This window comes from Blastococcus sp. TML/M2B, assembly GCF_016612865.1.
GTDB lineage: Bacteria > Actinomycetota > Actinomycetes > Mycobacteriales > Geodermatophilaceae > Blastococcus.
The window spans coordinates 339,732-453,095 of sequence record NZ_JAENZZ010000001.1 but is presented as its reverse complement, the minus strand read 5'-3'; the positions used below and the strand labels follow the sequence as shown (position 1 = coordinate 453,095).

The 113,364-nt window shown below is 75.4% G+C and carries 106 protein-coding genes, 2 tRNA genes, 11 pseudogenes and 1 riboswitch (1 of these 120 cut by a window edge); of the genes and pseudogenes, 37 read left to right on the top strand and 82 right to left on the bottom strand.

All coding sequences use genetic code 11. From position 1 onward, the window contains the following. From JKP75_RS02140 to JKP75_RS02130, 3 genes are all read right to left on the bottom strand, one after another. A protein-coding gene (locus JKP75_RS02140) for an MFS transporter (RefSeq protein WP_242472740.1) crosses the window boundary here: on the bottom strand, nt 1-504 show its 5' end (the start). 843 nt of this gene lie to the left of the window's left edge; only the first 504 of its 1,347 coding nucleotides appear in the window; the start codon lies at nt 502-504; its stop codon lies off the left edge, out of view. Then, nucleotides 501-935, bottom strand: a complete 435-nt coding sequence (locus JKP75_RS02135) for a MarR family transcriptional regulator (RefSeq protein WP_309229442.1) — start codon at nt 933-935, stop codon at nt 501-503. Before JKP75_RS02135 ends, JKP75_RS02140 begins: the two co-directional genes overlap by 4 nt. Before the next feature lie 92 nt (nt 936-1,027). Continuing rightward, nucleotides 1,028-2,539, bottom strand: coding sequence for an NCS2 family permease (locus JKP75_RS02130; protein ID WP_200489376.1), 1,512 nt, complete (start codon nt 2,537-2,539; stop codon nt 1,028-1,030). Nucleotides 2,540-2,662: 123 nt separating this feature from the next. On the opposite strand from JKP75_RS02130, the gene JKP75_RS02125 reads away from it, so the two are divergent. After that, entirely contained in the window at nt 2,663-2,878 is a 216-nt protein-coding gene (locus JKP75_RS02125) for a DUF2530 domain-containing protein (protein ID WP_200489377.1), read from the top strand. A 28-nt stretch (nt 2,879-2,906) separates the two neighbouring features. Here JKP75_RS02125 and JKP75_RS02120 read toward each other — a convergent pair whose 3' ends face one another. Then, nucleotides 2,907-3,731 (bottom strand): DUF3027 domain-containing protein, encoded by an 825-nt coding sequence (locus JKP75_RS02120; RefSeq protein ID WP_200489378.1) that lies wholly within the window; start codon nt 3,729-3,731, stop codon nt 2,907-2,909. 110 nt (nt 3,732-3,841) lie between these two features. Here JKP75_RS02120 and JKP75_RS02115 point away from each other — a divergent pair, with 110 nt between their 5' ends. Both JKP75_RS02115 and JKP75_RS02110 read left to right on the top strand, forming a co-directional pair. After that, on the top strand, nt 3,842-5,308 hold the full coding sequence (locus JKP75_RS02115; RefSeq protein WP_309229441.1) for an MFS transporter: 1,467 nt from the start codon (nt 3,842-3,844) through the stop codon (nt 5,306-5,308). Continuing rightward, nucleotides 5,299-5,793, top strand: a complete 495-nt coding sequence (locus JKP75_RS02110; protein ID WP_309229440.1) for a DUF2771 domain-containing protein — start codon at nt 5,299-5,301, stop codon at nt 5,791-5,793. The genes JKP75_RS02115 and JKP75_RS02110 overlap by 10 nt, the downstream gene beginning before the upstream one ends. Before the next feature lie 217 nt (nt 5,794-6,010). Here the strand turns inward: JKP75_RS02110 and JKP75_RS20165 are convergent. Next, nucleotides 6,011-6,197 (bottom strand): annotated as a pseudogene (locus JKP75_RS20165) (cold-shock protein); the annotation flags it as partial. 42 nt (nt 6,198-6,239) lie between these two features. Next, on the bottom strand, nt 6,240-6,806 hold the full coding sequence (locus JKP75_RS02100) for a hypothetical protein (protein WP_309229439.1): 567 nt from the start codon (nt 6,804-6,806) through the stop codon (nt 6,240-6,242). Between the two features lie 70 nt (nt 6,807-6,876). Between JKP75_RS02100 and JKP75_RS02095 the strand changes: the two genes are divergently transcribed. Further along, nucleotides 6,877-7,647: an endonuclease/exonuclease/phosphatase family protein gene (locus tag JKP75_RS02095; protein WP_200489379.1), complete on the top strand. Its 771-nt coding sequence runs from the start codon at nt 6,877-6,879 to the stop codon at nt 7,645-7,647. A gap of 11 nt (nt 7,648-7,658) precedes the next feature. After that, on the top strand, nt 7,659-7,979 hold the full coding sequence (locus tag JKP75_RS02090) for a hypothetical protein (protein WP_200489380.1): 321 nt from the start codon (nt 7,659-7,661) through the stop codon (nt 7,977-7,979). 18 nt (nt 7,980-7,997) lie between these two features. On the opposite strand, the gene JKP75_RS02085 is transcribed toward JKP75_RS02090, so the two are convergent. Beyond that, a complete protein-coding gene (locus JKP75_RS02085) occupies nt 7,998-8,219 on the bottom strand; it encodes a hypothetical protein (protein ID WP_200489381.1) in 222 nt (73 codons plus the stop codon). 73 nt (nt 8,220-8,292) lie between these two features. Here JKP75_RS02085 and JKP75_RS02080 point away from each other — a divergent pair, with 73 nt between their 5' ends. The 4 genes from JKP75_RS02080 (at nt 8,293) to JKP75_RS02065 (ending at nt 14,210) form a co-directional block, all read left to right on the top strand. After that, nucleotides 8,293-10,551 carry a helicase C-terminal domain-containing protein gene (locus tag JKP75_RS02080; protein WP_200489382.1) on the top strand — a complete coding sequence of 753 codons (2,259 nt, stop codon included), beginning with the start codon at nt 8,293-8,295 and terminating at the stop codon, nt 10,549-10,551. 93 nt (nt 10,552-10,644) lie between these two features. Beyond that, nucleotides 10,645-11,925 (top strand): cyclopropane-fatty-acyl-phospholipid synthase family protein, encoded by a 1,281-nt coding sequence (locus tag JKP75_RS02075; RefSeq protein WP_200489383.1) that lies wholly within the window; start codon nt 10,645-10,647, stop codon nt 11,923-11,925. A 119-nt stretch (nt 11,926-12,044) separates the two neighbouring features. Continuing rightward, nucleotides 12,045-13,730, top strand: a complete 1,686-nt coding sequence (locus JKP75_RS02070; RefSeq protein WP_200489384.1) for a DNA repair helicase XPB — start codon at nt 12,045-12,047, stop codon at nt 13,728-13,730. Between the two features lie 75 nt (nt 13,731-13,805). Further along, nucleotides 13,806-14,210: a nuclear transport factor 2 family protein gene (locus JKP75_RS02065; protein ID WP_200489385.1), complete on the top strand. Its 405-nt coding sequence runs from the start codon at nt 13,806-13,808 to the stop codon at nt 14,208-14,210. 76 nt (nt 14,211-14,286) lie between these two features. Here JKP75_RS02065 and JKP75_RS20160 read toward each other — a convergent pair whose 3' ends face one another. After that, nucleotides 14,287-16,470: an HNH endonuclease signature motif containing protein gene (locus JKP75_RS20160; RefSeq protein ID WP_242471155.1), complete on the bottom strand. Its 2,184-nt coding sequence runs from the start codon at nt 16,468-16,470 to the stop codon at nt 14,287-14,289. Nucleotides 16,471-16,746: 276 nt separating this feature from the next. On the opposite strand from JKP75_RS20160, the gene JKP75_RS02055 reads away from it, so the two are divergent. Beyond that, the gene (locus JKP75_RS02055) at nt 16,747-18,507 is read left to right on the top strand and encodes a DEAD/DEAH box helicase (RefSeq protein WP_242471156.1); all 1,761 of its coding nucleotides are present in this window, start codon (nt 16,747-16,749) and stop codon (nt 18,505-18,507) included. Nucleotides 18,508-18,689: 182 nt separating this feature from the next. On the opposite strand, the gene JKP75_RS23285 is transcribed toward JKP75_RS02055, so the two are convergent. Continuing rightward, nucleotides 18,690-20,600, bottom strand: a complete 1,911-nt coding sequence (locus JKP75_RS23285; protein WP_309229438.1) for a response regulator transcription factor — start codon at nt 20,598-20,600, stop codon at nt 18,690-18,692. A gap of 559 nt (nt 20,601-21,159) precedes the next feature. Continuing rightward, nucleotides 21,160-21,660: pseudogene (locus tag JKP75_RS23280) on the bottom strand (AAA family ATPase); the annotation flags it as partial. A 483-nt stretch (nt 21,661-22,143) separates the two neighbouring features. On the opposite strand from JKP75_RS23280, the gene JKP75_RS02040 reads away from it, so the two are divergent. Beyond that, nucleotides 22,144-22,389 (top strand): DUF6458 family protein, encoded by a 246-nt coding sequence (locus tag JKP75_RS02040; protein ID WP_200489387.1) that lies wholly within the window; start codon nt 22,144-22,146, stop codon nt 22,387-22,389. 245 nt (nt 22,390-22,634) lie between these two features. Here JKP75_RS02040 and JKP75_RS02035 read toward each other — a convergent pair whose 3' ends face one another. Then, nucleotides 22,635-23,381 carry a phospholipid scramblase-related protein gene (locus JKP75_RS02035; protein ID WP_200489388.1) on the bottom strand — a complete coding sequence of 249 codons (747 nt, stop codon included), beginning with the start codon at nt 23,379-23,381 and terminating at the stop codon, nt 22,635-22,637. A gap of 140 nt (nt 23,382-23,521) precedes the next feature. Between JKP75_RS02035 and JKP75_RS02030 the strand changes: the two genes are divergently transcribed. Then, nucleotides 23,522-24,793 (top strand): ArgE/DapE family deacylase, encoded by a 1,272-nt coding sequence (locus tag JKP75_RS02030; protein ID WP_200492724.1) that lies wholly within the window; start codon nt 23,522-23,524, stop codon nt 24,791-24,793. Beyond that, nucleotides 24,790-25,446 carry a metal-dependent phosphohydrolase gene (locus JKP75_RS02025; protein WP_200492723.1) on the top strand — a complete coding sequence of 219 codons (657 nt, stop codon included), beginning with the start codon at nt 24,790-24,792 and terminating at the stop codon, nt 25,444-25,446. Before JKP75_RS02030 ends, JKP75_RS02025 begins: the two co-directional genes overlap by 4 nt. Here JKP75_RS02025 and JKP75_RS20150 read toward each other — a convergent pair. Continuing rightward, a complete protein-coding gene (locus tag JKP75_RS20150) occupies nt 25,385-25,594 on the bottom strand; it encodes a DUF4031 domain-containing protein (RefSeq protein ID WP_309229437.1) in 210 nt (69 codons plus the stop codon). The genes JKP75_RS02025 and JKP75_RS20150 overlap by 62 nt on opposite strands. Nucleotides 25,595-25,682: 88 nt before the next feature. Between JKP75_RS20150 and JKP75_RS20145 the strand changes: the two genes are divergently transcribed. Continuing rightward, a complete protein-coding gene (locus JKP75_RS20145; protein WP_200489390.1) occupies nt 25,683-26,045 on the top strand; it encodes a VOC family protein in 363 nt (120 codons plus the stop codon). Next, complete coding sequence (locus JKP75_RS23625) at nt 26,042-27,034, top strand: Gfo/Idh/MocA family protein (RefSeq protein WP_200492722.1); 993 nt, start codon at nt 26,042-26,044, stop codon at nt 27,032-27,034. Before JKP75_RS20145 ends, JKP75_RS23625 begins: the two co-directional genes overlap by 4 nt. Here JKP75_RS23625 and JKP75_RS02005 read toward each other — a convergent pair. The 4 genes from JKP75_RS02005 to thrC all read right to left on the bottom strand — a co-directional run bounded on the left by JKP75_RS02005 (nt 27,031) and on the right by thrC (nt 31,625). Continuing rightward, nucleotides 27,031-27,825 carry a DUF72 domain-containing protein gene (locus tag JKP75_RS02005; protein WP_200489391.1) on the bottom strand — a complete coding sequence of 265 codons (795 nt, stop codon included), beginning with the start codon at nt 27,823-27,825 and terminating at the stop codon, nt 27,031-27,033. The two genes, JKP75_RS23625 and JKP75_RS02005, sit on opposite strands and share 4 nt — an antisense overlap. Before the next feature lie 213 nt (nt 27,826-28,038). Next, complete coding sequence (groL, locus tag JKP75_RS02000) at nt 28,039-29,670, bottom strand: chaperonin GroEL (protein WP_200489392.1); 1,632 nt, start codon at nt 29,668-29,670, stop codon at nt 28,039-28,041. Nucleotides 29,671-29,921: 251 nt separating this feature from the next. Beyond that, a complete protein-coding gene (locus JKP75_RS01995) occupies nt 29,922-30,122 on the bottom strand; it encodes a cold-shock protein (protein ID WP_040337424.1) in 201 nt (66 codons plus the stop codon). Between the two features lie 201 nt (nt 30,123-30,323). Then, entirely contained in the window at nt 30,324-31,625 is a 1,302-nt protein-coding gene (thrC, locus tag JKP75_RS01990; RefSeq protein WP_200489393.1) for a threonine synthase, read from the bottom strand. A gap of 12 nt (nt 31,626-31,637) precedes the next feature. After that, a riboswitch (SAM riboswitch) is annotated at nt 31,638-31,768 on the bottom strand. 58 nt (nt 31,769-31,826) lie between these two features. On the opposite strand from thrC, the gene JKP75_RS23620 reads away from it, so the two are divergent. Beyond that, nucleotides 31,827-32,804: an HAD hydrolase family protein gene (locus JKP75_RS23620; protein WP_309229436.1), complete on the top strand. Its 978-nt coding sequence runs from the start codon at nt 31,827-31,829 to the stop codon at nt 32,802-32,804. On the opposite strand, the gene JKP75_RS01980 is transcribed toward JKP75_RS23620, so the two are convergent. The 6 genes from JKP75_RS01980 to rarD form a co-directional block, all read right to left on the bottom strand. Further along, on the bottom strand, nt 32,801-33,700 hold the full coding sequence (locus JKP75_RS01980; protein ID WP_242472737.1) for an ABC transporter permease: 900 nt from the start codon (nt 33,698-33,700) through the stop codon (nt 32,801-32,803). The two genes, JKP75_RS23620 and JKP75_RS01980, sit on opposite strands and share 4 nt — an antisense overlap. After that, nucleotides 33,697-34,089, bottom strand: a complete 393-nt coding sequence (locus JKP75_RS20135; RefSeq protein ID WP_242472736.1) for a hypothetical protein — start codon at nt 34,087-34,089, stop codon at nt 33,697-33,699. Before JKP75_RS20135 ends, JKP75_RS01980 begins: the two co-directional genes overlap by 4 nt. A 19-nt stretch (nt 34,090-34,108) precedes the next feature. After that, nucleotides 34,109-36,502: an alpha/beta fold hydrolase gene (locus tag JKP75_RS01975; protein ID WP_309229435.1), complete on the bottom strand. Its 2,394-nt coding sequence runs from the start codon at nt 36,500-36,502 to the stop codon at nt 34,109-34,111. Nucleotides 36,503-36,579: 77 nt separating this feature from the next. Further along, nucleotides 36,580-37,746, bottom strand: coding sequence for a LytR C-terminal domain-containing protein (locus JKP75_RS23615; RefSeq protein WP_200489396.1), 1,167 nt, complete (start codon nt 37,744-37,746; stop codon nt 36,580-36,582). 203 nt (nt 37,747-37,949) lie between these two features. Then, entirely contained in the window at nt 37,950-38,300 is a 351-nt protein-coding gene (locus tag JKP75_RS01965) for a DUF3263 domain-containing protein (protein ID WP_200489397.1), read from the bottom strand. Nucleotides 38,301-38,422: 122 nt separating this feature from the next. Beyond that, complete coding sequence (rarD, locus tag JKP75_RS01960) at nt 38,423-39,340, bottom strand: EamA family transporter RarD (protein WP_200489398.1); 918 nt, start codon at nt 39,338-39,340, stop codon at nt 38,423-38,425. 40 nt (nt 39,341-39,380) lie between these two features. Here rarD and JKP75_RS01955 point away from each other — a divergent pair, with 40 nt between their 5' ends. Further along, entirely contained in the window at nt 39,381-39,779 is a 399-nt protein-coding gene (locus JKP75_RS01955; protein WP_200489399.1) for a DUF5313 family protein, read from the top strand. 19 nt (nt 39,780-39,798) lie between these two features. Here the strand turns inward: JKP75_RS01955 and JKP75_RS01950 are convergent. From JKP75_RS01950 to JKP75_RS01935, 5 genes and pseudogenes are all read right to left on the bottom strand, one after another. Next, nucleotides 39,799-39,871 (bottom strand) — tRNA-Thr (locus tag JKP75_RS01950). Nucleotides 39,872-39,922: 51 nt separating this feature from the next. Further along, nucleotides 39,923-40,570 (bottom strand): trans-aconitate 2-methyltransferase, encoded by a 648-nt coding sequence (locus tag JKP75_RS20125; RefSeq protein WP_242472735.1) that lies wholly within the window; start codon nt 40,568-40,570, stop codon nt 39,923-39,925. 188 nt (nt 40,571-40,758) lie between these two features. Continuing rightward, nucleotides 40,759-40,851: pseudogene (locus JKP75_RS24280) on the bottom strand (hypothetical protein); the annotation flags it as partial. 210 nt (nt 40,852-41,061) lie between these two features. Then, nucleotides 41,062-41,520, bottom strand: coding sequence for a GNAT family N-acetyltransferase (locus JKP75_RS01940; RefSeq protein WP_200489401.1), 459 nt, complete (start codon nt 41,518-41,520; stop codon nt 41,062-41,064). 54 nt (nt 41,521-41,574) lie between these two features. Then, a complete protein-coding gene (locus tag JKP75_RS01935; protein ID WP_200492721.1) occupies nt 41,575-42,252 on the bottom strand; it encodes a hypothetical protein in 678 nt (225 codons plus the stop codon). A 156-nt stretch (nt 42,253-42,408) separates the two neighbouring features. Here JKP75_RS01935 and JKP75_RS01930 point away from each other — a divergent pair, with 156 nt between their 5' ends. The 3 genes from JKP75_RS01930 to JKP75_RS01920 all read left to right on the top strand — a co-directional run bounded on the left by JKP75_RS01930 (nt 42,409) and on the right by JKP75_RS01920 (nt 46,043). Continuing rightward, nucleotides 42,409-43,185: an ABC transporter permease gene (locus JKP75_RS01930; RefSeq protein WP_200492720.1), complete on the top strand. Its 777-nt coding sequence runs from the start codon at nt 42,409-42,411 to the stop codon at nt 43,183-43,185. A 106-nt stretch (nt 43,186-43,291) separates the two neighbouring features. Next, a complete protein-coding gene (locus JKP75_RS01925; protein WP_309229434.1) occupies nt 43,292-44,716 on the top strand; it encodes a trypsin-like peptidase domain-containing protein in 1,425 nt (474 codons plus the stop codon). Between the two features lie 43 nt (nt 44,717-44,759). After that, nucleotides 44,760-46,043 carry a DUF445 domain-containing protein gene (locus tag JKP75_RS01920; protein ID WP_309229433.1) on the top strand — a complete coding sequence of 428 codons (1,284 nt, stop codon included), beginning with the start codon at nt 44,760-44,762 and terminating at the stop codon, nt 46,041-46,043. Here the strand turns inward: JKP75_RS01920 and JKP75_RS01915 are convergent. The 7 genes and pseudogenes from JKP75_RS01915 to JKP75_RS01890 all read right to left on the bottom strand — a co-directional run bounded on the left by JKP75_RS01915 (nt 46,016) and on the right by JKP75_RS01890 (nt 50,679). After that, on the bottom strand, nt 46,016-46,483 hold the full coding sequence (locus tag JKP75_RS01915; protein ID WP_309229432.1) for a CBS domain-containing protein: 468 nt from the start codon (nt 46,481-46,483) through the stop codon (nt 46,016-46,018). The two genes, JKP75_RS01920 and JKP75_RS01915, sit on opposite strands and share 28 nt — an antisense overlap. A gap of 81 nt (nt 46,484-46,564) precedes the next feature. After that, nucleotides 46,565-47,128, bottom strand: coding sequence for a 23S rRNA (guanosine(2251)-2'-O)-methyltransferase RlmB (rlmB, locus tag JKP75_RS20120; protein WP_309229431.1), 564 nt, complete (start codon nt 47,126-47,128; stop codon nt 46,565-46,567). Between the two features lie 43 nt (nt 47,129-47,171). Next, nucleotides 47,172-47,540: pseudogene (locus tag JKP75_RS20115) on the bottom strand (23S rRNA (guanosine(2251)-2'-O)-methyltransferase RlmB); the annotation flags it as partial. Further along, on the bottom strand, nt 47,540-48,937 hold the full coding sequence (gene cysS, locus JKP75_RS01905) for a cysteine--tRNA ligase (protein ID WP_200492719.1): 1,398 nt from the start codon (nt 48,935-48,937) through the stop codon (nt 47,540-47,542). The gene cysS and the pseudogene JKP75_RS20115, both read right to left, overlap by 1 nt. Nucleotides 48,938-48,947: 10 nt before the next feature. Continuing rightward, entirely contained in the window at nt 48,948-49,472 is a 525-nt protein-coding gene (gene ispF, locus JKP75_RS01900; RefSeq protein ID WP_200492718.1) for a 2-C-methyl-D-erythritol 2,4-cyclodiphosphate synthase, read from the bottom strand. Further along, nucleotides 49,469-50,146, bottom strand: a complete 678-nt coding sequence (gene ispD, locus JKP75_RS01895; RefSeq protein ID WP_200489403.1) for a 2-C-methyl-D-erythritol 4-phosphate cytidylyltransferase — start codon at nt 50,144-50,146, stop codon at nt 49,469-49,471. The genes ispF and ispD overlap by 4 nt, the downstream gene beginning before the upstream one ends. 50 nt (nt 50,147-50,196) lie before the next feature. Beyond that, nucleotides 50,197-50,679: a CarD family transcriptional regulator gene (locus JKP75_RS01890; RefSeq protein ID WP_040337433.1), complete on the bottom strand. Its 483-nt coding sequence runs from the start codon at nt 50,677-50,679 to the stop codon at nt 50,197-50,199. Between the two features lie 123 nt (nt 50,680-50,802). On the opposite strand from JKP75_RS01890, the gene JKP75_RS01885 reads away from it, so the two are divergent. After that, nucleotides 50,803-51,657: a UbiA family prenyltransferase gene (locus JKP75_RS01885; protein ID WP_200489404.1), complete on the top strand. Its 855-nt coding sequence runs from the start codon at nt 50,803-50,805 to the stop codon at nt 51,655-51,657. On the opposite strand, the gene JKP75_RS01880 is transcribed toward JKP75_RS01885, so the two are convergent. Continuing rightward, on the bottom strand, nt 51,658-53,223 hold the full coding sequence (locus JKP75_RS01880) for a cryptochrome/photolyase family protein (protein WP_309229430.1): 1,566 nt from the start codon (nt 53,221-53,223) through the stop codon (nt 51,658-51,660). A gap of 107 nt (nt 53,224-53,330) precedes the next feature. On the opposite strand from JKP75_RS01880, the gene JKP75_RS20110 reads away from it, so the two are divergent. The 5 genes and pseudogenes from JKP75_RS20110 to JKP75_RS23610 all read left to right on the top strand — a co-directional run bounded on the left by JKP75_RS20110 (nt 53,331) and on the right by JKP75_RS23610 (nt 56,507). Further along, a complete protein-coding gene (locus JKP75_RS20110) occupies nt 53,331-53,891 on the top strand; it encodes a copper chaperone PCu(A)C (RefSeq protein WP_200489405.1) in 561 nt (186 codons plus the stop codon). Between the two features lie 60 nt (nt 53,892-53,951). Continuing rightward, a complete protein-coding gene (radA, locus tag JKP75_RS01870) occupies nt 53,952-55,130 on the top strand; it encodes a DNA repair protein RadA (RefSeq protein WP_309229429.1) in 1,179 nt (392 codons plus the stop codon). Beyond that, complete coding sequence (locus JKP75_RS20105; RefSeq protein ID WP_242472734.1) at nt 55,127-55,318, top strand: hypothetical protein; 192 nt, start codon at nt 55,127-55,129, stop codon at nt 55,316-55,318. The genes radA and JKP75_RS20105 overlap by 4 nt, the downstream gene beginning before the upstream one ends. Nucleotides 55,319-55,420: 102 nt before the next feature. Further along, nucleotides 55,421-56,059 (top strand): annotated as a pseudogene (gene disA / locus JKP75_RS20100) (DNA integrity scanning diadenylate cyclase DisA); the annotation flags it as partial. A gap of 106 nt (nt 56,060-56,165) precedes the next feature. Next, nucleotides 56,166-56,507 carry a helix-hairpin-helix domain-containing protein gene (locus tag JKP75_RS23610; protein WP_309229428.1) on the top strand — a complete coding sequence of 114 codons (342 nt, stop codon included), beginning with the start codon at nt 56,166-56,168 and terminating at the stop codon, nt 56,505-56,507. On the opposite strand, the gene JKP75_RS01860 is transcribed toward JKP75_RS23610, so the two are convergent. Both JKP75_RS01860 and JKP75_RS01855 read right to left on the bottom strand, forming a co-directional pair. Further along, entirely contained in the window at nt 56,498-56,905 is a 408-nt protein-coding gene (locus JKP75_RS01860) for a hypothetical protein (protein WP_200492717.1), read from the bottom strand. The two genes, JKP75_RS23610 and JKP75_RS01860, sit on opposite strands and share 10 nt — an antisense overlap. Before the next feature lie 147 nt (nt 56,906-57,052). Then, the gene (locus tag JKP75_RS01855; protein WP_200489409.1) at nt 57,053-57,739 is read right to left on the bottom strand and encodes a MucR family transcriptional regulator; all 687 of its coding nucleotides are present in this window, start codon (nt 57,737-57,739) and stop codon (nt 57,053-57,055) included. Between the two features lie 77 nt (nt 57,740-57,816). On the opposite strand from JKP75_RS01855, the gene JKP75_RS01850 reads away from it, so the two are divergent. Next, on the top strand, nt 57,817-58,719 hold the full coding sequence (locus JKP75_RS01850; RefSeq protein WP_200489410.1) for an A/G-specific adenine glycosylase: 903 nt from the start codon (nt 57,817-57,819) through the stop codon (nt 58,717-58,719). Nucleotides 58,720-58,894: 175 nt separating this feature from the next. Here JKP75_RS01850 and JKP75_RS01845 read toward each other — a convergent pair whose 3' ends face one another. From JKP75_RS01845 to JKP75_RS01815, 7 genes and pseudogenes are all read right to left on the bottom strand, one after another. Next, the gene (locus JKP75_RS01845) at nt 58,895-61,432 is read right to left on the bottom strand and encodes an ATP-dependent Clp protease ATP-binding subunit (RefSeq protein ID WP_200492716.1); all 2,538 of its coding nucleotides are present in this window, start codon (nt 61,430-61,432) and stop codon (nt 58,895-58,897) included. 290 nt (nt 61,433-61,722) lie between these two features. Beyond that, nucleotides 61,723-62,079 (bottom strand): Lsr2 family protein, encoded by a 357-nt coding sequence (locus tag JKP75_RS01840; protein ID WP_200489411.1) that lies wholly within the window; start codon nt 62,077-62,079, stop codon nt 61,723-61,725. Nucleotides 62,080-62,236: 157 nt separating this feature from the next. Then, the gene (lysX, locus tag JKP75_RS01835) at nt 62,237-63,760 is read right to left on the bottom strand and encodes a bifunctional lysylphosphatidylglycerol synthetase/lysine--tRNA ligase LysX (protein ID WP_200489412.1); all 1,524 of its coding nucleotides are present in this window, start codon (nt 63,758-63,760) and stop codon (nt 62,237-62,239) included. A gap of 11 nt (nt 63,761-63,771) precedes the next feature. Continuing rightward, entirely contained in the window at nt 63,772-64,560 is a 789-nt protein-coding gene (locus JKP75_RS01830; protein ID WP_200489413.1) for a type III pantothenate kinase, read from the bottom strand. A 25-nt stretch (nt 64,561-64,585) separates the two neighbouring features. Beyond that, nucleotides 64,586-65,866 carry a pantoate--beta-alanine ligase gene (gene panC, locus JKP75_RS24275; RefSeq protein ID WP_375539225.1) on the bottom strand — a complete coding sequence of 427 codons (1,281 nt, stop codon included), beginning with the start codon at nt 65,864-65,866 and terminating at the stop codon, nt 64,586-64,588. After that, nucleotides 65,863-66,096, bottom strand: a complete 234-nt coding sequence (locus tag JKP75_RS22365; protein WP_255523260.1) for a DUF2520 domain-containing protein — start codon at nt 66,094-66,096, stop codon at nt 65,863-65,865. The genes panC and JKP75_RS22365 overlap by 4 nt, the downstream gene beginning before the upstream one ends. A gap of 79 nt (nt 66,097-66,175) precedes the next feature. Then, a pseudogene (locus tag JKP75_RS01815) lies at nt 66,176-66,808 on the bottom strand (Rossmann-like and DUF2520 domain-containing protein); the annotation flags it as partial. 285 nt (nt 66,809-67,093) lie between these two features. On the opposite strand from JKP75_RS01815, the gene JKP75_RS01810 reads away from it, so the two are divergent. Beyond that, entirely contained in the window at nt 67,094-67,834 is a 741-nt protein-coding gene (locus JKP75_RS01810; RefSeq protein ID WP_207146666.1) for an SDR family oxidoreductase, read from the top strand. Between the two features lie 5 nt (nt 67,835-67,839). Here the strand turns inward: JKP75_RS01810 and JKP75_RS01805 are convergent, their stop codons facing one another. Both JKP75_RS01805 and JKP75_RS24270 read right to left on the bottom strand, forming a co-directional pair. Next, entirely contained in the window at nt 67,840-68,499 is a 660-nt protein-coding gene (locus JKP75_RS01805) for a hypothetical protein (RefSeq protein ID WP_200492715.1), read from the bottom strand. Nucleotides 68,500-68,920: 421 nt separating this feature from the next. Beyond that, a pseudogene (locus tag JKP75_RS24270) lies at nt 68,921-69,268 on the bottom strand (DUF6779 domain-containing protein); the annotation flags it as partial. Nucleotides 69,269-69,357: 89 nt separating this feature from the next. Here JKP75_RS24270 and JKP75_RS01795 point away from each other — a divergent pair. Beyond that, complete coding sequence (locus JKP75_RS01795; RefSeq protein ID WP_200489418.1) at nt 69,358-69,966, top strand: DUF1684 domain-containing protein; 609 nt, start codon at nt 69,358-69,360, stop codon at nt 69,964-69,966. Nucleotides 69,967-70,062: 96 nt separating this feature from the next. Here the strand turns inward: JKP75_RS01795 and JKP75_RS01790 are convergent, their stop codons facing one another. From JKP75_RS01790 to JKP75_RS01780, 3 genes are all read right to left on the bottom strand, one after another. Further along, nucleotides 70,063-71,058 (bottom strand): glycine betaine ABC transporter substrate-binding protein, encoded by a 996-nt coding sequence (locus JKP75_RS01790; RefSeq protein WP_200492713.1) that lies wholly within the window; start codon nt 71,056-71,058, stop codon nt 70,063-70,065. A 121-nt stretch (nt 71,059-71,179) separates the two neighbouring features. Further along, entirely contained in the window at nt 71,180-71,914 is a 735-nt protein-coding gene (locus tag JKP75_RS01785) for an ABC transporter permease (RefSeq protein ID WP_200489419.1), read from the bottom strand. Then, nucleotides 71,911-72,615 (bottom strand): ABC transporter permease, encoded by a 705-nt coding sequence (locus tag JKP75_RS01780; RefSeq protein WP_309229427.1) that lies wholly within the window; start codon nt 72,613-72,615, stop codon nt 71,911-71,913. The genes JKP75_RS01785 and JKP75_RS01780 overlap by 4 nt, the downstream gene beginning before the upstream one ends. Nucleotides 72,616-72,632: 17 nt before the next feature. Between JKP75_RS01780 and JKP75_RS01775 the strand changes: the two genes are divergently transcribed. After that, nucleotides 72,633-73,838, top strand: a complete 1,206-nt coding sequence (locus JKP75_RS01775) for an ABC transporter ATP-binding protein (RefSeq protein ID WP_200492712.1) — start codon at nt 72,633-72,635, stop codon at nt 73,836-73,838. On the opposite strand, the gene JKP75_RS01770 is transcribed toward JKP75_RS01775, so the two are convergent. The 11 genes and pseudogenes from JKP75_RS01770 to JKP75_RS20085 form a co-directional block, all read right to left on the bottom strand. Continuing rightward, entirely contained in the window at nt 73,828-74,334 is a 507-nt protein-coding gene (locus tag JKP75_RS01770) for a DUF3180 domain-containing protein (RefSeq protein WP_200489420.1), read from the bottom strand. The two genes, JKP75_RS01775 and JKP75_RS01770, sit on opposite strands and share 11 nt — an antisense overlap. A gap of 10 nt (nt 74,335-74,344) precedes the next feature. Next, entirely contained in the window at nt 74,345-74,848 is a 504-nt protein-coding gene (gene folK / locus JKP75_RS01765; RefSeq protein WP_200489421.1) for a 2-amino-4-hydroxy-6-hydroxymethyldihydropteridine diphosphokinase, read from the bottom strand. After that, on the bottom strand, nt 74,845-75,219 hold the full coding sequence (gene folB, locus JKP75_RS01760; RefSeq protein WP_200489422.1) for a dihydroneopterin aldolase: 375 nt from the start codon (nt 75,217-75,219) through the stop codon (nt 74,845-74,847). The genes folK and folB overlap by 4 nt, the downstream gene beginning before the upstream one ends. Next, nucleotides 75,212-76,060: a dihydropteroate synthase gene (gene folP, locus JKP75_RS01755; RefSeq protein WP_309229426.1), complete on the bottom strand. Its 849-nt coding sequence runs from the start codon at nt 76,058-76,060 to the stop codon at nt 75,212-75,214. Before folP ends, folB begins: the two co-directional genes overlap by 8 nt. An 11-nt stretch (nt 76,061-76,071) precedes the next feature. Then, on the bottom strand, nt 76,072-76,647 hold the full coding sequence (gene folE / locus JKP75_RS01750; protein ID WP_309229425.1) for a GTP cyclohydrolase I FolE: 576 nt from the start codon (nt 76,645-76,647) through the stop codon (nt 76,072-76,074). Next, nucleotides 76,644-78,630, bottom strand: a pseudogene (gene ftsH, locus JKP75_RS01745) (ATP-dependent zinc metalloprotease FtsH). The gene folE and the pseudogene ftsH overlap by 4 nt, the downstream one beginning before the upstream one ends. 369 nt (nt 78,631-78,999) lie before the next feature. Continuing rightward, nucleotides 79,000-79,587 (bottom strand): hypoxanthine phosphoribosyltransferase, encoded by a 588-nt coding sequence (hpt, locus tag JKP75_RS01740; protein ID WP_200489423.1) that lies wholly within the window; start codon nt 79,585-79,587, stop codon nt 79,000-79,002. Continuing rightward, nucleotides 79,584-80,606: a tRNA lysidine(34) synthetase TilS gene (gene tilS, locus JKP75_RS01735; protein WP_200489424.1), complete on the bottom strand. Its 1,023-nt coding sequence runs from the start codon at nt 80,604-80,606 to the stop codon at nt 79,584-79,586. Before tilS ends, hpt begins: the two co-directional genes overlap by 4 nt. A gap of 2 nt (nt 80,607-80,608) precedes the next feature. Then, entirely contained in the window at nt 80,609-81,577 is a 969-nt protein-coding gene (locus JKP75_RS01730; protein WP_242472921.1) for a zinc-dependent metalloprotease, read from the bottom strand. A gap of 159 nt (nt 81,578-81,736) precedes the next feature. Further along, nucleotides 81,737-82,564: a D-alanyl-D-alanine carboxypeptidase/D-alanyl-D-alanine-endopeptidase gene (gene dacB / locus JKP75_RS20090; RefSeq protein ID WP_309229423.1), complete on the bottom strand. Its 828-nt coding sequence runs from the start codon at nt 82,562-82,564 to the stop codon at nt 81,737-81,739. Nucleotides 82,565-82,685: 121 nt separating this feature from the next. Next, nucleotides 82,686-83,276: pseudogene (locus tag JKP75_RS20085) on the bottom strand (D-alanyl-D-alanine carboxypeptidase); the annotation flags it as partial. Between JKP75_RS20085 and JKP75_RS01720 the strand changes: the two are divergent. Further along, nucleotides 83,214-83,708 (top strand): inorganic diphosphatase, encoded by a 495-nt coding sequence (locus tag JKP75_RS01720; RefSeq protein ID WP_200489427.1) that lies wholly within the window; start codon nt 83,214-83,216, stop codon nt 83,706-83,708. The pseudogene JKP75_RS20085 and the gene JKP75_RS01720 sit on opposite strands and share 63 nt — an antisense overlap. Nucleotides 83,709-83,807: 99 nt before the next feature. Here JKP75_RS01720 and JKP75_RS01715 read toward each other — a convergent pair whose 3' ends face one another. The 9 genes from JKP75_RS01715 to tmk all read right to left on the bottom strand — a co-directional run bounded on the left by JKP75_RS01715 (nt 83,808) and on the right by tmk (nt 94,686). Then, nucleotides 83,808-84,509 (bottom strand): PIG-L deacetylase family protein, encoded by a 702-nt coding sequence (locus JKP75_RS01715; protein WP_200489428.1) that lies wholly within the window; start codon nt 84,507-84,509, stop codon nt 83,808-83,810. Between the two features lie 151 nt (nt 84,510-84,660). Further along, nucleotides 84,661-85,230, bottom strand: a complete 570-nt coding sequence (locus JKP75_RS01710) for a hypothetical protein (RefSeq protein WP_200492711.1) — start codon at nt 85,228-85,230, stop codon at nt 84,661-84,663. A 109-nt stretch (nt 85,231-85,339) separates the two neighbouring features. Further along, nucleotides 85,340-86,053, bottom strand: coding sequence for an HAD family hydrolase (locus JKP75_RS01705; protein ID WP_200492710.1), 714 nt, complete (start codon nt 86,051-86,053; stop codon nt 85,340-85,342). Beyond that, complete coding sequence (wecB, locus tag JKP75_RS01700; RefSeq protein WP_200492709.1) at nt 86,050-87,201, bottom strand: non-hydrolyzing UDP-N-acetylglucosamine 2-epimerase; 1,152 nt, start codon at nt 87,199-87,201, stop codon at nt 86,050-86,052. The genes JKP75_RS01705 and wecB overlap by 4 nt, the downstream gene beginning before the upstream one ends. Further along, nucleotides 87,198-89,459, bottom strand: a complete 2,262-nt coding sequence (locus JKP75_RS01695; protein WP_200492708.1) for an ATP-grasp domain-containing protein — start codon at nt 89,457-89,459, stop codon at nt 87,198-87,200. Before JKP75_RS01695 ends, wecB begins: the two co-directional genes overlap by 4 nt. After that, nucleotides 89,456-90,958, bottom strand: coding sequence for a glycosyltransferase family 2 protein (locus JKP75_RS01690; protein ID WP_200489432.1), 1,503 nt, complete (start codon nt 90,956-90,958; stop codon nt 89,456-89,458). The genes JKP75_RS01695 and JKP75_RS01690 overlap by 4 nt, the downstream gene beginning before the upstream one ends. Before the next feature lie 188 nt (nt 90,959-91,146). Continuing rightward, nucleotides 91,147-91,219: transfer RNA gene (locus JKP75_RS01685), tRNA-Thr, on the bottom strand. Between the two features lie 57 nt (nt 91,220-91,276). Then, nucleotides 91,277-92,452 (bottom strand): DNA polymerase III subunit delta', encoded by a 1,176-nt coding sequence (locus JKP75_RS01680; protein ID WP_200492707.1) that lies wholly within the window; start codon nt 92,450-92,452, stop codon nt 91,277-91,279. Further along, nucleotides 92,449-94,686 carry a dTMP kinase gene (gene tmk, locus JKP75_RS01675; protein WP_200489433.1) on the bottom strand — a complete coding sequence of 746 codons (2,238 nt, stop codon included), beginning with the start codon at nt 94,684-94,686 and terminating at the stop codon, nt 92,449-92,451. Before tmk ends, JKP75_RS01680 begins: the two co-directional genes overlap by 4 nt. A gap of 112 nt (nt 94,687-94,798) precedes the next feature. Here tmk and JKP75_RS01670 point away from each other — a divergent pair, with 112 nt between their 5' ends. Continuing rightward, nucleotides 94,799-95,602 (top strand): trans-aconitate 2-methyltransferase, encoded by an 804-nt coding sequence (locus JKP75_RS01670; protein ID WP_200489434.1) that lies wholly within the window; start codon nt 94,799-94,801, stop codon nt 95,600-95,602. A 28-nt stretch (nt 95,603-95,630) separates the two neighbouring features. Here the strand turns inward: JKP75_RS01670 and JKP75_RS22360 are convergent, their stop codons facing one another. After that, the gene (locus JKP75_RS22360) at nt 95,631-97,586 is read right to left on the bottom strand and encodes a DNA topoisomerase (RefSeq protein WP_255523257.1); all 1,956 of its coding nucleotides are present in this window, start codon (nt 97,584-97,586) and stop codon (nt 95,631-95,633) included. 53 nt (nt 97,587-97,639) lie between these two features. Between JKP75_RS22360 and JKP75_RS22355 the strand changes: the two genes are divergently transcribed. Beyond that, the gene (locus JKP75_RS22355; protein WP_255523234.1) at nt 97,640-97,780 is read left to right on the top strand and encodes a hypothetical protein; all 141 of its coding nucleotides are present in this window, start codon (nt 97,640-97,642) and stop codon (nt 97,778-97,780) included. 20 nt (nt 97,781-97,800) lie between these two features. On the opposite strand, the pseudogene JKP75_RS22350 reads toward JKP75_RS22355, so the two are convergent. From JKP75_RS22350 to JKP75_RS01650, 4 genes and pseudogenes are all read right to left on the bottom strand, one after another. Then, nucleotides 97,801-98,556, bottom strand: a pseudogene (locus tag JKP75_RS22350) (toprim domain-containing protein); the annotation flags it as partial. A 178-nt stretch (nt 98,557-98,734) separates the two neighbouring features. Then, nucleotides 98,735-100,237 (bottom strand): alpha/beta hydrolase, encoded by a 1,503-nt coding sequence (locus tag JKP75_RS23595; RefSeq protein ID WP_200489436.1) that lies wholly within the window; start codon nt 100,235-100,237, stop codon nt 98,735-98,737. Beyond that, nucleotides 100,234-100,530, bottom strand: coding sequence for a type VII secretion target (locus JKP75_RS01655; RefSeq protein WP_200489437.1), 297 nt, complete (start codon nt 100,528-100,530; stop codon nt 100,234-100,236). Before JKP75_RS01655 ends, JKP75_RS23595 begins: the two co-directional genes overlap by 4 nt. Before the next feature lie 170 nt (nt 100,531-100,700). Further along, nucleotides 100,701-102,965, bottom strand: coding sequence for a sodium-translocating pyrophosphatase (locus tag JKP75_RS01650; protein ID WP_200489438.1), 2,265 nt, complete (start codon nt 102,963-102,965; stop codon nt 100,701-100,703). A 295-nt stretch (nt 102,966-103,260) separates the two neighbouring features. On the opposite strand from JKP75_RS01650, the gene JKP75_RS01645 reads away from it, so the two are divergent. Then, nucleotides 103,261-105,705 (top strand): DEAD/DEAH box helicase, encoded by a 2,445-nt coding sequence (locus JKP75_RS01645; RefSeq protein WP_309229422.1) that lies wholly within the window; start codon nt 103,261-103,263, stop codon nt 105,703-105,705. Nucleotides 105,706-105,750: 45 nt separating this feature from the next. Here JKP75_RS01645 and JKP75_RS24265 read toward each other — a convergent pair. The 3 genes and pseudogenes from JKP75_RS24265 to JKP75_RS22345 form a co-directional block, all read right to left on the bottom strand. Next, nucleotides 105,751-106,083: pseudogene (locus JKP75_RS24265) on the bottom strand (Rv3654c family TadE-like protein); the annotation flags it as partial. Then, entirely contained in the window at nt 106,080-106,469 is a 390-nt protein-coding gene (locus JKP75_RS01635) for a TadE family type IV pilus minor pilin (protein WP_309229421.1), read from the bottom strand. The gene JKP75_RS01635 and the pseudogene JKP75_RS24265, both read right to left, overlap by 4 nt. A 1-nt stretch (nt 106,470) precedes the next feature. After that, a complete protein-coding gene (locus tag JKP75_RS22345) occupies nt 106,471-106,731 on the bottom strand; it encodes a DUF4244 domain-containing protein (RefSeq protein ID WP_309229420.1) in 261 nt (86 codons plus the stop codon). A gap of 210 nt (nt 106,732-106,941) precedes the next feature. Between JKP75_RS22345 and JKP75_RS01625 the strand changes: the two genes are divergently transcribed. Next, nucleotides 106,942-107,370, top strand: coding sequence for a cupin domain-containing protein (locus JKP75_RS01625; RefSeq protein ID WP_200489441.1), 429 nt, complete (start codon nt 106,942-106,944; stop codon nt 107,368-107,370). Nucleotides 107,371-107,373: 3 nt separating this feature from the next. On the opposite strand, the gene JKP75_RS01620 is transcribed toward JKP75_RS01625, so the two are convergent. From JKP75_RS01620 to ssd, 4 genes are read right to left on the bottom strand one after another with little or no spacing between them, the layout of a single operon-like run. After that, nucleotides 107,374-108,117 (bottom strand): type II secretion system F family protein, encoded by a 744-nt coding sequence (locus JKP75_RS01620; RefSeq protein WP_309229419.1) that lies wholly within the window; start codon nt 108,115-108,117, stop codon nt 107,374-107,376. A gap of 13 nt (nt 108,118-108,130) precedes the next feature. Beyond that, a complete protein-coding gene (locus JKP75_RS01615; RefSeq protein ID WP_200489442.1) occupies nt 108,131-108,907 on the bottom strand; it encodes a type II secretion system F family protein in 777 nt (258 codons plus the stop codon). Then, nucleotides 108,904-110,043: a TadA family conjugal transfer-associated ATPase gene (locus JKP75_RS01610; RefSeq protein ID WP_200492706.1), complete on the bottom strand. Its 1,140-nt coding sequence runs from the start codon at nt 110,041-110,043 to the stop codon at nt 108,904-108,906. The genes JKP75_RS01615 and JKP75_RS01610 overlap by 4 nt, the downstream gene beginning before the upstream one ends. Beyond that, nucleotides 110,040-111,125 carry a septum site-determining protein Ssd gene (ssd, locus tag JKP75_RS01605; protein WP_309229418.1) on the bottom strand — a complete coding sequence of 362 codons (1,086 nt, stop codon included), beginning with the start codon at nt 111,123-111,125 and terminating at the stop codon, nt 110,040-110,042. Before ssd ends, JKP75_RS01610 begins: the two co-directional genes overlap by 4 nt. Before the next feature lie 127 nt (nt 111,126-111,252). Between ssd and JKP75_RS01600 the strand changes: the two genes are divergently transcribed. Together JKP75_RS01600 and JKP75_RS01595 are read left to right on the top strand one after the other, a co-directional pair. Then, complete coding sequence (locus JKP75_RS01600) at nt 111,253-112,098, top strand: HAD family phosphatase (RefSeq protein WP_200489444.1); 846 nt, start codon at nt 111,253-111,255, stop codon at nt 112,096-112,098. Between the two features lie 57 nt (nt 112,099-112,155). After that, entirely contained in the window at nt 112,156-112,428 is a 273-nt protein-coding gene (locus tag JKP75_RS01595; RefSeq protein WP_200489445.1) for a hypothetical protein, read from the top strand. Nucleotides 112,429-112,442: 14 nt separating this feature from the next. Here JKP75_RS01595 and JKP75_RS01590 read toward each other — a convergent pair whose 3' ends face one another. After that, nucleotides 112,443-113,231 carry an oxidoreductase gene (locus tag JKP75_RS01590; RefSeq protein ID WP_200489446.1) on the bottom strand — a complete coding sequence of 263 codons (789 nt, stop codon included), beginning with the start codon at nt 113,229-113,231 and terminating at the stop codon, nt 112,443-112,445. Nucleotides 113,232-113,364: the final 133 nt, after the last annotated feature.

The window sequence follows — 113,364 nt, the reverse complement described above, 5'->3', positions numbered from 1 at the left end:
CGTCGAGTTGAGGCTGACCGCGTTGGTCAGCAGCTCGGGCCCGACCATCTCCGAGACGAACGCCTGCCGGACGGGGGCGTCGATCGCCGCGGCGGCGCCGAGCCCGCTGGCCAGCACGAAGACGTGCCACAGGGCGACCGCGTCGGTGACCACCAGGACGGCGAGGACCAGGGCGAGCAGCCCCATGACGGCCTGCGAGATCTGGAGCAGCCGGCGCTTGGGGTACCGGTCGGCGAGCAGCCCGCCGTAGGGGCTGAGCAGCACCGTGGGGGCGAACTGGAGGGCGGTGATCAGGCCGAGCGCGACGCCGCTGTCGTCGGTGAGCTGCAGCACCAGCCAGTCCTGGCCGATCCGCTGCATCCAGGTGCCGGTCTGGCTGACCAGGTTGGCCGAGGCGTAGCGGCGGTAGTTGGGCACCCGCAGCGCGCGGAACATGCCGCCGCCGGCGGGCTTCTCGGCCGCCACCGGCCGGTCGGTGCTCTCGTCGGTGTCCGTGGTGCTCATCCGGCGGCCAGCTCGTCCATGATCGCGGCGGCCTCGCGGAGCGCCGCCCGCTTCTCCGGGCTCAGCTCCTGGAGGCGGCCGGACAACCACGCCTCCCGGGCCCGCCCCTCGGCGGCGAGCAGCTCCTGCGCGGGGGCGGCCAGCCCGATGACGACCTGCCGGCCGTCGGTCGGGTGCGGGGTGCGGGTGACCAGCCCCATCGCCTCGAGCGCCCCGACGACCCGCGTCATCGACGGCGGCTGCACCCTCTCGTGGGCGGCGAGCTCCCCGGCGCTCATGGGGCCGTGCCGCTTGAGCGTCGACAGGGCCGAGAGCTGAGTGAGGGTGACGGTGGTGTCCACCCGCTGGCTGCGCAGCCGGCGGGCCAGCCGCATCACCCCCAGCCGCAGGTCGTGCGCGAGCGCCGCGGTGTCGAGGGTGGTCCGGGTCACATAGTTAGCGTACCTCACTAACTGTTCCCCCGCCGGGACGCAGAGGGGCCCGCCACCGGCGAACCGGTGACGGGCCCCTGGGACGTCCGGGATCAGACGATCTGCTGGATCGGCTCGAGCGCGAAGTAGACGACGAACAGCGCCGTGATCACCCACATCAGCGGGTGCACCTCGCGGGTCCGGCCGGTCGCGACGCGGAGCAGCACGAAGGTGATGACGCCGGCGCCGATGCCGTTGGTGATCGAGTAGGTGAACGGCATGAGCGCGATGGTCAGGAAGGCCGGGATGACCAGGGACATGTCGTCCCAGACGAGGTTCCGGATCTGGGTGATCATCAGCGCGCCGACGATGACCAGGGCGGGCGCGGCAGCCTCCGAGGGCACCATCTCGACCAGCGGCGTGAAGAGCATGGCCACCAGGAACAGCACACCGGTGACGACGCTGGCCAGGCCGGTGCGGGCGCCGTCGGCGACACCGGCGGTGCTCTCGATGTAGGTCGTGTTCGACGAGACGCTGCCCGCACCACCGGCGGCCGCGGCGATCGAGTCGACGAGCAGGACCGGCTGCGACTTGGGCAGGTTGCCCTTCTCGTCGAGCATCTCGCCCTCGGCGCCGACGGCGGTCACGGTGCCGACGGTGTCGAAGAAGTCCGCGATCATGATCGAGAAGACGATGAGCAGCGCGGCGATGATGCCGATGCGCTCGAAGCCGCCGAACAGCGAGAAGTTGCCGAGCAGCGAGAGGTCGGGGCTGCTGACGACGTCGTCGGGCAGCTCGGGCACCTGCAGCTGCCAGCCGCGGGCGTTGACCGAGCCGTCGTCCAGGAACGTGGGGCCGACCTCCGCGATCGCCTCGACGATGATCGCGAGCACGGTCGTGGCGACGATGCCGATGAGCAGCGCGCCCTTGACCTTGCGGACGACGAGGACGGCGCTGAGCAGCAGGCCGACGACGAAGACGAGCATCGGCCAGCCGGCGAGCTGGCCGCCGATGCCGAAGCTGATCGGGGTGCCCTGGCCGCCCTCGATGATGCCGGCGTCGGCCAGGCCGATGATCGTGAGGAAGAAGCCGATGCCGACGGCGATCGCCGTCTTCAGCTGCGCGGGGATGGCCTCGAAGACCGCACGGCGGAAGCCGGTGAGCACCAGCACCGTGATGAGCAGGCCCTCGAGGACGACCAGACCCATGATCTCGGGCCAGGACAGCTGGGTCGAGGCGTAGACCGCGACGATGGCGTTGATGCCCAGGCCCGTCGCGAGCGCGAAGGGGTACCTGCCGACGACGCCCATGAGGATCGTCATCGCGCCGGCGATCAGCGCGGTGACCGCGGCGACCGAGGCGAAGGGGAGCTCGTTGCCCGAGACGTCGAACCCGGACAGGATGATCGGGTTGAGCACCACGATGTAGGCCATCGTGAAGAAGGTGGTGAAGCCACCGCGGACCTCGCGGGCGACCGTGGAGCGCCGGGCGGTGATCTCGAAGTAGCGGTCCACGCCGTTCTTCGGCTTCCCGCGCGGGCCCTCGCTGCGGTGCGGTGCGGCGGGCGCGTCCGCGACGACGTCCGCGGGTGTGCCACCCGTGGTCGAGCGGGGCTGGTCGGCCATGGTCTGTACTCCCGGAGCGTGCGGCGGCGTCGAGCGGCGACAGCGTGCCACATGATCGTTTCGGGGCGATGTCGGGCCGCGGGCGGCGTCGTCCGGCGCGTCGCGCCGCCCTAGAGTCGGGGCGTGCCGACGCCGACGAAGCAGGCCCCTCCCCCGCTGCAGGTGGACACCGCGCGCGTGGTCCTCGCCGGGATCGCGCTGTGGGCGGTGGCCCTCGTCGTCGTGCTGCTCCTGGGCGATCGCGTCGACCGGATGTGGACCTGGACCTGCGTCGCCGCCATCGGCCTCGCCGTCCTGGGCCTGGCGATCATGCGCTGGCAGGGGCAGATCAAGCGTTGATGCCGTCGCGAGTGGGCCCCCGAGGCGGCTAGTCCGTCAGGACGTCGTAGGTGCCCGTGTCGTAGCGGGCGGTGTGCACGACCTCGCTGCGGTCGGCGACCACCAGCGTCGCCTGGCTGTGCGCGCCGCAGCCGTAGTCGGCGGTGACGACCCGGCCGTCGGCGGGGGCGTAGGCGTTGCCGCAGGCGCCGACCCGCTGCCGCAGCGATCCGGCCAGCGGCAGCCAGAACCCGCAGGTGACGCAGGGGCCGGGGGCCGAGCGGGCCATCGCCGAGGCGGGGCCGAAGTCGCCGTCGCCCCAGCGGGTGACGGCCTCGGCGCGCCCCTCGGCCGACATCACGCGCTCGCGGCCCAGGCCCAGCTCGGAGGCGACGATGCTGCCCTCGGGGTCGTCGGCGGAGTCGTCGTCCGCGGTGTAGGCCGGCACCAGGCGCGGGTCGTCCTCGGTGGAGGGCAGCACGTCGCCGACCGAGAGGTCGCCGGGGCGCAGCCGCTCGTGCCACGGCACCCAGGCCGGGGCGAGCAGCGCCTGCTCGCCGGGGAGCAGCACGACCTCGTCCACGGTCACGGTGTCCCCGCCGGGCACCGCCGCCAGCGTCACCGCCCAGTGCCAGCCGACGTAGCCGGGCAGGCGGCTGGCGAAGGTGTGCGTCGCGGTCGCGCCGAGGGCCTCGGGGGCCACCTCGTCGGTCGCGGGGCGGGCGATCTCCGGCTCGATGCCGAGGTGCTCACCGACCAGCTGGGGGTCGCCGGCGGTCTCCGCCGCCGCCGCACGGGCCTGCTCGACCGCCGCCGCCTCCGTCAGGACGGCGGGGAGGGAGGACACGGGCCGGGAGGCGGAGGGATCGGGCACGGGCCCATCATCCCTGAGGACGCCGCCCCGTGGTCGGCGGACCCTCCGCACGCCGCCGACGTCGCGAGCCGTCGGGCCGCCCGGCAGCCGGGGTGCGGCACCATGGGGGCGTGCCCGCCTCCCGCCGTCCGGTGCCCCCGCCGCCGGACCGGGCCGACACCACCCCGCTGCACCGCCCGCCGACGACGCCGATGCCCGCGGCCGGGGGCGCCGGCCCGGCGCAGCCCCGCGTCACGGTCACCCGCGTCGCCCTCTCGCGCAGCCGCGAGCTGTCCCGCGCGGCCGCCCGCCGGGTGCAGGCGGCCAGCCGGGCCGACGGCGCGGAGGCCAGCGGGCTGAGCCAGCTGCTGTGGGTGAACGCGCTGCACATGGCCGGGGACGCGCTGATCGCCGTCTCGCTGGCCGGCACCCTGTTCTTCGCCGCCGCGTCCGACGCCCAGCGCGGCAACGTGGCGCTGTACCTGCTGGTCACGATGGCGCCGTTCGCGGTGCTCGCGCCGGTCATCGGCCCCCTGCTGGACAAGCTGCAGCGCGGCCGCCGGTGGGCGCTGGCCGGCAGCCTCGGGGGCCGTGCAGTGCTGGCGCTGTTCATGGCCGCCCACTACGACGACCTGCTGCTCTACCCGGCCGCCCTGGGCGTGCTGGTGCTGTCGAAGGCGCACAACGTGCTGCGCGCCGCCGTCGTCCCCCGGGTGCTGCCGCCGGCGCTGACGCTGACCTCGGCGAACGCGCGGCTGTCGGTGTTCGGCCTGGCCACCTCCGGGGTGGCCGGTGGGATCGGCGCCGCGGTCGCGTGGGCGGTCGGCTTCGAACCGGAGCTGTGGGTCACCTCGGCGGTGTTCGCGGCCGCGGCCGTGCTCGCCGTCCGGCTGCCGCAGCACGTCGACGTCCCGGCGGGCGAGCAGCCCGCGGACGTGTTCAGCACCGCGGAGATCCCGGTCGCCGGGGGCCGCCGCACCCGGGTGAGCCCGCACGTCGTGCTGGCGCTGCGCGCGACCGCGGCGCTGCGCGGGCTGACCGGCTTCCTCACGATCTTCATGGCGTTCCTCGTGCAGGCCGAGTTCGCCGACGGCTGGACCGCGACCCTGGCCCTGGGCGGGGTGGCCGTCGCGGCCGGTGCCGGCAGCTTCCTCGGCACCGCCGCGGGCTCGCGACTGGGCACCGCCACCCCCGACCGCGTGGTGCTGGTCGCGGCGGTCTCCGCGGCGGCGGTCACCGTGCTGGCCGCGGTCTTCTACGGCTTCGGGATGGCCGTGCTGGTCGCCGGGGTCGCCGCGGTCGCGAACGCCATCGGCAAGGTCGCGCTGGACGCGATCATCCAGCGCGAGGTACCCGAGAACCTGCGCGCATCGGCCTTCGCCCGGTCCGAGACGGTGCTGCAGCTGGCCTGGGTGGCCGGCGGCGGGCTGGCGATCGTGCTGCCGACGACCGGCTGGATCGGCTTCTCCGTCGCCGCGGCGATCCTGGTGCTCGCCGTCGGCCTCGTGGTGTGGAGCCTCCTGGGCGGCCGGCGCCGCTCCCCCGCGCCCGCCGCCCCCGACGACCCGACGACCCCGATGGGAACCCCGTGGACCTGAGACGGACGACCGCGCTGCTGCCCGTCGCCGCGCTGCTGCTGGCCGGTTGCGCGAGCGAGGAGGAGGGCCCCGGCCAGGTGCGCGTCGAGGTCGGCGCCGTCGACGTCACCGCCTCGGCGACGCAGGGGTGCGACGACGGCGAGAAGGTGCGCTACCAGACCGAGCCACCCGTGGTCGAGGTGGCGCCGGACAACGACATCACGATCACCGTGCCCGGCTCCGTCGCCGAGCGCGGCTGGGCCGTCCAGGTGTTCGACGTGAAGCTGGACACGGTGCTCATGGAGGCGATCCCGGCGCCCGAGGGCGAGGACCGTTTCACCGTCCTCGAGAGCTCCGCCGATCTCCCGAAGGCGTTCTACCTGCTGGTGGTGGAGGACAAGGGCGGCGCCTGCGGCGAGTGGTCGCGGGCGTGGCCCGTCGGCGTCATCCGCGCCGGGGGCGACCTCGGCGACGCCCCGTCGTCCGAGGCGCCGCCGGAGGGCTGACGGCGGGTCAGGCCTCCAGGTCGCCGGCGACGGCGCGCAGCACCGAGCCGATCTTGCGCGACTCGGCCCGGTCGGGGTGCCGGCCGTGCCGGAGCCCCTCGCCGACGTCGTCGAGCAGCTTGATCAGGTCCTCGATGATCGGGACCAGCTCGTCGGGCTTCTTCCGGCTCTTGGCCGCGACCGTGGCGGCCACCGACGGCAGCGGGTCGAGCATGCGGACCTGCAGCGCCTGGTCACCGCGGCGGCCGGCGACGATGCCGAACTCCACCCGCTGCCCCGGCTTGAGCTCGTCCGTGCCGGCGGGGAGCGCGTCCTTGTGGCACGAAGACGTCCGGCCCGTCCTCGCGAGCGAGGAAGCCGAAACCCTTCTCCGCGTTGAACCACTTCACTTTCCCGGTGGGCACGTTCGATCCCTCAGTTCTCGCTGGAAGATGCTGCCACCCAGGCTAGGGCACCACGTCGAGCCGCCGGAGCAGTTCCAGGAAGACCACCGCGAAGTCGTTGCCGGCGACCTCCCGCGCCACCAGCGGCCAGTCGACCTGCTCGCGCAGCGCCCGGGCGACCGGCAGCATCCGGCCGAAGTCGCAGTAGTGCTCGTCGAGCGCCATCAGCTTGGTGACCACGATGTCGGTGGCGGCCAGGACCGGCATCTGCACCGACAGCACGGGCAGCACGTCGGCGCGGTCGACCAGGTCGGTCTCCACCGGCCGGCCGCAGGTCCGCCACAGCACGTCGACGAAAACGTCGTCGCGCACCACCTTGAGCAACCAGTCCTCGGCCGGGTCGACGACCTGGAGGCCGGCGTCGGCGAGGGCCTTGGCCGCGCGCTCCGCCTGGGCGGCGGGGACGAGGAAGTCGGCGTCGTGGTCGGGTTCGGGGGCGCCGCGCACGTAGGCGGCGTACCCCCCGCAGAGGGCGAAGGGGACGTCGCCCTGCTTGAGCGCGACCGCGGTGCGCTTGAGGAGGTCGCGGACGTTCTCGCGGAGGTCGTCGACGGTCGGCAGGCTCGGCACGGGAGGCTGCTACCCGCTCCCGGCGCGATACGCACCGTGTATCCGCCCCCGCCCCGGGCACTGCAGGCCCGTGCGCATCGCGACCTTCAACATCCTGCACGGCCGGTCCCTCGACGACGGGCGGGTCGACGTCGACCGGCTCGCCGCGGCGGTGAAGACCCTGGACGCCGACGTACTGGGCCTGCAGGAGGTCGACCGCGACCAGCCCCGCTCGTTGGGCGCCGACCTGACCGCCGTCGCCGCGGAGGCGATGGGCGCGGTCGACTCGCAGTTCGTGGCGGCGCTGTCGGGCACGCCGGGCGGCACCTGGATGGCCGCGACCGGTGAGGAGCAGCCGGGCTCGGCCAGCTACGGGATCGCGCTGCTCTCCCGCTACCCGGTCGTCTCCTGGCGGGTGGTGCGGCTGCCCGCGCTGCGGGCCAGCGTGCCGCTGTGGTCACCGCAGAGCCGGCGGCCGTTCCTGGCGCGGGACGAGCCGCGGGTGGCGGTCGCCGCCGTCCTCGACGGCCCGCACGGGCAGTTCACCGTCTGCAACACGCACCTGTCGTTCATCCCCGGCTGGAACGGCTCGCAGCTGCGCCGGCTGGTGAGCTCCCTGGCGGGGACCCGGGAACCGCTGGTGCTCATGGGCGACCTGAACATGGAGCGCCGGAAGGCGGCGCGCACCAGTGGGCTGACCCCGATCGCGTCGGTGCCGACGTTCCCCGCGGGGCGCCCCGCACGGCAGCTGGACCACGTGCTGGTCCGCGGGCCGGTCAGCGCGACCGGGCCGGCCGAGGCGGTCCGGCTGCCGCTGTCCGACCACCGGGCGCTGGTGGTGCCGGCCACGCTGGGTTGGTAGATCATGTCGCCATGGCAGCGACCGGCTCGACGCGCATCTTCACCCTGCTGGCCACCGTCGTCCGGGTGGTGGCGTCGGTGGTCGGTGCCCTGATCGTGGCCCACGCGGTGTTCGTCTTCTTCGAGGCGAACCCCACGAACCCGCTGGTGGAGTTCACCGCGGGCATCCGCGACAGCTTCGGCTGGTTCACCAAGGACCTGTTCCAGCCCTCCGACCCCAAGGTCGGGGAGACGATCAACGACGCGCTGGCCGCGCTGATCTGGGTGGTCGGCGGGAACCTGGTCTCGAAGCTGATCGTCCGGCTGGCGCCCGCCTCGAGCGCGCGGGCCTGAGGCGGGCGGCCGGGGCGCTCAGCGGTTCTCGGGGAGCTGCACGCCGGCGCGGTTGGGCTTGTCCGTCGGGTGCGCGTAGCGGACCAGCTCGACCGGCATCGGGAAGCCGTGGTCCTGGCCGAAGGGCGACAGGCCACCGGCGACGGACGCCGAGAGCTCGGTGAGCGGCGGGCCGCCGTCCTCGGACTCGCCCCAGGTGGGCTCGACCAGGTGGGCGTTCTTCGCGTTGCGCTTGGACATGGCGCCCATCTTCCCCGACGCCCCGGCCGCACCGCACGGCGCCGCTCCCCGCGCGCGTCGTAACGTGGTCCGGATGCCCGCCGCCCCTCCGCCGACGCTTGCCGCCTGGCTGCGCACCCGCGACGACGACCAGCTCGCTGCCCTGCTGGCCGCGCGCCCCGACGTCGCCCGGCCCGCGCCCTCGGACGTCGTCGCTCTCGCCGGCCGGCTGGCCGTGCCGGTGTCGGTCGACCGGGCCCTGGACGAGCTCGACGCCGGGACGCTGCAGGTGCTCGACGTGGTGCTGCTCGCGCCCACCGACGGGGTCTCGCCGGACGAGGTGGTCGCCGCGCTGCCCGACGTCCCCGGGGCGGTGCTGACCGCGGCGCTGACCGCGCTGACCGACCGGGCACTGCTGTGGGGCGACGAGGTGCTGCGCGCTCCGGACCCGGTGCGGCGCGCGGTGCGGCACCCGGCCGGGCTCGGCCGCCGCGCCGTCGACCTGCGGGTGCAGCTGCCCGCCGACCTGCCGGCGGTGCTGGACGGTCTCGACGACGACGAGCGCCAGGTGCTGGAGCGGCTGGCCAGCGACCGCCCGGTCGGCCACCTGCCCGACAGCGCCGGCGGCGCGGACTCCCCCGCCCGGCGGCTGCTGCAGCGCGGCCTGCTGGCGCGGATCGACGCGCTGAACGTGGAGCTGCCCCGCGAGGTCGGCCTGCTGCTGCGCGGCGACCGCCCCTACGGCCCGCCGCGGCTGCGGCCCGAGCCGGCGGTGACCACCCGCGATCCGCAGACGGTGGACCGGCAGGCTGCCGGCGCGGCGATGGAGTCGGTGGGCCGGATCGGCGAGCTGCTCGCGCTGCTCGAGGAGGAGCCGGCCGGGCTGCTGCGCAGCGGCGGGGTGGCCGTGCGGGACCAGAAGCGGCTGGCGCGGGAGCTGCACGTGCCCGAGCCCGAGGCGGCCTGGCTGCTGGAGCTGGCACTGGCCGCGGGGCTGCTCGACGTCGGCGGCCCGCACCGCGACGAGTGGCTGCCCACCCGCGGCTACGACATCTGGCGGGAGCAGGACCTCGCCGACCGCTGGGCGGTGCTGGCGGCGGGCTGGCTGGCCGGCATCCGGCTGCCCGCCCTCGTCGGTCAGCGCGACGTCGCCGGCAAGGCCGCCAACGCGCTCTCCCCCGACCTCGTGCGGCACACCGCGCCGACCATCCGCCGCTCGGCGCTGGCCGCGCTCGCCGAGCACCCGCCCGGCGCGGGGCTGGGCGCCGACGACCTGGTCGCGCTGCTGCGCTGGCGCACGCCGCGGCGGGCCGACCGGCTGGCACCGGTGCCCGGCATGCTCGCCGAGGCGGCGCGGCTCGGCGTGCTGGTCGGCGGGGTGCTCTCCTCCGGGGGGCGCGGCCTACTGGCCGGCGGCGAGGACGGCGCAGCCGCCGGCATGCGCGGACTGCTGCCCGCGCCGGTCGACCACGTGCTCGCCCAGCCGGACCTCTCGCTGATCGCGCCCGGCCCGCTGGTCGCCGAACTGGCCGACACGCTCTCCGTCGTCGCCGACGTGGAGTCCTCCGGCGGCGCGACGGTATTCCGCGTCTCGGAGTCCAGCGTGCGCCGGGCGCTGGACGCCGGCTGGTCGGCGTCGGACCTGCACGACTTCTTCGCGCGGGCCTCGCGCACCCCCGTGCCGCAGGCGCTGGACTACCTGGTCGACGACATCGCGCGGCAGCACGGCCGGCTGCGGGTCGGCGCGATCGAGAGCTACGTGCGCTCCGACGACCACGGGCTGCTCTCCCAGGTGCTCGGCGACCGGCGGACGGCGCCGGCCGAGCTGCGCCGGCTGGCGCCGGGCGTGCTGGTGAGCGGCCTGGGCGCGGACGAGGTCCTCACGGTGCTGCGCGCGGCGGGGTACGCCCCGGCCGGGGAGAACCCGGGCGGCGCCGTCCTGACCCGGCCGCCCGGGCGGCCCCGCGCCGCCGGCCGCCGGACCGGCAGCGAGGGCCCGTCCGCACCGCGGCCGCTGACGCCCGACGAGCTGGCCGCCACGGTGCGGGAGATCCGCGCGGGCGACGCCGCCGTCGCCGCCCGCCGCGGCGAGGCGGTCCGCCAGGTGCCGGGCGTGACGACGGCGTCGACGCTGGAGCTGCTGTCCCGGGCCGTCCGCGAGGGGACGCCGGTGTGGCTGGGCTACGTCGACGCCCAGGGCAGCGGCAGCCAGCGCGTGGTGCAGCCGGTGTCGCTGGTCGGCGGCTTCCTGCAGGGCTTCGACGAGCGCCGCGGGGAGAGCCGGACGTTCGCCGTCCACCGGATCACCTCGGTCGCGCTCGTCGAGGACGACGGCGCCCCCGCTCCCGCCTGACCTGCGCCCGGCGCGTCCCCGCCGCTTCCCCTCCCCCAGCGCGCTGCGGGAGGATCCCGCCACCGCTCAGCGATGCCGCGGTGAGGAGCAGTGATGGCACGACGGACGGTGGCCGACCGGCTGGCGGAGGCCCTGGGCCTCGTGCTCGGGACGCAGCAGCTCCCGCTGCGGCTGCGCGGGTGGGACGGCTCGGTCGCGGGCCCGCCGGGGGCCCCGGTCGTCGCGGTGCGCTCGCGCCGGGCGCTGCGACGGCTGGCGTGGTCGCCGGGGCAGCTCGGCCTGGGCCGGGCCTACGTCGCCGGCGAGATCGAGATCGAGGACGACGTCTTCGAGACCTTCGACGCGCTGCGCTCGGTCGGCCGGCTGGCCGAGAAGGGGTCCGTCCCGACGCCCACCGCGCGCGAGCGGCTGGCCCTGGCCGGCACGGCGCTGCGGCTGGGCGCGGTCGGCCCCGAGCCCGCGCCACCCGCGGAGGAGGTCGACCTGGGCCGCGTCGGCCGGCGGCACTCCCGCGGCCGGGACGCCGCGGCGATCGCGCACCACTACGACGTCGGCAACGAGTTCTACGAGCTCGTCCTCGGGCCGTCGATGGTCTACTCCTGCGCGGTCTGGGCCTCTCCCGACGTCGGCCTGGAGGCGGCCCAGGAGGCGAAGCTCGACCTGGTCTGCCGGAAGCTCGGGCTGAGCGGGGGCGACCGGCTGCTGGACGTCGGGTGCGGCTGGGGCGGCCTGGCGATCCACGCCGCGCAGCGCTGCGGCGCCACCGTCGTCGGCATCACGCTGTCGGAGGAGCAGGCGCAGCTGGCGCGCAAGCGGGTCGCCGAGGCCGGGCTGACCGACCGCATCGAGATCCGGGTGCAGGACTACCGCGCGGTCGACGACGGCCCGTTCGACGCGATCGCCTCGATCGGCATGTCCGAGCACGTGGGCCGCGCCCACATGCCCGCCTACGCCCGGCAGCTGCACGACCTGCTGCGCCCCGGCGGGCGGCTGCTCAACCACGCGATCGCCTGGAACGCCGGGACCGCGACGTGGAACCCCGACACCTTCATCGCGCGCTACGTCTTCCCCGACGGGGAGCTGCTCGGGCTGGGCGAGACGGTCGGGCTGCTCGAGGCCGGCGGCGCCCTGGAGGTGCTCGACGTCGAGGCGCTGCGGCAGCACTACGCGCTGACGCTGCGGGCCTGGGTGCGCCGGCTCGAGGCGCACTGGGACGCCGCCGTCGCCGCGTCGAGCCCCGGGCGGGCGCGGGTGTGGCGGCTGTACATGGCCGCGTGCGCGCTGGCCTTCGAGAGCGGGGAGCTGGGCCTGAACCAGGTGCTGCTGCGCCGGCCCGGGGGTGAGCAGCCACCGCTGCGGCGCGACTGGATCTGAGCCGGGGGGCTGCGCAGCCGAGCCCCGAAGGCGGAAGGGACCGCCCCTCCGCGGCGTTAACCTGGGCAGTCCGGCGCGCTCGCCCGCGCCGAAATCCCCGAACGAAGGACGCTGAACGCGTGTCTGACGGCCCCCTGATCGTCCAGTCCGACAAGACGCTGCTGCTCGAGGTCGACCACCCGCTGGCCAAGGAGTGCCGGTCGGCGATCGCTCCCTTCGCGGAGCTGGAGCGCTCCCCCGAGCACGTGCACACCTACCGGGTCACCCCGCTGGCGCTGTGGAACGCCCGCGCCGCGGGGCACGACGCCGAGCAGGTCGTCGACGCGCTGGTGCGGTACTCGCGCTACCCGGTGCCGCACGCGCTGCTGGTCGACGTCGCCGACACGATGGACCGCTTCGGCCGGCTGACGCTGGCGAACAACCCGGTGCACGGGCTCGTGCTGACCTCCACCGACCGCGCGGTGCTGGAGGAGGTCGTCCGCTCGAAGAAGGTCGCCCCGATGCTGGGCGCCCGCATCGACGAGGACACCGTCGTCGTGCACGCCGCCGAGCGCGGGCGGCTGAAGCAGGCGCTGCTCAAGATCGGCTGGCCGGCGGAGGACCTCGCCGGGTACGTCGACGGCACCGCGCACCCGATCCACCTCGACGAGTCCGGCTGGAACCTGCGCGACTACCAGCAGGAGGCGGTGGACGGGTTCTGGGCGGGCGGCTCGGGCGTCGTCGTCCTGCCGTGCGGTGCGGGGAAGACGTTGGTCGGCGCGGCGGCGATGGCCGAGGCGAAGGCGACCACGCTGATCCTGGTGACGAACACGGTCGCCGGGCGGCAGTGGAAGCGCGAGCTCATCGCGCGCACCTCGCTCACCGAGGAGGAGATCGGCGAGTACTCGGGCGAGCGCAAGGAGATCCGCCCGGTCACCATCGCGACCTACCAGGTGATCACGACCCGCCGGAAGGGCGAGTACATCCACCTGGACCTGTTCGACGCGCAGGACTGGGGCCTGATCGTCTACGACGAGGTGCACCTGCTGCCGGCGCCGATCTTCCGGCTGACCGCCGACCTGCAGTCCCGCCGCCGGCTGGGGCTCACCGCGACGCTGGTGCGCGAGGACGGCCGGGAGGACGACGTCTTCTCGCTGATCGGGCCGAAGCGGTACGACGCCCCGTGGCGGGACATCGAGGCGCAGGGCTACATCGCGCCGGCGGAGTGCATCGAGGTGCGGGTGTCGCTCGACGACGAGGAGCGGATGACCTACGCGGTCGCCGAGCCGGAGGAGCGGTACCGGATCGCGGCGACGGCGCAGTCGAAGCTGCCGGTGATCCGACGCGTGCTGGAGCGGCACCCCGACGAGCCGTCGCTGGTGATCGGCGCCTACCTCGACCAGCTCGAGGAGCTCGGCGCCGCGCTGGACGCCCCGGTCATCCAGGGGTCCACGACCAACCGCGAGCGCGAGAAGCTGTTCGACGCCTTCCGCGCCGGGGAGATCCGGACGCTGGTGGTCTCCAAGGTCGCGAACTTCTCCATCGACCTGCCCGAGGCGGCCGTCGCCGTGCAGGTGTCGGGGACGTTCGGGTCGCGGCAGGAGGAGGCGCAGCGGCTGGGCCGGCTGCTGCGGCCCAAGGCCGACGGGCGGCAGGCGCACTTCTACAGCGTGGTCAGCCGGGACACCCTGGACAGCGAGTACGCCGCGCACCGGCAGCGCTTCCTCGCCGAGCAGGGGTACGCGTACACGATCGTCGACGCCGCCGACCTGGCCGGCCGCGGCGAGGTCAACGGCCCGGACTGGGTGGACGAGCCCGCCGACTGAGACCCCGGTCACTGCTGGTCAGGGCTGCGCCGTAGGTTCCTGCCCACCGGTCCCCACTCCGAGAGGCATGCACCCATGGACGAGATCCAGCAGCTGGTCGCGCAGAACGAGATCCGCAACCTGGTCGCGCAGTACGCCCAGCACACCGACGACACCCGGATCCAGGAGTGGACCGAGCTGTTCGTCGAGGACGCGCGCATGGAGGCCGGCGGGCAGCCCCTCGAAGGCCGCGCTGCGCTGACCGAGTGGATCACCGGCGTGACCTCGAGCATGAAGCTGCGGCACGTCATGGGCGGGCACACCGTCACGCTCGACTCCGCGACCGAGGCCCACGGCGCCGCCGACATGATCCTGCTGGCCGCGGTCGAGGGGAACTGGATCCTCGCCGGCGCCCCGCGCTACGTGGACAAGTACGTGAAGACCGACGCGGGCTGGCGCTTCGCCGAGCGGATCCTCGAGGACCGTCCGGCCAAGGGCTGACGCCATCCCGCTCTACTGCTCCACCCGCACTGACTCACCTCCTCGCCGCTCAGCTGCCCCGCCGCCGTGACCCCGGTCAGAACGGCGGCGGGGCGCTGCGCGCCCGCAGCCCGGACGGCGTCGTCACGGTGAGCGTGCCGTCGGGCGCCAGCACGTGCCGCCAGCCCGGGGCCTGGTGCTTGCCGCGGTGGTGCGGGGTGCAGTAGCCGGCGAGGTTGGCCGCGCTGGTCGGCCCGTCCGGCCAGGGCCGGCTGTGGTCGAGCTCCCCGCCGCGCGGCACCGGTCGCCGGCAGCCCGGCAGCCGGCACCGCCGGTCCCGGGCGCGCAGGTAGCGTTCGAGCGCCGCTCCCGGCCGGTAGCCCGGTGACGGGGGCGGCGGTCCGAGCGCTCCACCCCGACGGAGCTCGCGGCTGTCCGCGAGCGCCACCAGGGCGCCCGTGAGCGCGTCGACCACGGCGATCCGCGGTCGCTCCGCCAGCCCTCCTCCCGCGGTCGCCTGGAGCAACCGGGCCAGCGCGGCCCGCTGCCCAGCACTGGCTGCCCGGAGCGCCTCGAGCGCGTCGGGAGCGGCTGAGACCCGCCCCGCGGGCGAGCCCTGCCACGCCGCCTCGTCAGCGGCATCGGCCACCTCGGCCCGCCGGACCTCGGTCGCCGCCCGGCCGACCGCGCGGTCGAACTCGAGAAGCGCTCGTCCCGCCGCGTCCACCGCCGCGTCGGCCGCTGCCCACGTCGGCGGGTCCGACGAGGCGGCTGGCGGATCCGGTGCGGCTGCGGTCGTGGCGCCCGGCGACGTCAGCGCGGCGGCGGGTGGACCTCCCCCACCCGCTGGATCCGGGGGTCGCGATCGGGCCGCGTGGAGCACGCCGTCGTACTCGAAGACCGGCCTCCCGCGGGCGCCCCACTCCTCGACCACCGCGCGTTTCTCGACGTCGCGCCACCACTCCGCGAGCGCGCGTTCCATCGCCGACGCGGATGCCGCGGGCACGAGCGCCGCCACGGTGCCTGCGTCGGGACGTTCCTCCCGCGACGCCTCTGCGCCCGGTGGAGCAGCGCCCGGTGGAGCAGCGCCCGGTGGAGCAGCGCCCGGTGGAGCAGCGCCCGGTGGAGCAGCGCCCGGTGGAGCAGCGCCCGGTGGAGCAGCGCCCGGCGGAGCAGCGCCCGGCGGAGCAGCGCCCGGCGGAGCAGCGCCCGGTGGAGTAGCGCCCGGTGGAGCAGCGCCCGGTGGATCGGCGCTCGGTGGATCGACATCCAGTGGATCGCCGTCGGGACGGGTCACGTCACCCTCGCCATCGGCCTCCTCGCCCGCGTCGGCGGCGCAACCGGGCCCGTCGCCGACGTCTGCGTCCTCCTCGGGCAGCAGCCCCAGCGCCCGGGCGAGCGCGCGCACCACCTCCGCGGGGACGACCTGGCCGGCGACCTCGCCCGGCTGATCCCCGCCGAGCAGCGTGGACACCGCGGCGACCACGGTCAGGTGCGCCTGGACCGGCGCGAGGTCCGACTCCCCCGGCCGCAGCACCAGGTCCAGCAGGCAGTCGGCCATCTTCTGGCCGCGGGTGCGCTCGTCGCCCGGCTCGTCGAGGGCGTCGGCGTACCGGCCCAGCGCGTCGACCAGCGCCGCCGCCTCGGGCACGGTCAGCAGCGCCACCGCCTGCGCCATCCCGTCGTCCCGGTCGGGCCGGACGTGCACCCCGCGCCGCCGCACCGCCTCGGCCAGCCGGCGCGCGCTGTCCCGCGCATCGACCAGCAGTCCCAGGCGGCGGGCCTTCGCGGCCAGCTGCGCCGGCGTCGTCACCCGCCCTTCCATCCAGGCGAGCAGCCGTGCCTCCAGCTCGGCCCGCTTCCGGTCGTCCGCGATCGGGCCCACCCGCTCCAGCACCGGGAACAGGTGGCCGACGTGCAGCCGCCCGGACTCCAGCGCCTCGAGCGTGCGCGGCAGCCGGTGCACGAGGGTGAGCGACCGCTCCAGCAGCGTCTCGGCCGCCGAGCCGCTGACCTCCAGCGCGAGCGCGAGCTCGTCCCCGACCCACTCGCTCACGTCGGCGAGCACCTGGGGCCGGGCCGCCCGCCGCTCCTCGCTCATCGACCCGGGCACATCGGCGGGGCGGTCGGCCGAGGCCGGGCGGGTGGCAGCGAAGGCCGCGACCGCGCGGGCCCGCACCGCGGTCTGCCGCGAGATCTCGCGATCGGCCGCCTGGACGGCACCGAGCGGCCCGGACGCCCACCCCGCCGTGGGCCTCGCCGTCGTCCCGCCGTCCCTCATGTGTTCGAACATACGATCGACCACCGACACTTTTCCGCGCATCCCGAGGCGGCCGGGAACGATGTGACCGGCGGGGCGTGACGTATCCGTCCCTCACAGGATGGGAATCACCACAGGACTCGCCGGGTGGATCGCATCGCCCGCAGGTCAGCGACCCGTCGCGGCGCTCCATACGCCGCCGGGGCCGGGGCACGCGGCAGGACCCGGGTTGGGCGTGTTGCCCTCGCGGCAGCCAGAATGGACCCCGACATGGGGAGCGCAGCACGAGCGGAGGCCTTGAGCCCGCAGACGAACAGCCGGCCGCTCCGGGCGTGGCAGCGCACCGCCCTCGAGCAGTACGAGGAGACCTCCCCCAAGGACTTCCTCGTCACCGCGACTCCCGGCGCCGGCAAGACCACGTTCGCCCTGACACTCGCCGCGCGGCTGCTCGCCCGCCGTGAGGTCGCGCGGGTCGTCGTCGTCTGCCCGACCGACCACCTGCGCCTCCAGTGGGCCGACGCCGCCGACGCGATGGGCATCGTGCTCGACCCCGGCCTCACCAACGCCGTCGGCCCCGTCCGCGCGGGCACGCAGGGGTACGTGACCACCTACGCGCAGGTCGCCGGCAAGCCGATGCTGCACGCCGCCCGCTGCACCTCGGTGAAGACGCTGGTCATCCTGGACGAGGTGCACCACGCCGGCGACGGGCTCTCCTGGGGCGAGGCCTCCGAGGAGGCGTTCGGCCGGGCCGCGCGCCGGCTGTGCCTGACCGGGACGCCGTTCCGCACCAAGCCCGACGAGCGCATCCCCTTCGTCCGCTACGAGGAGGACACCTTCGAGGGCGACGGCGGCGAGCGCGGCGTCGGCCTGGTCAGCCGCGCGGACTACACCTACGGCTACAAGGAGGCGCTGGCCGACAACGTCGTCCGCCCCGTCGTCTTCGCCGCCTACACCGGCACCTCGCGCTGGCGGAACTCCGCCGGCGAGGTGGTCGCCGCCTCCCTGTCGGAGGCCGGCACGCGGTCGGTCGAGATGCAGGCCTGGCGGACGGCGCTGGACCCCAAGGGCCAGTGGGTGCCGCACGTCATCGCCGCGATGGACGACCGGATCACCCACCTGCGCGAGAACGGCATGCCCGACGCCGCCGGGCTGATCCTCGCCAGCGACCAGGACGACGCCCGCGCCTACGCCAAGATCGTCCGCCGGGTGACCGGCAAGGCGGCCGAGCTGATCCTCTCCGACGACCCGAAGGCGTCGAAGAAGATCGAGCGCTTCGCGACCGGGTCGGCGCGCATCGCCGTCTGCGTCCGCATGATCTCCGAGGGCGTCGACGTCCCGCGTGCCGCCGTCCTGGCCTGGATGACCTCCTACCGGACGCCGCTCTTCTTCGCCCAGGCCGTCGGCCGCGTCGTCCGCTCGCGGGCGCCGCACGAGTCGGCGACCGTCTTCCTGCCCGCCGTCCGGCCGCTGTTGTCACTGGCCGCGTCGATGGAGGAACAGCGCAACCACGTCATGCCGCCGCCGCGCACCCAGCCCGAGGAGGAGCTCGAGGCGCTGGACCTGCCGCCGCGGGAGCCCCGCGAGGGCGAGCAGAAGCAGTGGGAGGCCCTCGAGGCCGACGCCCGCTTCGCGCACGTGCTGCACAGCGGGACGGCGCACACCGGCGAGGGCTCCGGCCCGACCGTGGTCGTCGGCGAGGAAGAGGAGGAGTTCCTCGGCATCCCCGGGCTGCTCACCCCGGCCCAGACCGCCGAGCTGCTCTCCAAGCGCGACGAGGAGCTGCGGCTGCGGATCGCGGCCAGCCACCGCGCGGACGCCGACGACTTCATGGTCGTCGAGGACCACCCCGACGAGGACGACGCCGGCCGCTCGTGGCGCGACGCCGCCGAGCTGCGCCGGGAGATCAACAAGCTGGTGAACCGGGTCGCCGCGCGCACCGCGCAGCCGCAGGCCGTGGTGCACACGCAGCTGCGGCAGTCGGTGCCCGGCCCGCCGTCGGCGTCGGCGTCGGTCGACGTGCTCCGCGCCCGGCGGGAGCGCCTCCGCACCATGCTCTGAGGGCGCCCCGTCGCCGACTGCTGACCTGATGTCGCTCGCTGCGGCGCGTCCGCCCGTGTCGGCGACCGCAACTCAGCAGTCGACCCCGGCGGGGCCGCCGTCCACACGCCGGCCGTTCTTCCACAGATGCGCCGGCGGCCGGTCGGACGAGGAGATCCTCCGACTCCTGACCGACAGAGCGGCTAGGACTCCACCGGCAGCAGACCTCGCGCCGCCGCTATGGCGACCGCCTCGGTGCGGCCGCCGGCGCCCAGCTTCGCCAGGATGTTGCTGACGTGCACGCTGGCCGTCTTCTCGCTGATGTAGAGCTCCGCGCCGACCTGCTTGTTCGTCCGGCCCAGCGCGAGCAGCCGCAGCACCTCGGCCTCGCGAGTGGTCAGCACCGCGCTCACCTCCACCGGCCGCACCCCGGCGACGTCGAGCCGGCCGCGGCGGGCCAGCGCCTCGAGCGCGGTCCGCAGCGGCTGCGCCCCCAACCGGACGGCGACCTCGTGCGCGAGCGCCACCTGCTCGGCCGCCCCCGCGCGGTCGCCGGCCGCCAGCAGCGCCTCGGCCAGCCGCCACCGGGACCGCGCCTGTTCGTAGACGTGCCCGAAGCCGAACGCCTCGACCGCCGCGCGCCACGGCTCGACCGCCGGCTCGTCCCGAACGCGGGCGGCCTCCGCCGCGACCCGGGCCAGCCACGCCCGCGCCTCGACGCCCATCGTGTCGCCGTACGTCCCGCGGTAGATCTCGACGGCGGAGTGCGCGGCCTCGACCAGCTCCTCGCCCTCGCCTCGCCAGCGGGCCTCGGCCTCGGCGTCGCCGCCCCTCCGCGCGGCGACGGCGGCATCGGCGACCGGTGCGAGCGCGCTGCCGGCCAGACGCAGCACGCCGAGGTGGTCGTCGTCCCACTCCTGCCGCAGCCGCCGGTAGCTCGCCAGCGCGACGTCGACGGCGTCCCGGGGCCGGCCCTCCCACGCGGCCAGGTCGATCTCCGAGCCCGCCGTGACCAGGTCGAGCAGCACGTGCGCGCTCAGCCGCGGGATCAGCCCACGGGCCCAGTCGATCCGCGCCCGGGCGGACGGATCGCCCCGGCCGACCAGCACGAGCAGCCCGTCGGCCCGCACGTGCGCGGACATGTCGGGCACGCGCGCCAGCACGTCGGCCTCGGCCAGGCTGCCGTCCCAGTCGCCGGCCATGTACAGCGCCGTCACGTGCAGGTGCCGCAGCTCGGCCGGGTAGTACGACCACTCGACGCCGAGGTCACGGGCCCGCCGGGTGCCCTGCCGCGTCCACTCCAGCGCCTCGGCGATGCACCCGGCCTCGAAGGTGACCGTCGCCAGGTTGAACAGCACCCGCATCTCGACCTCGACGTCGCCGGACCGGGCCGCCCGCGCCAGCGCCTCGTCCAGCCGCGCCCGCACCACGACGGGGTCGGCACCGGGCCGCGCCCGCACCTGGGTGACCGCGATGTCGGCCCACGCTCCGTCGAAGCCCAGCGCGTCCGCGGCCGCCAGGGCCTCCTCCGCCGTGGCGTCCGCCTCGTCCAGCCGGCCGACGGAGTAGCTCATCCGCGCGTGCGTCGCAGCCGCCCAGGTGCGCGCCTCCGACGGCGGCTGCGCGGGCACCAGCGCCATCGCCGCGGCGCTCTCTCGGTAGGCCCCCGCGTCGTCCTCGACCCGGACCATCGCCTGGGCCAGCGTGTAGTGGATCCGCGCCCGGACGGCGGGGTCGCCGTCGGGACCCAGCACCTGCAGCGCGGCCCGCAGCAGGGCGACGGCGCGGTGGGACTCCCCCACGGTGCGCGCGCTCGCCGCCGTCTCCAGCAGCAGCGCCGCCTGGTCGCGGCCCGCCCGCTCCTCGGCGTCCGGCACCGCCGACCACAGCGCCAGCGCCGCCTCCAGGTGCTGCAGCTGCTCGGCGGGGGCGCCGACACCGCGCGCCGCGGCCGCCGCCGCCAGGGACGCCTCGAACGCGCCCGGCAGGTCGTTGCTCTCCCGCGCGTGGTGGGCGCGCTCGGCCGCGGTGCCGGCGGCCGGGTCGCGGGCCAGGTAGGCGGCGATCTCCGCGTGCAGCCGCACCCGCTCCCCCGGCAGCAGGTCGGCCAGCACCGCCTCGCGGAGGCAGCGCGTGCCGGAACCGGTAGCGGCCGTCGTCGGAGACCACCAGCAGGTAGTGGTGCACCGCCTCGGCGAGCGCGGCCTCCAGGTCGCCGTCCGCCAGTCCGCTGACCGCCGCCACCAGCTCGTGCCGCACCCGCCGGCCGGCGACGGCGGCGACCCGCACGACCTGCTGGGTCGCGGGCGAGCGCTGCTCCACGCGGGCGAGCAGCACGTCGGTCAGGCCCAGCGGCAGCACCTCCCCGTGCAGCCCCGCCGCCAGCAGCTCCTCGGCGTAGAAGGCGTTGCCCTCGGCCCGGGTGACGACGTCGTCGACGACGGAGTCGGGGAGCACCCCCGCGTCCGCCGCCAGCCGGCGCACCAGCGCGCCGACGTCGTCGTCCGGGAGCGGGCCGAGCTCCAGCCGCTCCACCGCGGGCAGCCGGACCAGCTCTGCGAGCAGCGGGCGCAGCGGGTGCCGCCGGTGCAGGTCGTCGGCGCGGTAGGAGGCGACCACCGCGACGCGCTCGTCGCTGAACCGGGCCAGCAGGTAGCGCAGCAGGTCGCGGCTCGACCGGTCGGCCCAGTGCACGTCCTCCAGCACCAGCAGCAGCGGCTCCTGCCCGGCGAGCTCGCAGACCAGGGCCGCGACCGCCTCGAACAGCTGGAGCCGGCCGTCGTCGACCGGCGGGGGCGCCGCGCGGTGCGGCAGCTCTCGCCCGAGATCGCGCGCCTCCGGCACCGCCGGCGGCGGCGCAGCCACCGGCCGGCCGGCGAACAGCGGGGCCAGGACGGCGCTCGTCGCCGCGACCGGGGCCGGCTCGGGATCGGCGGCCACCGGGCGCAGGAGGTCCACGAAGGGCAGGTAGGGCAGGCCGACGTCGCCCAGGTCGACGCAGTGCCCGGTGAGCACCCGGAACCCGCGCTGCTCGGCCCGGGCGGTGAGCTCGTCGAGCAGCCGGGTCTTCCCTACGCCCGCGTCGCCGGACAGGAGAACGGCCCCCGACCGCCCGGTGGCGGCGCGGTCGAGGGTCGCCAACAGGCGGGCGAGCTCGGCGGCCCGTCCCACCATCGGCGCGTCGTCCCGGTGCGGCACGGCGATGATCGTGGCACGGGCATCCGACGGGACCGAGCGGGTTCCGGGGCGCCCAGCGGCAGCGGCCGGCAGCGCCGGGGTGGTCAGCGCCGACGCCGGCGGGCGCGGAACCACGGGTTGGGCCGGGACCGGGTGCCGGCGCCGGCCGCGGTCAGCACCTCCCGCCGGTAGGCGAGCTCGGCCTCGAGCGCCGGGTTGCTGTAGTGCAGGGTGGTCATCGTCGTGCCTTCCGTCGTCCTCGGTTCGATGACGACGACGTTCGTGCTGAGGCCCCCTGTCCGGCATCGGTAGGTCACGCAGTTCCGCGGGCAGCCCGTCGTCTGAGGCCCTCAGACGGCACCCCCGTTCGGGGGACATCGGCGGCCCGGGCGGTTCCCGGCGGAGCCGGAGGGCAACCAGGCGTCCGCGGCGCCCGCCGTCGGCCCGGGTGCGCCCGGCCGCCAGCACAGGGAGTACGGCATGAGGCTCGGAACCGGCATCGTCCTGCTCGCGCTCGGCGCGATCCTGACCTTCGCCCTGGACGTGGACATCAGCGGCCTCGACCTGCAGGTGGTCGGGTGGATCCTCATGATCGTCGGCGCGCTGGGCATCGTCCTCGAGCTCGCCGTCTGGGGCCCGCGGCAGCGCCGGGTCACCCGCACCGACGCCTACGCCGAACCCGGCGCCGCGCCGGTGCGGCGCAGCACCACCGAGGAGACCTACTGACCGGCGCCTGACCACGACGACGAAGGGCCCCGTCCGCACGGACGGGGCCCGACGTGTGCGTGGAGGTCCGGACCGGGTGACGGCCGCCTCGCGGCGAAAAGCACAACACGGCTCCAGGCCCCCGACCGAGGTCGGGGCGGTAGTCCGTGAAGGCGTAACCAAATGGCACCCGGGGGCACGTGGCACCCGGCCCGGACCGCTCCCAGGGTACGCGCCGCTCCTCCGCGGTGCTGTCGTGAGCAGTCCTAGTTGAAGCCGCGGTCGTCCTGCTTCAGGGCGGTGTCGACGGTGAGCGCGGAGGCCAGCACCAGGCTGGCCAGCGGCTCCGGCAACCGGGCGTGCACGAGGACGACATAGCGGTCGGCCGTGGTGAACAGCGTGCGCGCCAGGCCCTCCCACTTCTTCGTGATCCGAGCGACCTCGGTGCCCGCCGCGTCGGTGATCGCGAAGTCCCAGGCCCGCCAGTTCTCCGCCTGGATGGCGCCGACCAGCTGGCCGCCGGACACGAGGTCGAAGCCGATCTTCCCGAAGACGTTCGCCTGCACGATCTCGCCGATCGGGCTGCCGTCCGGCCGCTGGACGACCACCCGCGACTTCACGAACTTCGCCGGTCGGGTCAGCACGAGGACCGGCCCGGTGGCGTCGCGCACCTCGAGCCGGTGGGTGAGGAACTGGTCGAGGTTGCTGAACAGCCGCACGGCCTTCTTCACCGCGCTCTGCCCGACCTGGACGACGGCGCCGATCTGGGTGCCCTGGCCGTCGAGCACGGCGTACTCGTTGGTGAGCTCGACGAGCTTGGTCTTCTGGTTCACCAGCAGGACCGGCTGCTCGTAGAGGGACGGGCCGGCGCCCCCGGGTGCCGGCGACGCCGCCGGCGGGGGCGGTGCTGCCTGCTGGACGTGCTCGGTCCAGCCCTGCCCGTCCCACCAGCGGGTGCCGGTCGCGCCGGAGGGATCGGGGTACCAGCCCGGAGGGGGCGGTGGCTGAGTCACGCGCGCACGGTAGCCGTCGGACGCCGGGACGCCGTCCTCCCTCACCGCAGCGCCTCCTCCCCCACGGTGCGCGCTGAGGGAGGACGCTCGACGATCAGGTGACCTGATCCCAGCGGGGGCGCCGTGCCAGACTCGGCGACGTGCCGCCGCTGACCGCCGTCGAGGAGCGGGTGCTGGCAGCGGTCGACGAGCGCTGGGTGGTCGAGCGGCTCTCCGCGCTGGTCCGCGTCCCGTCGGTGGGCGGTACCCCGGCCGAGAGCGAGATCCAGCACCTGCTGGCCGGCTGGCTCACCGAGCTGGGCTGCGACGTCGACCTGTGGCCGATCGACCTGGCCGAGGCGGCGCAGGCGGAGGACGCCCCCGGCCAGGAGGTCGAGCGGAGCGAGGCGTGGGGCGTGGTCGGCACGGTCCCCGGTGCCGACGACGGCACGCCCGCGCTGGTGCTCGCCGGCCACACCGACGTCGTCCCGCCCGGTGATCCGGCGCGCTGGCCCGGCGACCCGTTCGAGCCCCGGCTGGCCGGCGGCGAGCTGCACGGCCGCGGCGCGTGCGACATGAAGGCCGGCGTCGTCGCCTCGCTGGCCGCCGTCGCCGCCCTGGGGACGGCGGGGGTGCGGCTGCGCCGCCCGCTCGCGCTGCACGGCGTCGTCGGCGAGGAGGACGGCGGCCTGGGCGCCTGGGCCGCGCTGCGCCGCGGGCACACCGGCGACCTGTGCGTCATCCCCGAGCCGACGGCGGGTGCGGTCGTCACCGCGCACGCGGGCGCGCTCACCTTCCGGCTGGAGGTGACCGGGCGGGCCGCGCACGCTGCGATGCGCGACCGCGGGGTGAGCGCCGTCGAGCTGTTCGCCGTCGTCCACGCGGGGCTGCTGGAGTTCGAGGCCGAGCGGCAGCGGGACGCCGATCCGCGGTTCGGCGACGCGCGCTTCCCGTACGGCCTGTCGATCGGGCGGGTGCAGGCCGGCGACTGGGCCAGCTCCGTGCCCGACCGGCTCACCGCCGAGGGCCGCTACGGGGTTCGGATCGGCGAACCGGTCGCGCAGGCGAAGCGGGCGTTCGCTCGACGGCTGACCGCGATCTGCGCGGCGCACCCGTGGCTGGCCGAGCACCCCGTCGGTCTGGCCTGGACCGGCGGCGCGTTCGCCAGCGGCGCGCTGCCCGAGGGTTCCCCGCTGCTGCCCGCCGTCCGCGGCGCGGTCGAGGACGCCGGCGGCGGGGTGCCGCCCGAGCGGGCGCTCCCGGCCGGCACCGATCTCCGGCTCTACGCCGCCGCGGCCGTCCCGACCTTGCACTTCGGCCCCGGGGACCTGCACCTCGCGCACGGCCCCGACGAGCGGGTGCCGATCGCCGAGGTCGTCACCGCGGCCCGCGCCTTCGCGCTGCTCGCGCTGCGCACCTGCGGGTTCCGATGAGCGTCGACTTCCCGGCCTGGGCGGCGCTGGCCGGCGACTCCCCCACCTCGCGCACCGAGTGGGCAGCCCTCGTCCGCGCCTGGGGCGAGCCGCACCGCCGCTACCACGACCTCGCCCACCTGGCCGCCGTCCTCGGCATCGTCGAGCAGCTGGCCGACGCCGCGAGCGACCCGGACGCGGTGCGGCTCGCCGCCTGGTACCACGACGTCGTCTACGACCCGACGCGGAACGACAACGAGGCGGTGAGCGCCGGGCGGGCCCGGGCCGGGCTGCGCGGGCTGGTCCCCGACGAGCGGATCGCCGAGGTGGAGCGCCTGGTGCTGCTCACCGCCGGGCACGCCGTCGAGCCCGGCGACGCCAACGGCGCGGTGCTCTGCGACGCAGATCTGGCGGTGCTCGCCTCCCCGCCGGAGGCCTACGCCGCCTACGCCTCGGCGGTGCGCGAGGAGTACGGCCACGTGCCCGACGAGCAGTTCACCGCCGGCCGGATCGCCGTCCTCGAGCAGCTGCTCGCGCTGCCCCGGCTCTACCGGCTGCCCGCGGTCGCGGGCACCTGGGAGCCGAGGGCGCGGGCGAACCTGGCCGCCGAGATCAGCCTGCTGCGGGCCCGCGCGGCTTCCGGACCCGCAACCCCGCCGCCAGCAGCCGGCTGAGCAGCTCCCGGCACTCGACCGGCGTCGCCCCGGCCGAGACCGCGACGTCGTACAGGTCCTCCGGGACGTCGTAGTGGTCGCCCTGGAACGCCCGCCGCGGGATGCCCAGCTCGACCTCGACGAAGGCGTGCAGCTCCTCGTAGGACACGTCGCTGACCAGGTGCGATCCAGCGTCGGCCCCGCCACGGCCACACGGGGGTGTCGATCAGCACGGTCACCGTGCCAGTCTGCCCGCCATGGCGCCCGAGCACCCGGAAGTCCAGGTCTCGCCGATCTTCCCGGTCACCGACCTGCCCCGGGCGCTGGCGCACTACGCCGCCCTGGGCTGGTCGGTGTCGGCCCACGACGACGGCTACGGCTTCGCGGCGTGGGCCGGGGTCGAGCTGCACCTCGTCGTCACGGAGGGGCACGACCCGCTGCGCACCGCGGCTGCCGCCTACCTGCACGTGCCCGACGCCGACGCCCTCGCGCAGCGCTGGGCCGGCGTCCCGCGGACGACCACCCCGGTCGACACGGACTACGGCCTGCGCGAGGGCGCGCACGTCGACCCGGACGGCAACCTGCTCCGTTTCGGCTCCCCGCTACCGTCGGCCCGGTGACCACCGAGATCCGCTGGGGCGTCGTCGGGCCGGGCCGCATCGCGGAGAGCGTGCTGCCGGACTTCGCGCACGTCCCGGACGCCCGCGTCGTGGCCGTCGCCTCCCGGTCCCAGGACCGCGCCGACGCGTTCGCCGCCCGGCACGGCATCGACCGCGCGCACGGCTCGTACGCCGCGATCCTCTCCGACCCGGACGTCGACGTCCTGTACGTCGCGACCCCGCACGCCCAGCACGCCGCCTTCGCCGCCGCCGCCCTGCGCGCGGGGAAGGCCCTGCTGGTGGAGAAGTCGTTCACCGCCACTCCCGCGGGGGCCCGCGGGGTCGTCGCCCTCGCCCGCGAGACCGGCGTCTTCGCCATGGAGGCGATGTGGACCCGCTTCCAGCCGGCGGTCGTCGCGCTGCGCGAGCTGGTCGCCGACGGCGCGATCGGCGAGGTGCGCTCGGTGCAGGCCGACCTCGGCGTCGCCCGCGAGTACGACCCGGCCGACCGGCTCTTCGCCCTCGAGCTCGGCGGGGGCGCGCTGCTCGACCTGGGCGTCTACGTCGTCTCCTTCGCCCAGATGCTGCTCGGGACGCCGGACACCGTGACGGCCACCGGCTCGCGCTACGAGACCGGCGCCGACGCCGAGGCCGGCCTGCTGCTGGGATACGACGACGGCAGGAGCGCCACGCTGCTCACGTCGTTGCGGCAGGCGCTGCCCGGCCAGGCGCGGGTGTTCGGGACGACGGGCTGGATCGACGTCCTCCCGCGATTCCACCACCCGGCCACGATCGTGCTGCACCGCGCCGGCGCGGAGCCCGAGACGATCACCCGCCCCCCGGCCGGCGCCGGGTACTCCCACGAGCTGATCGAGGTGGTCGAGTGCCTGCGCGCCGGCCGCACCGAGAGCGCGGTGATGCCGCTGGCCGACACGCTCGCCGTCCAGGACGTGCTGGGCCGGGCCGCGGACCAGCTCGGGGTACAGCACGCCGAGGACCCGGACTTCTAGCCCTTCGGCACGGGGACCGGCCACGCGGCGCCGGTCGCCTGCTCGGCGGTGGGCACGCGGGTCGTCGTCCCCCCGGCCCGGCGGACGGCGTCGGCGAAGCGCACCGCATCGATGACGGCGTTGCAGCCCGGATCGTTGTTGAAGTACACGAGGACGTCGGCGTCGCCGTAGGTGCCGACCACCCGCTCGGCCCAGAGCTCCAGGGTCTGCGCGCGGTACCCCCAGCCCTCGAAGCCGTGGTGGAAGCGCAGGTAGCCCCACTCGGCGGTGCGCCACAGCGGGGCGATCGGCTGCTCGTCGCGGTCGGCCCAGCACAGCGCGGCTCCGTAGCGCTCCAGCAGCGCGCGGACCTCGTCGGTCCACCACGACTCGTGCCGCGGCTCGACCGCCACCCGCGTGCCGGGCGGGAACTGCGCGAGGCACTCGCGCAGCAGCTCGGGATCGGCCTTCAGCGTGGGCGGCAGCTGCAGCAGGATCGTGTCGAGCTTGTCGCCCAGGCCCGCCGCGCGCTCCATCAGCCGGCCGACCGGCTCCTCGGGCTCGCGCAGCCGCTTCATGTGGGTGAGGAACCGGCTGGCCTTGACCGCCCACCGGAACTCCGGCGGGGTGCGGTCGCGCCACTGCTCGAAGGTCGCCCGCTCGGGCAGCCGGTAGAAGGCGTTGTTGCTCTCGACGGTGGCGAAGTGCTCGACGTAGTGCTCGAGCCACAGCCGCTGGGCGAGCTTCGGCGGGTAGAAGGCGCCGCGCCAGTCGCGGTACTGCCACCCCGACGTCCCGATGATCACCGTCACCGACGCCGCCTACCCGGCGCGACCGGCTGCGACGCCTCCGCCGCACAAGGGCCCGTCGTCCCCAACTGCGGGGAAGTTGGCCCCTCGGGCACCGCTGAGAGCCCTGTTTCCCCGCAGTTGCGCGGGAGGCAGGGCCCGGGAACGCCGACAGGGGCGGCCCGCTCGGAAGCGGACCGCCCCTGCCGGGCAGTGCGTTGTGCCAGGGGGCTGGACTCAGAAGTCCATGCCGCCCATGCCACCCATGTCGCCGGCGCCGGCGGCCGGGGCGTTCTTCTCCGGCTTGTCGGCGATGACGGCCTCGGTGGTGAGGAAGAGCGCCGCGATGGAGGCGGCGTTCTGCAGCGCGGAGCGGGTCACCTTGGCGGGGTCGATGATCCCGGCGGCGATCAGGTCCACGTACTCGCCGGTGGCGGCGTTGAGGCCGTGCCCGGTGTCGGAGTTGCGGACCTTCTCCGCCACGACGCCGCCCTCGAGGCCGGCGTTGACGGCGATCTGCTTCAGCGGCGCCTCGAGCGCGACGCGCACGATGTTGGCACCGGTGGCCTCGTCACCCTCGAGCTCGAGCTTGTCGAACGCGACAGCCGTGGCCTGCGCGAGAGCGACGCCACCACCGGCGACGATGCCCTCCTCGACGGCGGCCTTGGCGTTGCGCACGGCGTCCTCGATGCGGTGCTTGCGCTCCTTGAGCTCGACCTCGGTCGCGGCGCCGGCCTTGATGACGGCGACGCCACCGGCCAGCTTGGCCAGGCGCTCCTGCAGCTTCTCGCGGTCGTAGTCGGAGTCCGACTTCTCGATCTCGGCGCGGATCTGGTTGACCCGGCCCTGGATCTGGTCGGCGTCCCCGGCACCCTCGACGATCGTCGTCTCGTCCTTGGTGACGACGACCTTGCGGGCGCGGCCGAGCAGCTCGAGGTCGGCGTTGTCGAGCTTGAGGCCGACCTCCTCGCTGATGACCTGGCCACCGGTGAGGATGGCGATGTCGGTCAGCATGGCCTTGCGGCGGTCACCGAAGCCCGGGGCCTTGACGGCGACGGACTTGAAGGTGCCACGGATCTTGTTCACGACCAGGGTCGCGAGGGCCTCGCCCTCGACGTCCTCGGCGATGATCGCCAGCGGCTTGCCCGACTGCATGACCTTCTCCAGCAGCGGGAGCAGGTCCTTGACGGTGCTGATCTTCGAGTTGACGACGAGCACGTACGGGTCGTCGAGGACGGCCTCCATGCGCTCGGTGTCGGTCACGAAGTAGGGCGAGATGTAGCCCTTGTCGAAGCGCATGCCCTCGGTGAGCTCGAGCTCGAGGCCGAAGGTGTTGCTCTCCTCGACGGTGATGACGCCTTCCTTGCCGACCTTGTCCATCGCCTCGGCGATGAGCTCGCCGATGGCCGGGTCAGCGGCGGAGATCGAGGCGGTGGCCGCGATCTGCTCCTTGGTCTCGACGTCCTTGGCGGTCGAGAGGAGGTACTCGCTGACCGACGCGACGGCGGCCTCGATGCCCTTCTTCAGGGCCATCGGGTTGGCGCCGGCGGCGACGTTGCGCAGACCCTCGCGCACGAGCGCCTGGGCCAGCACGGTGGCGGTGGTCGTGCCGTCACCCGCGACGTCGTCGGTCTTCTTGGCGACCTCCTTGACGAGCTCGGCCCCGATCTTCTCCCACGGGTCCTCGAGCTCGATCTCCTTGGCGATGCTCACACCATCGTTGGTGATGGTGGGCGCGCCCCACTTCTTCTCAAGAACGACGTTCCGGCCACGGGGGCCGAGGGTCACCTTGACGGCGTCGGCGAGGGTGTTCATGCCCCGCTCGAGGCCGCGGCGCGCCTCTTCGTTGAACGCGATCATCTTGGCCATGTGGTGATGTCCTCCGAGCATGGATCGCTGCACGGCCGGGTGGGTGCCCGCGACGGACGACACCGGGGGACGCGGACTCCCTTGCGTCCGCGCGCCAGTGCCTCACCGTTCCGACCTGATTGGCACTCGGGAGCCCCGAGTGCCAGAAACGAGTCTGGCACTCGACCCTGGCGAGTGCAAGGAGGGGTCCCCCGGAACGCCGGAGGCCCGGCCCCTCGCGGGGACCGGGCCTCCGGGTCGTGCCGGCGTTCTCAGGCGCTGCGCACCGCGTCGGCCTGCGGGCCCTTGGCCCCCTGGACGACCTCGAACTCGACGCGCTGGCCCTCGTCGAGGGACTTGTAGCCGTCCATCTGGATGGCCGAGTAGTGGACGAAGACGTCCTGGCCGCCGTCGACGGCGATGAAGCCGAAGCCCTTCTCGGCGTTGAACCACTTCACGGTGCCCTGTGCCACGTGTGCTCCCACGTTTCGTGCATGCGGTCGTCCCATCCTGATGAACGGACGAGGTCTCGCTCTTCCGCCCGCGAACACGAACATGGAGGTCGAACCGGGCGGAAAGGTACAGCAGAGTGACGTGGCACACACGCATTTCGGGCACGACTCGTTGCCGGATCCGGCGAACGGTGTCACCTGAACCGGTGACACCGTCCGCGGTCAGCCGATCAGACCGGCCTGGCGGGCCGACTTCAGCGAGGGCTCGACGGTGTGCGTCGGGCCGACGACCGGCTCCAGCGGGTCGAGGGTCTTGAGCCCCTCCCCGGTGTTGAGGACGACGGTCTCCTTCGCCGGGTCCAGCCGCCCGTTCCCCACCAGCTGCCGCAGCACGGCGACGGTGACGCCGCCCGCGGTCTCGGCGAAGACGCCGGTGGTGCGGGCGAGGTCGCGGATGCCCTGGACGATCTCGTCGTCGCCCACCCGGCCCACGGCGCCCCCGGTGCGGCGGATCGCGTCGAGCGCGTACGGGCCGTCGGCGGGGTTGCCGATGTTGAGCGACTTGGCGATCCCGGTCGGCTTGACCGGCTTCACGACGTCCCAGCCGTTGTCGAAGGCCGTGGCGATCGGGTCGCAGCCGGCCGACTGCGCGCCGAAGATCGTCCACTCGGTGGCCTCGACGATGCCGGCGGCGGTGAGCTCGCGGAAGGCCTTGTCCACCTTGGTGAGCAGCGAGCCCGAGGCCATCGGGATGACGACCTGCGCGGGGATCCGCCAGCCCAGCTGCTCGGCCAGCTCGTAGCCCATCGTCTTGGAGCCCTCGGCGTAGTAGGGCCGCACGTTCTGGTTGACGAAGGCGGTGTCCTCGAACTCGTCGGTCTCGGCGAGCTCGCTGGTCAGCCGGTTGACGTCGTCGTAGGAGCCGTCGACGGCGACCAGCGTCTGCCCGTACACCGCCGACTGCACGATCTTGCCCGGCTCCAGGTCGGAGGGGACGAACACGAACGAGGGCAGACCCATGCGCGCGGCGTGCGCGGCCACGGAGTTGGCCAGGTTGCCGGTCGAGGCGGCGGCGATCTTCGTGTAGCCCAGCCCCTTGGCCGCGGTGGCGGCGAGGCTGACCACGCGGTCCTTGAAGGAGTGCGTGGGGTTGGCCGAATCGTCCTTCACCCAGAGCCCGCCGGTGAGGCCCAGCTCCTCGGCCAGCCGGTCGGCGCGGACCAGCGGCGTCATCCCCGGGTCGAGCGAGACGCGGGAGGCCGGGTCCTGGCCGACCGGCAGCAGCGCGACGTAGCGCCAGATGTTCTGCGGCCCCGCCTCGATCTGCTCCCGGGTCACCGCCTTCATCAGCTCGGGGTCGTAGTCGACCTCCAGCGGCCCGAAGCACTCGGCGCAGGCGTGCTCGGCGATGAGACCGAAGGTGGCGCCGCAGTTGCGGCAGATCAGCCCGCGCGCGGGGCAGGGCGGCACCGGGCCACCGGCGTGCGAGTCGGCCTGGAGAGAACCGGGAGCGGTCAGAGTCATGCGACGACTACCTCCTCATCTTCCCCGCGTCGGGCCGTCGAGCCGCGCGGGACGGAATTGGCACCTCCCGCTGCAGACGTGCGCGCAGTCGGCGGTTGCCGGGGCTTCATCGGGCCGTGTCCCTCTGCCCCTCTGGATGAGTGAACGACCGAACTCTACCCACCGGGCGGCCGGTAGCGAGCGGCGGACAGGATGGGGCGCGTGGCAGCACGCATCGTCTACACCGATCTCGACGGCACGATGGTGGGGCCGCGGGGGTCGTTCTGGCACACCGCCGGCCGCGATCTGACCGCCGACCCGGCGACGGCGCTGCTGGAGCTGCACCGCGCCGGGATCCCGTTGGTGCTGGTCAGCGGCCGGACGCTGGACCAGGTGGTGGAGGCCGGCCGGATCTTCGCCGCCGACGGCGCGATCGCCGAGCTGGGCGCGACGGTCAGCTGGGACGGCGGCCGGGAGCGCCGGCAGCTCACCGGCGAGCTGCCCGCCGAGCACGAGGGGCGCACGCCCATGGAGGCCATGGCCGCGCTCGGCGTCGTCGAGGAGTTGATGGCAGCGCACCCCGGCCGGCTGGAGTGGCACGCGCCGTGGCACGCCACGCACGAGACCGACGCGCTGCTCCGCGGCCGGGTGGACGCCCGCGCCGTCGACACCTGGCTGGCCGAGCGCGGCCTGGGCTGGCTGACCCTCAACGACAACGGCGCGATCCAGCGGACGTCGCGGATGACGCTGGCCCCCGATCCCGCGCCGCCGCGGGTCTACCACCTCATGCCGCGCGGGATCTCCAAGGGCGCCGCCATCGCCTGGGACCTCGAGCGCCGCGGCATCGACCCGGCCGACGCGGTGGCGATCGGCGACAGCACCAGCGACCTGGACATGGCCGCCGCCGTCGGCCGGCTGTGGATCACCGCCAACGGCGCGGCGGTCGACGGGATGGCCGACCGGATCGCCGCCGTCCCGAACGCCGCGGTGACCGGGGCGCCCATGGGCGTAGGGCTGGGCGCAGGCGGTGCGGGCGAGCCTCTGAGCGCGCGGGTCACCGGTCCAGCGGCCGCACGACCCGGCGGCACCGGCGGCAGGCCGCCGTCCCGTCGGGACGCAGCGGGCCGAAGCGGTGCCCGCGCCACCAGCAGACCAGGCGCGCACGCACCGTGCTGGGCGGGGTCACGCCGGGCAAGCTAGCTGGTCACGTCGCGGCGGGCGAAGGCGCGGAAGCCCAGCGCGGTGAACAGCGCCGCGTAGACCAGGGACTGCACGACGCCGCGGAACAGGTCGCCGTCCTGGACCGGGGTCTGCAGCAGGTCGACCCAGGCGAACTCGCCGGCGGTCGGGAACCAGTCGCGCAGCGAGCCCAGCTGCTCGACCTGGTCGAGGATGGCGAAGACGAACATGGTGAACACCGCGCCGCCGACGGCGGCCAGCGGCGCATCGGTGATCGTGGAGAACCAGAACGCCAGGGTGCCCACGACCAGCAGGTGGACGGCGAGGTAGCCGAGCATCCCGGCCAGCCGCACGAACCCCTCCCCCTGCGCCAGCGTCACGCCGATCGGGGTCTCGACGGCGCCGAACCCGAAGGCGATCGAGCCGGCCACCACCGCGACGGCGGTGAGCGTCAGCAGCGCACCCACCGACAGCACCAGCGCGGCCAGCCACTTCTGCCGGAGCAGCCGCATCCGCGGCACCGGCGTCGCGAGCGTGTAGCGCAGCGCGCCCCACTGCGCCTCGCTGGCCACGGTGTCGCCGAAGAACAGCGCGAAGACGACGACGAGGAAGAAGCCGGTGGTCGCGAAGAGCACGAACAGGGTGAAGTTCAGCCCGCTGGCGGTGGCGACGTCGACCAGGTTGATCCGGTCGTTCCCGCGGGCGTTCTCGCTCGCCCCCAGCTGCAGCGCGGCGATGAGCAGCAGCGGCAGCGCGGCCATGAGCGCCAGCACGCCGAGCGTCCGGCGCCGGGCGAACTGGCGGCGCAGCTCGACGGTCAGCCGCAGCGTGCGCGAGGGCCGGTAGCCCTGGACCGCGCCGCTGGCCTGGACCCCCGGGGCAGAAATGGCCATTTCTGCCCTGTCGTCGGTGCTCATGACTCCCCCACCAGCGCCAGGAAGGCGTCCTCGAGCCGGCGCCGCGGCGTGAACTGGTCGACCGCGATGCCGGCCGCCACCAGCGCCTGCAGCGCCGCGGCGCGGCCGTGGCCGTCCAGGTCGGCCACGAGCCCGTCGTCGGTCCGCGCGGCGGTCACCCCGGGCAGGCCCTCCAGGACGGCGATCGCCCGGTCGGTGTCGGCCTCGGCCACCCCGACGAGCACCGCGCCGCCCACGCCGACGATCTCCTCGACCGTGCCCTGCGCGATCTTCCGGCCCTTCGCCATGACGACGACGTGGCTGCAGGTCTGCTCGATCTCGCTGAGCAGGTGGCTGGAGACGATGACCGTGCGCCCGGTCGCGGCGTAGGAGCGCAGCACCTCGCGCATCGCGTGGATCTGCGGCGGGTCAAGCCCCGTTGGTCGGCTCGTCGAGCACCAGCAGGTCGGGGAGCCCGAGCATCGCCTGGGCGATCGCGACGCGCTGCCGCATGCCCTGGCTGTACCGGCGGACCGGCCGGTCGAGCGCGGCACCGAGGCCCGCGACCTCGATCGCCTCCTCCATGTGCGCATCCTCCGCCGGGCGGCCGGTCGCGGCCCAGTACAGCCGGAGGTTCTCCCGGCCGGACAGGTGCGGCAGCAGGCCGGTGCCCTCGACGAACGAGCCCAGCCGGGACAGCACCGGGGCGCCCGGGCCGGCGGCGTGACCGAAGACGCTGATCCGCCCCTCCGTCGGCCGGATGAGCCCCATCAGCATGCGCAGCGACGTCGTCTTGCCCGCGCCGTTCGGGCCGAGCAGGCCCAGCACCTGTCCCCGGCGGACCTCGAAGGAGAGGTCGCGGACGGCGACGAACCCGTCGCCGTAGGCCTTGGTCACGCCCTCGAAGCGCAGCGGCACGTCCTCGCCGCCCGGCTCCACCGCGTTGACCCGGCGGTCGCGGCGCCGCGCGAGCAGCACCGCGGCGCCCCACCCGAGCAGCCCGAGGGCGGCGAGCGCGCCGAGCAGCACCCACCAGCGGCCGGCGCCACCGGCCGCCTCGGTGCGCCCCTCGACCCGGGGCACGCTCACGCCGGCCGCGGGGTCGGCGAGCGCCACCGAGTGGACGGCGGGCTCGACGGGGACGGCGAATCCCTGGTCGGTGGAGGAGACGACCAGCCGCATCACGTGGCCGGCCTCGAACCGGTGCACGAACGCCGGCAGGGTCACCTCGACGCGGGTGGGGGCCGCCGGGTCCGCAGACAGGCCGGTGAGCCGCACCGGCGCGACCAACCGGGCCGGCAGCGTCGTCGACCCGTCGGGGCCGACGTCGTACAGCTTGGCGAAGAGGGTGGCCGAGCCGCCGGCCGACGACACGTCCAGCGCCACCGACGGAGCGCCGACCACCTCGACCGCGCTGTCCAGCGGTGCGGTCTCGAAGCGCGCGGACTGGCCGGGGATCTCCAGCGTCGAACCACCGAGCGCCGCGGTCAGCGCGCCCAGCCCCGGCACCGTGGTGAGCGCGGCGGGCGTGCCGCCGGCCGGGTTGGCGACGGGCTGGAGCGCGCCGCCGAGCGCGAACGAGGTCCGCCGCACCGGCTCGGCCCCGTCCAGCCCCGGGTAGGCGTCGGCGGTCACCGTGCGGCTGCTGCCCTGGACCCGGCCGACGGTGCCCGCCGTCCCGAGCCCGGTGGGGGCGGGGAACTCGAAGCCGGCCGTACCGCCGTCGCGGCCGCGCAGGTGGACGTCGAACCAGTCCGCGACCTGGGCCCGCAGCTCCCCGGCGAGGCGGTCCGACGCCGGGGCGTCGTGCCCGCCCGCGTACCAGACGACCTTCACCGGGGTGCCGTTCGCGGCGATGCCGCGGGCGTTGGCGTCGGCCTGGCCGAGCCCGAAGAGCGAGTCCTGGGTGCCCTGGACCAGCAGCGTGGGCGCGGTGATCCGGTCGAGCACGCCGGCCGGGCTGCCCCGGTCCAGCACGGCGGCCGCCTCGGGCGTGAGCACGCCGGTGGCGGCGGCGGACTCGTAGGCCGCGCACACCTCCGGGCGGAAGCGGCCGCAGGTCAGGGCCTGCGTGACGTCCTCGACGTCGACGTCGGCGGGCGCGGGACCGTCCCCGCCCGCTCCCCCGAGCAGGTCGAGCAGGCCGCCGGACGGCGCCGCCCCGAGCCCGAAGAAGAGCCCGGACCACAGCCGCTTGTAGACGCCGGACCCGTCGCCCTGGGGGGTGGCGGCCGGCGTGCCGCCGGGCACCTCGCCGAGCTGGGAGGGGAACAGCGCCGAGGTGAGCGAGTGCCAGGTGATCTGCGGTGCGATCGCGTCGATGCGGTCGTCGTAGGCGGCGCCGAGCAGGGCCAGCGCACCGCCGTACGAGGCGCCGGCGACGCCGACCCGCGGGTCGCCGTCGGCGTCCTGGACGACGTCGTCGCGCTCGGCGAGGACGTCGATCAGCGCGGAGAGGTCGGCGACCTCGTAGCGGGGGTCGTCCAGCCCGATCAGGCCGGTGCTCTCGCCGAACCCGCGCGCCGAGAAGGTGAGGACGACGTAGCCGCGCTCGGCCAGCGCCTGGGCGTCGTCGGCCACCGACTCCTTGCTGCCGCCGAAGCCGTGCGCCAGCACCACGGCCGGGGCCGGGCGGTCGGTCGCCGGGAGGTGGAGCGTGGTGTCGAGCTCGACGGCGTCGGCACCGGAGCCCGCCGGGACCCGCGCCTCCTCGGTGCGCACCTCGTCGGCCGCCGCCGCGGGGGCGGTGCCGACGACGAGGCCGGAGACCAGCAGGGGCAGCAGGACGGCGAGCGCACCCCGGGCGCCGGAGCGCGGGCGCACGGGCCCGCGGGAGCGACGCACGAAGCGGCCAACGGACGACGCGCGGTGGGGGTTCCGCGCGCCGCTCGCGGCTGGGGTCAGGGCTTCCAGTCGCCGGCGGCGACGATGACCAGGCTCGGCGTGGTGACCTCGGCGGGCAGCTCGAAGAACCGCGGCGCCGGGCCCGCCAGCTGGGGGAACTGCTCGACCAGCTGGAGTGCGGCCTGGTACTGGGTGTCGTCGCCCTCGGTGTAGAAGACGGTGCTGGCCGAGACGTCGTCGCCCTCGTAGGCGCCGACGCCCGCGGACTCCCAGCCGCCGGCCTCGACGACGCCGGAGATCTTCGCGGCCAGGCCGGTGACGGTGGTGGCGTTGAGCGTCACCAGGGGCACGCGGACCGGGGTGGTGACGGTCGGCTCGACCGGGGCGGCGTCGATCTCGAGCTCCGGCAGCGGGGCCAGGGGCGCGATCGGCGCGACGGGGGCCGGCGTCGTCGCGGTGGAGGCGCCGGCCTCGCTCGTCTGCGGCGAGGTGAACTGGTAGACGCCCAGCACGCCGAGCGCGACGACGGCCATGGCGACCAGGCCCGTGGCGACGCGGCGGGGCGCGCGGCGGGGCTCCTCGTCGAGCAGCGCGACCCCGCTGTCCTTGGCGGCCTTGAGGCGGGCGGCCTCGGCGGCCTGCCGCTCGGCGCGCAGCGCGGCGCGGCCGCCGACGGGGCGGGCGGGCGAGCGCTCGGCGCGGGGGGCCGGGATCTCCTCGGAGAAGTTCCCGATGTCGGAGAGGTCCTCGTCGCGGGCGTCCGCGTCGCGGCGGGTGACCGAGCGCTCGGGGATGGCGGTGGTGGCCGGGGCCGCGGCGACGGCGGGAGCGGGCGGCTGGTCGGCCGGCTGGTCACCGGAGCGGGAGGGCTTGGTCCAGTCGCCGTAGCGGGAGTCGGAGGCGCCGGCGGTCTGCCGCGGGAGGCGCGGGGCGGGCTCTCCGGTGCGGAGGCCGGTGGGGCCGGTGCTGGAGGCCAAGGGCTCGGCGTCCGCGGTCCAGATGCTCTTGCGGCGGGCGGCGGCCGCCTCGGCGGCGCGCAGGCTCTCGGCCAGCGGGCCGGCGGTCACCGGCCCGGCCGCGCGGGGGGCGGCGGACACCGGAGCGGCGGACACCGGGGCAGCGGGCGCCGGGGCGGCGGCCGGTCGGCCGGAGGCCGGGACGGGGGGCAGCGGGAGTCGCGAGCGGGACATCTGGCCGGGGGCGTCCCCGGGGCGGTTGGCCACGGCGGCAGCGGTGGGACGGCGCGACGGGGCGGCGTCGAGGCGGGCGCGCTCGCGGCCCGGGGCGGTCGGGTGGTCGCTCAGGCCGGCGTCCGGGACCCCCCGCCACAGCGCATCGGGCGCGTCGGTCCGACGCCGTCCACCGATGACGGGAGAGCCCGTTCCGTCACTGCCTGATCCCGCGTGCCTGCCCACGGTGACCGAATCTAATGCTTGTAACTCTCCTTGCCCAGAACCCGGGACGGACGCGTCCGTTGCCGCGCCGCCCGCACCCGGCGCAGCCGCCGGACGAGCAGGGGATCCGCCGCCAGGGCGGCCGGACGGTCGACCAGCGCGTTGAGCACCTGGTAGTAGCGGGTCGGGCTCAGCTCGAAGTGATCGCGGATCGCCGTCTCCTTGGCGCCGGGCACCCGCCACCACTGCCGCTCGAACGCCAGCATCTCCTGCTCGCGCGCCGAGAGATCCGGCCCGCCGACCTGCGACGACACGGCCGCGGGCGCCTCGGCGGCGTCGTCCTCCGCGCCCGCGGCGGGCGCCGCGGAGAGGTCGGTGCTCATGCTCGGTGCAGCTCCTCCCGGACCCGGCGGCCCGTGGTCCGGGCGGCTCGGGAGGAACGCTAGCGGCGACCTCCGACAGTTCCGGGCGCCTCCCGCGGCGCTGCGGCGGAGGGCGGCGGAGGTCACAACCCGGCGGGCGCGACCTCCGGAACCGACCGGCGTGTCCCTGCACGGGCGTGTCGCAGGGTGTCCGCCGTGAAGACCGCCAGCGCCACCCAGACGATGGCGAAACCGGCCAGCCGCGCCGGCGGCATCGGCTCGTCGTAGACGAAGACGCCGACCGACAACTGCATCAGCGGCGTGACGTACTGGAGCAGCCCGACGGTCGACAGCGGGATGCGCCGGGCCGCGGCGGCGAACAGCAGCAGCGGGACGGCGGTGGCGATCCCGGAGCTCACCAGCAGCAGCGCCTGGCCCGTGCCGGCGGAGCCGAAGGTCCCCGACCCGTCGGCGTGCAGGAAGGCCAGGAACCCGAGGGCGGGCAGCGTGACCAGCGCCGTCTCGATCAGCAGCCCGGGCGCGGCCTCCACGCGGACCAGCTTCTTCATCAGCCCGTAGAGGCCGAAGCTGGCCGCGAGCCCCAGCGCGATCCACGGTGGCCGGCCGTAGTCGACGGTCAGCACGGCGACCGCGACCGCCGCGATGCCGACGGCGACCCACTGCAGCCGGCGCAACTGCTCGCCGAAGACGACCACGCCGAGCAGGACGCTCACCAGCGGGTTGATGAAGTAGCCGAGCGAGGTCTCGACGACGTGCCCGGAGTTCACCCCGTAGACGAAGATCAGCCAGTTCGCCGCGATCAGCACCGCGGCCCCGGCGAGGACGAGCACCGTGCGCCGGTCGGTGACCGCGGCGCGGACGTGACCCCAGCGACGGGCCGCGGTCAGCAGCAGCGCGACGAACAGCAGGGACCAGACCACGCGGTGCGCGACGATCTCGACGCCGCCCGCCGGTTCCAGCAGCGGGAAGTACAGCGGGAACAGGCCCCACATCGAGTAGGCGGCCAGCCCGGAGGCCACTCCCAGGCGACGGTCGTCCACGGGCCGCCACCGTACGCCCGGCGCGCCTACCGTCGGAGGCGTGCACGCAGAACGGCCCAACCCGGCGCAGTGGGTCTGGTATGCGCTCGGCGGCGGCCTCCCCCGGCGGCTCTCGCCGTGGGTGCTGGCCGACACGACCCGGCGCACCTGGATCTGGCGGCACTTCACGCGGGCGGTCGTGCAGATGCTGCCGTTGATCGCGCTCTGCCTGATCGTTCCGCCGGTCGCGCTGTCCTACCGGCTGTCGGCCGCGTTCGGCGGGCTGCTCATCGGGCTGCTCTTCTCGATGGCCTTCATGACCGAGACGATCGAGCACCGGGTCGTGAAGGCCGGCTACCCGCCGGGGACGGCGGCCCGGGTGCGCGAGGAGCGCGCCGAGCGGGACCGCATCGAGCGCAGGGCGCGCTACCGCCGGGACGGCGCCGGCAGCTTCGACTGAGCCGGTCGCCCGGGCATCGAGCCGACGAGGGGACTTGAACCCCTAACCGCCCGATTACAAGTCGGGTGCGCTACCAATTGCGCCACGTCGGCGGGACATGGGACAGGTCCCCCGACCAGCATAGGGAGCGTGCAGCGCACCGTTCAGGGGCGCGCGTCCAGCACCAGGTTGAACGGGGTCTCGGTGGCCCGCCGCACACGGGTGAACCCGGCCTCGCCGAGCAACGACGCGAGCCGCGCCTCGCCGGCCTGCGCGCCGAGCGCCGTCCCCGGTTCGCCGCTCTTCGAGTGCGCCACGCAGATCACCGTGGATGCCCCGTAGAAGAGCCGGCCGACGGGGTTGAGGTTGTCTTCCAGCCGGTCACCGGCGAACGGCTCGACCAGGAGGAACACGCCGTCGTCGGCGAGCGCCTCCCGGACGTGCCGGGCGGCGCCGAGCGGGTCGGGCATGTCGTGGAGCGCATCGAAGACGGCGACCAGGTCGTAGCCCTCGCCGGGGAAGGACGCGGCGCTGGCCACCTCGAAGGAGACCCGGCCGTCGAGCCCGGCGTCCGCGGCCCGTTTGCGCGCCTGCTCGATCGACGGCTCGTGGTAGTCGAAGCCGACGACGCGGGACTCCGGGTAGGCCTGCGCGAGCAGCAGCGTCGAGGAGCCGTGACCGCAGCCGATGTCGGCGACGTCCGCCCCCGCCCGGAGCCGGTCCTCGACGCCGTCGAGCGCGGGGATCCACGAGGAGACCAGGTTCGCCACGTACCCGGGGCGGAAGAAGCGCTCGGTGCCCTCGAACAGCATCGGGTCCTGGGCGTGCCAGGGGAAACCGTCACCGGCGCGGAAGGCGCCTCGGTGATCGTGTCGAGGTTGACGCCGGCCGCCAGCGGGATGAGGAAGGCGGCGGCCGCCTGCATGCCGGCCGGGTCCGCGAGCACGAAGGCCTGCTCCTCGGTCAGCGAAAACGTCCCGTCCGCGGGGTCGTAGGTCACGTAGCCGCCGGCCGCCTGCGTGGACAGCCACTCGCGCACGTACCGCTCGTCGACGCCCGCCTCGCGGGCGACCTCCGCCGGCCCGGCCGGCATCACCGCCAGCAGCGCCCGGTAGAGCCCGAGCCGGTCGCCGATGACCGCCCCCAGCGCCTGGAAGCTGGCCCCCACGTCGACGACGAACCGCCCGAGCAGCTCGTTCATCCTGGCCTCGTCCACGGTCATGGCGACTCCCAGCGGAGGAGCGGACCCCGTGGCGGTCCACTGTCCCGCCGGGTGGCGGCCCGGTGCCAGGGACGCAGGTCCCTACGCCGGCCGCCACCGGTAGCGGACGTCGGGCTCGCGCTCCTCGTTGCCCGACCCGTCGGTGCGCTCGACGGCGACGAACCCGTGCCGCTCGTAGAACCGCTGCGCGGGGCGGTTGACCCGGAAGGTCCACAGCTCCAGCCCACCGGGGTAGCGCTCCTGCGCCAGCGCCACGCACCGATCGCCGATCCCCCGGCCGCGGGACGCCGGCGCGAGGTAGAGCTGGTCGATCCACCCCGGGGAGAGCGCGAGGACGCCGACGACCGCGCCGCCGCTCTCGGCCACCCAGGTGTCCTCCCCCGGCACGACGACGTCGCGGATCCACCGCCGGACGTCGTCGTCGCCGTGCGCCCGGCGCACGGTGGGCAGCGCGGCGGCGAAGGAGCTCAGCCAGACCTCCGCGACGTCCGCGGCGTCGGCCGCCCGGGCGCGGCGCAGGACCACGTCGTCGGCCGTCATGCGGAGCAGGCTGCACCGGTCCGCAGCGGGGCGCGACCGGTTTCCGGCCGCGGGTCAGGCGGCCTCGGTGCCCGCCGCCGGGTGGTCGCGGACGTGCTCCGCCGGATCGCTGGCCGCCTCCGGGCCGCCGGCCAGCCACCGCGCCACGCCCGCCGGGTCGCGCCGCTCCAGCTCGTCGAGGAGCTCCTCCCGCCGCGCCACGACCGCCCGCCGCACGACCGGGTCCAGGCGGGCGTCGAGCAGTGCGGTGCTGCGCACCCACTCCTCGCCCAGGGCGGGTGTGCTCAACCCGCCCACCGGCGGCACGAGGAGCGCCGATCCGGCAGGCGCGGGACGACGGGCGGGGGTGGGGCGGGCCGACACGGGACGGGGACGCGTGGCCGCGTGCGGCGGGTCCTCGGCGCGGTGCAGCCGCACCGCCAGCACGACGGCCCCGACCACGGCACCGGTGAGGACGGCGACCAGACCACCGGCCAGCGCGGCGGTCCCGGCGAGCACCAGCAGCACCCCGGCCGTCCAGCCGGCCGCCCGGGGGCCCGCGTCGACGGCCGTCCCCCGCTGCGCGCCGCCCGCCTCCCGGACCACCCCGGCGCTGGTGACCCCGACCACCGCCGCCACGACCAGCACCGAGACCAGGCCCGGCACGCCGAGCGCCAGAGCACCCACCACCGCCAGGACGGCGCCGACGGGGACGGCGACCACGAGGGCCGACCGGAGGAACGGAGCGGGCACGGGCGGCCTCCGCGGTGCGCCGGGACGGGAACGGCGCCCGCAGCGGGCGCCGGTGCGGGCGCACTACCCCCGCCCCGCCCGTTATGCACGGGCTCCCGGGGTGTCGCGCAGCGCCCGGGTCGGAGCCGACGCGGCCGCCGGGCAGGATCCACGCCCGTGGGCTCCTCCGTCGTCGACCCGGACCTCCGGCTGGCCCTCGTCCTCGTCGCGCTGACCGCCCTGGCCGCCACGGCCGGTCACCTCTCCGGCCTCGGCGAGGGGCGGCCGATCCTCGTCGCGGCGGTCCGCGCCACGGTGCAGCTGGCCGCGGTCTCGGCGGTCCTGCTCGCCGTCGTCGGGTCGTTGCTGCTGTCCGCGGCGTTCGTCCTGCTCATGACGGCCGTCGCCGCGGTCACCGCCGCCGGGCGGGTGACCGGGCGGCCGCTGCGCTCCCCCGGCGCGCGCGAGCGGCTGCTGTCCACCGTGCTGCCGATCGCCGGCGGCGCCGCGCCGGTCGTGCTCCTCGTGCTGGCCAGCGGGACGGTGCCCTTCCGCGGCGAGTCGGTCATCCCCATCGCCGGCATCCTCATCGGCGGCGCCATGACCGCGACCTCGCTCGCCGGGCGCCGGCTGCGGGAGGAGCTGGAGCAGCGGCGGGGCGAGGTGGAGGCCGCGCTCGCACTGGGCTTCCTCCCGCGCGAGGCGGTGCTGTTCGTCATCCGCCCCGCGGCCGCCTCGGCGCTCGTCCCGCCGCTGGACCAGACCCGCACCGTCGGCCTGGTCACCCTGCCCGGCGCCTTCGTCGGCGTCCTGCTCGGTGGCGGGACGCCGCTGGAGGCCGGTGCCGCCCAGCTGCTCGTGCTCGTCGGGCTGCTCGCCGCGGAGACGCTGGCGGTCTGGGCCGTCACCGAGCTGGTGGGGCACGGGGCATTGCTGGACGACGTCCCGCGTTGACCCGTCCAGGCAGCTCACAGGCAGCCTCCAGCCGCGCGCCAGTGCGGGGCTGGACAGTGGGACCGTCGCGCCGGCCGGACGGCCGCGCGGAGGGAGGAGTCGACCAGTGAGCGCACACGGATCCTCGGGTACCGGCCCGGAGCCCGCGGACGGCGGCGCCGGCGGGCAGTCCCTGCCCGGGCAGCAGCCTCCCGCCCGCCCGCAGCCCTACGGCGCCCCCTACGGGCAGCCGCACCAGGGCCAGCCGCAGTACGGGCAGCAGCCCTACGGCCAACCGTCGTACGGGCCCCCCGCCTACGGCCAGCAGCCCTACTGGGGCCCGCCGCGCCAGGTCACCACGCCCGTCCCGGCCCCCGCCGGGACGGGCGGCCTCGGCGGCCCGCCGCCCGGCGCTCCCGCCGGGGATCCCGGTGCCGCGCCCGAGCCCACGCCGGCCGCCCGCCGGTCCGGCCGGCTGCGCATCGGCCTGGCCGGGCTGGTCGCCGGCGCGCTGATCGGCGGCGCCGCCGGTGCCGGCGTCGCGGCGCTGGACGACGGCGGCGGCAGCTCCGGCAACTCGCCCGCGGCCGCGCAGAACGTCGTCATCCGCAACCCCGAGTCGGCGACCACCGCCACCGCGGCCGCCGCCAAGGCCGCGCCCAGCGTGGTCACCGTCTACGTGACCAGCCGGACCAGCGCGGGTAGCGGCTCGGGCGTCGTCCTCACCGAGGACGGCTACGTCCTCACCAACAACCACGTCGTCGAGGCCGAGGGCGGCACAGTCCAGGTGCGCACCTCCGACGGCACGCTCTACGACGCCGAGGTGGTCGGCACCGACCCGGCCTCCGACATCGCCGTTGTCAAGCTGGCGGACGCCTCCGGGCTCACCCCGGCCACCTTCGCCGACTCCGACGACGTCCAGGTGGGCGACGTCGCCGTCGCCATCGGTGCCCCGCTGGGCCTGTCCAACACGGTCACCGACGGCATCATCAGCGCCACCGGGCGTGCCGTGCAGACCGGCTCCTCGCAGGACGACGCCACCGTCATCGACGCGATCCAGACCGACGCGGCGATCAACCCCGGCAACTCCGGCGGCGCGCTGGTCAACGGCGCCGGCGAGGTCATCGGCATCAACACCGCGATCGCCACGGTCGCCTCCGGCAGCGTCGGCGGCGACGCGCAGAGCGGCAACATCGGCGTCGGCTTCGCCATCCCGAGCAACACCGCCAAGCGGATCGGGGACGAGATCCGGGAGACCGGCAAGGCCACCCGCGCCTACCTGGGGGTCCGCGCCACCACCGCCTCCGGCGGGGCCAGCAGCGAGGTCGGCAACGGCGCCGAGGTCGTCAGCGTCGAGCCCGACAGCGCCGCCGCGGACGCCGGCATCGTCCCCGGCGACGTCGTCACCGCCGTCGGCAAGCGCCCCGTGACCACCTCCACCGAGCTGACCGCGGCGGTGCGCAGCGAGGCGCCGGGCTCGAAGGTCGAGCTCACCGTCCGCCGGGACGGCGGCGACCGCACCGTCGAGGTCACCCTCGGCACCACCGGCTGAGCCGCGGAGGCAGGAGGGCAGGCGGGGTACCTAGGCTCGGCCCGTGCAGGTACCCCGCCCGTCGACCCTCCCGCTGACCGGCTCGCTGGACGATCCGCAGCGGGCGCGCGACCTCGCCCGCATGAAGCGGCTGGCGACCGGGCTGTTCCTGGTCGCCGCCGCCGTCTTCGTCGGCTGCGTCCTGCTCGGGCCCGAGCAGGGCGCCTGGGTCGGCTACGTCCGCGCGACCGCCGAGGCGTCGATGGTGGGCGCGCTGGCCGACTGGTTCGCCGTCACCGCGCTGTTCCGGCACCCGCTCGGGCTGCCCATCCCGCACACCGCGATCATCCCGCGCAAGAAGGACCAGATCGGCGAGAGCCTGGGCACCTTCGTCCAGGAGAACTTCCTGACCCGCAGCGTCGTCGAGGAGAAGCTCACCACCGTCGACGTCCCCGGGCGGCTGGGCGCCTTCCTCGCCTCCCCCGGTCGCGCCGAGCGCCTCTCTGGGGACGCCGCCGCGGCCCTCAGCGCGCTCACCGACCTGCTGCGCGACGAGGACCTCGAGCCCGCCGTCGCCGCCCTGGTCCAGCGCAAGCTGCACGAGACCCCGGCCGCGCCGGCCCTCGCCCGGGTGCTCGAGCTGGTCGTCGACGGCGACCGGCACCAGGAGGTGCTGTCGGCGGCGCTGCGGCTGCTCTCCCGCTTCCTGGAGGACAACCGGCTGGTGTTCCGGGCGCAGCTGGGTGACGCCTCGCCCGCGTGGGTGCCGGACTGGGTCGACGACCGGGTGTTCGACCGCATCTTCGCCGGCCTCCAGCGGTTCTTCGAGGAGGTCGGCAGCGACCCCCGCCACCCGCTGCGGCACTCCTACGACGTCCGGCTGCGGGCCTACGTCGAGGCGCTGCGCACCGACCCGGACACCGCGGCCCGCGTCGAGTCGCTCAAGAAGGAGCTGCTCGAGCACCCCGCGGTGCGCACCTGGTCGGGCTCGCTGTGGTCCAACGCCAAGAGCGCCGTCCTCACCGCGGCCGCCGACCCCGGCTCCGAGCTGCGCGCCCGCGTCACCGGCCTGATCCTGCACGGCGCCCGGCTGCTGGAGACCGACCCGACGGTCCGCGAGCTGGTGCAGCGGCACGCCCACGGCGTCGCCGGCTACCTGGTCGAGCGGTTCTCCGCCGACGCCGCGGACCTGGTCAGCAGCACCGTGGCCCGCTGGGACACCGAGGAGACCAGCCGGCGGATCGAGCTCCAGGTCGGCCGCGACCTGCAGTGGATCCGGGTGAACGGCACCGTCGTCGGCGGCCTCGCCGGGCTGGTCATCTACACCGTCGCCCAGCTGATCGGCTGAGCCGCCGCGGTCAGGTCTGGATGTAGTCGACCAGCTGCCGGCGCTCCTCCTCCAGCTCGTCCAGGCGCGCCCTTGACGACGTCGCCGATCGAGACGATGCCGACCAGCACGTCGTCGGCGACGACGGGCACGTGCCGGACCCTGTGGTCGGTCATCGTGCGGGCCAGGCCGTCGACGCTGGCGTCGGGCGGGCAGACGTGCACCTCGGTGGTCATGACGCTGGAGACCGGTTCGGCGAGCAGCCCCGCCCCGCGTTCGTGCAGCCCGCGGGCGACGTCGCGCTCGGAGATGATGCCGTCGACGTGGCGGCCGTCGGAGGAGACGACGAGCGCGCCGATCCCCTTCGCCGCCAGCAGGGCGAGCGCGGAGCGGACGCTGTCGGACCCGTCGATCGTGGCGACCACGGGATCCTTGCGGCGGAGCAGGTGGCTGATCTGCACGGGGACCTCCTCGGGGGCGGTGCCGCGGAGTGTGCTCCTCCGCCCCCTCGGGAGGCAACGGGCCCGGCTGCAGGGCCCGTGTTACAGGGCCGCGGCCTCCCGGCGGCGCAGCGCCACCTGGTAGAGCGCGACGCCCGCGGCGACGCTCACGTTGAGCGACTCGGTGTCCCGGTCGATCGGGATGCGGACGACGACGTCGCACTTCTCGCGCACCAGCCGCGACAGGCCGGTGCCCTCGGCACCCACGACCAGCGCCACCGCGTCGGCGAAGCCGTCGTACTCGTGCAGGTCGACGTCGCCCTCGGCGGCCAGGCCGACCGTCTGCAGCCCGGCGTCCTGGTAGGAGCCGAGCGCGCGCGGCAGGTTCACCGCCCGCGCCACCGGGATGCGCGCGGCGGCACCGGCGCTGGTGCGCCAGGCCGACGCGGTCATGCCGACGGCGCGGCGCTGCGGGACGACGACGCCGTGCGCGTCGAAGGCGGCCGCGGAGCGGACGACGGCACCGAGGTTGCGCGGGTCGGTGACCCCGTCGAGGGCGACCAGCAGCGGCGGGCGGCCGGAGTCGTTCGCCAGGTCGAGCAGGTCGTCGGGGTGCGCGTAGTCGTACGGCGGCACCTGCAGGCCGATGCCCTTGGTGCAGCGCACCCTGCGACATGCGGTCGAACTCGGCCTTGCCGACCTCGAGCAGCGGCAGGCCGCGGTCGGCGGCCAGGCCCAGCGCCTCGATGATCCGCTCGTCGGTGGTGCGCTGGTTGTCGCCGGTGACGACGTAGAGGGCGTTGGCCGGGATCCGCGCGCGCAGCGCCTCGACCACCGGGTTGCGGCCGAGGAGCAGCTCGGGCGCCTCCTCGGCGCGCTGCCGGGCCCGGGTGCGGTCGGCGCGCTGCCGCTCGGCGGCCTGGGCCCTGCGCTGGGCCGGGTGGCCGTAGCGCTGCTCGGCCGGCGGCGTCGCGCCCCGGCCCACGAGGGAACGGCGGTTCTTGCCGCCGGTCCCGGCGGGCGCCCCCTTCTTGCCGGCGCCGTCGCTCCGGCCTCGGCGCTGGCTGTTGCCGGCCATCAGCGGCTCAGCTCCCATCGGGGTCCATCAGGGGTGTCCTCGACGGTGACGCCGAGGGTGGTCAGTTGGTCGCGGATCGCGTCCGCGGCGGCGAAGTCCTTGCGGACCCGTGCGGCCTGGCGCTGCTGCAGGGCGAGCGCCACCAGGCCGTCGGTCGCCTGCGCGAGCCGGTCGTCGGAGCCGGTGGCCCACTGGGGGTCCAGCGGGTCCAGGCCCAGGACGCCGAGCATGGCCCGGACGGCGCCGAGCGCGGCCGCGGTGCCCGAGTCATCGCCGTCGCCCAGCGCGGTGTTGCCCTGCCGGACGGCCTCGTGCACCGCGGCGATCGCCGCCGGGGTGCCCAGGTCGTCGTCCAGGGCGGCCGTGAAGGCCGGGGGCAGCTGCCCCTCGGCGTCGGCACCGACGCGCTCGGCCGCGCGCTTCACGAACGACTCGATCCGCCGGTAACCGGCGGCCGCCTCGTCCAGGGCGGCGTCGGTGAACTCGATCGTCGAGCGGTAGTGCGGGGCGACGAGGTAGTAGCGCAGCTCCACCGGGCGCACCCGCCGGACGACCTCGTCGACCAGCGCGGTGTTGCCCAGCGACTTGCTCATCTTCTCGCCGCCGAGGGTGACCCAGCCGTTGTGCATCCAGTACTGGGCGAACCGGTCACCCGCTGCGCGGGACTGCGCCTGCTCGTTCTCGTGGTGCGGGAAACGCAGGTCCAGGCCGCCGCCGTGGATGTCGAAGGCCTCGCCCAGGTACTTGCCGGCCATCGCCGAGCACTCCAGGTGCCAGCCGGGCCGGCCGCGGCCCCATGGCGTCGCCCACGAGGCGGTCTCCGGCTCGCCGGGCTTGTGCGCCTTCCAGAGGGCGAAGTCGCGCGGATCGCGCTTGCGCTCGTCGGTCTCGGTGTCCGCCGCCGGTTCCAGGTGCTCCAGCCGCTGGCCGGTGAGCGCCCCGTACTCCGGGAAGGAGCGCACGTCGAAGTAGACGTCGCCGTCGACGGCGTAGGCGTGCCCGCGGTCGATCAGCCGCTGCATGAGCTCGACCATCTCGGGGACGTGCCCGGTGGCCCGCGGCTCGACGGTGGGCGGCAGCACGCCCAGGACGTCGTAGGCGCGGGTGCAGGCGCGCTCGTTGAGGAACGCCCACGCCCACCACGGCACGTCGCGCTCGGCGGCCTTCGCGAGGATCTTGTCGTCGAGGTCGGTGACGTTCCGGACGTAGGTAACCTCGAGGCCGCTCGCGTCCAGCCAGCGGCGCAGCACGTCGAAGGAGACCGCGGCCCGGATGTGGCCCACGTGCGGGGGGCCCTGCACGGTGAGACCGCAGACGTAGAGCGACGCCCGACCGGCACGCAGGGGCGTGAAGTCGCGGACCGCGCGGGCGGCCGTGTCGTACAGGCGGAGGCTCACTGCGCCGAGTCTACGGAGTCGCGGGGACTGCTTCCGCCTGCGGAGAGCCGGGCTCCCTCGTCCGGACCACCAGCGCGGTGGCCACCGCCGCCCGCCCCTCGCCCCGGCCTGTCAGCCCGAGCCCGTCGGTGGTGGTGGCGGTCACGCTCACCGGGGCGCCCAGCGCGGCCGACAGCACCGCCTCGGCCTCGGCCCGGCGCGGCCCCACCTTGGGGGTGTTGCCGATCAGCTGCACCGCGACGTTGCCGACCAGCCAGCCGGCGCCGGCGAGCACCTCGCGGACGTGCGCGAGGACGTCGGCGCCGCGGGCGCCGGCCCAGCGCGGGTCGTCGGTGCCCAGCAGCCCGCCGATGTCCCCCATCCCCGCCGCGGAGAGCACGGCGTCGGTGATCGCGTGCGCCACGACGTCGCCGTCGGAGTGCCCGGCGCAGCCGTCGGCGCCCGGCCACTCCAGGCCGGCCAGCCAGCAGGCGCGGCCGGCCTCGACGGGGTGGACGTCGGTGCCGACGCCGACGCGGGGCAGTGCGCTGCTCATGGGGCGGCCTCTTCGAGGGTCAGGGCGAGCTCGGCCAGCGCCAGGTCGTGGGCGACGGTGACCTTCGCGGCGCGCTCGTCCCCGGCGACGGTGGTCACCGGCACCCCGGCGGCCCGGACGACGGCGGCGTCGTCGGTGAGGTCGGCGTCGGGGTCGAGGGCGGCGTAGGCGGACTCGAGGGTGGCCCGGTCGAAGCCCTGCGGGGTCTGCACGCGGCGCAGCTGCGCGCGCGGCACCGCCTCGACGACCAGGCCGTCGTCGTCGACCAGCACGGTGGTGTCGACGACGGGGAGCACGGGGACCACCGCGGGGGCGCCGGCCTCGAGCGCGCTCAGCACGCGGGCGATCGCCTCGGGCGGGGTGAGCGGCCGGGCCGCGTCGTGCACCAGCACCGCGGTGGCGGCCGGCCCGGCGGCGGCCAGGCCGGCCCGGACCGAGGCGGTGCGGGTGGCGCCGCCGTCGACGACGGTGACCTCCGCGGGGAGGGCGGCCTCGAAGGCCGGGCGCTGCGCGGCGGGGACGACGACCACCACCTCGGCCACGCCGCCGGCGAGCAGACCCTCGACCGCGCGGGCGACGAGCGGGCGGCCGCCGAGCAGGACCAGCGCCTTGGGCAGTTCGGCCCCCAGACGCGAACCACTCCCGGCCGCTGCGACGATCGCGACAGCGTGCACGGGAGTGGTCCGGACGTTCTTCGGGACAGCGGTGCTCGGCAGGACCGGGCTCAGCTGGCGAGGACCTCGTCGAGCAGGATCTCGGCCTTGTCCTCGTTGGTGCCCTCGGCGAGCGCGAGCTCGCTGACCAGGATCTGGCGCGCCTTGGAGAGCATGCGCTTCTCCCCGGCCGACAGGCCGCGGTCCTTGTCGCGGCGCCAGAGGTCGCGGACGACCTCGGCCACCTTGTTCACGTCACCGGAGGCCAGCTTCTCGAGGTTGGCCTTGTAGCGGCGCGACCAGTTGGTCGGCTCCTCGGTGTGCGGGGCGCGGAGCACCTCGAACACCTTGTCGAGGCCCTCCTGGCCAACGACGTCACGGACACCGACGATCTCGGCGTTGTCAGCCGGGACGCGCACGGTCAGATCGCCCTGGGCGACCTTCAGCACGAGATACGCGCGCTCGACGCCCTTGATGGTCCGCTGCTCGATCGCCTCGATCAGAGCGGCGCCGTGGTGCGGATAGACGACGGTCTCGCCGACAGTGAAGCCCATGTGAATGTGACCCCTTTCGCTGACCCCAGAGTACCACGGCAGACTGACCCGACGGATCCGAGCAGTGCCGCAAAGGTGCAGGTCAGAGGGCTGATCGCCCCCGGACGAGGGGTTGACAGAGGCATGGACGGTGTGCGTGGACACAGCTCGCGAGGGGGTCTCGCGGTCGCGCTGACGCGCGCCACGCACCCCGGTCCGGCGCTCGCCGTGACCACGGTGGCGACGCTGCTGGCGGTCGCCGCGGACGTCGGCGCCGCGCGGACCGCGCTGGTCGGCCTCGCCGTTCTCGCAGGTCAGGCGTCCATCGGCTGGAGCAACGACTGGCTGGACGCCGACCGTGACCGCGCCGTCGCGCGCGCCGACAAGCCGGTGGTGACCGGCGCGGTGGACCCGGGGCTGCTGCGCGCCGCGGCGCTCGGCTCGGCCGCGGCGGCCGTCGTCCTCTCCCTGCTGCTCGGCCTCACCCCCGGGCTGCTGCTGCTCGTCCTGGTGGCCAGCGGATGGGTCTACAACGCCGGTCTGAAGCGCACCGCGGCCTCCGTGCTGCCCTACGTCACCGGGTTCGGGGCGCTGCCGGCCGGCGTGGTCGCCGCGGCGCCGGGCACGCCGTCGGCACCGTGGTGGCTCGTCGCCGCCGGGGGGGGGCTGGGGGCCGCGGCCCACCTGGCCAACGTCGCCCCCGACCTGGAAGACGACCTCGCCACCGGTGTCCGGGGCCTGCCGCACCGGCTCGGCGCCCGCGCCTCCGCGATCACCTGCGCGGTGCTGCTGCTCGCCGCCTCCCTGGTGCTGGTCCTCGCCCCCGACGGCGCGCCGACCGCCGCCGGGTGGGCCGGGCTGGTCGTCGCCGTGCCGGCCGCCGTCGTCGCCTCGCTCGCCGGCACCCCGCGCGGCAGCCGGCTGGCCTTCCCGGCCGTCATGCTGCTGACCGTGCTGGACGTCGTCCTGCTGCTGGCCGGCGGAGCGGCGCTCGGCTGATCAGGGCGCCTCGGTGCCGCGCAGCCGCTCCTGCTCGACGACCGCGGGCAGGTCGGCCAGCCGGTCGAGCCCCTGGAGGGGACGGCGCATGCGGTGGTTGCCGGCCAGCCGCTCCCGCGTGCGGTCCAGGAACGCCCAGTAGCCGGCGGTGAACGGGCAGGCGTCCTCCCCCAGCCGCTTCCTCGGGTCGTACCGGCAGCCGCCGCAGTAGTCGCTCATCCGGTCGATGTAGGCGCCGCCCGAGGCGTAGGGCTTGGTCGCCAGCACCCCGCCGTCGGCGTGCTGGCTCATGCCGACGACGTTGGCGACCATCACCCACTCGTAGCCGTCGACGAAGCTCTCGTGGAACCAGTCGGTCATGGTCGAGGGGTCGATGCCGCGCTGCAGGGCGTAGTTGCCGAGCACCATGAGCCGCGGGATGTGGTGCACCCAGCCGTCGCGGCGCAGGTCGCCCAGGACGTCGGAGAGGCAGGCCGCGTCGACCGCCGCGTCGTCCAGCCCGGCCAGCCAGTCCGGCACCGCGGCGTGCGCCCCGAGGTGGTTCCGGGCCCGGAAGTCGCGGCCGAGGTGCCAGTACATGTGCCAGACGTAGTCGCGCCAGCCCATGACCTGCCGCACGAAGCCCTCGACGCTGTTGAGCGGCAGGAGCTCGCCGGCGGCGGCGCGGTCGCGGGCGCTGCGCTCCGCGGCGACGACGACCTCGAGCGGGTCGAGCAGCCCCAGGTTGAGCGCCGGGGACAGCAGCGAGTGGGCCAGCCACCGGTCGCCGGTCAGCATCGCGTCCTCGTGCGGCCCGAACGCGCCCAGCCGGTGCTCGAGGAAGTCCTCCAGCCGGTGCAGGGCCTCGGCCCGGGTGACTGGGAACAGCCGCGGGCCGTCGTCCCCGATGAAGGAGACCAGCCCGTCGGCCGCCCACCGGTCGAGGTCGGCGCGGACCTCGGCGTCGATGTCGTCCTCCTCCGGCCACCAGGGCTCGGGGACGCCGATCCGCCCATCGGCCGGCGGGGGTTCGCGGTTCTCCGCATCGAGGTTCCAGCGCCCGCCCACCGGCTCGGCCCCGCTCATGAGGACGTCGTGGCCCCGGCGGGACTCGCGGTAGAAGTCCTCCATCAGCAGCCGGCGACCGCCCCGGCCCTCCGCCCAGGCGGCGAACTGCGGCTGGGTGGTCACGAAGCCGCGCGCGGCCAGCACCTCGACGCCGGGACGGCGGAGGACGAGGTCGCGGGCGGCCCAGGACGTCGGTGCGCAGACGCTCAGCGGCTCCCGCACCCGGTCCAGCGCCTCGGCGTAGGTGCCGACCTGGTGGAACTCCGCCCGGTCGCCCAGCTCGGCGGCCCGGTGCCGCAGCGCCGACAGCACCAGGTGCGCCTTCTGGCGGTGGAACCGGCGGCGTCCGAGCACCGCCCGCGACTCGACCAGCAGCACCGGCTGGTCGGGCCGGTCGAGGAAGTGCGGGCCCAGCTGGTCGGCGAAGCACCAGCGCCGGGTGCCCGGGGCCTCCGCGGGGAAATCGGCGAGCGCCGGGTCGCCCGCCCCGTGCCCCATCCCGGTCGTGCTCGACGCCACCGGCCTCACCTCCCGGCGAGCATCGTGCGGTGCCCGATAGGCTGCACGCGACTTCGGTCCCGACCCCCGGGAACCGCTACCTCGAACCTGTGTGGAGGTCGACGGCTGTGAACCGCGCTCTGCGGGCCGCCATCGTGGGCGTTGCTCTGTTCTCCCCCATCGCCCTCTCCGCGTGCTCGGCGGGCCAGGTCGCCCAGACCGCCACCCAGGAACGGGACAAGGTCGGCGCCATGGGGGAGGTCGGCGACATCCTGCTCCGCCAGGTGCACCTGGCCTTCCCGCGCAGCGGCAGCTACGACGCCGGGGACGACGCCGAGGTCACGATGGCGATCGTCAACACCGGGGGCGAGGCGGACACGCTGGTCTCGGTCGAGGGCGAGGGCTTCGGCGACGCCGAGATCCAGGACGGCTCGGCCACCGGCGCCTCCACCGGCTCGGCCCGCTCCGGCGGCCTCGAGGTGCCTGCGGGCGGCACCGTCTTCGTCGGCTCCGACGACGCCACGATCACCCTGAGCGACCTCGACGAGGACCTGACCGTCGGGCAGGCCGTGAGCCTCGTGCTGACCTTCGAGAACGCCGGCGAGGTGACCGTGCGCGCCACGGTCGCCACCCCGTCCTCGGAGCTCGAGCGCGAGGAGGGCTTCGACTTCCACCACTCCGAGGAGTAAGCGGTACCCGCTCCTCTCCGGCTCCCGCGTCCTGTCGGTGGGCCGGGTTAACGTCGCGGCGTGCCGCCCGCTGGAGTGAAGACCGCCCGCCCTGCCCACCGCTGCACCGAGTGCGGCTACGCCTCGGCCAAGTGGGTGGGCCGCTGCCCCGAGTGCCAGGCCTGGGGCACGATCCAGGAGATCGGCACCGCCGCCCCGTCGCTGCGCGCGGTGACGGCCGGCCCGGTGACCGCGCCCGCCCGGCCGATCGCCGAGGTGGAGCTCGCCGGGGCCCGGGCGGTCCCCACCGGCATCTCCGAGTTCGACCGGGTGCTCGGCGGCGGCCTCGTGCCCGGTGCGGTACTGCTGGTCGCCGGGGAGCCCGGGGTCGGCAAGAGCACCCTGCTGCTCGAGGTGGCCCACCGGGTCGCCGAGCGCAACGGCCCCGCGCTGGTCGTGTCGGGCGAGGAGTCCGCCGGCCAGGTGCGGCTGCGGGCCGAGCGCATCGGCGCCCTGCACGAGCGGCTCTACCTCGCCGCGGAGACCGAGCTGTCCGCCGTCCTCTCCCACGTGGAGCAGGTCGCCCCGACGCTGCTCGTCCTCGACAGCGTGCAGACCGTGCGCTCCCCGGGCGACGGCACCGACGGCGGCGCCACGCAGGTCCGCGCGGTCGCCAGCGCGCTGACCGCCGTCGCCAAGAGCCGCGGGATGACGACCATCCTGGTCGGCCACGTGACCAAGGACGGCGCGATCGCCGGTCCGCGCACCCTCGAGCACCTCGTGGACGTCGTCGTCGCCTTCGACGGCGAGCGGCACTCCACCCTGCGGCTGGTCCGGGCCACCAAGAACCGCTTCGGCCCGGCCGACGAGATCGGCTGCTTCGAGATCGGCGACACCGGCGTCGTCGGCGTCCCCGACCCCTCGGCGCTGTTCGTCTCCCGCCGGGCGGCGCCCGTGCCCGGCAGTTGCGTCACGGTGACCATGGAGGGCAGCCGGCCGCTGCTGGCCGAGGTGCAGGCGCTGGTCGCCAGCTCGTCGGGCGGCGGGTCGCCGCGCCGCGCGGTCAGCGGCCTGGACGCCCAGCGGGTGGCCATGGTCAACGCCGTCGTCGAGCGGCGCGGCGGGGTCAAGCTGGCCGACGCCGACGTCTTCACCGCCTCGGTCGGGGGTGTGCGCATCGCCGAGCCCGCCGCCGACCTCGCGCTGGCCCTGGCGATCGCCTCGGCGTCCCGGGACCGCGCGCTGAGCCCCCCGGGGTGATCGCCCTGGGCGAGGTCGGGCTCTCCGGCGAGATCCGGCGGGTGGGCGGCACCGGCCGCCGGCTGGCCGAGGCGGCCCGGCAGGGCTACCAGGTCGCGTTCGTCCCGCCGGACGCCGGCCCGGCGCCCGCGGGCATGCGGCTGGTCGAGGTGGGCGACCTGGGGTCGGTGTTCGCCCGCCTCCTCTGAACCGGCCAGGTTCCGGATCTGGCAGGCTGACCCGGAGCCCGGTCCTCCGGACACCGGGCACGTAGACTCGGTGCCCGTACCTCTCGACCGTCAGGAGCGCTCGTGCCCGCCGCTGAGGACCCCGAGGTCGCCTTGCGCGAACTCCTCGGCCGGATCGCTCCGGGCACCGCCCTGCGCGACGGTCTGGAGCGCATCCTCGCCGGCCGGACCGGGGCGCTCATCGTGCTCGGGTACGACCGCGTGGTCGAGTCGCTGTGCACCGGCGGGTTCGCGCTGGACGTCGCGCTGTCGGCGACCCGGCTCCGCGAGCTGGCCAAGATGGACGGCGCGGTCATCGTCTCCTACGACGGCAGCCGCATCGTGCGCGCCGGCGTGCACCTCATGCCCGACCCGACCGTGCCGACCGAGGAGTCGGGCACCCGGCACCGCACCGCGGAGCGGGTGGCGATCCAGACCGGCTTCCCGGTGATCTCGGTCAGCCAGTCGATGCACATCATCAGCGTCTACGTGGCCGGGCGCCGCTACACCCTCGAGCACCCGACCACGATCCTGGCCCGCGCCAACCAGGCCCTCGCGGCGCTGGAGCGCTACAAGCTGCGCCTGGACGAGGTGGCCAGCACCCTCTCGGCGCTGGAGATCGAGGACCTCGTCACCGTCCGCGACGCGATGAGCGTCAGCCAGCGGCTGGAGATGGTCCGCCGCATCGCCGACGAGATCGAGGGCTTCGTCGTCGAGCTGGGCACCGACGGCCGGCTGCTGGCGCTCCAGCTCGACGAGATGCTGGCCGGCGTCGAGGAGCGACCGCGGCCTGCTGGTCCGCGACTACCTGCCCGACGGTGGCCGCCGCGTGCGCACCATCGACCAGGTGCTCACCGACCTGCGGGCGCTGACCGCGACCGAGCTGCTCGACCTCTCCGCGGTGGCCCGCTGCTACGGGCTGCCCACCTCGCCGGACGCCCTGGACTCCCCCGTCAGCCCGCGCGGCTACCGGCTGCTCAACCGGGTGCCCCGGCTGCCCTCGGGCATCATCGACCGGCTGGTCGAGCACTTCGGCGGCCTGCAGAAGCTGCTGGCCGCCACCATCGAGGACCTGCTGGCCGTCGAGGGCGTCGGCGAGGCCCGCGCCCGCGGCATCCGCGAGGGGCTGTCCCGGCTGGCCGAGACCTCGATCCTCGACCGCTACAGCTGATCCCCACCGGCGCTCGGCGCAGGGCCCCAACGGGTGGTCAGCACGAGCACGCGGACGTAGGCCACCACGGCGACCGCACCGAGCGCGGTCGTGACCACGTCGAGCCAGACGCCACCACGATGCAGCAGCTGCTCGACGAGCACGCGGAGGAGTAGGGCGACGCCCCAGGTCGCGACCGCCCCGTCGGCCCACCGGCGACACCGGACGGCGATCGGGTCGCCGGCGAGCTCCGCCACCGCCCAGACGCGGCGCAGGAACGCGAAGGCGCACACGGTGGCAACGATCGCGCCGACGGCCAGGAGGAACAGGACGCTCCCGGGCTCCTCCTGCTCCGCCCCGTCCAGCAGCCATACAACGCCTGCTGCTCCGGCGAGGACCGGGGCAGCCCAGCCCGTCACCAGTCCGGTGCGCCGCCACACCGGGAGGCTCCGGACGTCATCGGCCGTCGATGGCTGGCGGGCACCCGTCACACGCCTCATGTCGGGCGGTGAACATTACGGCCGGGAGCCGCGACGCCGTCGGACGGACCGGCGCCCGTGCAGCGATCAGGTGAGCGTGAGCGTGGCGTCCGGGGAGCCGACCGTGTCCAGCCGGCCGCGGACGGCGTAGCTGCCCGCCGGCGGCGGGGTGCGCTCGCCGGCGCAGTCCGGGGCGCTGGTGAGCCCGCCCCAGCGCACCGGGAAGACCACCGGCTCGCCGGGCGCCAGGGTGCGTACGTCGGTGCCGGACTCGGGGAAGCAGTCGTTGCTCCCCCACACCCGCTGACCGGTGCCGTCGACCAGGATCAGCTCCTGCAGCGCCTTGTCCAGGTCGCGGACGCAGGGCACCGCCGAGGTGTTCACGACGACCAGCTCGAACAGCGGCTTGCTGCCCACCGCGGCCGAGCCCGGTGAGCGCACCTCGACCGCGAGCGCGTCGTCGCCGCAGGGCCCCCCGGCCTCGGGCTGGGGCGCGGCCGCCACCGTCTCCTCCGGCGGAGGGACGGCCGTCTCCGGCTCGGGCGCGGCCGGGGTCCGGACGGCGCCGAGCGAGGGGACGACCCGCTCCAGGGCGGGCGTGGGCGCCGGTTCCGCGGCCTCCGGCGTGATGCCCCGGGGGCCGGCGGAGCCACCGGTCAGCAGCGCGATGCCGCCCCAGGTGCCCGCGCCGAGCACGGCCAGCAGCGCCCCCAGCACGACCAGCCGGCGACGCCAGTAGACGCGCGCCGGCAGGGGTCCGACCGGGTGCAGCACGCCCGGAACGCTATCCGGGCGCGGCCGTGCCGCCCGACCCGGCACGCCGCGCCCGCGGGACGGCACACTGGACCCCCGTGACCAGCCTTCCCACCCGCCCCGTGCCGCACGCCGGACCGGACGCCGGCGAGGTGATCGTCGACTGGTTCGCCACAGCCGCCCGCGACCTGCCGTGGCGCCGGCCCGGCGTGGATGCCTGGGCGGTGCTGGTCAGCGAGGTGATGCTGCAGCAGACGCCGGTGGCCCGCGTGGAACCCGTCTGGCGGGAGTGGCTGGAGCGCTGGCCCACGCCGTCGGCGCTGGCCGCCGCGAGCCCGGCCGACGTCATCCGGGCCTGGGGCAAGCTCGGCTACCCGCGCCGGGCGCTGCGGCTGCGCGAGGCCGCGGCGGCGATCGCCGAGCGGCACGGCGACGTCGTCCCGTCGTCGGTGGAGGAGCTCGAGGCGCTGCCGGGGGTGGGCACCTACACCGCCCGTGCCGTGGCCTGCTTCGGCTACGGGCAGCGTCAGCCGGTGGTCGACACCAACGTGCGCCGCGTCGTCGCCCGGCTGGTGCACGGCCGGGCCGAGGCCGGCACGGCCCGGGCCGCGGACCTCGACGACGTCGCCGCCCTGGCGCCCGAGGACGACGAGCGGGCGGTGCGCTTCTCGGTGGCGGTCATGGAGCTCGGGGCGCTGGTGTGCGTCGCCGGCAGCCCGCGCTGCGGGGCCTGCCCGGTGCGGGACCGCTGCGCCTGGCGGCTGGCCGGCTCGCCGGCGCACGAGGGCCCCGCGCGGCGGGTGCAGAAGTTCGCGGGCACCGACCGCCAGGTGCGCGGCCGGCTGCTCGACGTCCTCCGCGCCGCCTCCGGCCCGGTGGACGCCGCGGCCCTCGAACCCGCCTGGGCCGAACCCGTCCAGCGTTCGCGCTGCCTGGACTCGCTGCTCGCCGACGGCCTGGTCGAGCAGACCGAGGACGGCCTCTTCCGGTTGCCGCACTGAAGGATCCCCGGGCCGCGCCCGGCAGTCCTCCCTCACCGCCGAGCGTCCTCCCTCACGGTGTGCGGTGAGGGTGGACGCTCCACGATCAAGTCACCTGATCCCAGCACGAGGCGGCCCGGGCGTGCGAAGAGGCCCGCCTCCCTCACGGGAGACGGGCCTCTTCGGCGTCGTGTGCTTACTCTGCGGCGGCCGACGAACCGTCCTCGTCACCCTCGGCGCCCGACAGGGCGACCGGTGGGGTGTCGGGCAGGTCGACCGGCTTGGCCTCGCCGCGGAAGGTGAACTTCTGCGCCGGGCCCTCCGCGTCGTCGACGTCCACCACGATGATCTGCCCCGCGGACAGTTCGCCGTAGAGGATCTTCTCGCTCAGCGCGTCCTCGATCTCGCGCTGGATGGTCCGGCGCAGCGGCCGGGCACCCAGGACGGGGTCGAAGCCACGGGCGGCCAGGAGCTTCTTGGCCGCGGGCGTGATCTCCAGCGCCATGTCCTTGTTCGCCAGCTGGCTCTCCACCCGGGCGACCATCAGGTCGACGATGTGGATGATCTCGTTCTCGGTCAGCTGGTGGAACACGACGATGTCGTCGATGCGGTTGAGGAACTCCGGCCGGAAGTGCTGCTTGAGCTCCTCGTTGACCTTGAGCTTCATGCGCTCGTAGTTCGACTGGTCGTCGTTGCCGGCCTGGAAACCGAGCCCGACGGCCTTCGAGATGTCCCGCGTGCCGAGGTTGGTCGTGAGGATCAGGATCGTGTTCTTGAAGTCCACGATGCGGCCCTGACCATCGGTGAGCCGACCGTCCTCCAGCACCTGCAGGAGCGTGTTGAACACGTCCGCGTGCGCCTTCTCGATCTCGTCGAAGAGGACCACCGAGAACGGCTTGCGCCGCACCTTCTCGGTCAGCTGGCCGCCCTCGTCGTAACCGACGTAACCGGGAGGGGCACCGACGAGACGGGACACGGTGAAGCGGTCGTGGAACTCGCTCATGTCGATCTGGATGAGCGCGTCGTCCTCGCCGAAGAGGAAGTTCGCCAGCGCCTTGGCCAGCTCGGTCTTACCGACACCCGAGGGGCCGGCGAAGATGAACGAGCCGCCGGGACGGCGCGGGTCCTTGAGGCCCGCGCGCGTGCGCCGGATCGCCTGGCTGACGCTCTTGATGGCCTCTTCCTGGCCGATGATCCGCTTGTGGAGCTCGTCCTCCATGCGGAGCAGCCGCGAGGTCTCCTCCTCGGTGAGCTTGAAGACCGGGATGCCGGTCCAGTTCGCCAGGACCTCGGCGATCTGCTCCTCGTCCACCTCGGCGACGACGTCCATGTCGCCGGCCTTCCACTGCTTCTCGCGCTCGGCCTTCTCGCCCAGCAGGGTCTTTTCGGTGTCGCGCAGGGACGCGGCCTTCTCGAAGTCCTGGGCGTCGATGGCCGACTCCTTCTCGCGGCGGATGGCCGCGATCCGGTCGTCGAACTCGCGCAGGTCCGGCGGGGCGGTCATCCGCTTGATCCGCATCCGGGCGCCGGCCTCGTCGATCAGGTCGATCGCCTTGTCCGGGAGGAAACGGTCGGAGATGTACCGGTCGGCCAGCGTCGCGGCGGCCACCAGGGCGGCGTCGGTGATGCTGATCCGGTGGTGCGCCTCGTAGCGGTCCCGCAGGCCCTTGAGGATCTCCACCGTGTGGGCGAGGGTCGGCTCGCTGACCTGGATGGGCTGGAAGCGGCGCTCGAGCGCGGCGTCCTTCTCCAGGTGCTTGCGGTACTCGTCCAGCGTGGTGGCGCCGATGGTCTGCAGCTCGCCGCGGGCCAGCATGGGCTTGAGGATGCTGGCGGCGTCGATGGCGCCCTCGGCGGCACCCGCCCCGACGAGGGTGTGGATCTCGTCGATGAACAGGATGATGTCGCCGCGGGTGCGGATCTCCTTGAGGACCTTCTTCAGCCGCTCCTCGAAGTCACCGCGGTAGCGGGAACCGGCGACGAGCGCACCCAGGTCGAGGGTGTAGAGCTGCTTGTCCTTCAGCGTCTCGGGCACCTCGCCCTTGACGATGGCCTGCGCCAGGCCCTCGACGGCGGCGGTCTTGCCGACGCCGGGCTCGCCGATGAGAACCGGGTTGTTCTTGGTGCGGCGGGACAGCACCTGCATGACCCGCTCGATCTCCTTGGCCCGCCCGATGACCGGGTCGAGCTTCTGGTCACGCGCGGCCTGGGTCAGGTTGCGGCCGAACTGGTCGAGCACCAGCGACGTCGACGGCGTGCCCTCGGCCGGGCCGCCGGCCGCGGCCGGCTCCTTGCCCTGGTAGCCGGAGAGCAGCTGGATGACCTGCTGGCGGACGCGGTTCAGGTCGGCGCCGAGCTTGACGAGGACCTGGGCGGCGACGCCCTCGCCCTCGCGGATCAGGCCGAGCAGGATGTGCTCGGTGCCGATGTAGTTGTGGCCGAGCTGGAGCGCCTCGCGCAGCGAGAGCTCGAGGACCTTCTTGGCCCGCGGGGTGAAGGGGATGTGGCCGGACGGCGCCTGCTGGCCCTGCCCGATGATCTCCTCGACCTGCTGGCGGACGCCCTCGAGCGAGATGCCCAGGGACTCCAGGGCCTTGGCAGCGACGCCTTCACCCTCGTGGATCAGGCCCAGGAGGATGTGCTCGGTGCCGATGTAGTTGTGGTTGAGCATCCGGGCCTCTTCCTGGGCCAGGACGACGACACGGCGGGCTCGGTCGGTGAACCGTTCGAACATCTGCTGCTTCTCCTTCGACCGGCTGGTCCGGCACTGTCCTCCCCTGGGCGGGGAGGAGCACCCGACATCCGTCGGCGCTGGGGGCACCGGTCATTCCACTGTAGTCGCGAACCACTCCGTCCCGTCGCGGTCCGACGGGCGTGGTGGATGGCTGCCTGGTCCAACGGAACCCGGTGGGGTGCTGTTCCGCCGGGGTTACGCCGTCAGCGGACGCCGGCCGGCCCCGGGAACGCCGGAGGCCCGCCTCCCCGGGGGGGAGACGGGCCTCTCGGACGTGCGGGTGGAACGGCTCAGTGCGCGGCCTCGTAGGCCTCGACCACACCGGCCGGGATGCGGCCGCGGTCGCTGACCTGGTGGCCGTTCTTGCGGGCCCAGTCGCGGATCGCGCCGGCCTGCTCGCGGTCCATGCGGCCGCCGGTCGCGCGCGAGCGGCCACCGCCGGAGGCGCCACCGCTGCCGCGGCTGCCACGGCCGACCTTGCGGGCGGCCGACACGTAGCGGGAGAACGCGTCGCGCAGTTCGGCGGCGTTCTTCTCGGCGAGGTCGATCTCGTACGAGGTGCCGTCGAGCGAGAAGCTCACGGTCTCGTCGGCGGGGAGATTCTCGTCGAGGTCGTCACTCAGGATGACCTGTACCTTGCGAGCCATTCACGTTCCTCACTTCTGTTTTCCCAGCCCCGTGATCGGATGGGTGCGTCGCCGTCGGCGACGAAATCATCAAACCACATCGGTCGACCATTAGTCGCACCCGTTCGACTAAGTCACTGAATGGAGCGGTAACAGAAACTCGGGTTCTCGCAATGGTTCAGGAAGTGAGGGGGCGGACCAGCGGGAAGAGGATGGTCTCGCGAATACCCAGTCCGGTGAGGGTCATCATGAGGCGGTCCATGCCCATGCCCATACCGCCGGTCGGCGGCATTCCGTACTCGAGCGCCTCCAGGAAGTCCTCGTCCAGTGCCATGGCCTCGGGGTCGCCGGCGGCGGCCAGCACGGCCTGGGCGGTGAACCGTTCCCGCTGCACGACCGGGTCGACCAGCTCGGAGTAGGCGGTGGCCCGCTCGATGCCCCCGATGTAGAGGTCCCACTTCTCCGCGAGCCCCGGCGTCGTCCGGTGCGCGCGGGTGAGCGGCGAGGTGTCCACCGGGTAGTCGATGACGAAGGTCGGCGACTGCAGCGAGTCCTGCACCAGTGCCTCGAAGATCTCCTCGACGACCTTTCCGGGCAGCCACGCGGGATCGACGCCGACGTCGTGCCGTTCGGCGACCGCGCGCAGCGTCGCGATCGGCGTCTCCGGCGTGATCTCCTCCCCCACCGCGTCGGAGACCGCGGTGTACAGCGGGATCTGCGGCCACTCCCCGGACAGGTCCACCTCGGTGCCGTCGTGGTGCCGGGCGGTGTGGTCGCCGAACAGCGCGACCGACGCGTCCTGGATCAGCTCGCGGGTGACCGTCGCCATCTCCTGGTAGTCCGCATAGGCCTGGTAGGCCTCGAGCATCGCGAATTCCGGCGAGTGCGAGCTGTCCGCGCCCTCGTTGCGGAAGTTGCGGTTGATCTCGAAGACGCGGTCCAGCCCGCCGACGATGCAGCGCTTGAGGAACAGCTCGGGCGCGATGCGCAGGTACAGATCCAGGTCGAAGGCGTTCATGTGCGTGCGGAACGGCCGGGCGGCGGCACCGCCGTGCACCGTCTGCAGCATCGGCGTCTCGACCTCGAGGTAGCCGCGCGCGGTGAGCCCGGCGCGCAGCGAGGACATCACCGTGGCGCGCTGGCGCACGGTGCGGCGCGCCTCGTCGCGCACGATCAGGTCGACGTAGCGGCGGCGGACCCGCAGCTCCTCGCTCATCGGCTTGTGCGCCACCGGCAGCGGGCGCAGCGCCTTGGCGGTCAGCTGCCACGAGCCGGCGAACACCGACAGCTCCCCGCGGCGCGACGTCCCGACCTCGCCGGTGACCAGCACGTGGTCCCCGAGGTCGACGTCGGCCTTCCACGCCGCCAGCGACTCCTCGCCGACGCGGTCGCGAGAGAGCATCACCTGCAGCTCGGCGTCGCCCTCGCGCAGCGTCGCGAAGCACAGCTTGCCGGTGTTGCGGAAGAAGATGACCCGGCCGGTGACGCCGACCTGCTCGCCGGTCATGGTGTCCGGCTCGAGGTCGGGGTGCGCGGCGCGGACCGCGGCCAGCGTCGTCGTCCGCGGGACGGTCACCGGGTAGGGGTCGACCCCGGAGTCGCGCAGCCGGTCGAGCTTGGCGCGGCGCACCCGCATCTGCTCGGGCAGCTCGTCGATACTGCCGTCGTCGTCCGCGGCCGGGCCGTTCGGTGCGTCGTTCACGGGGGCCGAGCCTACGGGCGCGCCTGCTGCCGCTCGAAGGCCAGGCGCAGGCCGTGCACGGTGAGGTCGGGCTCCCGTTCGGAGATCGTCCGGCAGTTGTCGGCGATCAGCGGGGCCAGGCCGCCGGTGGCGACGACGACCGGCGGGGTGCCGAACTGCGCGACGAGCTCCGCCGCGATGCGCGCGACCAGCCCGTCGACGAGCCCGGCGAAGCCGAGCACCAGCCCGGACTGCAGCGCGCTGACGGTGTTCTTGCCGATGGCGTGCGGCGGGGCGGTGAGCTCCACCGAGCGCAGCTGGGCGGCGCGGGAGGCCAGCGCGTCGTGGCTGACCACGACGCCCGGGGCCAGCGCGCCACCGAGGAACTGCCCGCCGGGGCCGACGGCGTCGACGTTGGTCGAGGTCCCGAAGTCGACGACGACGACCGGCCGCCCGGCGCCGTCGGGGCCGCGCCCGAACAGCTCGTGGGCGGCCAGCGCGGTGACCACGCGGTCGGCACCGACCTCCCGCGGGTTGTCCACGTGCAGGGGGACGCCGGTGCGCACGCCGGGGCCGATGAGGACCACCGGCACCTCGAGGGAGTCCATCAGCCGGCGCAGCGCGGGCAGCAGCGCCGGCACCGCCGAGCACGCGGCGACGCCGGTGACCGTGGTGTCGCGGAGCAGCCCGCGCCAGAGCATGAGCAGCTCGTCGGAGGTCGCCCGCGGCGCGGTGGTGACCCGCCACGAGCCGACCCGCGTGGCGCCGTCGAACGTGGCGAGGACGGTCTGGCTGTTGCCGACGTCGACGGTCAGCAGCACGGCCGCGTCCTCCCCGGCCGGGCGGTCACCGGACCGGGACGCCGAGGTCGCTGCGCCGCTGGTCGGTCGCCCCGGGCACGGGGGCCGACGGGTCGCCGCCGAGCTCCACGACCCGGTTGTCGGCGTCCACGTGCACGACCGTGGGGATGTAGCTCTTGGCCTCGGTCTCGTCCATGAGCCCGTAGCTGATCAGGATGACCAGGTCGCCGGGGTGCACGAGGTGCGCGGCGGCGCCGTTGATGCCGATCACGCCGGTGCCGCGCTCGCCCGGGATCACGTAGGTCTCCAGCCGGGCGCCGTTGGTGATGTCGACGATGGCGACCTGCTCGCCGGGGATGAGGTCGGCGGCGTCGAGGAGGTCCTCGTCCACCGTGACCGAGCCGACGTAGTGCAGGTCGGCCTGGGTCACCGTCGCACGGTGGATCTTGGACTTGAGCATCGTGCGCATCATCGGGGGTCTCCCAGTCGGACGGCGGTGTTGTCGAGGAGCCGGGTGCTGCCGGCGCGGACGGCGACCAGCAGGCGGGCGGGACCGGCGGCGGGCGCCGGCCCCAGGATCGGTATCGGTGAGCTCGAGGTAGTCCTGGAGCAGGTCGGGGCGCTCGGCGAGCACGGCGCGGGCGGCGGCCAGGACGGCGTCGGCGCCCTGCGGGCCGGCCGCGGCTCCCGCGCGCAGCGCGGCGGAGATCGTCGCGGCGGCGGCCCGCTGCTCCGGGTCCAGGTAGCGGTTGCGGCTGGACAGCGCCAGGCCGTCGTCCTCCCGCACGGTCGGCACGCCGACCACCTCGACCGGCAGCGCCAGCTCCCGCGCCATGGCGCGCACGAGGGTGAGCTGCTGGTAGTCCTTCTCGCCGAAGCAGGCGGTGTCGGGGCGCACCAGGCCGAACAGCTTGGCGACGACGGTCAGCACGCCGGCGAAGTGCCCGGGGCGGACCGCGCCCTCCAGCACCGAGCCGAGCGGGCCGGGGTCGACGGTCACCCCGACCGCGGCGGGCGGGTAGACCTCGTCGACCGGCGGGTGGAACACCACGTCGGCGCCCTCCTCGGCCAGCGCCGCGAGGTCGGCGTCCCAGGTGCGGGGGTAGCGGTCGAAGTCCTCACCCGGGGCGAACTGGGTCGGGTTGACGAACACCGAGACGACGACGGTGGCCGCGCGCTCGCGGGCGGCGCGCACCAGCGTGCGGTGGCCCTCGTGCAGCGCGCCCATGGTCGGCACCAGCGCGACCGGTCCGGGCAGCGCGGCGAGCAGCTCGCGCAGGTCGGCGACCGTCTCGGCGACGGCGGGGGTGCCGCGCACCGCGGTCACCGGGAGCCCGCCTCGTCACGGGAGGCGGCCAGCAGGTCGAGCAGCGGCGCCCCCTCGTGCGGCTTGAGCCGGCCCGCGGCCAGCGCCCGCTCGGTGGTGCGGTGCGCCATCGCCACGTAGGCGGCGACCGACTCGGGAGCGCGCTCGGTGAGCGTCTCGAGGTGGCGGCCGACGGTGCCGACGTCCCCGCGGCTGACCGGGCCGGTGAGGCCGCTGTCGCCGCGGCGCAGCCCGTTGTCCAGGGCGGCGGGTCAGCAGCGGCGCCAGGATCCGCGCCGGCTCGGCGACCCCCGCGGTGCGCAGCAGGTCCGCCGCCTCCGCGACCAGGGTGACCAGGTGGTTGGCGCCGGTGACCAGGGCCGCGTGGTACAGCGTCCGGTCGGCCTCGGCCACGAAGAACGGCTCGCCGCCCATCTCCAGGACCAGGGTCTCGGCGACCGGCCGGTAGGCCGGGGCGCTGGTCACCCCGAAGGGCGAGCCGGAGAGCCGGTCGGCGTCCTCGACGGCGCCGGTGAACGTCATGGCGGGGTGCAGGGCGAGCGGCAGCACGCCGGCCCGCTCGGCCGGGGCGAGCACGGCCAGGCCGTGCGCTCCGGAGGTGTGGAAGGCCAGCTGGCCGGCGCGCCAGGCACCGGTCTCGGCGAGGCCGGCGACCAGCCCGGGGAGCGTGTCGTCGGGGACGGCGAGGACGACGAGGTCGGCAGCGGCGACCACCTGGTCGGCGGGCAGCAGCGGGACGCCGGGCAGCAGACGGGCCGCGCGCAGGTGCGAGGCGGCCGACAGGCCGGAGGCGGCGACGACGTCGTGACCGGCGGCGGAGAGCGCGGCGCCGAGGACGGCACCGACGCGGCCGGCGCCGATGATGCCCACGCGCAGACGGGCGGGGGCGTCGTGCGCGTCGGGGATCCCGGCGGCGCGGGGGTTCCTGCGGGCAGCAGGCATCGGTGCACCTCTCGTTCCAGTCCCTCGCGGGTACCGGACGTCGGTTCGGCACCCAGGGTCGGGAGCCGGGTCGTGCGGGTCGGGCGGATCGTGCGGGCGGGTCCTGCTGCAACCGGTCGGGTGTCGCGCAGGGAGAACGCCGTGGGCGAGTCTGGAACTCCCTCGTCCGTATGCGCAACGCGCAGGGGGTGTGGCATGGCTCACCCGAGGGGGCCGCCACCCCGCGGGGGGCCGCCCCTACCGTGACCGGGAACACCCCAACGGCGAGGAGGACTCGTGAGCGAGATGGAGGGGCGGACCGCCCTGGTGACCGGCGGCAGCCGCGGGATCGGCCTGGGCATCGCCCACAGCCTGGTGAAGCGCGGGGCCAAGGTGGTCCTGACCGCCCGCAAGCCCGAGGCGCTCGCCGCGGCGGTCGAGGAGCTCGGCGGACCCGACGTGGCCGTGGCCGTCGCGGGCAACGCGGGCGACGCGGAGCACCGCGCCACAGCGGTACGCACCGCGATCGAGACGTTCGGCAGCCTCGACATGCTGGTCGGGAACGTCGGCATCAACCCGGTCTACGGCCCGATGATGGACCTGGAGCCCGACGCCTTCCGCAAGATCCTCGACACCAACGTCGTCGCCTCGCTCGACCTCGTGCAGCAGGCCTGGCGGGCGTGGATGTCCGAGCACGGCGGCTCGGTGCTGTTCGTGGCCTCGGTGGCCGGCCTGCGGTCGTCGCCGATGATCGGCGGCTACGGCGTGAGCAAGGCCGCGGTCATCAACCTGACCACGCAGCTGGCCGTCGAGATGGGCCCGAAGGTGCGCGTCAACGCGGTCGCCCCGGCCGTGGTGAAGACCCGCTTCGCCGAGGCCCTGTACGAGGGCCGCGAGGCCGAGGTCGCCGCGAGCTACCCCGTGGGCCGGCTGGGCGTCCCCGAGGACGTCGGCGAGGCCGCGGCCTACCTGCTCGGCGACGGCGCCGGCTGGGTCACCGGGCAGACCATCGTGCTCGACGGCGGGTCGGGCTCCCGGGGTCGCTGAGCCCCTCAGTCGCGGCCGAGCACCCGCGACAGGACGTCGTCGGCGTCGCCCTCCTCGCGGTAGCGGCGCCGACGGCGGCCACCCCCGGCGGCGCTGACGCCGTTCTCGGCCAGGATCTCGGCCAGCCGGTTGCTGCTGCCCGGAGAGGTCTCCGGACCGGCCGGCGGCGCCGGGGCGGGCTGCGCGTCGGGCACGGGGGCGGGCATCGCGATCCGGTAGCCGCCGCGGTCCTCGATCCGCGGCCGCCCGGCCACCGGTGCCGGCCGCTCGGCGGTCAGCGCGTCCGCGGCGGGCAGCTCGGCGTCGTCGCCGCGGCGGCGGCGCGGGGACGGCCGCACCTCCGGCCGCGGGGGCGCCGGGCGCTCCGCCGGCGCGGCGGGGGTGTCGAGCAGCTCGCGGGCCACCAGCCAGTCCAGCGGGGACGGCGGCGGCGGGACCGGCGCGACCGGCAGCGGCGCGAGGGGCTCCACCGGTTCGGCCGGCGGCAGCAGCGGGAACGAGGTCGTCGCCGGGGGTGCGGGCGGGGCGGGGGCCGGAACCGGGGCCTGAACCGGGGCCTGGGCCTGGGCCGCCGGCATCGGCGGCGGCGCCAGCCGGGCTGGCTGCGCACCCGGGAACACCGTCGTGGCCGGACCCGGCCGGACCTCGGTCCGCTCGACCCGCACCTGCTCGACCTGGCGGGTCTCCCGCGGCTCGTCGAGGCGGACGGCCGGCCAGCCGCCGGTGAGCTCGCGCGGCTCCTCCCCCGACCAGACGGCGTCCAGCGTGCGCGTCGCCTCGCCCCGGCACCCGGCTGGCCTGGGTGCGCATGACGATCCGCTCGATGAGCATCTCCGAGGAGAGCTGCTCGGTCAGCTCGGCGCGCAGCCGGCCCATGTCGGCGCGCAGCTCGTGCAGCTGGCCCAGCTCCTGCCGCAGGGCGCCGAGCGCGGCGAGGTCGTCGCGCATCGCGGCCACCCGGGCGACCTCGTCGCGCAACCCGGCCAGCCCTCCGGCCTCGGCGCCCAGCGCGGCCACGCCGGCCACCTGCTCGCGCAGCCGGGCGAGGGCGGCCAGCTCGGCGCGGAGCGCGTCGAGCTCCGCGCGCATGGCCTGCTCGCTCTCCCGGCGGAGCTCGGTCTCCAGCTGCAGCTCGTACTCGCGGCGCGCGGCGACCTCGAGGTCCAGCTCGTGCTCGTAGGCCCGGCGCAGCTGCCCCTCGCGGGCCGCGGCGGCCGCCCGGTCGCCCGTGCGGCGGCCGGCGGCGAAGGTCGCCAGGACGAACGCCCAGGCCACGGCGACGACGGCGACCCGGAGGTGCTGGGGGTTGTCGGTGAGGAAGACCGCGAGCGTGGCACCGACCGCCAGCAGGAAGCCCGCGCCGACGACGAGGGCGCGCCGGCCGAGGCGGTCCGTGCCCCCGGCTGCGGCGTCGTCGTCCAGGGCGCGGGGCATGCACCAAGAGTAGCGGCGCAGCACCTCGCCGTCCGCCTTCCGGCGGCCGGCGGCCTGCCGCCGTCGCGGCCTCCTGCGACAGTGGCCCGGTGACCCTCTCGCTGCTGGACTGGCGCCGCCGCACCGCCGCCCTCTACGCCGCCGCGCGCGCGGCCGCCGATCCGGAGAGCGGCTGGCGCACCTGGCGCGACGGGCGGGACGAGCTGTTCGCCGGGCACCCCGACTCGCCCCTGGACGCCGCCGCGCGGGCGTCGTTCGACGGGCTGCCGTTCGCCCCCTACGACCCCGCGCTCCGGTTCGAGCCGGTGCTGGAGCCCGCCGGGGCGGCCCGCCTGGAGGTCCCGACGGCGGCCGACGGGATCGTGCCCCTGGAACGCATCGGGGCGGTGTCGCTGCCCGGGCTGGGCCGGCTCGACGTGTGGTGGGTCGCGCTGTACGGCGGCGGGGTCTTCCTGCCGCTGCGCGACGGCTCGGCCGGACGCACCACCTACGGCGGTGGGCGCTACCTGCTCGACACGGTCAAGGGCGCCGACCTGGGCGGCACCGGCGACCGGCTGGTGGTCGACCTCAACCTGGCCTACCACCCGTCCTGCGCCTACGACCCGCGCTGGTCCTGCCCGCTGGCACCCGAGGGCAACCGGCTCGCTGCACCGGTCGCCGCCGGGGAGCAGCTGCCCCCCGGCGGCGGGTGGTACTGAGCCGGGATCAGGTCACCTGATCATCGAGCGTCCTCCCTCACCGCCCACCACGAGGGAGGACGCTCGGCGGTGAGGGAGGACGGTCTCCGGGCTCGCTCAGTCCTGGGCGAGCGCGCCGTCGGAGCTGAAGACCAGGCCGATCGAAATCTCGCCCTGCTGGAGGGCGGCCTTGGTGAGCGGGCCGCCCGCGTCGAGCTCGCGGAAGCTGTCGAACTCCAGGCCGTAGGTCTCCTCGAGGCCCGGCTGGCAGAACGGCCGCTCGGGGCACTCGGCCGGGCCGCCGAGGACCAGCGAACCGTCGCCGCACGCGTCGGCCAGCTCCGAGAGCGTGGTGACGCCGAGCTCGTCGGCGAAGGCCTGGGTGACCGCGAAGGCGTTCTGGTCGGCGGCCTCCGAGGGCTCCCCGACGACCAGCCCGTTGGCCTCGGCGAGGGGCTGGAGGGCGGCCAGGGTGGCGTCGACGTCACCGGAGGCGATCTCGCTCTCGGCGTCGTCCTCCAGGAACTCGGTCAGGGTGGAGAGGTACTCGGGGAAGACCTGGATCTGCCCGCTCTCGAGCGCCTGCAGGTACAGCTCCCGGTTGCCGACCTCCTGGACCGTGGCGTCGAAGCCCGCGGCGGAGAGCACGTCGGCGTAGATCGTGGCCAGCACGGTGGACTCGGTGAAGTTCGACCCGCCGACGACGACGGCGCCGCTGCCCTGCTCGAGGCCGTCGGTGACGCCGGACTCCTCGACCCAGGCCTGCGCGACCTCCTCGGCGCTCTGGCGCTCGACGTCGACGGCCGCGTTGAGCTCGACGAGGTCGTCGGTGGTCAGCGCCGCGGAGACGGCGTTCAGCGCCGGGAGGAGCGCCGGGGAGGCCGCGCTGGCCGCGGCGTTGACCGCCGGGATGACGTTGTCGGCGTTCTGGAGCTCCTCGTCGTCCTCGAGGACGACGAGCTGGTCGCCCTCGACCGGGGCGCAGGCCTCGCCCGAGGCCGAGCCGCCGGAGCTGCCGCCGTCGTCGGAGCCGGAGGAACCGGACTCCCCGCAGGCGGCGGTCAGGGCCACCACCATCGCGAGGGGAGCGAAGATCCGGAGTCGCGCGCGCATGTGCCCGCCTTCTGTGTCCCGTGGCCGCCTTGTTGCAGCCACGCGTGTCTGGCGGGAGGTCTCCCGCGGAGGCCATCGAACCGAACAGTTGCGCGCAACGCAACGGGTAGCGGCGAGGGATCTAGAGGGGGACGCCGCTGGCCGTCGGTTCGGGCTGCCCGGCGACGGTGCGCTCGCGGAGCCGGTGCAGCGGTCCGCGGCGCGGGCCGGGGGTCACCAGGCGGGTGACCAGCACGAGCAGCAGCTCGGTGAGCAGCGCCAGCGCGGCGATGAGGATCGCGCCGGCGATGATCCGGCCGTAGTCCTGCTGGCCGAAGCCCAGGTTCACGATCCGGCCGAGCCCGCCGCCACCGACCAGCGCGGCCAGGCCGGCGGTGGCCACGACCTGCACGGCCGCCGTCCGCACACCGGTCATGACCAGCGGGAGCGCCAGCGGCAGCTCGACCCGGCCGATGACCTGGCGCCGGGTCATGCCCATGCCCCGGGCCGCCTCGCGGACGTCGGCGTCGACGCCGCGGAAGCCGACGAAGGTGTTGGTGAGGATCGGCGGGATGGCGAAGACCGCCAGCGCGATGGTGGTGGCGCGGTTGCCGAACCCGATGGGGCTGACGGCGAACAGCGTGAGCAGCGCCAGCGTCGGGACGGCGCGGCTCACGTTGGACAGCACGACGACCGCGCCGCTCCCCCGCCCGGCGCTGCCCAGCGCGACACCGACGGGGAAGGCCAGCACGAACGCCGCGAGCACCGCCACCGCCGAGATGGCCAGGTGCTCGCCCAGCAGCTCGAGGACGCCGCCGCGGCGGGTCCAGGTGAGCGGGTCGTTGAGGTAGCGGAGCGCGTCGCCGAAACCGGTCATGCGCGCGCCGCCCGTGCCCAGGGCGTGAGCAGCCGCTCGACGCCGGCCAGCAGCACGTCGGCGACCAGTGCCAGCAGCACGCAGCCGACGGCGCCGGTCACGATCTCCGCCCGGTAGAAGTTGGCGTTGAAGCCGCCGGTGATCAGCTGGCCCAGCCCGCCGTGACCGACGAGCACGCCCACGGTGGTCAGGGCGACCGTCGAGACGGTCGCGATCCGCAGCCCCGCCATGAACGCCGGCAGCGCCAGCGGCAGCTCGATCTGCCAGAACCGGCGCACCGCGCCGTAGCCCATGCCCCGGGCGGCCTCCTGCACGTCGTCGGGCACGCCCTGGAGGCCGACGAGGAAGTTGCGCACGAGGATGACCAGCGAGTACGCGGTGAGCCCGACGAGCACGGTGGTGGCGCTCAGCCCGGTGAACGGGAAGATCAGCGCGAACATGGCCAGCGACGGGATCGTGTAGACGACCGTGGACAGGCTCAGCACCGCGGCGCCGAGCAGCCGGTTGCGGCGGGCGACGAGCGCCAGCGGCAGGGCGATCGCCGCCCCGATCAGCACCGCGCCGACGGTCAGGCGGACGTGCTCGCCGAGGTAGCCCATGATGGTGTCCCAGTTGTCGGCCACGTAGGAGCCGTCGAACCACGGGTTCGGTGCCGCGTCCACCGCGAGCACCGACGTCCCCGCGCTCAGCACCGGGCGCACTCGAGGAGGGTCACGTCGTGGACGCTACTGCGCAGGACCGACGACCGGCGAGGGCGGACGAGCCCGCCGCCGAGCCCGGGTCCGCCGTCGACATCCGGCTGGAGGGCGTGAGCAAGGTCTACGCCGACGGGACCGTGGGCGTCGCCGAGCTGGACCTGACGTTCGCCGCCGGCGAGCTGACCGTGCTGGTCGGGCCCTCCGGGTGCGGCAAGACGACCACGATGAAGATGATCAACCGGCTGATCGAGCCGTCCAGCGGGCGGATCCTCATCGGCGGCGAGGACGTCACCCGCGCCGACCCCGAGCAGCTGCGCCGGCGGATCGGCTACGTCATCCAGAGCATCGGGCTGTTCCCCCACCAGACGGTGCGGGCCAACGTCGGGACGGTGCCCCGCCTGCTCGGCTGGGACCGGGCGCGCACGCGGGCGCGGGTGGACGAGCTGCTCTCCACCGTCGGGTTGGACCCCGCGGCACACGGCGACCGCTACCCCGCCCAGCTCTCCGGGGGCCAGCGGCAGCGGGCGGGCGTGGCCCGAGCGCTCGCGGCCGACCCGCCGGTGCTGCTGGTCGACGAGCCGTTCTCCGCCGTCGACCCGGTGGTGCGCGAGCGGCTGCAGTCGGAGTTCCTGCGGCTCCAGCAGGCCGTGCGCAAGACGATCGTCTTCGTCACCCACGACATCGAGGAGGCCGTCCGCATCGGCGACCGGATCGCGGTCATGAGCCAGGGCGGCCGGGTCGAGCAGTACGCCACCCCCGCCGAGCTGCTGGGCCGGCCGGCCAACGACTTCGTGGCCGACTTCGTCGGCGCCGACCGGGGGTTGAAGCGGCTGGCGGTCACCGGCATCGACCCGCAGGACCTGGAGCGGCCCCCGGTCGTGCACGTCGCGGACGGCCTGGCCGACGCCCGCGCCGCGCAGGAGCGGGCCGGCGCCCGGTGGGCCGTCGTCCTCGACGACGACGAGAAGCTGCACGGCTGGCTGTCGCTCGAACGCTCCGCCGGCGCGGGCACGGTCGGCTCGGCGGCCCGGCGCATGGAGGCCTGGGTGCCGGCCGACGCCAGCCTGAAGGCCGCGTTCGCCACGATGCTGCAGCACGAGGCGGGCTGGGTGGCGGTGCTGGACGGCGACCGGTTCCTGGGCGTCCTCACGCCGGAGTCGCTGCACGCCGCGCTGCGCCGCTCGGTCGAGGGCACCGTCCCGGAGACGGCGGGCGCTACGCGCTGACGCCCTCCGAGGGCTTCTCCCCTTCGGGTGGGATCCGGCAGACCGACTCCAGCCAGAGTGCGGCGGCGACCAGCGCGGCGGCGCCGAGCACCCCGACGACGGCCGTGACGGTGTCGCCGCGCGCCGCCTGGAGCCGGTCCACCGCCGGGGCGACGTGCAGCAGCACCCCGGCCCACACGCCCAGGAAGACCGCGCCGACGTAGGCGCTGGCCTGCGCGAGCACCGCCAGCCGGGCGACCAGCAGCGGCTCGACCCGCCGCACCGCGGCCTCGCCCGAGCGCGGCGCCCGCCCTGCGCGGGCGGCGCGCTCGGCGGCCAGCCGGGCCCGCAGGGTGCGGGCACCCCACGCCTCGGCGGCCGCGAGCACCGCCAGCGGCGTGGGCAGCCACCAGTCCAGGGCCGGCAGCGAGCCGTACCAGGAGCGGACCAGCAGCCAGGCCGCGGCGGTCAGGCCGAGGGCGAGGACGACGAGGTCGCGACGGCGCACCGGGCTCATCGGCGTGCGCTCACCCCTCGGCGTCCCAGCGGCGGACGGCGGCGACGTCCGCCGGGTCCAGGCCGGCCAGCAGCGCGTCGACCCGGCCGTGGCCCGGCAGCTCCGCGTCGGGGTCGACGGCCAGCCACGGCACGAGGACGAAGGCCCGTTCGTGGGCGCGCGGGTGCGGCAGGGTCAGCCGGGGATCCGCGGAGGTGACCGGGGCGCCGTCGTCGGCCCGGACTGCGACGACGTCGACGTCGAGCGTGCGGGCGCCCCAGCGCACCTCGCGGGTCCGGCCGGCGCCCTGCTCCAGCTCGTGCGCGCGGGCCAGCCACCCGGCGGCGTCGCGGTCGCCCTCGACCACCGCCACGGCGTTGAGGTAGGGCGGCTGCTCGACCGGCCCCCACGGCGGGGTCTCGTACAGGTCGGAGTGCACCAGCGGCCCGTCCGCGGCCAGGGCTGCCAGCGCGGTGCGCAGGGTGGCGGCGCGGTCGCCCAGGTTGGCGCCCAGAGAGAGGACGACGCGGGTCATGCCCGCTCGCGCCGGATGGTCACGGTGACGTCGTCGAAGGGCACGCCCAGCTCGGCCTGCGGCTTGTGCAGGGTGATCTCGACCGCCTGGACCAGCGGGTCGGCCAGGCACACGTCGGCCATCCGCTGGCAGAGCGTCTCGAGCAGGTCGACCGGTTCGCCGAGCAGCACGTGGTGCAGCTGCTGGGCGAGGTCGGCGTAGTTGACGGTGAGGGCGAGGTCGTCGCCGGCGGCTGCGGGGGCGGTGTCCAGCTCCAGGACGGCGTCCACCGTGAACAGCTGCCCGCGCTCGCGCTCCCATGCGTAGACGCCGTGGTGGGCGTGCGCGCGCAGGCCGCGCAGCGCGATCCGGTCGGGGCGGGGCTCAGCCACGGCGGGCTCCTCGGGCGGCTCGGACGGCGTCCAGGGTGCGCAGCGCGTCCACGGAGCCGGCGGCGTCGTGCACCCGCACGCCCCAGGCGCCGGCCTCGGCGGCGAGGACGGTGGTCGCCAGCGTGGCCGCGTCGCGCTCCTCGGCGGGCCGGGGCGCGCCGTCGGGTCCGGCCAGCAGCCGGCCCAGGAACGTCTTGCGGGAGGCGCCGACGAGCACGGGCAGCCCCAGGGAGGTCAGCCGGTCCAGCCCGGCCAGCAGCGCCCAGTTGTGCTCGGCGCGCTTGGCGAAGCCCAGACCCGGGTCGAGCACGAGCTGCTCGGGGGCGACACCGGCGGCGACGACGTCCTCGACCCGGGCCGTGAGCTCGGCGCAGACCTCGGTGGCGACGTCGCCGTACTGGGCGGCGGCGTACATCTCGCGGCTGTGCCCGCGCCAGTGCATGAGCACCCACGGCACGCGGGCCCGCGCGACGAGCTCGGCCATGCCGGCGTCGGCCAGCCCCCCGCTGACGTCGTTGACCAGCTGCGCGCCCGCCTGCAGCGCCGCCTCGGCGACCTCGGCGCGGGTGGTGTCGACGCTGGTGCGCACGCCCGCGGCGGAGAGCTCACGGATGACCGGCACGACCCGGTCGCACTCCTCGGCGGCGTCCACGCGGTCGGCGCCCGGGCGGGTGGACTCCCCGCCGACGTCCACGTAGTCGGCGCCGGCGGCGTGCATCGCGAGGCCGTGCGCGATCGCCGTCGCCGGGTCGGAGAAGCAGCCGCCGTCGGAGAAGGAGTCGGGCGTGACGTTGAGGACGCCCATCACCAGGCAGCGCCCCGGCCGCGGGAGCGGGATCACCGGTCGCCCCGTCAGCGGCCCAGCACGAGACTCATCGCCTCGCTGCGGGTCGCGGCGTTCTCCCGGAAGATCCCGCGCACCGCGGAGGTCACCGTGGTCGTGCCGGGCTTGCGGATGCCGCGCATCGCCATGCACAGGTGCTCGGCCTCGATGACGACGAGGACGCCCTGTGGCTTGAGCACCTCGTCGAGCGCGTCGGCGATCTGGCGGGTCATCCGCTCCTGCACCTGCGGGCGCCGGGCGTAGATCTCGACCAGCCGGGCGATCTTCGACAGCCCGGTCACCCGGCCGTCGGTGCCCGGGATGTAGCCGACGTGCGCGACGCCGTGGAAGGGCACCAGGTGGTGCTCGCAGGTCGAGTACATCGCGATGTCCTTGACCAGCACGAGTTCGTCGTGGTTCTCGTCGAAGGTCGTCGCGAGGATCTCGAAGGGATCCTGCGAGAGGCCGGCGAAGGTCTCGGCGTAGGCCCGGGCCACCCGGGCCGGGGTGTCCTGCAGCCCCGGGCGGTCGGGGTCCTCGCCGAGCGCGAGCAGCAGTTCGCGGACGGCCGCCTCGGCGCGGGCGGCGTCGATCCGGTCGGTCACCGCTGGACCGGTGCGCCGACGTCCCCGACCGGTGCCGGGTCGTGACCGGCCGCACCGTTGTGGCCGGCCCGCTCCGAGGGCGTGAGGACCGGCGGCTGGTCCGAGGGGGTCCGCTTGCCGAAGCCGTTGTACGGGGCGAGGGAGGGCCGCTTGGTGACCGGCGCGCAGATCCGCGACATGTCCTCCTTGGACAGCGTCTCCTTCTCCATGAGCTCGAGCACGAGCTGGTCCAGGACGTGCCGGTACTCGACCAGGATCTCCCAGGCCTCGTCGTGCGCGGCCTCGATCAGCGCCCGGATCTCGGCGTCGATGTCGGCGGCGACGGCCTCGGAGTAGTCCGGCCGGGAGCCCATGTCGCGACCCAGGAACGGCTCGGCGTCGGTGCTGCCGTACTTCACCGCGCCCAGCTTGGCGCTCATGCCGTACTGGGTGACCATCGCGCGGGCCATCGACGTGGCCTTCTCGATGTCGTTGCCGGCACCGGTGGTGGGCTCGTGGAAGACCAGCTCCTCCGCCGCCCGGCCACCCAGGGCGTAGGCGAGGGTGTCGATCATCTCGGAACGGGTCTGGGTGTACTTGTCCTCGGTCGGCAGCACGAGGGTGTGCCCGAGGGAGCGGCCGCGCGGCAGGATCGTCACCTTGTGCACGGGGTCGAGGTTCGGCAGCGCGTGCGCGACGAGGGCGTGCCCGCCCTCGTGGTAGGCGGTGACCTTCTTCTCCTTCTCGCTCATCGCCCGCGTCTTGCGCTCGGGGCCGGCGATGACCCGGTCGATCGCCTCCTCGAGCACCTCGTCGGTGATCAGCGAGCCGTTGTTGCGGGCGGTGAGCAGCGCACCCTCGTTGAGCACGTTGGCGAGGTCGGCACCGGTGAAGCCGGGCGTGCGCCGGGCGACGGTCTCGAGGTCGACGTCGGGGGCGAGCGGCTTGCCCTTGGCGTGCACGCTCAGGATCGCCTTGCGGCCCATGAGGTCGGGGCGGTCGACGGCGATCTGCCGGTCGAAGCGGCCCGGGCGCAGCAGCGCCGGGTCGAGGATGTCGGGCCGGTTCGTCGCGGCGATCATGATCACGCCGCCCTTGACGTCGAAGCCGTCCATCTCGACCAGCATCTGGTTGAGGGTCTGCTCGCGCTCGTCGTGGCCGCCACCCATGCCGGCGCCGCGGTGCCGGCCGACGGCGTCGATCTCGTCGACGAAGATGATCGCCGGGGCGTTCTCCTTCGCCTCCTTGAACAGGTCGCGCACGCGGCTGGCGCCGACGCCGACGAACATCTCGACGAAGTCCGAGCCGGAGATGGAGTAGAAGGGCACGCCCGCCTCGCCGGCCACGGCGCGGGCGAGCAGCGTCTTGCCGGTCCCGGGCGGGCCGAACAGCAGCACGCCCTTGGGGATCTTGGCGCCCACGGCCTGGAACTTGACCGGGTTCTGCAGGAAGTCCTTGATCTCGTGCAGTTCCTCGATCGCCTCGTCAGGCGCCGGCGACGTCGGCGAACGTCGTCTTCGGGGTGTCCTTGGTGACCTGCTTGGCCTTGGACTTGCCGAAGGCCATGACCCCGCGGCCACCGCCCTGCATCGAGTTGAACAGCCAGAACAGCAGGAGCAGCAGGATGACGAAGGGGAGGAAGCTGATCAGCAGGCTGGCGAGCAGGCTGTCCTGGCTGACGTTGGTGTCGAACTCGACGCCGTCGTCCTGCCCTGCGGTCGACGCGAGGTCGAAGATTTCGTCCTCGGCGCCGATCGGGTACGAGGCGGTGATCTGGCGGTTGCCGTCGACGGCCTGGTCGAGGTCCAGGTCGACCGTCTGCTCGCGGTCGTTGATCGTGACGCCTTCGACGTTGCCGTCGCGCAGCTGCTCGAGGGCGACGGAGGTCGCGACCTCCTCGTACTTGTCACCGCCGCGACCGAAGAGGGAGGACAGCGTGAGGGCCAGGAGGACGACGACGACGACCCAGAACCACACGGAGCGGTAGAACTTCTTACGTTCCATACACCGATGCCGGGCACCGGCGGAGCCGGTCTGCCCGTCGACCCTCCTGCTCGTCCGGTGACACTGCCTGCGACCCGGGCAGGGCCCCCGGCGCTCCGTGCAGCGTCGTCGGCCCCGAAGGTACACCGGCGAGCCTGTCAAGCCCCTGGGTGACCGCGGCCCCGTCGCGGGGCCCGGAGGGTTCCCGACGGGGACGCGGTGGAGCGGCCGCACCTGCTGGGGGACGGCCGGAAGTCGCTGCCGCAGCGCGACCCGCCCTGCGGGGTCGGTGCGCCGAGCGGGGGCCGGAGGCTCCCCGAGGTGTACCGAGGACGCGCTCAGCGCAGCAGGGGGACGGCTCCTGGCCGCGGTGTCGTCCGGAGGACGACGTCAGGCATACACCTCGGGCTTGAGCGTCGCGATGTAGGGCAGGTCGCGGTACCGCTCGGCGTAGTCCAGGCCGTAGCCGACGACGAACTCGTTGGGGATGTCGAAGCCGATGTACTTGACCGGCACCTCGACCTTGACCGCGTCGGGCTTGCGCAGCAGGGCGCAGACCTCGAGGGAGGCCGGGGCGCGGCCGCCGAGGTTCTTGAGCAGCCAGGAGAGGGTCAGGCCGGAGTCGATGATGTCCTCGAGCACCAGGACGTGCTTGTCGGTGATGTCCCGGTCGAGGTCCTTGAGGATGCGCACGACGCCCGACGAGCTGGTGGCCGAGCCGTAGGACGACACCGCCATGAACTCCATCTGCGTGGGCAGCTGCAGGGCCCGGGCGAAGTCGCTCATGAACAGCACCGCGCCCTTGAGGACGCCGACGAGCAGCACCTCCCTGCCCGCGTAGTCCGCGGCGATGGTGGCGGCGAGCTCGGCGATCTTCGCGCGGATCTGCTCCTCGCTCAGGAGCACGTGGTCGATGTCCGGTCCGTACCCGTGGTCGGGGCCGAGGGCCCCGGTGGTGCTGGTCGCAGACTCGCTCACGCGTCAGGCTCCTCGCGGTCGTGTGGTGCCGGGTGCGGGCCGCCGCCGTCGCGCGCGGGCTCCAACCTCAGGGTGCCAGACGCCCGGACGACGCCGGCGCCGCCCGGCAGGTCGACCCGGCCCTGCCCCCTCCAGCGGACCACGAGTGCGTCGACCGCGTCGAGCTGCACCGCCCGCAGGTCGGGCACCCCTGCGGCGCGGAGCCACCCGCGCAGCACCCGCGTGCGCAGCGCCCCCGCCAGCCCGGCCACGCCCGCGACCGGCAGGCCGTCGGCGCAGGCCAGCGCCGCGAGGTGGGCGTCGGCGAGCTCGTCGAGCGCGTCCAGGTCGGCGCGCAGCAGGCCCGCCGTCCGCGCCAGGGCGGGCGCCACTCCCCCGCCCAGCACCTCCTCCAGCAGCGGCAGCACCTCGGCGCGCAGCCTGGCCCGCGTGTAGGCCGGATCGGTGTTCCACGGGTCGTCCCACACCGGCAGCCCCGCGGCGGTGCAGGCGGCGCGCGTCGTCGTCCGCCGGACGCCGAGCAGCGGCCGCCACCAGGTGGCGCCCCCGTCCTGGCGCTCCTCGACCATGCCGGCCACCGAGCGGGGGCCCGAGCCGCGGCCGAGGCCGAGCAGCACCGTCTCGGCCTGGTCGTCGAGCGTGTGCCCCAGGGCGATCCGCGCCCCGTGCTCGCCGGCGGCGCGGGCGAGGGCGGCGTACCGGGCGCTCCGGGCCGCGCCCTCGGGCCCGCCGTCGGCGCCGACGTCCACCCGGACGACGACGACCGGCGCGAGCCCCAGGTCCCGCAGCAGCCCCGCCGTCGTCGCCGCCCGCTCCGCGGACCCGGGCTGCAGGCCGTGGTCGACGGTCACCGCGCCGGCGCGCACCCCGGCGCGCGGGGCCTCGAACGCGACCGCGGCGGCCAGCGCGAGGGAGTCCGCGCCGCCGCTGCAGGCGACCAGGACGGGCCGCGGATCACCGGTGAGGCCGGAGCGGACCGCGCTGCGGACCTGCGCGACCGCCGCGGGGGGCCCGACCACGCTCAGGCGGGGATGGCCGGCCGGCCGAGGACCCGCTCGACCCAGCGCTCGGGCGCGGTGAGCTCGTCGAGGTGCGGGAGGTTCTCCGCCTTCACCCAGACCTGGTTGAACCCCTCCATGCCGGCCCGGTCGATCACCCCGCCGACGAACACCCGCCCGTCGGCGTACTGCTTCATCTTCTGCTCCAGGCCGAGCAGCCGGCGCAGCACGCGGTCGAGCGGCCCGCGGCCCTTGCGGCGCTGGGCGAACCGCTTGCGCAGCGTGCGCACGGTCGGGACGACGTCGGGGCCGACGCCGTCCATCACGTACTCCGCGTGCCCCTCGACCAGGCTCATCACCGCGGTCACCCGGTCGAGCACCTCGCGCTGCCGGGGGTCGCGGATGAGCGCCATGAGCCCCTCGGACTCGTCGTCGTCGCCGCGGAGGGCCCCGGTGATGCCGCGGAGCACGTCCTGCAGGCGGTCGCGCAGCACGTCGGCGGTGAGGTCGGTGGCGTCGACGAACTCGGCGATCTGGCTCTCGAGGTAGGGCCGCAGCCACGGGACGGCGGTGAACTGCAGCTGGTGGGTGACCTCGTGCAGGCACACCCAGAGCCGGAAGTCCGACGGGTCGACGCCCAGCTTCTGCTCGGTGGCGACGATGTTGGGGGCGACGAGGAGGAGCCGCCCGCCGGTGCCGAAGACCTCGTACTGGCCGAGCACCCGCGAGCTGAGGAAGGCCAGGACGCCGCCGGCCTGGATGCCGGTGGCCCGCGAGCCGATCGCGGTGGCGAGGGCGCCGGGGCGGCTCCCGGTGCGCTCGGCGAGCGCGTCGACGAGCGGGTCGAGCAGCGCGGCCATCCCCCGCGCGTTGGCGTCGACCCAGCCGGGCCGGTCGACGACGGCGACCTCGGGGACGGGGCCGCCGGCGACCGGGGTCATCCCGGTCAGCCGCTCCACGTGCGCGACGGCGGTGGCCGCGGCCTCGTGCAGCTCGCGGACGACGGCGGCGGCGTCCTCGCGGGTCGTGGGCCGGCCCCGGTCCGGCGAGCCGGCGCGCGGTGCGGCCGGCGAGCTTCCAGTCGACCATCGAGGAGGGGCTGCTCATCGGCCCACGGTACCCACGGGGGACGACGTCCCCGGGTGCGCGCGTCAGCTGCAGCCGCAGCCCGCGAGCGCGGCGGCGACGGCGTCCAGGGCCGCCTCGGCACCGGCCTCGCTGCCCGAGTCGTCGGCGACGAGGGCGAAGGCCAGCAGGCGGCCGTCGGCGGTGACCGCCGTCCCGGCCAGGGCGTGCACGCCGAGCAGCGTCCCGGTCTTGGCCCGCACGACGCCGGGCGCGGTGTTCGCGTCGCCCCGGTCGAACAGCGTGCCGGTGTACCCGGCGACCGGGAGGCCGGACAGCACCGCGGAGGCGTGGGGCAGCGAGCCGTCCGCGGCGCCGGCGACCAGGTCGGTGAGCACGTCGGCGGGCACCTGATCCAGCCGCGACAGGCCGCTGCCGTCGGCCAGCGCGACGCGGCCGACGTCGATCCCGGCCTCACCCAGGGCCTCGACGACGGCCTCCGCCGCGCCCTCGAACGAGGCGGGCAGGTCGCGGGCCAGCGCCACCTGGCGGGCCAGGGCCTCGGCCAGCACGTTGTCCGACATGGACAGGGTCTGCTCGACCAGCCGGGCGATCGGCGCCGACTGCACGGTGGCCAGCGTCCGCGCGCCGGCCGGCGCTTCGCCGGGGACGACGGTCGCGCCCGGGGCGCCCAGGGCGTCGGCGAGCGCGACACCTGCGTCGATGCCGGGCTGGCCGCTGCGGGCCAGCGAGCCGGGGCTCACGCGGGCGCCGTCGACGGCGGTCGCCGTGACGGGGGCGGCGTAGCTCGACGGGGCGTCCGAGGGCCCCCAGCCCTGCGCCGTCAGCGGCCCGGTGAACAGCGAGCTGTCGACGACGACGCGGCTGACCGGGGTGCCCGCGGGCAGCGCCACGACCACCTGCGACGCGAGGTCGGCGACGGTCGGGGCACCGGGGTAGGTCTGTCGACGGCGAGGTGCGCGACAGCGTCGGGTCGCCGCCCCCGACGAGGACGACCTCGCCGGGCGTGCTGCCCGCGACGACGGTCGTGGGGATCGTCTGCGCCGGGTCCAGGGTGGTGAGCGCGGCGACGGCGGTGAGCAGCTTCGCGGTCGAGGCGGGGATGGCGGGGTCGGCGGCGTCCAGGTCGAGGAGCACGTCACCGCTGGCCACGTCGACGACCTCGGCGGAGACGCCGGACCCCAGGCCGGGGTCCTGCAGCAGCGGCCCGATCCGCGCGGCGAGCACGTCCGGGTCCGGCGCCGGGGCGGCGGAGTCGAGCGAGGCGAGCACCGGCGTGACCTCGCCGAGCTCGGGCAGGTCGGCGTCCGGGACCGACACCGTGCCGGCGGTCGCGTCGTCGTCGCCACCGAAGCCGCCGGTGAGCGCGATGCCGCCGCCGACGAGCACCAGGACCAGCGCGATGACGCCGAGCGCGATGCGGCGCCGGAACCGTCCGGTCCGCGCTGTGACGATCGTCGAACCGCTCGACGCGATGGTGCCCACCCCCCAAAAGGTGACCTCCGCAGAACATGCGGGGTCACCGTGCGCAAGACTAGGCGGGTGCAGTTCGACGTGACGGTAGAAATCCCGAAGGGCCAGCGCAACAAGTACGAGCTGGACCATGCCACCGGACGCATCCGATTGGACCGGATGCTGTTCACCTCAACCCGCTACCCGGCGGACTACGGCTACATCGAGAGCACCCTGGGACAGGACGGCGACCCGCTCGACGCCCTGGTGCTGCTCGAGGAGCCGACGTTCCCCGGGTGCCTGATCACCTGCCGGGCCATCGGCATGTTCCGCATGACCGACGAGGCGGGCGGGGACGACAAGGTCCTCACCGTGCCGGCGACCGACCCGCGGATGTCCCACCTCAAGGACATCTCCGACGTGTCGGAGTTCGACCGCCTCGAGATCCAGCACTTCTTCGAGACCTACAAGGACCTCGAGCCGGGCAAGTCGGTCGAGGGCGCCAACTGGGTCGGCCGCGAAGAGGCCGAGGCCGAGATCATCGCCTCGCTCGAGCGCGCCAAGAACGCGGCACCGCACCACTGACCCCTGTCCACGGCCCTCCGGGTCCCCGAGCGCACCGACGGCGGCTCACCCTGCACGGGTGGGCCGCCGTCAGCGTTCCGGGCGTCGGGGGTGCCGGCGTCAGGTGGAGAGGGAGGGCGCGAGCTGCCACGCCGCCGGGATCGCGGCCACGCCGAACCCGCTGACCGGGACGAGGTCGAGCACGAGACGGGTGGGCTGGAAGGCCTCGGCGTACCCGATGCGGGCCTGGGCCCCCCAGTGCCGGGCCGACGCCACGACCGCGTCGGGCTCGACCATCGCGGACAGCTCCACCTGGGAGGCGTGGGCGGACAGGGCCGCGACCTTGCCCGACAGGTAGGCGGTCACGTCGACGTAGACGGTCGGGGTGAACGACAGCGTCGACGGGCTCTGGTAGTGCAGCACCCGCGACAGCCGGCGCGTGGCGCCCAGCGTCGCGGCCGCGACCGCCCGGTGGTCCTGGTGGCTGTCCTCCGGAGCGTGCACGTAGACCAGGTCGGCCCGGGTGTCCTGGAGGACCTGCTCGATCACGCGGACGGTCGCGGAGTCCGCGACGACCTCGCAGTCGCGCAGCCCGCCCCACACCAGGCGGGCGCCGAGCACGCGCGCGGCGCGCTCCTGCTCCTCGCGACGGACGGCGTCACCCGGGCCGTTCTCGCCGCCGGTCACGACCAGCATCGTCACCGAGTCGCCCGCCGCGGCGTGCGCCAGCAGCGCCCCTCCGCAGCCGAGCTCGATGTCGTCGGGGTGTGCCCCGATGGCCAGGACGTTGCGTCCCGACTTCCTCGCGCCCGCACCGTTCATGGTGAGGTGTCCTCCCGGTCCGTCGGCGTGGTCGTCCTCGCCGTCGCATCTCCATCGGCGTCCGCACCGGGCGCCTGCAGCACGACGGCCCGGTACTCACCCCCAAGGGGGTGGGTACCGGGCCGCTGCGCGTGGCTCGTGGGGGCGGCCGTCAGACCGCCGTCGTCGTTCCCGCGGGGTCCGGCAGGTTCGCGAGCCGGCGGCGCGAGCGGTAGAGCATGAACGCGCCGACCACTCCCGCTCCACCGAGCGCCATCGTCGTCCCCAGGCCGTTCCCGTCGGCCGGGAGGACCGTGCTCGGCGGGCAGACCGTCGCGTACTGCACGTACTGCGAGTACTGGATCGTCGTGCCGTTCAGGGTCCACCGCGCGTTCTGGTAGAAGATCTCGCTGAAGGTCAGCTTCACCTGCCAGGCGCCGTGCACGGTCCCCTTGGCGAACGTGGTGGGCTGCTGGCCCTGCAGGCGCGTCGGGTACACCTGGTTCGCCGTCCCGTACGGGTAGGTCTTCTGGCTGCCGGTCGTGTTGTTGTAGCCCACGACGACCCAGTAGCTGCCGTCCCCGTTGTCGCGGTAGCAGTCGACGATCGGGGCCACGCTGCCGGCCGCCGAGGCGGTGCCCGGGATCGCGACCAGTGACAGCGCCGCGACCACCGCGGCCGTGGCGAATCGTGCGAGCCGCCCGCGGAAGCGGGGGGCGGATGTGGTTCGGGTGCCGATCACGGCGTCGTCTCCCTGTCCGGAGCGGCGTCCCCGCTCGTCCCCGTGGCCATCGGACGTTCCCGGCCCCGGCTGGAGCGGACGGCGGACCACCTCACCCGGAGGAGGGACGTCAGGCCGGGACGACGGCGCCGTCGAGGAGCCCGAGCGCGACGTCCACCGCGGCCGGGAACGAGTCGACGACGGCCTCCGCCCGCGGCTCGTCCGGCGCGGAGGCGTACTCGCCCTGGCGGATCCGCACCGCCCGCGCGCCCACGGCAGCGGCCACCGCGACGTCCTTGCCCGGCCGGTCCCCGATGACCAGCACCCGGTCGGCCGGCACGCCCAGGGCCTCGGCGAGCGCCAGCAGCCCGACCGGCGCGGGCTTCCGGGCCGCCCGGCCACCGAGCGTGTCGGTGACCAGCACGACGGGCAGCAGCGGCAGCAGCCCGGTCGCGGCCAGCTTGGCATCCTGGATGACGGGGTTGCCGTCGGTGAGGCACCCCAGCGGGGCCACCGCGGCCAGCGCCCGCAGCCCGGCCGCGACGCCGGGGTACGGGCTCAGCCGCTCGGGCTGGAACCCGGTGAACGCGGCGACCAGCCCCGGCACCAGCAGAGGCAGCTCCGCGGCGGGCACCCCGGCGGCCAGCAGCGCGCGGTCGATCGTGCCGCCGGCGTCGGAGCCGGCCGCGAGCTCGCGCACCAGGGCCTCGTGCACCCGGGCGCCGTCCACGCCGGCCGCGGTCGCGGCCGCGCCCACGGCGACCGCGGCACCGGCCAGGTACTCGGCCTGCGGGTACAGCGTGTCGTCGAGGTCGACGACGACGGCGAGCGGCCGCCGGGTCACCACGGGAGGCTGCCGTCGGTGAAGTCCGGCTCCTCGATGGCCAGCAGGGCGTCGGTCCCCGGATCGGAGAGGATGGCGGCGACCTGCCGACCCGTGGTCCCGTCGCCGTAGGGGCAGGGCAGGGAGGCGGCCCGCGCCTGCGCCTCGGGCGTCGCGTGCCGGGCCGCGGCGGCGAGGACGGCGTCGGCAGAGGTGTCGTCCGCGAGGCCGGCCAGCGTGGTCGTCCCGGCCTCGACACCCTCCCAGCGCGGCGTGGAACCGCGCAGCACGACGACCGGGACGCCGAGGTAGGCGGCCTCCTCCTGGATCCCGCCGGAGTCGGTGACGGCCAGCCGGGCCGAGGCCAGGGCCGTCAGGAGGTCGTCGTACCCGAGGGGCCCGCTCAGCGCGACGAGCGGGTGGTCGAGCTGCACGTCCAGGCCGGTGGCGGCCAGCCGGGCGGCGGTGCGCGGGTGCAGCGGGAAGGTCACCGGCCCGACCCGCTCGGCCAGCGAGCGGACGACGGCGACCAGGCGTTCGAGCCGGACCGGGTCGTCGACGTTGGTCGGGCGGTGCGCGGTCACCAGGACGCCGGAGCGGTCGGCCACGGGCACCGGGCGGACGCCCCGCGCGACGAGGGTGTCGACGACGGGGTTGCCCACGACGAAGACGCGGTCCGCGGGCACGCCCTCGGCCGCGAGGAACGCCGCCGCGCGGCGGGTCGGGGCCAGGTGCAGGGCGGCGACGGCGGCGGCGACGCGGCGGTTGACCTCCTCCACGCTGCGCGGGTTGAGGCTGCGCAGCCCCGCCTCGAGGTGGGCGAAGGGGATCCCGGCGCCCCGGGCGGCCAGCGCGTACGCCGGCACCGTGTTGGTGTCGCCGAGCGCGAGGACGAGGTCCGGGCGGAACCGCGCCACCGCGCGGGCCGCGTCGGCGTGGAGCGCGCCGAGCCGGGCGGCCGGCTCGTCGTCCGGGAGCGTGAAGCGGTGGGTGGGGGTCAGCCCCAGCGACTGCTGCAGCTCGCCGGCCAGGGCCGGGTCGGTGTGCTGGCCGGTGTCGACGACGTCGACGCGGTGGCCGGCGGCGGTCAGCGCCGCGACCACCGGCGCTAGCTTCACCACCTCCGGGCGGGTGCCGAAGGGCACCAGGACCGAGCGGCTGCGGCTCATGCCTGCCCGACCCGGACGTCGCTGGGATCGGGCAGGTGGCTGCCGTCCTCGGCGGTGAACACCTCGGCGAAGTAGCGGCGCATGCTCACCCCCGGGGTGAACCAGAGGTGCTGCAGCTGCCGGCCCGGCTCCCGGATCCCGGACAGGTAGGTGCTCACGACGTCGGCGCCGGCCGCCAGGGTCAGCGGCAGGCCGCCGGAGAACCGCGGGTTGATCTCGAGCACCGTCACCCGTCCGTCGTCGGCGACGAACCCCTGGACGTTGGCCGGCCCGGTCAGGCCGACGGCCTCCAGCGCGCCGGCCACCGCGTCGGTCACCGTCGAGGAGTCGAAGGTGGTGCCCTTGACCGAGATGCCCGCCTTGACCTCCGTGCGCCACCGGGGGACGACGGTCAGCAGCTCGCCGTTCCGGTCCACCAGGGCGTCGGCGGTGAACTCCCGGCCGGAGAGCCGGGTCTGCACGATGAGCGACGGATCGGCCCGCATGGCCTCGACGACGGCCGAGCGCGAGTCGAGCAGGCGGACGCCGCGGCTGCCACGACCCGCCCGCGGCTTGACCACCCAGGGGCCGGGGACCTCGTTGAGGCCCGCGGGGGTGTCGGTCGTCGCCGGGTGCGGGACCCCGGCGAGCCGCAGGGCACGGGCGAAGGCGGACTTGTCGCAGCACAGCTCGACGCTGAGCGGGTCGGCGAACCAGGTCGCCACGCCGGCCCGGGCCAGCCGCTCGGCACCGGCGGCCAGTGCGGGCAGCTCCTCGGCGACCGTGCCGATGAGCGCGTCGACGCCGTGCGCCGTCGCGACGCCGATCAGGGCGTCGACGAAGTGCAGGTGGTCCGCGCGCGGGACCATGGCACCGACCGTCGCCAGCTCGCAGCCGGTCGCCCACGGATCGGCATCGACGGCGACCACCCGCTGCCCGCGTGCCATGAGCCGGCGGATGACCGCGATCCCGGCCGGTCCGCCCGCTCCGGTGACGAGAACGGCGGGGGCGTCGTGCGCGTCCGGGCCGCTGGGCGCGGGCGGCGGCGCGTCGAGGGTGGAGGTCACGAGGCGTCTCCTGGTGGCGTCTGCGGGGGGAGCGGGCGGGCGAAGCTGAGCCGGCGGTGCCGGGTGAGCCCGTCCGGGCCGGTGGTGGGCGGCGGCGGCGGGACCGCCATGCGGGTGACCGTCACGGCCGGGATGCGGACGGTCCCGTCGAGGAGGTGCGGCTCCTCGACGGCGTGCACCGGGTCGTCGGGCTCGTTCCCGGGGCCGCGGGCCAGCAGCCAGCCGCGGGCCCACAGCCGGAGGGCGGCCACGCGGTGGTTCGTGACCGGTTCCCACTGGCGCGCCGCGACCGCCTGCGCCAGGGCGTCGAGGACCAGCGGGTCCTCGTCGTAGGAGGCGACCGCGACCAGCGAGGCCGGGTGCGCGGCCGAGACCGTCGGAGACCAGCGCCCGGACGCGCGCGATGCGCGCCGACACCGGGAGGTGACCGATGCGGTAGTCGATCCGCCCGGCCTCCCGTCGGGCGCCCAGCCACGCGGACAGCCGGGCCGGGTAGACGTAGCGGTGCAGCAGGCCGGTGATCGACGTCCTCCGTCGGCCCGGCTTCCGGGCCTCCTCGACCTCCGGCGCCCGGTAGCCGAGCCCGGGTCGGGCCCAGCTGTCGGGACGGCGGGCGGTGTGCCGGCCCGCGACGTCCTGCTCCGCCCGCTCAAGGGTCGGCAGGGCGAACCACACCATGAGCAGGAACCCGCCCAGGGTGGCGGCCAGGTTCCACAGCGTGCCGACCCAGTCGTGGAAGAGCACGAGCGCGGCGTCGCTCCACCACATGCCGGCCAGGGCCGACAGCAGCAGCCGCACGTGGTTGAGCACGAGGAGGGCGGCGACGGCGACCAGCAGCCCGGCGACCGCGTGGAGCTTGCGACCGCGCAGGATGACGGCGGTGAGGGCGGTCAGCCCGAGCACCGACAGGATCGACGAGCACGAGGCCGTGACGACGGCGTCGATCATGCCGCCGCGCTCGGGGAAGAGCAGGACGTGCCCCGGCAGGATGTCCGAGGCCCGCCCCGGCTCGATCCAGGAGACCACCTGGGCGAGGCCGAGCGCTTCGAGTTCGCGCAGCGGATCGGTCAGGTAGCGAAAGCCGACGAAGCAGATCAGCGCCGCGAGGACCAGGTCCAGCGCCACGGGGAACAGCCGGCGGGCGCTCCCCCGGCGGACGAGGCCGGCCCTGCGGGACACCGCGGGCGCCGGGTCGGCGGCGACGGACGTCATCGCTCCCCCACCTCCGCGGGCCGCGGGCCGCTCAGGGCGAAGGTCCGCGGGCGGGTCGGCGCCCCCGCGGGCACGGCAGCGGGGCCGGCGCTCTCCGCCCGCGCGACCGCAGCCGGGCGGACCGTGGACGTCGCGCCGGAGCGGGAGGTCTTCACCCACGTGTACGGGCGGCCGAGCATCCCGTCGACGTAGGCCCGGGTGGTGATGACCACCGCCAGCGCGAACGAGGGCAGGAAGCCGAGCAGCCGCCAGGCCGACCGGCGCTCGACCCGGCCGACGAGCAGGCCCACGCACAGCTCGGCCAGGGGGCCGACGAACAGCAGCATCGACAGGGGCAGCACCGCGACGGCGGGCAGGTCGCCGATGCCGAAGGCGCGCAGGACCGTGAGCAGCAGCCCCAGCCCGCTGAGCACCGGCACGTGGTAGACGAGCAGGAACAGCGTCGTCTCGACCTTCTCGAGCAGCGAGAGGTGCGGGGAGCGCATCAGCGGACGCCAGTAGTCGCGCAGGCACTTCTGGTGGCCGCGCGCCCACCGGTACCGCTGCTTCCAGAACCGCTGGGCGGTGACGACCGCTTCCTCGAAGTCGATCGCGGTGACGTCGAAGCGCACCCGCTGGCCGGCCATGAGGATCCGCAGCGTGAGGTCGGTGTCCTCGGTGACGGTCTCCGGGTTCCAGCCGCCCAGTGCGCGCAGCGTCGACATCCGCACGGCGCAGTTGGCGCCACCGTAGGCGGGCAGCTCGAACAGGGCCTGGCGGCCGTACTCGTTGACCAGGTAGCCGGAGAGGTAGTCGACGAAGACGGTCCCGGCCATGGACGAGTCCTTGCCGTTGCGGATGACGCACCGGCCCATGACCGCGCCGACCGTGGGGTCGCGGAAGTGCCGGACCAGCCGGCGCAGCGCCGAAGGCTCCGGCTCGTGGTCGGCGTCGAAGACGAGCACGACCTCGGCCTCGACGAGTGCCAGGGCGTCGTTGAGGGCACCGGACTTCCCCCCGCCGGCGCCCGGGGGCCGGTGCAGCACGCGCAGCCGGGGCTCCCGGGCGGCCCACGCGTCCAGCTTCGGACCGGTGTCGTCGTCCGATCCGTCGTCGACCACGACCAGGGTCAGCCGGTGGGCCGGGTAGTCCAGGGCCAGCAGCGCGCTGACCATGCCGTCGACGACCAGTTCCTCGTTCTTGCAGCCGACGAGGACCGCGACGTCCGGGGTGTAGTCCCCCAGGCCGATGTCCGCGGCCAGGAGGTCGCGCTCGGCCCACCGCGCGGCGGCGACGGCGAAGGAGAGGTGCCGGATGAAGAAGACCGCGAAGACGACGTTGAGCGCTCCGGCGATGACGCCCAGCGTCGGGTCGACGCCGAAGACGACCAGGGCCACGGTCGTCACGACGCCGTACGCCGCCAGCACCCACGGCCGGCCCTCGGGTGACGCCGCGTGCCCGGGCCCGGCCGCCACGGCGGGCGCGGGCGCTAGCCCGTCGCTGCCGGGCGTCGATGCCACCACTGCCGGCTTCCTCCCCCGCGATCCGCACGCTGCCCGACGCACTCGTCGGTCCTGTTCATCGGCAATGCGGCGCCGGATCTGTAGTGGAACCACCGACCCTGCACGGACGGGGCGCATGGGGTCGCGGACCCCGGGAACGAGACAGCGGGCCCTCCCCGGAGGGAGGACCCGCTGATCCCTGGCAGAGCCGCCTGTCGGAATCGAACCGACGACCTTCTCATTACGAGTGAGATGCTCTACCGACTGAGCTAAGGCGGCGGACGTGCCCGCACAGACTACGGCACCGCCGCCGCGATCCGGCGCAGGGGCCGGGGGTCAGGCGGGCAGCCGCAGGGCGACGGTGAGCGCCTCCAGCGCGATCTGCGGCTTGACGTTCTGCTCCAGCGCCGTCCGGCAGTCGAGGATGGCGTCGATCCGGCGCAGCGCCCCCTCGGGGCCGATCAGCCGGGCCAGCTCCACGGCGTCCGCGCGGCGGTCCGGGTGGTTGAGCGGCAGCTCCCCGGACGGTGCCGCCGCCAGCACCAGCGCGTCCCGGTAGAGCCCGGCGAGGTCGACCAGCGCCCGGTCCAGGGAGTCCCGTCCGATGCGGGTGGCCCGCGACTTCTGCCGCTTCTCCAGCTCCTTGAGCTGGCCGGCGCTCCCCCTGCTGGCCGCGACCACGCCCGGCCCGCGCGCGCCCACTCCCAGGCTGTTCTTCAGCGCGTCGGTCTCGGCGCCGTCGAGCACCTCGGTGGCCGCCTCGGTCTCCTCCTTGGCGGCCCCGACGAGGTCGTCGGCGGCGTCCATGCAGGCGGCCAGGGAGACCAGCCGCAGCGGGACGTCGAGCACCGCCTTGCGGGCCAGCCGCGCCTCCTCGTCCCGCGCCAGCCGGCGGGCCCGGCCCACGTGGCCGCCGGAGGCCGCGGCCGACCACGCGGCCAGCGCCGGGTCGACGCCGTCGGCCACCAGGACCTCGGAGATGGCCGCGACCGTGGGGGTCCGCAGCGCGACGACGCGGCAGCGCGAGCGGATGGTCACCGGGACGTCGTCGGGGTGCAGGCTCGGCGCGCACAGCATCACCACGGTGCGCGGCGGCGGCTCCTCGATCATCTTGAGCACCGCGTTCGACGCGGACTCGCTCATCCGGTCGGCGTCCTCGACGATGATCATCTGCCACCGGCCCTGGGACGGCGACCGCCCGGCCACCCGCACCAGCTCGCGGGCCTCGTTGACCCCGATGGACAGCCCGTCCGGGACGATCACCGTCACGTCGGCGTGCGTCCCGGCGAGCACCGTCCGGCAGGCGTGGCAGGTGCCGTCGCCGCCGTCGGGGCACTGCAGCGCCGCGGCGAAGGCCCGCGCGGCCACCGACCGGCCGGATCCCGGCGGGCCGGTGAACAGCCAGGCGTGCGTCATCGCCGTGGGGTCGTCGATCGCCGCCCGCAGCTCCGCCACCACCGCGGGCTGGCCGATCACCTTCGCCCAGACGCCCTGGCCCGCCACCACGCTCATGGGTGCAGCTGCGGGGTCGGGCCGGTCTGGGCGTGCGGGTGGCGCTGCACCGGCGTCGGGGCCGCCCCCTGGGTGCGCTCCGGGTCGGTCTGCGGGAGTGTCTGCAGCGGCAGCCCGGAGAGCAGCTCGGCGACGCGCACGCGGATGGCGGCGGCGAGCTCGTCGAGGTCGCGGGTGGCGTCCAGCACGAGGTAGCGGTCGGGGTCGCTCTCGGCCAGGGCGCGGAAGGTCTGCCGCACCCGCTGGTGGAACTCCAGGGACTCCGATTCCATGCGGTCGGCCACCGACCGGCCGCGGGCGCGGGCCAGCCCGGTCTCCGGCGGCAGGTCCAGCAGCACGGTGAGGTCGGGGCGCAGCCCGCCGGTGGCCCAGCGGGAGAGCATCCGGACGTCGTCCAGCGGGATCGTGCGGCCGGCGCCCTGGTAGGCCAGCGAGCTGTCCACGAACCGGTCGGTGATGACCACCTCGCCGGCGTCGAGGGCCGGCCGGAGCACGTCGTGCACGTGCTGGGCGCGGTCCGCGGCGTAGAGCAGCGCCTCCGAGCGGGGGGCGATGGCGGTGTGCGACCGGTCCAGCAGGATCGCCCGGATGCCCGCGCCCGACGGCGTCGCGCCCGGCTCGAAGGTGGTGCGGGCCACCAGCCCCTCGTTGGTCAGCCACTCCTGCAAGCGCTTGACCTGGGTGGACTTGCCGGCGCCCTCGCCGCCCTCGAAGGCGATGAACACCCCGCCCCCGGCCAGCCGGCGCCGGGCGGTGGTGTCCCGGCGCAGGGCGGTGACGACGTCGGCGAGCAGCGGGACCGGCCGGCCGTCGTCCATCTGCCGGTAGGCCAGCAGCCCGACGCCGACGGCGAGCAGCCCGGCGGCCAGCAGCATGATCCGCTCGCCGGTGACCGGGAGGGTGACGACGCCGAGGTCGACCGAGTGCCGCCCGATCAGCCCCACCCCGAAGGGCACGACCGCCAGCGACAGGATCAGCGCGGCCCGGACCAGGGACTGGACGATCGCGAAGGTGCGGCCGCGCACCTCGTCCTGCACCTCCGTGCCGAGCAGCGTGAAGCCGGCCAGGTAGGCGATGCCCGCGAAGAAGCCCATGAGGACCACCAGCAGCAGCGCGACCCACAGCGTGGACGTCCACGACATGATCACGACCATGATCCCGGCGCCGACGATCGCGATGCCGAAGAGCCGCTCGCGGGCCAGGTCGTGGGCCACGCTCGGCCCCAGCGCGATGCCGAGCCCCAGCCCGATGAAGACGGCGCCGAACAGCAGCCCGTAGGCGGACTCGCCACCACCGAGGGCGTTCGAGTACGCCTGGCCGGTCGCGATGATCACGCCGGCGGCGGCGAAGGCGCCGGTGATGCCGACGACCAGGCCCCGGACCAACGGCGTGTGCCCGGCGAAGGAGAAGCCGTTCCTCAGCGAGCCGAGGAAGCTCTCCCGCTCGGTGACCGCGTCGGCGGCCCGGCGGCCGCTGATCGAGGGCAGCCGCCAGATGACGACGGCGGCGACGAGGAAGGTGAGGGCGTTCAGGTACAGCGCGACGTCGACCTGGTCGACGTCGGGCAGCCAGGTCTGCAGCCAGCCGTCGGTCGAGTTCAGCACCGCGAACACGACCGCGGCGAGCACCGGCGTCAGCCCGTAGGTGGTCACCAGGGAGAGCTGGTTGGCCGGCTCCAGCTGGTCCTTGCGCAGCATGTTCGGGACGGCGGCGTCCTTCGCCGGGATCCAGAACAGGCTGATCGCCTCGATGAGGAACTGCGCGACGAACAGCCAGACCAGCTCGTCGACGATCGGGATCGACGCGAACAGGCCGAACCGGAGGATGTCGGTGACGACCATCGTCTTGCGGCGGTCGAAGCGGTCGGCGAACGCGCCGGCCAGCGGGCCGAGCACGATCGCGGGGAGCAGGCGGAACAGCAGCACGCCGCCGAGGGCGAAGTTGGCCGCCGCGAAGCCGTCCACCAGCGCCGTCGCGGTCGCGGTGATGGCCAGCAGGCCCAGCCAGTCGCCGAAGCTGGACAGTGACATCGACAGCCACAGCTTGCGGAAGTCGCGCACCCGCAGCACCGCGCGCAGCTTGGCGACCAGGCCGACGCCCGGCCGGGCGCCGCCGTCCGGCGCGACCGGCGTCGCCGCCGGCGGCAGGCCGTCGGCCGGGGGTGCGGTCCGCTCGTCCGGCGTCGCCGGCTCATCGCGCGGCGGCACCGGTGGCGTCGGGTCGGGCTGGATCACGGCTCCCGGGTTCGTGGCGGAGGGGGCGGAGCTGGCCCCGGAGAGCTCACGCTACCGGCCGGCACCGACGATCCCGATCCCTTTCGGCCGTCCGGGGGGCTAGCGTCCCGGCGTGCGCGCGGACGAGCAGCCGGAACCGTCGGACGGCGACTGGGATCCCGCCGTCTACCTGCGGAACGCCCGCGAGCGGGCGCGACCGTTCCTCGACCTGGTCGCCCGCGTGGACGTCGCCGCCCCGGCCGTCGTGGTCGACCTGGGCTGCGGCGAGGGCTCGGCGACCGCACTGCTGGCCGACCGCTGGCCGGCCGCGCGGGTGACCGGCGTCGACTCCTCGCCCGCGATGCTGGCCACCGCGCCCGCCCGGCCGGGGCTGGAGTTCCGGCTCGGTGATGTGCGGGACTGGCGGCCCGACGGCCCCGTCGACGTGCTGGTGAGCAACGCGGTGCTGCACTGGGTCCCCGGCCACGACCGGCTGCTGGAGCGGTGGGCGGGGCACCTCGCGCCGGGCGGCGCGCTGGCGGTGCAGGTGCCGGGCAACTCCCGGGCACCGACGCACGCGCTGCTGGCCGACCTGTGCCGTTCGCCGAGGTGGGCCGCCCGGGTCGCCGGTGCGGCACCGTCGCCGTCGGCCGTGCTCGAGCCGGCCGGGTACCTCGACGTCCTCGGCGCGGCCGGGCTGGCCGCCGACGTCTGGGAGACCACCTACCTGCACGTGCTGACCGGGTCCGACCCGGTGCTCGGCTGGGTGCGCAGCACGGTGCTGCGGCCGGTGCTCGCCCGGCTCGGCGCGGCGGACGCCGCCGCGTTCACCGCGGAGCACGCCGCCGCGCTGCGCGACGCCTACCCGGAGCGCGCCGACGGCACGACCGTGCTGCCGTTCCGCCGGATCTTCGCCGTCGGCACCCGGCCGTCCTGACCACGGGGTCGGGGCGGCCGGGACCGGCTCAGCTGGTGGCGACCGGCTCCGCGGCGGCCTTCTTCGTGGCCGCCTTCTTCGCCGGGGCCTTCTTCGCGGCGGTCTTCTTGGCCGTGGTCTTCTTCGCGGCCTTCTTCTTCTTGGCCGGGCCGGCCGCGCGGCGATCGGCCAGCAGCTCGGCGGCGCGCTCGATGGTGATCGTCTCGACGTCGTCGCCCTTGCGCAGGCTGGCGTTGGTCTCGCCGTCGGTCACGTACGGCCCGAACCGGCCCTCGCGGACGGTGACCACGCCCTCGGTCACCGGATCGGGGCCGAGCTCCTTCAGCGGTGCCTTGGCCGCGGCGCGGCCCCGCTGCTTGGGCTGGGCGAAGATCGCCAGCGCCTCGTCCAGGGTGATGCTGAACAGCTTCTCCTCGCTGTCCAGCGACCGGGAGTCGGTGCCCTTCTTGATGTAGGGCCCGTAGCGGCCGTTGAGCGCCTGGATCTCCTCGCCCTCGGGCGTGGACCCGACGGTGCGGGGCAGCGTCAGCAGCTTGAGCGCGTCCTCGATCGTCACCGTCTCCGGCGACATCGAGGCGAACAGGCTGGCCGTCCGCGGGGACTCCTTGCTGCCCTCGGGGACGACGGTGGTGACGTAGGGGCCGTAGCGCCCGGCCTTCACGACCACCGGCAGCCCCGACTCCGGGTCGGTGCCCAGCTCGCGGTCGCCCGACGGCGCCTCGAGCAGCTCCCGGACCTTCTCCTCGGTGAGCTCGTCGGGAGCGAGGTCCTCGGGGATGCTCACCCGCCCGCCGTCCTCGCCGGCCTGCAGGTAGGGGCCGTACCGGCCCACCCGGACGACGACCGGCTCCCCGTCGGGGGTGGTCGCGCGCAGCGGGATGCTGTTGACCCCGCGGGCGTCGATCTCCTCGAGCCGCTGGCCGACGATGTGCTTGAGCCCGCCGGACTCGGCGATGCCCCCGGTGTTGCGGCCCTCGACGCCGAAGTAGAACTCGGTCAGCCAGTCCACCCGCTGCAGGTTGCCGCCGGCGATCTGGTCGAGCTCCTCCTCCAGCGAGGCGGTGAACTGGTAGTCGACGAGCTGGGTGAAGTGCTGCTCGAGCAGGTTGACCACCGCGAACGCGATGAAGGAGGGCACCAGCGAGTTGCCCTTCTTCCAGACGTAACCGCGGTCCTGGATGGTCTGCATGATCGAGGCGAACGTCGACGGGCGGCCGATCCCGAGCTCCTCGAGCCGGGCGACCAGGCTGGGCTCGGTGTACCGGGCCGGCGGGCTGGTGGTGTGGCCCTTGGCGTCGAGCTCCTGGGTGTCGAGCTGCTGCCCGCGCTCCAGGCGGGGCAGCCGGCGCTCGGCGTCGTCGCCGCCCTCGTCGTCGTCCCCGGTGCCCTGCCGGCCCTCGTCCTGCGACTCGACGTAGGCCTTGAGGAAGCCGGGGAAGGTGATGGTCCGGCCGCTGGCGGTGAACTCGACCGCCTCGTCGGTGGCGCTGCGGCCGGCCAGCCGGATGCTGACGGTCTGCCCCACGGCATCGGCCATCTGCGAGGCGACGGTGCGCTTCCAGATCAGCTCGTAGAGGCGGAACTCGTCGCGGGCGAGCTCGGCGGCGAGCTGGCCGGGGGTGCGGAAGCTGTCGCCCGCGGGGCGGATGGCCTCGTGCGCCTCCTGCGCGCCCTTGGCCTTGCTCTTGTAGCGGCGGGCCTCCGCCGGCACGTACGCGTCTCCGTACAGCTCGCGGGCCTGGCTCCGCGCGGCGTTGATCGCCTCGTCGGAGAGGTTCGTCGAGTCGGTCCGCATGTAGGTGATGTGACCGTTCTCGTACAGCCGCTGCGCCACGCGCATCGTCTGCGCCGAGGACCAGCCGAGCTTGCGCCCGGCCTCCATCTGCAGCGTGGAGGTCGTGAACGGCGCGTACGGGCGACGGCGGTAGGGCTTCTCGTCGACCCGGGCGACGGTGACCTGGCGGCCCTCGAGCCGCGCGGCCAGCCCGCGGGCGCCGGCCTCGTCGAGGTGGCACCACGTCGCCGGAGACCCGGCCGGTGGCGGCGTCGAAGTCGCGGCCGGTGGCGACGCGGCTGTCGTCGACGCTGACCAGCTTGGCGCGCACCGTGGTCGGCTCGCCCTCGTCGGCGCCGGTCACCGTCCCGGGGACGGCGAAGGTGCCCTCGAGCGACCAGTAGTCGGCGGCGTGGAACGCCATGCGCTCGCGCTCGCGCTCCACCACGATCCGGGTGGCGACCGACTGCACGCGGCCGGCCGACAGCTTGGGCAGCACCTTCTTCCACAGCACCGGGCTGACCTCGTAGCCGTACAGCCGGTCGAGGATGCGGCGGGTCTCCTGGGCGTCGACCAGGGCGGTGTCGAGCTCGCGCGGGTTGGCGACGGCGCGGGCGATCGCCTCGGGGGTGATCTCGTGGAAGACCATGCGGCGGACGGGCACGCGCGGCTTGAGGGTGTCGATGAGGTGCCAGGCGATGGCCTCGCCCTCGCGGTCCTCGTCTGTCGCGAGGTAGATCTCGCTGGCGCCCTTGACCAGCTGCTTGAGCCGGCTGACCTGCTGCTTGCGGTCGGGGCTCACGACGTAGAGCGGCTCGAAGGAGTTGTCGACGTCGACGCCCAGGCGGGCCCAGGACGCGCCCTTGTGCTCGGCCGGGACGTCCGCGGCGTTGCGCGGCAGGTCGCGGATGTGCCCGACGCTGGCCTCGACGACGTAGCCGCTGCCCAGGTAGCCGGCGATCTTGGTGGCCTTGGTGGGCGACTCCACGATGACCAGCGGCTTGCCGCCGGCCGCGGCCGAGCCCCGTCGCGGGGTCTTGGCGCCCCCGGCGGTCGGCTCGGTGCTCTCGCTCCCGGTCTGCGTGGTCTTCGTGGGCACGGTGCTCCTGTCGGTGGTGCCTGGGGGTGGTGCTGTGTGGTGCTGTGCTGCGGGCCGGCGCTCTGCGGGTGGTGCCCGCATCCGGACGGGGGCTTCGCACGGCGCGGTGCCGCGACGTGGATGCCCCCTCGGCGGGCCACGGTAGGCCACCCTGCCGACGGCGCGCCCGGGACGAGCCCGGGTGGGCGTGCCGTCCCCTTGCCGAACGTGCATGCTGCGCGACTGTTCCCGCGGGCGGAAGGGGCCTCCCGCCGAGGGGTCAGCCCGGGCGCGTGCCCACGACCACCTCCCCCACGGCGGCGAGCGTCGGCCGGTCGGGGTCGAACCACCCCGAGTGGCCCGTTCCGGCGTCCGCCGGGAGGCCCGTGGAGCCGAACGCCCGGGACCACGTCTCGGTGCCGAACCAGCCCACCCACGACACCGGATCGGCCGGCGACGCGGCGTCGAAGACCTCGGCGGCCTCCAGGTCCGCGGCGGTCTCCTCCATCCCGGGGCTGCCCAGCAGGACGAGGGCATCGGCGGCCAGCCGACCGGGCCGATCGGCGGCCTCGTCGACGACGACGGTGCCGTAGCTGTGCGCGACGACCGTCGTCCGCGCCGGCGGGGCACCGGTCGCGGCCCGCGCCGCGGCCAGCCCGCCGAGCGCCCGGTCGAGGAGCGCGCCGCCCCGCGTCGCGGCCCCGCGGGCGGCCGCGGAGAGGAACTGCGGCGCCCGGTAGCCCAGCCAGGCCACGGTCGCCACGGCGACGCCCGGTTCGGCCTCCCGCGCGGCGCGGGCCAGGTCGCGCGCGTCCCCGGAGACGGCGGCGAGGTCGTCGGCCGGCGAGGTGGCCATGCCGGGGACGACCAGGGCGACCGCGTCCGCGGTGTCGACGTCGCCGAACGCCACCGCGACCCGGTCGCCGGCCAGGTCGAGGAGGTGGAGCTGGGCGCTCCGCCCGGCGCGCTCCTCCCCCGCCAGCAGCTCGTCGACCACCCGCGCGGCCGCCCGGACCCCGTCGCCGGCCGCCGGATCGGCGAGCACCTCGCCGAGCGCGATCCGGTTGGCGCGGTCCCGCGCCCAGGCGGGCACGCCGTCCATCGCGCCCACCCGCCCGGGCTCGCTGGCGATCAGCGACAGCTGGTCGGCCAGCGGGAGCGCCGCCCACCAGCGGGCGACGAGGGCAGGCGAGCCCGCGGCGGGGAGCGCGGGCGGCGGGCCGACCGGACCGATCGACCCACCGGGCAGGGCGACGAGCGCGGGCAGCTCGCCGGCCGCCCGTCCCGCGGCCGCCTGCACCGCCTCGGCCGCAGCCAGCGCCTCCTGCGCGGCGGTCACCGCGGGCGCCACCGCAGCCGGCCCGAGGACCAGCCGGTCCACGGCGGCCGACAGGGTGCCCGCGTCGTCGAGGGCGGCGTCCAGGGGGACGGGCAGCTCGCGGGCGAGGGCCAGGGCGGTGGTCGCGCGGTCGGTCGCGGTGATCGCCGCCCGCAGGAGCCGGGCGCAGTCCGCGCGCGAGCCGGAGAAGCCCGCGTCGAGCGACGCCGCGGCGGAGGACAGCTGCAGGAGCAGTTCCCGCGCCTGCGTCGCCGCCGGGCCGGACCAGTCACGCCCCTCCTCCAGGGTGCGGGCGACGACGTCCAGCCGCGCCCGCCAGGCCGGGAAGCCGTCGTCCAGCTCGCCGAGCGCCGCCAGCCCGCCGCGCACCCCGGGCACGTCCCAGCCCGCGACGACCGCCAGGCGCGCCGCGGCGCCCGGTCCGGCGGGGAGCGGTGCGGTCACGGCGGGTCCATCCGCCCGGCGAGCTCCCGGTCCACGGCGGCGTAGGCCTCGACGGCCGAGCGGATCGCGTCGGCGACCACCCCGGTGCCCTCGGCGAGCGCCCCGGCCAGCACCGCCCAGCGGTCGGCCACGGCGCCGGCGGCGGCTCCTTCCCGGCCGCCGAGCGCGCCGGTCAGGGTGCCGGCGGCGACCCGGCACCGGTCGCCGTCCTCGGCGAGGGTGCGGGCCAGCCTGGACAGCTCGTCGGCGAGCGCAGCGAGCTCGCCGGGGTGCACGGAGATCCTCGGTGCCATGCGGCCTCCCGGTCGTCGCTCCGCGTCCGGGGTGGACGGGAGGCGGCGACGCTAGGCACCCGCGCCGACGTCGTGCCGGCCGTCGTCCACAACGCGTGCGGGCGTCCACAGAACGCACCGCGACCCTCCCGACCCGGCGTTCCGGGCGGGAGGGTCGCGGTGTGCGCGGATCAGGGAGCGGTGGTCGTCAGGGAGCCCGCGTCGGGCTGGGCGGTGACCTCGCCGACCACGACCGACCGACGCTTGGACACCACGACGGCCCCCACGACCACCGCCGTCGCGACCAGGGCGATCACGATCCGGAGGGCGTCGTTGGCGTCCTCGCCCACCGAGAGGCTGACGACCGCCGGGGCGATGATCAGGGCCACCAGGTTCATGACCTTGATCAGCGGGTTGATGGCCGGGCCGGCGGTGTCCTTGAACGGGTCGCCGACGGTGTCGCCGATGACCGTGGCGGCGTGCGCCTCGCTGCCCTTCCCGCCGTAGGCGCCGTCCTCCACCATCTTCTTCGCGTTGTCCCAGGCCCCGCCGGAGTTGGCGAGGAAGACCGCCATCAGGGTGCCCGCCGCGATGGCGCCCACGAGGTAGGCCGCGAGCGGGCCGAAGCCGAGCCCGAAGCCGACCGCGACCGGCGCGAGGACGGCGAGCAGCCCGGGGGTGGCCAGCTCGCGCAGCGAGTCCTTCGTGCAGATGTCGACGACCGCGCCGTAGTCGGGCTTCTCGCTGAAGTCCATGATCCCGGGCTTGGTGCGGAACTGCTCCCGGACCTCGAACACCACCCGCCCGGCGGCCCGCGAGACCGCGCTGATCGCCAGGCCGGAGAAGAAGAACACCACGGCCGCGCCGATGACGGCGCCGACGATGTTGTTCGGGTTCACCAGGCTGAACGCGTCGCCGAGGGTGTCGCCGGCGTCCTCGAGGGCGACGTTGATCTGCGCGTTGTAGGAGCCGAAGAGGGCGGTCGCGGCCAGCACGGCGGTGGCGATCGCGATGCCCTTGGTGATCGCCTTGGTGGTGTTGCCGACGGCGTCGAGGTCGGTGAGGACCCGGGCGCCGGCCTCGTCGATGTCGCCGGACATCTCCGCGATGCCCTGCGCGTTGTCGCTCACCGGGCCGAAGGTGTCCATCGCGACGATGACGCCGGCGGTGGTGAGCAGGCCGCAGCCGGCGAGGGCGACGGCGTAGAGGGCCGCGCCACCACCGATGAGGAAGGCGCCGTAGACCGCGCCGCCGATGAGCAGCGCGGCGTAGACGGCCGACTCCAGCCCCAGCGAGATGCCCGAGAGGATCACGGTGGCCGGGCCGGTCAGCGAGCTGCGGCCGATGTCCTTGACCGGCTTGCGGCTGGTCTCGGTGAAGTAGCCGGTGAGCTGCTGGATCGCGGCGGCCAGGACGACGCCGATGAGCACGGCGACGAACCCGAGGACCTGCGGGCTGACCTCCATGTCGACGCCGTCGGAGATGCTCGGCAGGTAGGTGAAGGCGGCGGCCGCGACCAGCACGAGGGAGACCGCGGCGGCGACGAAGAAACCTCGGTTGATCGGTGCCATCCCGCTGGCGTCCCCGGCGTTGGGGCGGGTGGCCAGCACGCCGACGACCGAGGCGATGACGCCGATGGCGGCGACCAGCAGCGGGAAGACCATGCCGACCGGGCCGAAGGCGACCTGGCCCAGGATCAGCGCGGCGACGAGGGTGACCGCGTAGGACTCGAAGAGGTCGGCGGCCATGCCCGCGCAGTCGCCGACGTTGTCGCCCACGTTGTCCGCGATGGTCGCGGCGTTGCGCGGGTCGTCCTCGGGGATGCCGGCCTCGACCTTGCCGACGAGATCGGCACCGACGTCGGCGGCCTTGGTGAAGATGCCGCCGCCCACACGCATGAACATGGCCAGCAGCGCGCCGCCGAAGCCGAAGCCCTCGAGGACGACCGGTGCGGTGTCGTCGAAGAGCAGCAGGGCCATGGCGGCGCCGAAGAGCCCCAGCCCGATGGTGATCATGCCGACCACGCCACCGGTGCGGTACGCGATCCGGAAGGCCGGTTGGTAGCCGCCCGCGTTGCCCGCGGCCGCGACGCGGACGTTGGCCCGGGTGGCCAGGGTCATCCCGATGAAGCCGACGGACGCCGAGAAGAGCGCGCCGACGAGGAAGAACACCGCGCGCCCGGCCCGGGTCCCCCACCCGCCGTCGGCGACGGGCAGGACCAGCAGCAGCAGGAAGACGATGACGGCGAAGACGCCCAGCGTCCGGAACTGCCGGCGCAGGAAGGCCGCGGCACCTTCCTGGACCGCCAGCGCGATGTCGCGCATCCGCGTCGTGCCCTGGTCCGCGGCCATGACGGCCTTGACCAGATAGGCGGCGAAGCCCAGGGCGGCCAGCGAGATGACGAGGATGACGGCGACCAGCGCCGTATCCCCGCCGGACAGCGAAGCGTCGGGCATGCGTACCTCCCAGCGTCGACCGCCGCCGGGAGGCGCCGTTGCTCCCCGGTGCGGCGGAGGTGCCGAAGCGGTGTGACGGTGGCGCACCGCAACGCGCGGAAGTGTAAGGGAGATCACACGATGTGCATCCCCCTTGGACGCTGCGTCCTTCCCCGCCGGCGACCCGTCCTCGGCGCCAGGCCGACCGGGGGTTGCCGCGGGGTGTGACAGTGGTGGAGCGGAGCGGGTGCACCCCGCCGCGGAACCCACGACGAGCCGGACGCAGGACCGGCCGGCACCAAGCGAGGAGGCCCCGGTGACCACCCTCCAGCCGCCGCCGGGCGCCGAGCTGCTGGCCTCGCTGCTCGCCACCACGGCCGAGGACGAGCAGCCGGTGACCCACGTGCACTCGGTGCCGGTGCGCGAACGCCGCACGCGGCCCTGGCCCGAGTGGGTGAGCGAGCCGCTGCGCGCGCGGCTGCAGGACCGCGGGGTGACCGCGCCCTACGCCCACCAGGTGGAGGCCGCCGAGCTGGCGCACGCCGGCCGGCACGTCGTCGTCGCGACGGGGACGGCGTCGGGCAAGTCCCTGGCCTACCAGCTCCCGGCGCTGAGCCGGCTGGCCGAGGACCCCCGCGCCTGCGTGCTCTACCTCGCCCCGACCAAGGCCCTCGCGCGCGATCAGCTGGCGGCGGTGGCGACGCTGGCCGACCCCTCGGTGCGTCCCGCCGCCTACGACGGCGACACCCCCGGCGAGGAACGCGACTGGGTCGGCCGGCACGCCCGCTGGATCGTCACCAACCCGGACATGCTGCACCGCGGGATCCTGCCGGCGCACCAGAAGTGGTCGAGCACGCTGCGCCGGGTCGCCTACGTCGTCATCGACGAGTGCCACGCCTACCGCGGCGTCTTCGGCTCCCACGTCGGGCACGTGCTGCGACGGCTGCGCCGGATCTGCCGGCGGTACGGCGCCGAGCCGGTCTTCGTGCTGGCCTCCGCGACCGTCGCCGACCCCGCCGGGGCGGCCTCGCGGCTGGTCGGTGAGCCGGTGGTCGCGGTGACCGAGGACGGCTCGCCGCGGCCCGGGGCGACGTTCGCCCTCTGGGAGCCGCCGCTCACCGAGCACACCGGCGAGCACGGCGCCCCGCTGCGCCGGTCCGCGGCCGCCGACGCCGCGGGGCTGCTCGCCGACCTGGTGGAGCGGGGGGCCCGCACGCTGGCGTTCGTGCGCTCCCGGCGCAGCGCGGAATCCGTCGCCGACCAGGCCCGCCGGCTGCTGCAGGACCGCGGCCGCGGCGATCTCGTGCGCCGCGTCGACTCCTACCGCGGCGGCTACCTGCCCGAGGAGCGGCGCGAGCTGGAGCGGGCGCTGTCCTCCGGCGACCTGCTGGGGGTCGCGACGACCAACGCCCTGGAGCTCGGCATCGACATCGCCGGCCTGGACGCGGTGGTGCTCGCCGGCTACCCCGGCACCCTCGCCTCGCTCTGGCAGCAGGCCGGCCGGGCGGGGCGGGCGCAACGGGAGTCCCTCGTCGTCTTCGTCGCCCGCGACGACCCGCTGGACCACTACCTGGCCCACCACCCGCAGGCGGTGTTCGGTCGCGCCATCGAGGCGACCGTCACCGATCCGGCCAACCCCTACGTGCTCGGCCCGCAGCTGTGCTGCGCCGCCGCGGAGCTCCCGCTGACCCCGGCCGACCTGCCCGACTTCGGCGGCCCGGTGGCCGAGGCGCAGCTCGAGCAGCTGGTCGCCGACGGGCAGCTGCGCCGCCGGCCGGCCGGCTGGTACTGGGCCGGCCGCGGCCGCCCCGACGTCGACATCCGGGGCAGCGGCGACGAGCCGGTGGCGATCATCGAGGGCGCGACCGGGCGGCTGCTGGGCACCGTCGACGGCGGCGCCGCCCACGCGACGGTGCACGAGGGCGCGCTCTACGTGCACCGGGGCGAGACCTTCGTCGTCGACGAGTACGACGTGGCCGACGCCTGCGCCGCGGTGCACCCCGAGAGCCCCGAGTGGACGACCGTGGCGCGCGACATCACCGACCTGTCGATCGTCTCGACCGACCGCAGCCGCCGGTTGGGCACGGTCACCGCGCACACCGGCGTCGTCGACGTGACCAACCAGGTGGTGGCCTACCAGCGCCGCCGGCTCGGGACCGGCGAGGTGCTCGCCGAGTTCCCGCTGGACCTCCCGCCGCGGCAGCTGCGCACCCGCGCGGTCTGGCTGACCCTCAGCGACCGCGCCGTGGAACGCGCGGAGCTCGACGAGGTGGCGCTCCCCGGGTCGCTGCACGCCGCCGAGCACGCCGCGATCGGCATCCTGCCCCTGCTGGCGACCTGCGACCGGTGGGACCTCGGCGGCCTGTCGACGGCCCTGCACCCCGACACCGGGACGGCGGCGATCTTCGTCTACGACGGCCATCCCGGCGGCGCGGGCTTCGCCGAACGCGGCTTCGCGGTGCTGCGCGAATGGCTGCGGGCGACCCGGGCCACCGTGTTCAGCTGCGAGTGCGAGAGCGGCTGCCCGTCGTGCGTCCAGTCGCCCAAGTGCGGCAACGGCAACGACCCGCTGGACAAGGCGGGCGCGGTCCGCGTGCTGGACGTGGTGCTCGACGAGCTCGCCGTCGCCGCCGACCTCGTCGAGGAGCGGGCCGGCGCCGAGGAGATCGCCGTCGAGCAGCCCGCCGCCGAGAAGCCCGCCGCCGAGAAGCCCGTGGTCGAGGAGCCCGCGGTCGAGGCGGAGCCCGACCTCGTCTTCTGAGCCACCGGCGGCCGGGCCCTGGTCCGGCGCCACCGGGCCGGCCCGGGCCCGCGCGGTCGCCGTGCGCTCCCCGACCGGGCCCAGGTCCACCCGGACGCTGACGGTCACCTCGACGGTCCCGGCCGGATCGACCGCGCAGCGGTCCAACCGCGCGGCGTTCTCCGCCGCCACCTCCCCGGCCGCCCCGCAGGCGCTCGGATCGGCGAGCACCGCACGTGCGGCCGCGGCCAGTGCGGCCAGGTCCGCCGCGCTGCCGGCGCGGTGCCGGGCGACGGCGGCAGCCCCCACCAGCACCGCGGCCAGGCCCACCAGCGCGAGCACGCCGACGAGCGCGAGCACCCAGACCGTGGCCGACCCGCGCTCGCCGTCGCCCCTCACGGCGGCCCGCCCGCGCCCGGCTCGCGCTGCGCGACCGCCTCCGCCGAGACCCGCGTGCGCAGCGGCACCGGGCCCAGCGGCGCCACCTCGACGCTCACCACGACCCTGACGCGGTCCCCGGCGAGGCGGACGGCGGTGACCGCTCCGTCCGGGGCGATCCGGCCGGCGAGCTCGGCCACCACGGCGTCGGCCTCGCCCCGCGCGGCGGCGCGGGCGCCCTCCCGGGCGGCGTCGACGCAGCGGAGCTGGGCGCCCACCAGCGTCACCGCCGCGACCGCGCACACCAGCACGAGCAGCAGCACCGGCAGGACGACCGCGGTCTCGGCGGTCACCATGCCCGCCTCGCGACCTGCCCGCCGGCGACTGCCGCCCGGGAGGGAGCCCACGTCAGGCGAGCGTGGCCAGCGCGCGGTCGACCAGGTCGGTCAGCCCGTCGACGACCGAGTCGCCGGTGACCACCCGGAACAGGACCGCGGCGAAGGCGCAGGCCGCCACCGTCCCGACCGCGTACTCCGCGGTGCTCATGCCGGCCTCGGGCTCGGCGGCCAGCAGCGCGAGGCGGCGGCGGAGGGCTGCGCGGGGACCGCGCGGACGGGCCGGGCCCCCGTCGGGCGCGGGCTCGGGCACGGTCGCGGAACTGGTGGTCACGGTCGCCTCCTGGCGTCGGGGCCCGCGGCTCGGGCCGTGAACCGAGCCTCGGCGGTCCCGGTGCTCCGGCCCAGGCCCCGGGCGCATCTGTGGAGGGCCGGTGCCGCTGTGGATCCGCGGCGGCGCAAGCGCGGCACCAGTGCGGCCCAAGGGCCCGCGGGCAGCCTTCGCGGCGACCGCACTCCCCCGAGACGACCACGAGGACGCGCCATGGAACCGACCGTGCTGGACGACGGCAACGTACGGCTGGAGTTCACGACCACCGGCGAGGGCAGCGGCGGGCAGGTGCACGCGATGCTGGCCACCTACCGGCCCGGCTCCGACCTGCCCCCGGCCCACCTGCACCCCCAGCAGAGCGAGCGATTCACCGTGCTGGAGGGCGAGATGTGGTGCGAGGTGGACGGCGCGGCGACCACCCTGCGGGCCGGGGACACCGTCGACGTCCCGGCCGGGAGCGTGCACCGGATGCGCAACCCCGGCGCGGTGCGCGCCGTCGTCAGCTGGGAGACCCGGCCGGCGCTGCGCACGGGCGAGTTCCACCAGCGGATGGCCGAGGCGCGCGCCACCGGTGACCTCACCGCGGTGCTGGAGGTCGTCTCCGAGTTCTCCGACGTCTTCGTGCTTGCACCGCACCCCTGACCCTCACCCGAGGACGTCGCCGGCGATGCCGAGCACCAGCGGCGCGACCCCCAGGCAGACGAAGGCCGGAAGGAAGCAGGCACCGAGCGGGGCGAGCACCCACACGCCGGCCCGCTGGACGGCGGCCTGCGTCGCCGCCCGGGCAGCGGCCCGGGTCTCCGCGGCCAGCGTCCGCAGGGCACCGGCCACCGAGGCGCCGGACTCCCCGGCCCGGACGAGCACCCGCGCCAGCGGCGCCAGCTCCGGTGGTGCGTCGGCCCACGCCCGGCGGGGGTCGGCGCCCAGGCGGGCCACGGCCGCCACGGCGCGCAGCTCGCCGCCCAGCGGGCCACCCAGGGCGGTCCCCACCGCCTCGAGCGCGCCCTCGACGGGCAACCCCGCGGCCAGGCACACGCCCAGCAGGTCGCAGGCCGCGGGCAGGTCGCGCACCAGCGCCGCGCCGTCCCGGGCAGATCCGTCCTCCCGCCCGCGCAGCAGGCGGTCGACGACGACGGCGAGCACGCCCCCGGTGGCCAGCCCGACGATCCCGCCGAGCAGGAGCGCCACCGCGGAGCCGGCGGCCGCGGCGAGCAGCCGGCGCCGGAGCCGCTCGCGCGCGGCGTCCGGCGGCGGGGGTCCGGCACCGGGCGACGCAGCGGCGGGCCGGATCGCCGACCAGCGGGCCGCCCCCGCACCGCCGGCCGCGGGCCACAGGGCCAGCGCGGCGGCGAGCACCAGCAGCACCGCCCAGGGACGGTCCGTCGTCACGGCCGACGGCGGGTCACCGCAGCGCCCGCTGGACCAGCCGGCGCGACCAGGCCAGCCCCGCCGCCTCGAGCGCCACCCCGACGACCAGCAGCACCTGCCCCGTCCCGGTGGTCGTCAGCACCCGCCACGGGTCGGCGCCGACCCCGCTGCCCATGAGCAGGCCGAGCACCGGCAGGCCGGCCAGGACCGCGGCGCTCGCCCGCGGACCCGCCGTGGCGGCACGCAGCTCCTCCCGGTGCCGGGACCGCGCCCGCAGGTCGTCCTCGACCGCGGTGGCCACGGCTGCCAGGGAGCACCCGGTCCGCGCGCTGAGCCGGGTACCGGCGGCGATCCGGCCCAGCGCGGCACCCATCTCCCCCGGCACCTCGGGGAACGCGACGTCCGGCGCCCGGACCGCGCGGGCGAGGAGCCGGCCGGTGCCCGCGTCCCCCGTCGCGTGCTCGGCGGCCGCGGTGGCCTCCTCCATCGACCGGCCGCTGCGCAGGTCCGCGGCCAGCGCGCCGAGCCCGTCGGCCAGTCCGCGCAGGCTGGCGCCGGCGAGGGCATCGCCCCGGCGCGCGGCGTGCGCGCGGACGCCTGCGGCTGCGGCGGCGCCGGCGAGCGCCGCGACCAGGGGTGTGCTGACCAGCGCGGCGACCGCGGCCGCCAGAGCGGCCACCAGCAGGACGGGGAGGTCGGGCATCCAGGCGACGCGCGGGCGCGCGCCCGGACCGGTGCGGGACAGCCGGACGCCGGCTCCCCGCCCGGGCCACAGCAGCAGCGCTGCCGCGACCAGCAGCAGTGCGCTCATCTCCGGGCCGTCCCGTCCAGCAGCTCGTGCAGCCGGTCGGCCGCCGGGCACGGGCCGCCGTCGGCCCGCCAGCCGGGCTCCACGACCACCCGCTCCCCGGCCCGCCACAGCACCCCCAGCTCCTCCACCCGACGGCCCTCCGGGGTGCGCCCCAGGTGGACCACGACGTGGAGCGCTGCGGCCGCGAGGCTGTGCACCGCCGCGCGGTCCAACCCCGCCGCCACACCGAGCGCCTCCAGCCGCGCCGGAACCTCCGCCGGCCGGTTGGCGTGCAGGGTGCCGCAGCCTCCGTCGTGGCCGGTGTTCAGCGCGGCCAGCAGATCGCCGACCTCGGCGCCGCGCACCTCCCCGACCACCAGCCGGTCCGGGCGCATCCGCAGCGCCTGCCGCACCAGGTCGCGCAGCGTCACCTGCCCGACGCCCTCCACGTTGGGGGGGCGGGTCAGCAGCCGGACGACGTGCGGGTGGTCCGGCGCGAGCTCCGGCGCGTCCTCGCAGGTCAGCACCCGTTCGGCCGGACCGACCTCGCCGAGCAGGGCCGAGAGCACCGTCGTCTTGCCCGAACCGGTCCCGCCGGTCACGAGGAACGCCCGGCGCCACCGCACGAGCGCCCGCAGCAGTGCCGGGCTCTCCCCGGGCAGCGCACCGAGCGCCGCGAGGTCGGCCAGGCTCCGGTGGCAGCGGCGCAGCACCCGCAGCGACAGGCAGGTGCTGCCGGCCACCGGTGCCAGCACCGCGTGCAGGCGGGTGCCGTCGGGCAGCCCGACGTCCACCCAGGGCGCGGCGTCGTCCAGGCGCCGCCCGGCGGCCGCGGCCAGCCGGACCGCGAGCCGGCGGACGGCCGCGTCGTCCGGGAAGCGCACCTCGGTGAGCTCCAGACCCGATCCGCGGTCGATCCACACCCGGTCGGGTGCCGCGACCAGCACGTCGGTGACGTCCGGCAGGCGCAGCAGGGGCTCGAGCGGACCGGCCCCGGCCAGCTCGTCGACGGCGTCGCGCACCGCCCGCAGCACGTCGTCGTCCCCGAGCAGGCCACCGCTCTCGGCGCGGACGACCGCCGCCACCTCGGCCTGGGTCGGCAGCCCGGGCCCCAGCGCCAGCCGCGCCCGGACCCGGTCCAGCAGCGCGGCGCTCACGCCGCGGCCTCCCGCACCCGGGCGAGCACCCGCCGGGTGACGCCACCCAGCGGCGTGCGGGGGGCGACGGCCGGCGGCTCACCCCGCTCGCCGCGCGGCACGGCGCTGCGGTCGTGCGGCAGCTCGGCCAGCACCGGCCGCCCCACCACATCGGCCACCTCGGCGGGGGCCAGGCCGCCGGCGACGGGCCGGACCACGAGCTGGGCCGCCGACCAGGGCGAGCCCGGGCCCGTGACCAGCACCCGGGCCGCGGTGGCCGCGCGCAACCGGGCCGGGACGACGAGCAGTGCCAGGTCGGCCTCGGCGAGCACGGCGTGCGTCGTCGCGCAGGCACCAGCGGGCCCGGGGCGGGGCAGGTCCACGACCACCGGGGAGCCCTCGGCGCGGGCCGCCTCCACGACCGCCCGCACCGCCTCCTCCGGCAGCGCGGGCCCGGCCGACCGGGCCGCGGCGAGGACGTGCACGCCGGCGACCTCCGGCAGGCAGGCCCGCAGGGCCTCGCCGGAGACCCGGCCCCGCAGGCCGGTCAGCTCCGGCCAGCGCAGCCCCTCAAGCCGCTCGGCCCCGAGCAGCAGGTCGAGCCCGGCGCCCCAGCCGTCGGCGTCCACGAGGAGGACGCCGGGTGCGGCCGCCACGGCCAGGGCCGCGGCGACGGTGCTCGCCCCCGCACCCCCGCAGCCACCGCCGACGGCCACGAGCCAGCCGCGGTCGACCGGCGTCCGGACCGCGGCGACCGCGCGGGACAGCAGCCACCCCTCGTCGTCGGGCAGCGTCGCGACCCGCTCGGCGCCGACCTCGACCGCCGCGGCCCACTCGGCGGCGGGCAGCTCACCGCGGGCGACCACGACGACCCCCGGCCGCCGCCCCAGCCCGCGCACGGCGGCCGTGCCGAGCACGTCGGCGCCGAGCAGGACCAGCGGGGCCTCTCGGTGTGCGCGCCGCAGCGCGGGGCCCCCGGCGGCGATCTCGGGCTCGGTGCCGGCGGCGGCCAGCACCCGCAGCAGGTCGTCGAGCAGGTCGTCGTCCCGGCTGACGACCAGGGGCCGCGGGGACGGATCGGGTGGGTAGGCAGCGGCAGGCACGGCGCCGAGCCCACCGGAGAGCGGGCGAACTGTGCCAGATCGGCGGCCGAACTGTGGATGACTCCTTCGGGTGTGGACGGCGCGCGCGATCTGTCCGCGCCGTGTGGCACCACTACCGTCATGCCTCGTGACCCGCGCCGCGGCGTTCTTCGATCTGGACAAGACGATCATCGCCAAGTCCAGCACCCTGGCCTTCGGCCGCCCGTTCTTCCAGGGCGGGCTGATCAACCGGCGGACGGTTCTCAAGACCGCCTACGCCCAGCTGGTGTTCTCCCTCGCCGGAGCCGACGCCCAGCAGATGGAGCGGCTGCGCGCGCAGATGACCGCCATGGTCACCGGCTGGGACGCCGCGACCGTGCACGAGATCGTCCGCGAGACGCTGCACGAGATCGTCGACCCGCTGGTCTACGCCGAGGCGGCCGACCTCATCGAGGAGCACCGGGCTGCCGGGCGGGAGATCGTCATCGTCTCCAGCAGCGGGGCGGAGATGGTGGCGCCGATCGGCGAGATGCTGGGCGCCGACCGCGTGGTCGCCACCCGGATGGTCGTCGAGGACGGCCGCTACACCGGCGAGATCGAGTACTACGCCTACGCCGAGAACAAGGCGGCCGCGATGCGCGAGGTGGCCGCCGAGGGCGGCTACGACCTCGCCGACTGCTACGCCTACAGCGACTCCGTCACCGACCTGCCCATGCTCAGCGCGGTCGGGCACCCCACGGCGGTCAACCCCGACCGCGGGCTGCGCAAAGCGGCGCTGCAGCACGGCTGGCCGGTGCTCCGGTTCGAGCGGCCGGTGAGCATGCGCGCCCGGTTCTCCGTGCCGACCACCCCGGTGGTCACCGGCGCGGCGGCGATGGGCGTCGGCGCCGCGGTCGTCGGGCTGGCCTGGTACGCCCGGCACCGGTCGGGCCGCGCGGTCCTGCCGGAGGCGTCGGGACCCGTGCCCGGTCGCCGGCGGCGCTTCGGGGCCTGACCCCCTCTCCCGGCGGGGCACCGGCCGGGACGTTCCCGCGTCGGCCATCCTGCGGACGTGCTCACCGCGGTCCTGGCCTGGCTCGCGGCCCTGGCCGTGTGCGTGGCGGCGGCCCTGCTCGGGCAGTCGGTGCGCACCGCGCCCCGCCGCCGTCGCAGGGGGCCGGCCGCGCGGCTGGGCCTGTTCCTGTCGCTGTCGGGGCCGTGGCTCGTGCTGCTCGCCGCCCTCGGCTGGGGTGCCGCGACCCGGGCGTGGGTGCCCGCCGCGGCCGGCTGCGCCGTCGCGGCGACCGCCGTCGCGGTCACCGGCCTGGTCCTCGCCCGGCGCTGAGCGCCGGGCCGCGGTCAGCCGCGGAGCAGGCTCTCGCAGATCGCCAGGCCCTCCAGGGCGCCGTGCTCGGTGGCCTGGCAGCAGTGCACCAGCCAGCGCGCCACGCCCGCGGGATCGCCGGAGGCGTAGCCGGCCAGCGCCTCGGCGTAGGCGTCCGCGCCCAGCTCGACGAAGCCGACCTCCGGCACCGAGACCGCCTTGGGGTCCAGCCCGCGGGCGACGCCGGTGAGCCGGCCGGCCGCGCGGGCCACCAGCCCGTCGGCCACCCCGAACGGCGCCAGCGCCGCGATCTCGCCGTGCACCAGCGCGGCGACGAGCACCGCGGGGACCGACGTCGTCGCCGTGACCAGCGAGAACAGCCCGGACAGCCGCGGCCCCGCGTGCGCTGCGGGCCGGCCCAGCTCGGCCGGGTCCACCCGGTCGCTCGCGGCGAGCACGTGCAGGCGGGCGAGCACCTGACCGGGCGCCTTGGGCCAGGTCTCGAGCATGCCGCCCAGGCCCGCGGACACCCGGAGCGCGCCCTGCACGACGGGGTCCTCGACGGCGCCGGCGCGCAGCTCGGCCAGGGGCACGTCGACCCCCTCGAGCGCGGCCGAGGCGCGGGCGCCGCGCAGCGCGGACTCGGTGCTCACCCCGGCCGACTCGCGGCGCAGCACCTTGTGGCTGAGCAACCGGTCCACGCCAGCGCGGGCGGCGTCGGCAGCGACGCGGACGCCGGGCAGCTCCAGCAGCGGCGCCAGCGGGTCCGGGGCACCCGGCCGGGCCGCGGGACGGCCGGCGCCGGGACGGACGGGGATGCTCACGTGATCTCCTCGCTGCGCGCGTCGGCGGGGCCGATCGGCGCTGCTGCTGTGCCGGTGCGTCGCGGCCTCGCTGGTGGGCCGCCAGGACGACGGTACGAGGCGCGGTCCGCGGATCGTCGCCCACCTGGCTACG

Excerpts from the sequence above, each read along its gene's own strand:
- JKP75_RS02130 (WP_200489376.1), bottom strand. The coding sequence starts at position 2,539 with ATGGCCGACCAGCCCCGCTCGACCACGGGTGGCACACCCGCGGACGTC.
- JKP75_RS02090 (WP_200489380.1), top strand. The coding sequence starts at position 7,659 with ATGGCAGCGACCGGCTCGACGCGCATCTTCACCCTGCTGGCCACCGTC.
- JKP75_RS02085 (WP_200489381.1), bottom strand. The coding sequence starts at position 8,219 with ATGTCCAAGCGCAACGCGAAGAACGCCCACCTGGTCGAGCCCACCTGG.
- JKP75_RS02080 (WP_200489382.1), top strand. The coding sequence starts at position 8,293 with ATGCCCGCCGCCCCTCCGCCGACGCTTGCCGCCTGGCTGCGCACCCGC.
- JKP75_RS02075 (WP_200489383.1), top strand. The coding sequence starts at position 10,645 with ATGGCACGACGGACGGTGGCCGACCGGCTGGCGGAGGCCCTGGGCCTC.
- JKP75_RS02065 (WP_200489385.1), top strand. The coding sequence starts at position 13,806 with ATGGACGAGATCCAGCAGCTGGTCGCGCAGAACGAGATCCGCAACCTG.
- JKP75_RS20160 (WP_242471155.1), bottom strand. The coding sequence starts at position 16,470 with ATGAGGGACGGCGGGACGACGGCGAGGCCCACGGCGGGGTGGGCGTCC.
- JKP75_RS02040 (WP_200489387.1), top strand. The coding sequence starts at position 22,144 with ATGAGGCTCGGAACCGGCATCGTCCTGCTCGCGCTCGGCGCGATCCTG.
- JKP75_RS02025 (WP_200492723.1), top strand. The coding sequence starts at position 24,790 with ATGAGCGTCGACTTCCCGGCCTGGGCGGCGCTGGCCGGCGACTCCCCC.
- JKP75_RS20145 (WP_200489390.1), top strand. The coding sequence starts at position 25,683 with ATGGCGCCCGAGCACCCGGAAGTCCAGGTCTCGCCGATCTTCCCGGTC.
- groL (WP_200489392.1), bottom strand. The coding sequence starts at position 29,670 with ATGGCCAAGATGATCGCGTTCAACGAAGAGGCGCGCCGCGGCCTCGAG.
- thrC (WP_200489393.1), bottom strand. The coding sequence starts at position 31,625 with ATGACTCTGACCGCTCCCGGTTCTCTCCAGGCCGACTCGCACGCCGGT.
- JKP75_RS01980 (WP_242472737.1), bottom strand. The coding sequence starts at position 33,700 with ATGAGCACCGACGACAGGGCAGAAATGGCCATTTCTGCCCCGGGGGTC.
- JKP75_RS20135 (WP_242472736.1), bottom strand. The coding sequence starts at position 34,089 with ATGCGCGAGGTGCTGCGCTCCTACGCCGCGACCGGGCGCACGGTCATC.
- JKP75_RS01965 (WP_200489397.1), bottom strand. The coding sequence starts at position 38,300 with ATGAGCACCGACCTCTCCGCGGCGCCCGCCGCGGGCGCGGAGGACGAC.
- JKP75_RS20125 (WP_242472735.1), bottom strand. The coding sequence starts at position 40,570 with ATGCTGTTCGAGGGCACCGAGCGCTTCTTCCGCCCCGGGTACGTGGCG.
- JKP75_RS01940 (WP_200489401.1), bottom strand. The coding sequence starts at position 41,520 with ATGACGGCCGACGACGTGGTCCTGCGCCGCGCCCGGGCGGCCGACGCC.
- ispF (WP_200492718.1), bottom strand. The coding sequence starts at position 49,472 with ATGAGCAGCGCACTGCCCCGCGTCGGCGTCGGCACCGACGTCCACCCC.
- JKP75_RS01890 (WP_040337433.1), bottom strand. The coding sequence starts at position 50,679 with ATGGGCTTCACTGTCGGCGAGACCGTCGTCTATCCGCACCACGGCGCC.
- JKP75_RS01885 (WP_200489404.1), top strand. The coding sequence starts at position 50,803 with ATGGACGGTGTGCGTGGACACAGCTCGCGAGGGGGTCTCGCGGTCGCG.
- JKP75_RS01845 (WP_200492716.1), bottom strand. The coding sequence starts at position 61,432 with ATGTTCGAACGGTTCACCGACCGAGCCCGCCGTGTCGTCGTCCTGGCC.
- JKP75_RS01840 (WP_200489411.1), bottom strand. The coding sequence starts at position 62,079 with ATGGCTCGCAAGGTACAGGTCATCCTGAGTGACGACCTCGACGAGAAT.
- JKP75_RS01810 (WP_207146666.1), top strand. The coding sequence starts at position 67,094 with ATGGAGGGGCGGACCGCCCTGGTGACCGGCGGCAGCCGCGGGATCGGC.
- JKP75_RS01790 (WP_200492713.1), bottom strand. The coding sequence starts at position 71,058 with ATGCGCGCGCGACTCCGGATCTTCGCTCCCCTCGCGATGGTGGTGGCC.
- JKP75_RS01785 (WP_200489419.1), bottom strand. The coding sequence starts at position 71,914 with ATGACCGGTTTCGGCGACGCGCTCCGCTACCTCAACGACCCGCTCACC.
- JKP75_RS01770 (WP_200489420.1), bottom strand. The coding sequence starts at position 74,334 with ATGAGCCCGGTGCGCCGTCGCGACCTCGTCGTCCTCGCCCTCGGCCTG.
- folK (WP_200489421.1), bottom strand. The coding sequence starts at position 74,848 with ATGACCCGCGTCGTCCTCTCTCTGGGCGCCAACCTGGGCGACCGCGCC.
- JKP75_RS01715 (WP_200489428.1), bottom strand. The coding sequence starts at position 84,509 with ATGAACGGTGCGGGCGCGAGGAAGTCGGGACGCAACGTCCTGGCCATC.
- wecB (WP_200492709.1), bottom strand. The coding sequence starts at position 87,201 with ATGAGCCGCAGCCGCTCGGTCCTGGTGCCCTTCGGCACCCGCCCGGAG.
- JKP75_RS01695 (WP_200492708.1), bottom strand. The coding sequence starts at position 89,459 with ATGACGTCCGTCGCCGCCGACCCGGCGCCCGCGGTGTCCCGCAGGGCC.
- JKP75_RS01680 (WP_200492707.1), bottom strand. The coding sequence starts at position 92,452 with ATGAGCGTGGTGGCGGGCCAGGGCGTCTGGGCGAAGGTGATCGGCCAG.
- JKP75_RS01655 (WP_200489437.1), bottom strand. The coding sequence starts at position 100,530 with ATGGCACCGAGGATCTCCGTGCACCCCGGCGAGCTCGCTGCGCTCGCC.
- JKP75_RS01650 (WP_200489438.1), bottom strand. The coding sequence starts at position 102,965 with ATGCCCGACGCTTCGCTGTCCGGCGGGGATACGGCGCTGGTCGCCGTC.
- JKP75_RS01625 (WP_200489441.1), top strand. The coding sequence starts at position 106,942 with ATGGAACCGACCGTGCTGGACGACGGCAACGTACGGCTGGAGTTCACG.
- JKP75_RS01615 (WP_200489442.1), bottom strand. The coding sequence starts at position 108,907 with ATGAGCGCACTGCTGCTGGTCGCGGCAGCGCTGCTGCTGTGGCCCGGG.